General features: G+C 33.6%; 116 protein-coding genes, 2 pseudogenes and 1 riboswitch (2 of these 119 running past the window's edge). Of the genes and pseudogenes, 36 read left to right on the forward strand and 82 right to left on the reverse strand.

Features of this window, described 5'->3' with window-relative positions; all coding sequences use genetic code 11:
- The 8 genes from KA878_RS06045 to KA878_RS06080 all read right to left on the reverse strand — a co-directional run.
- On the reverse strand, window positions 1-155 hold the start of the coding sequence (locus tag KA878_RS06045) for a putative HNHc nuclease (RefSeq protein WP_210142136.1). The gene continues 511 nt to the left of window position 1, outside the view; the window shows 155 of its 666 coding nt (coding positions 1-155); the start codon lies at window positions 153-155; its stop codon lies off the left edge, out of view.
- 5 nt (window positions 156-160) lie between these two features.
- Window positions 161-703 carry an NUMOD4 motif-containing HNH endonuclease gene (locus KA878_RS06050; RefSeq protein WP_210142120.1) on the reverse strand — a complete coding sequence of 181 codons (543 nt, stop codon included), beginning with the start codon at window positions 701-703 and terminating at the stop codon, window positions 161-163.
- 12 nt (window positions 704-715) lie between these two features.
- A complete protein-coding gene (locus KA878_RS06055; protein WP_210142121.1) occupies window positions 716-1,126 on the reverse strand; it encodes a single-stranded DNA-binding protein in 411 nt (136 codons plus the stop codon).
- Window positions 1,119-1,760, reverse strand: a complete 642-nt coding sequence (locus KA878_RS06060) for a Sak single strand annealing protein (protein ID WP_210142122.1) — start codon at window positions 1,758-1,760, stop codon at window positions 1,119-1,121. The genes KA878_RS06055 and KA878_RS06060 overlap by 8 nt, the downstream gene beginning before the upstream one ends.
- The gene (locus KA878_RS06065) at window positions 1,753-2,010 is read right to left on the reverse strand and encodes a DUF2483 family protein (RefSeq protein ID WP_053017295.1); all 258 of its coding nucleotides are present in this window, start codon (window positions 2,008-2,010) and stop codon (window positions 1,753-1,755) included. The genes KA878_RS06060 and KA878_RS06065 overlap by 8 nt, the downstream gene beginning before the upstream one ends.
- Window positions 1,985-2,233 (reverse strand): hypothetical protein, encoded by a 249-nt coding sequence (locus KA878_RS06070; RefSeq protein ID WP_210142123.1) that lies wholly within the window; start codon window positions 2,231-2,233, stop codon window positions 1,985-1,987. The genes KA878_RS06065 and KA878_RS06070 overlap by 26 nt, the downstream gene beginning before the upstream one ends.
- A 75-nt stretch (window positions 2,234-2,308) precedes the next feature.
- A complete protein-coding gene (locus KA878_RS06075) occupies window positions 2,309-2,482 on the reverse strand; it encodes a hypothetical protein (RefSeq protein ID WP_169301152.1) in 174 nt (57 codons plus the stop codon).
- Complete coding sequence (locus KA878_RS06080; protein WP_210142124.1) at window positions 2,479-2,799, reverse strand: DUF771 domain-containing protein; 321 nt, start codon at window positions 2,797-2,799, stop codon at window positions 2,479-2,481. The genes KA878_RS06075 and KA878_RS06080 overlap by 4 nt, the downstream gene beginning before the upstream one ends.
- Before the next feature lie 58 nt (window positions 2,800-2,857).
- Here KA878_RS06080 and KA878_RS06085 point away from each other — a divergent pair, with 58 nt between their 5' ends.
- Window positions 2,858-3,061 carry a hypothetical protein gene (locus KA878_RS06085; RefSeq protein ID WP_210142125.1) on the forward strand — a complete coding sequence of 68 codons (204 nt, stop codon included), beginning with the start codon at window positions 2,858-2,860 and terminating at the stop codon, window positions 3,059-3,061.
- Here KA878_RS06085 and KA878_RS06090 read toward each other — a convergent pair.
- The 3 genes from KA878_RS06090 to KA878_RS06100 are packed head-to-tail and all read right to left on the reverse strand — an operon-like array spanning window position 3,042 to window position 4,389.
- Window positions 3,042-3,203, reverse strand: coding sequence for a hypothetical protein (locus tag KA878_RS06090; RefSeq protein WP_193839502.1), 162 nt, complete (start codon window positions 3,201-3,203; stop codon window positions 3,042-3,044). The two genes, KA878_RS06085 and KA878_RS06090, sit on opposite strands and share 20 nt — an antisense overlap.
- 37 nt (window positions 3,204-3,240) lie before the next feature.
- Window positions 3,241-4,119 (reverse strand): helix-turn-helix domain-containing protein, encoded by an 879-nt coding sequence (locus tag KA878_RS06095; RefSeq protein ID WP_210142127.1) that lies wholly within the window; start codon window positions 4,117-4,119, stop codon window positions 3,241-3,243.
- A gap of 30 nt (window positions 4,120-4,149) precedes the next feature.
- Window positions 4,150-4,389 carry a helix-turn-helix transcriptional regulator gene (locus KA878_RS06100; RefSeq protein ID WP_019469756.1) on the reverse strand — a complete coding sequence of 80 codons (240 nt, stop codon included), beginning with the start codon at window positions 4,387-4,389 and terminating at the stop codon, window positions 4,150-4,152.
- A gap of 139 nt (window positions 4,390-4,528) precedes the next feature.
- Here KA878_RS06100 and KA878_RS06105 point away from each other — a divergent pair, with 139 nt between their 5' ends.
- From KA878_RS06105 to KA878_RS06115, 3 genes are all read left to right on the forward strand, one after another.
- The gene (locus tag KA878_RS06105) at window positions 4,529-5,149 is read left to right on the forward strand and encodes a LexA family protein (RefSeq protein WP_193839503.1); all 621 of its coding nucleotides are present in this window, start codon (window positions 4,529-4,531) and stop codon (window positions 5,147-5,149) included.
- Between the two features lie 49 nt (window positions 5,150-5,198).
- Window positions 5,199-5,897 carry a hypothetical protein gene (locus KA878_RS06110; RefSeq protein ID WP_228480594.1) on the forward strand — a complete coding sequence of 233 codons (699 nt, stop codon included), beginning with the start codon at window positions 5,199-5,201 and terminating at the stop codon, window positions 5,895-5,897.
- Between the two features lie 83 nt (window positions 5,898-5,980).
- Entirely contained in the window at window positions 5,981-6,949 is a 969-nt protein-coding gene (locus tag KA878_RS06115) for a DUF6414 family protein (RefSeq protein ID WP_210142129.1), read from the forward strand.
- Here the strand turns inward: KA878_RS06115 and KA878_RS06120 are convergent.
- Window positions 6,932-7,108 carry a hypothetical protein gene (locus KA878_RS06120; RefSeq protein ID WP_193839506.1) on the reverse strand — a complete coding sequence of 59 codons (177 nt, stop codon included), beginning with the start codon at window positions 7,106-7,108 and terminating at the stop codon, window positions 6,932-6,934. The genes KA878_RS06115 and KA878_RS06120 overlap by 18 nt on opposite strands.
- A gap of 107 nt (window positions 7,109-7,215) precedes the next feature.
- Between KA878_RS06120 and KA878_RS06125 the strand changes: the two genes are divergently transcribed.
- The gene (locus KA878_RS06125) at window positions 7,216-8,241 is read left to right on the forward strand and encodes a tyrosine-type recombinase/integrase (RefSeq protein ID WP_210142132.1); all 1,026 of its coding nucleotides are present in this window, start codon (window positions 7,216-7,218) and stop codon (window positions 8,239-8,241) included.
- 413 nt (window positions 8,242-8,654) lie between these two features.
- Here the strand turns inward: KA878_RS06125 and KA878_RS06130 are convergent, their stop codons facing one another.
- The 12 genes from KA878_RS06130 to zapA all read right to left on the reverse strand — a co-directional run bounded on the left by KA878_RS06130 (window position 8,655) and on the right by zapA (window position 21,906).
- Window positions 8,655-9,164: a YfcE family phosphodiesterase gene (locus KA878_RS06130; RefSeq protein WP_193839508.1), complete on the reverse strand. Its 510-nt coding sequence runs from the start codon at window positions 9,162-9,164 to the stop codon at window positions 8,655-8,657.
- Window positions 9,161-9,745 carry an XTP/dITP diphosphatase gene (locus KA878_RS06135; protein WP_075109224.1) on the reverse strand — a complete coding sequence of 195 codons (585 nt, stop codon included), beginning with the start codon at window positions 9,743-9,745 and terminating at the stop codon, window positions 9,161-9,163. Before KA878_RS06135 ends, KA878_RS06130 begins: the two co-directional genes overlap by 4 nt.
- A gap of 15 nt (window positions 9,746-9,760) precedes the next feature.
- Window positions 9,761-10,561, reverse strand: a complete 801-nt coding sequence (gene racE / locus KA878_RS06140; RefSeq protein ID WP_193839509.1) for a glutamate racemase — start codon at window positions 10,559-10,561, stop codon at window positions 9,761-9,763.
- 277 nt (window positions 10,562-10,838) lie between these two features.
- The gene (sdhB, locus tag KA878_RS06145; RefSeq protein WP_193839510.1) at window positions 10,839-11,687 is read right to left on the reverse strand and encodes a succinate dehydrogenase iron-sulfur subunit; all 849 of its coding nucleotides are present in this window, start codon (window positions 11,685-11,687) and stop codon (window positions 10,839-10,841) included.
- Window positions 11,687-13,453 carry a succinate dehydrogenase flavoprotein subunit gene (gene sdhA / locus KA878_RS06150; protein ID WP_075109223.1) on the reverse strand — a complete coding sequence of 589 codons (1,767 nt, stop codon included), beginning with the start codon at window positions 13,451-13,453 and terminating at the stop codon, window positions 11,687-11,689. The genes sdhB and sdhA overlap by 1 nt, the downstream gene beginning before the upstream one ends.
- A 124-nt stretch (window positions 13,454-13,577) precedes the next feature.
- Window positions 13,578-14,192: a succinate dehydrogenase cytochrome b558 subunit gene (locus KA878_RS06155; RefSeq protein ID WP_053029174.1), complete on the reverse strand. Its 615-nt coding sequence runs from the start codon at window positions 14,190-14,192 to the stop codon at window positions 13,578-13,580.
- 384 nt (window positions 14,193-14,576) lie between these two features.
- On the reverse strand, window positions 14,577-16,364 hold the full coding sequence (uvrC, locus tag KA878_RS06160; protein WP_075109222.1) for an excinuclease ABC subunit UvrC: 1,788 nt from the start codon (window positions 16,362-16,364) through the stop codon (window positions 14,577-14,579).
- A 96-nt stretch (window positions 16,365-16,460) separates the two neighbouring features.
- Window positions 16,461-16,775, reverse strand: coding sequence for a thioredoxin (trxA, locus tag KA878_RS06165; RefSeq protein WP_011276093.1), 315 nt, complete (start codon window positions 16,773-16,775; stop codon window positions 16,461-16,463).
- 194 nt (window positions 16,776-16,969) lie between these two features.
- Window positions 16,970-19,321 (reverse strand): endonuclease MutS2, encoded by a 2,352-nt coding sequence (locus KA878_RS06170; protein ID WP_210125258.1) that lies wholly within the window; start codon window positions 19,319-19,321, stop codon window positions 16,970-16,972.
- Between the two features lie 9 nt (window positions 19,322-19,330).
- Window positions 19,331-21,043, reverse strand: a complete 1,713-nt coding sequence (polX, locus tag KA878_RS06175) for a DNA polymerase/3'-5' exonuclease PolX (protein WP_210142134.1) — start codon at window positions 21,041-21,043, stop codon at window positions 19,331-19,333.
- A gap of 74 nt (window positions 21,044-21,117) precedes the next feature.
- The gene (locus KA878_RS06180; protein ID WP_075109219.1) at window positions 21,118-21,639 is read right to left on the reverse strand and encodes a CvpA family protein; all 522 of its coding nucleotides are present in this window, start codon (window positions 21,637-21,639) and stop codon (window positions 21,118-21,120) included.
- Complete coding sequence (zapA, locus tag KA878_RS06185) at window positions 21,640-21,906, reverse strand: cell division protein ZapA (protein ID WP_016930711.1); 267 nt, start codon at window positions 21,904-21,906, stop codon at window positions 21,640-21,642.
- A 277-nt stretch (window positions 21,907-22,183) separates the two neighbouring features.
- Between zapA and rnhC the strand changes: the two genes are divergently transcribed.
- Window positions 22,184-23,116, forward strand: coding sequence for a ribonuclease HIII (gene rnhC, locus KA878_RS06190; protein ID WP_193839513.1), 933 nt, complete (start codon window positions 22,184-22,186; stop codon window positions 23,114-23,116).
- Between the two features lie 218 nt (window positions 23,117-23,334).
- Here rnhC and pheT read toward each other — a convergent pair whose 3' ends face one another.
- From pheT to KA878_RS06215, 5 genes are all read right to left on the reverse strand, one after another.
- Window positions 23,335-25,737, reverse strand: coding sequence for a phenylalanine--tRNA ligase subunit beta (gene pheT / locus KA878_RS06195; RefSeq protein ID WP_193839514.1), 2,403 nt, complete (start codon window positions 25,735-25,737; stop codon window positions 23,335-23,337).
- Window positions 25,737-26,795, reverse strand: coding sequence for a phenylalanine--tRNA ligase subunit alpha (pheS, locus tag KA878_RS06200; RefSeq protein ID WP_016930714.1), 1,059 nt, complete (start codon window positions 26,793-26,795; stop codon window positions 25,737-25,739). The genes pheT and pheS overlap by 1 nt, the downstream gene beginning before the upstream one ends.
- Before the next feature lie 364 nt (window positions 26,796-27,159).
- On the reverse strand, window positions 27,160-27,900 hold the full coding sequence (locus tag KA878_RS06205) for a TrmH family RNA methyltransferase (RefSeq protein WP_193839515.1): 741 nt from the start codon (window positions 27,898-27,900) through the stop codon (window positions 27,160-27,162).
- A gap of 204 nt (window positions 27,901-28,104) precedes the next feature.
- Window positions 28,105-28,278 carry a 50S ribosomal protein L32 gene (gene rpmF, locus KA878_RS06210; protein ID WP_001830121.1) on the reverse strand — a complete coding sequence of 58 codons (174 nt, stop codon included), beginning with the start codon at window positions 28,276-28,278 and terminating at the stop codon, window positions 28,105-28,107.
- 82 nt (window positions 28,279-28,360) lie between these two features.
- The gene (locus KA878_RS06215; RefSeq protein ID WP_053029167.1) at window positions 28,361-28,915 is read right to left on the reverse strand and encodes a YceD family protein; all 555 of its coding nucleotides are present in this window, start codon (window positions 28,913-28,915) and stop codon (window positions 28,361-28,363) included.
- A 126-nt stretch (window positions 28,916-29,041) separates the two neighbouring features.
- On the opposite strand from KA878_RS06215, the gene KA878_RS06220 reads away from it, so the two are divergent.
- Complete coding sequence (locus KA878_RS06220) at window positions 29,042-30,187, forward strand: nucleotidyltransferase (protein WP_193839516.1); 1,146 nt, start codon at window positions 29,042-29,044, stop codon at window positions 30,185-30,187.
- A gap of 371 nt (window positions 30,188-30,558) precedes the next feature.
- Here KA878_RS06220 and coaD read toward each other — a convergent pair whose 3' ends face one another.
- Both coaD and rsmD read right to left on the reverse strand, forming a co-directional pair.
- Window positions 30,559-31,044 (reverse strand): pantetheine-phosphate adenylyltransferase, encoded by a 486-nt coding sequence (coaD, locus tag KA878_RS06225; protein WP_016930718.1) that lies wholly within the window; start codon window positions 31,042-31,044, stop codon window positions 30,559-30,561.
- Entirely contained in the window at window positions 31,037-31,588 is a 552-nt protein-coding gene (rsmD, locus tag KA878_RS06230) for a 16S rRNA (guanine(966)-N(2))-methyltransferase RsmD (protein ID WP_193839517.1), read from the reverse strand. The genes coaD and rsmD overlap by 8 nt, the downstream gene beginning before the upstream one ends.
- Before the next feature lie 70 nt (window positions 31,589-31,658).
- On the opposite strand from rsmD, the gene KA878_RS06235 reads away from it, so the two are divergent.
- Window positions 31,659-32,048, forward strand: a complete 390-nt coding sequence (locus KA878_RS06235; protein ID WP_193839518.1) for a DUF7147 family protein — start codon at window positions 31,659-31,661, stop codon at window positions 32,046-32,048.
- A gap of 98 nt (window positions 32,049-32,146) precedes the next feature.
- On the opposite strand, the gene KA878_RS06240 is transcribed toward KA878_RS06235, so the two are convergent.
- Window positions 32,147-32,398 carry a DUF2129 domain-containing protein gene (locus tag KA878_RS06240; RefSeq protein WP_193839519.1) on the reverse strand — a complete coding sequence of 84 codons (252 nt, stop codon included), beginning with the start codon at window positions 32,396-32,398 and terminating at the stop codon, window positions 32,147-32,149.
- A 166-nt stretch (window positions 32,399-32,564) separates the two neighbouring features.
- On the opposite strand from KA878_RS06240, the gene KA878_RS06245 reads away from it, so the two are divergent.
- A complete protein-coding gene (locus KA878_RS06245; protein ID WP_075108498.1) occupies window positions 32,565-33,494 on the forward strand; it encodes a lysophosphatidylglycerol phospholipase D in 930 nt (309 codons plus the stop codon).
- Window positions 33,495-33,765: 271 nt separating this feature from the next.
- Here KA878_RS06245 and KA878_RS06250 read toward each other — a convergent pair whose 3' ends face one another.
- From KA878_RS06250 to cyoE, 4 genes are all read right to left on the reverse strand, one after another.
- The gene (locus KA878_RS06250; RefSeq protein WP_075108499.1) at window positions 33,766-34,200 is read right to left on the reverse strand and encodes a YlbF/YmcA family competence regulator; all 435 of its coding nucleotides are present in this window, start codon (window positions 34,198-34,200) and stop codon (window positions 33,766-33,768) included.
- Window positions 34,201-34,225: 25 nt separating this feature from the next.
- Entirely contained in the window at window positions 34,226-35,284 is a 1,059-nt protein-coding gene (locus KA878_RS06255) for a CAP-associated domain-containing protein (protein ID WP_193839520.1), read from the reverse strand.
- A gap of 294 nt (window positions 35,285-35,578) precedes the next feature.
- A complete protein-coding gene (locus KA878_RS06260; RefSeq protein WP_075108501.1) occupies window positions 35,579-36,040 on the reverse strand; it encodes a DUF420 domain-containing protein in 462 nt (153 codons plus the stop codon).
- Between the two features lie 29 nt (window positions 36,041-36,069).
- On the reverse strand, window positions 36,070-36,981 hold the full coding sequence (gene cyoE, locus KA878_RS06265; RefSeq protein WP_075108502.1) for a heme o synthase: 912 nt from the start codon (window positions 36,979-36,981) through the stop codon (window positions 36,070-36,072).
- A gap of 235 nt (window positions 36,982-37,216) precedes the next feature.
- On the opposite strand from cyoE, the gene KA878_RS06270 reads away from it, so the two are divergent.
- Entirely contained in the window at window positions 37,217-38,131 is a 915-nt protein-coding gene (locus tag KA878_RS06270) for a COX15/CtaA family protein (RefSeq protein ID WP_053029156.1), read from the forward strand.
- A gap of 109 nt (window positions 38,132-38,240) precedes the next feature.
- Here KA878_RS06270 and KA878_RS06275 read toward each other — a convergent pair whose 3' ends face one another.
- The 3 genes from KA878_RS06275 to KA878_RS06285 form a co-directional block, all read right to left on the reverse strand.
- Window positions 38,241-41,690 (reverse strand): pyruvate carboxylase, encoded by a 3,450-nt coding sequence (locus tag KA878_RS06275; RefSeq protein WP_075108503.1) that lies wholly within the window; start codon window positions 41,688-41,690, stop codon window positions 38,241-38,243.
- Window positions 41,691-42,036: 346 nt separating this feature from the next.
- Complete coding sequence (gene ftsW / locus KA878_RS06280; protein WP_075108504.1) at window positions 42,037-43,263, reverse strand: cell division peptidoglycan polymerase FtsW; 1,227 nt, start codon at window positions 43,261-43,263, stop codon at window positions 42,037-42,039.
- 435 nt (window positions 43,264-43,698) lie between these two features.
- Window positions 43,699-43,977 (reverse strand): Fpa/YlaN family protein, encoded by a 279-nt coding sequence (locus tag KA878_RS06285; protein ID WP_016930721.1) that lies wholly within the window; start codon window positions 43,975-43,977, stop codon window positions 43,699-43,701.
- 140 nt (window positions 43,978-44,117) lie between these two features.
- Between KA878_RS06285 and KA878_RS06290 the strand changes: the two genes are divergently transcribed.
- Window positions 44,118-44,603, forward strand: a complete 486-nt coding sequence (locus KA878_RS06290) for a hypothetical protein (RefSeq protein ID WP_016930722.1) — start codon at window positions 44,118-44,120, stop codon at window positions 44,601-44,603.
- A 1-nt stretch (window position 44,604) separates the two neighbouring features.
- Complete coding sequence (locus KA878_RS06295) at window positions 44,605-44,796, forward strand: YlaI family protein (protein WP_016930723.1); 192 nt, start codon at window positions 44,605-44,607, stop codon at window positions 44,794-44,796.
- Between the two features lie 211 nt (window positions 44,797-45,007).
- Here the strand turns inward: KA878_RS06295 and typA are convergent, their stop codons facing one another.
- Window positions 45,008-46,852 carry a translational GTPase TypA gene (typA, locus tag KA878_RS06300; protein WP_016930724.1) on the reverse strand — a complete coding sequence of 615 codons (1,845 nt, stop codon included), beginning with the start codon at window positions 46,850-46,852 and terminating at the stop codon, window positions 45,008-45,010.
- A 97-nt stretch (window positions 46,853-46,949) separates the two neighbouring features.
- Between typA and KA878_RS06305 the strand changes: the two genes are divergently transcribed.
- A complete protein-coding gene (locus KA878_RS06305; protein ID WP_053029152.1) occupies window positions 46,950-47,141 on the forward strand; it encodes a DUF5325 family protein in 192 nt (63 codons plus the stop codon).
- Window positions 47,142-47,213: 72 nt separating this feature from the next.
- Here KA878_RS06305 and KA878_RS06310 read toward each other — a convergent pair whose 3' ends face one another.
- Window positions 47,214-48,029, reverse strand: a complete 816-nt coding sequence (locus KA878_RS06310) for an inositol monophosphatase family protein (protein WP_193839521.1) — start codon at window positions 48,027-48,029, stop codon at window positions 47,214-47,216.
- A 177-nt stretch (window positions 48,030-48,206) separates the two neighbouring features.
- On the opposite strand from KA878_RS06310, the gene KA878_RS06315 reads away from it, so the two are divergent.
- Together KA878_RS06315 and KA878_RS06320 are read left to right on the forward strand one after the other, a co-directional pair.
- Window positions 48,207-48,818 carry a YktB family protein gene (locus KA878_RS06315; protein ID WP_016930726.1) on the forward strand — a complete coding sequence of 204 codons (612 nt, stop codon included), beginning with the start codon at window positions 48,207-48,209 and terminating at the stop codon, window positions 48,816-48,818.
- Window positions 48,819-49,140: 322 nt separating this feature from the next.
- On the forward strand, window positions 49,141-50,481 hold the full coding sequence (locus KA878_RS06320; protein ID WP_193839522.1) for an Nramp family divalent metal transporter: 1,341 nt from the start codon (window positions 49,141-49,143) through the stop codon (window positions 50,479-50,481).
- A 325-nt stretch (window positions 50,482-50,806) separates the two neighbouring features.
- Here the strand turns inward: KA878_RS06320 and KA878_RS06325 are convergent, their stop codons facing one another.
- The 13 genes from KA878_RS06325 to KA878_RS06385 all read right to left on the reverse strand — a co-directional run bounded on the left by KA878_RS06325 (window position 50,807) and on the right by KA878_RS06385 (window position 63,483).
- Window positions 50,807-51,292, reverse strand: coding sequence for a DUF4064 domain-containing protein (locus KA878_RS06325; protein ID WP_075108507.1), 486 nt, complete (start codon window positions 51,290-51,292; stop codon window positions 50,807-50,809).
- 139 nt (window positions 51,293-51,431) lie between these two features.
- On the reverse strand, window positions 51,432-52,640 hold the full coding sequence (auxB, locus tag KA878_RS06330) for a lipoteichoic acid stability factor AuxB (protein ID WP_193839523.1): 1,209 nt from the start codon (window positions 52,638-52,640) through the stop codon (window positions 51,432-51,434).
- A 72-nt stretch (window positions 52,641-52,712) separates the two neighbouring features.
- Window positions 52,713-53,786, reverse strand: coding sequence for an ABC transporter substrate-binding protein (locus tag KA878_RS06335; RefSeq protein WP_193839524.1), 1,074 nt, complete (start codon window positions 53,784-53,786; stop codon window positions 52,713-52,715).
- On the reverse strand, window positions 53,783-54,595 hold the full coding sequence (locus tag KA878_RS06340; RefSeq protein ID WP_016930731.1) for an ABC transporter permease: 813 nt from the start codon (window positions 54,593-54,595) through the stop codon (window positions 53,783-53,785). The genes KA878_RS06335 and KA878_RS06340 overlap by 4 nt, the downstream gene beginning before the upstream one ends.
- Before the next feature lie 5 nt (window positions 54,596-54,600).
- Complete coding sequence (locus KA878_RS06345) at window positions 54,601-55,404, reverse strand: ABC transporter permease (protein ID WP_016930732.1); 804 nt, start codon at window positions 55,402-55,404, stop codon at window positions 54,601-54,603.
- On the reverse strand, window positions 55,397-56,491 hold the full coding sequence (locus tag KA878_RS06350) for an ABC transporter ATP-binding protein (RefSeq protein WP_193839525.1): 1,095 nt from the start codon (window positions 56,489-56,491) through the stop codon (window positions 55,397-55,399). Before KA878_RS06350 ends, KA878_RS06345 begins: the two co-directional genes overlap by 8 nt.
- A 15-nt stretch (window positions 56,492-56,506) precedes the next feature.
- Entirely contained in the window at window positions 56,507-57,046 is a 540-nt protein-coding gene (locus tag KA878_RS06355) for a helix-turn-helix domain-containing protein (protein ID WP_016930734.1), read from the reverse strand.
- 172 nt (window positions 57,047-57,218) lie between these two features.
- Window positions 57,219-57,491 carry a UPF0223 family protein gene (locus KA878_RS06360; protein WP_075108510.1) on the reverse strand — a complete coding sequence of 91 codons (273 nt, stop codon included), beginning with the start codon at window positions 57,489-57,491 and terminating at the stop codon, window positions 57,219-57,221.
- A 185-nt stretch (window positions 57,492-57,676) separates the two neighbouring features.
- Complete coding sequence (gene lpdA, locus KA878_RS06365; RefSeq protein WP_016930736.1) at window positions 57,677-59,083, reverse strand: dihydrolipoyl dehydrogenase; 1,407 nt, start codon at window positions 59,081-59,083, stop codon at window positions 57,677-57,679.
- Window positions 59,084-59,086: 3 nt separating this feature from the next.
- Window positions 59,087-60,388 (reverse strand): dihydrolipoamide acetyltransferase family protein, encoded by a 1,302-nt coding sequence (locus KA878_RS06370; protein ID WP_016930737.1) that lies wholly within the window; start codon window positions 60,386-60,388, stop codon window positions 59,087-59,089.
- Window positions 60,389-60,594: 206 nt separating this feature from the next.
- The gene (locus tag KA878_RS06375; RefSeq protein WP_053022629.1) at window positions 60,595-61,572 is read right to left on the reverse strand and encodes an alpha-ketoacid dehydrogenase subunit beta; all 978 of its coding nucleotides are present in this window, start codon (window positions 61,570-61,572) and stop codon (window positions 60,595-60,597) included.
- Between the two features lie 3 nt (window positions 61,573-61,575).
- Entirely contained in the window at window positions 61,576-62,688 is a 1,113-nt protein-coding gene (gene pdhA, locus KA878_RS06380) for a pyruvate dehydrogenase (acetyl-transferring) E1 component subunit alpha (protein WP_053022628.1), read from the reverse strand.
- A gap of 171 nt (window positions 62,689-62,859) precedes the next feature.
- Window positions 62,860-63,483, reverse strand: coding sequence for a YkyA family protein (locus KA878_RS06385; protein ID WP_075108511.1), 624 nt, complete (start codon window positions 63,481-63,483; stop codon window positions 62,860-62,862).
- A 130-nt stretch (window positions 63,484-63,613) separates the two neighbouring features.
- Between KA878_RS06385 and def the strand changes: the two genes are divergently transcribed.
- The 3 genes from def to rnjA all read left to right on the forward strand — a co-directional run bounded on the left by def (window position 63,614) and on the right by rnjA (window position 66,552).
- Window positions 63,614-64,165: a peptide deformylase gene (gene def, locus KA878_RS06390; RefSeq protein ID WP_075108512.1), complete on the forward strand. Its 552-nt coding sequence runs from the start codon at window positions 63,614-63,616 to the stop codon at window positions 64,163-64,165.
- A 489-nt stretch (window positions 64,166-64,654) separates the two neighbouring features.
- The gene (locus KA878_RS06395; protein WP_053022625.1) at window positions 64,655-64,873 is read left to right on the forward strand and encodes a DNA-dependent RNA polymerase subunit epsilon; all 219 of its coding nucleotides are present in this window, start codon (window positions 64,655-64,657) and stop codon (window positions 64,871-64,873) included.
- Window positions 64,873-66,552, forward strand: a complete 1,680-nt coding sequence (gene rnjA, locus KA878_RS06400; RefSeq protein WP_075108513.1) for a ribonuclease J1 — start codon at window positions 64,873-64,875, stop codon at window positions 66,550-66,552. The genes KA878_RS06395 and rnjA overlap by 1 nt, the downstream gene beginning before the upstream one ends.
- Here the strand turns inward: rnjA and KA878_RS06405 are convergent.
- From KA878_RS06405 to KA878_RS06425, 5 genes and pseudogenes are all read right to left on the reverse strand, one after another.
- Window positions 66,549-66,943 (reverse strand): annotated as a pseudogene (locus KA878_RS06405) (IS5/IS1182 family transposase); the annotation flags it as partial. The gene rnjA and the pseudogene KA878_RS06405 overlap by 4 nt on opposite strands.
- A gap of 423 nt (window positions 66,944-67,366) precedes the next feature.
- Window positions 67,367-67,756, reverse strand: coding sequence for a YbaN family protein (locus KA878_RS06410; RefSeq protein WP_075108514.1), 390 nt, complete (start codon window positions 67,754-67,756; stop codon window positions 67,367-67,369).
- A gap of 160 nt (window positions 67,757-67,916) precedes the next feature.
- On the reverse strand, window positions 67,917-68,576 hold the full coding sequence (locus KA878_RS06415) for a potassium channel family protein (RefSeq protein WP_011276142.1): 660 nt from the start codon (window positions 68,574-68,576) through the stop codon (window positions 67,917-67,919).
- 125 nt (window positions 68,577-68,701) lie between these two features.
- Window positions 68,702-69,718: a cytochrome d ubiquinol oxidase subunit II gene (locus KA878_RS06420; RefSeq protein ID WP_053017747.1), complete on the reverse strand. Its 1,017-nt coding sequence runs from the start codon at window positions 69,716-69,718 to the stop codon at window positions 68,702-68,704.
- Window positions 69,718-71,070, reverse strand: coding sequence for a cytochrome ubiquinol oxidase subunit I (locus tag KA878_RS06425; RefSeq protein ID WP_053029143.1), 1,353 nt, complete (start codon window positions 71,068-71,070; stop codon window positions 69,718-69,720). Before KA878_RS06425 ends, KA878_RS06420 begins: the two co-directional genes overlap by 1 nt.
- 201 nt (window positions 71,071-71,271) lie before the next feature.
- Between KA878_RS06425 and KA878_RS06430 the strand changes: the two genes are divergently transcribed.
- Window positions 71,272-71,505: a glutaredoxin family protein gene (locus KA878_RS06430; RefSeq protein ID WP_193839526.1), complete on the forward strand. Its 234-nt coding sequence runs from the start codon at window positions 71,272-71,274 to the stop codon at window positions 71,503-71,505.
- 112 nt (window positions 71,506-71,617) lie between these two features.
- On the opposite strand, the gene ptsP is transcribed toward KA878_RS06430, so the two are convergent.
- From ptsP to auxA, 5 genes are all read right to left on the reverse strand, one after another.
- Complete coding sequence (ptsP, locus tag KA878_RS06435) at window positions 71,618-73,333, reverse strand: phosphoenolpyruvate--protein phosphotransferase (RefSeq protein ID WP_053029141.1); 1,716 nt, start codon at window positions 73,331-73,333, stop codon at window positions 71,618-71,620.
- Between the two features lie 2 nt (window positions 73,334-73,335).
- Complete coding sequence (locus tag KA878_RS06440) at window positions 73,336-73,602, reverse strand: phosphocarrier protein HPr (protein WP_011276148.1); 267 nt, start codon at window positions 73,600-73,602, stop codon at window positions 73,336-73,338.
- 334 nt (window positions 73,603-73,936) lie between these two features.
- Window positions 73,937-74,479, reverse strand: coding sequence for a hypothetical protein (locus KA878_RS06445; RefSeq protein WP_053022619.1), 543 nt, complete (start codon window positions 74,477-74,479; stop codon window positions 73,937-73,939).
- Between the two features lie 57 nt (window positions 74,480-74,536).
- Window positions 74,537-75,709: a class I SAM-dependent rRNA methyltransferase gene (locus KA878_RS06450; protein WP_193839527.1), complete on the reverse strand. Its 1,173-nt coding sequence runs from the start codon at window positions 75,707-75,709 to the stop codon at window positions 74,537-74,539.
- Window positions 75,710-75,896: 187 nt separating this feature from the next.
- Window positions 75,897-77,192 carry a lipoteichoic acid stability factor AuxA gene (gene auxA / locus KA878_RS06455; RefSeq protein ID WP_053019386.1) on the reverse strand — a complete coding sequence of 432 codons (1,296 nt, stop codon included), beginning with the start codon at window positions 77,190-77,192 and terminating at the stop codon, window positions 75,897-75,899.
- Between the two features lie 149 nt (window positions 77,193-77,341).
- On the opposite strand from auxA, the gene graF reads away from it, so the two are divergent.
- From graF to KA878_RS06475, 4 genes are all read left to right on the forward strand, one after another.
- Window positions 77,342-77,461, forward strand: coding sequence for a glycopeptide resistance-associated protein GraF (graF, locus tag KA878_RS06460; protein ID WP_011276152.1), 120 nt, complete (start codon window positions 77,342-77,344; stop codon window positions 77,459-77,461).
- A gap of 467 nt (window positions 77,462-77,928) precedes the next feature.
- Window positions 77,929-78,028, forward strand: a riboswitch (TPP riboswitch).
- Between the two features lie 89 nt (window positions 78,029-78,117).
- On the forward strand, window positions 78,118-78,693 hold the full coding sequence (locus KA878_RS06465; RefSeq protein ID WP_053017839.1) for an ECF transporter S component: 576 nt from the start codon (window positions 78,118-78,120) through the stop codon (window positions 78,691-78,693).
- A 12-nt stretch (window positions 78,694-78,705) separates the two neighbouring features.
- A complete protein-coding gene (locus tag KA878_RS06470; RefSeq protein ID WP_193839528.1) occupies window positions 78,706-80,109 on the forward strand; it encodes an ABC transporter ATP-binding protein in 1,404 nt (467 codons plus the stop codon).
- Window positions 80,102-80,911 (forward strand): energy-coupling factor transporter transmembrane component T family protein, encoded by an 810-nt coding sequence (locus tag KA878_RS06475; protein WP_193839529.1) that lies wholly within the window; start codon window positions 80,102-80,104, stop codon window positions 80,909-80,911. The genes KA878_RS06470 and KA878_RS06475 overlap by 8 nt, the downstream gene beginning before the upstream one ends.
- A gap of 49 nt (window positions 80,912-80,960) precedes the next feature.
- Here KA878_RS06475 and purD read toward each other — a convergent pair whose 3' ends face one another.
- The 11 genes from purD to purE are packed head-to-tail and all read right to left on the reverse strand — an operon-like array spanning window position 80,961 to window position 92,199.
- Window positions 80,961-82,202, reverse strand: a complete 1,242-nt coding sequence (gene purD, locus KA878_RS06480; RefSeq protein ID WP_193839530.1) for a phosphoribosylamine--glycine ligase — start codon at window positions 82,200-82,202, stop codon at window positions 80,961-80,963.
- Between the two features lie 33 nt (window positions 82,203-82,235).
- Window positions 82,236-83,714: a bifunctional phosphoribosylaminoimidazolecarboxamide formyltransferase/IMP cyclohydrolase gene (purH, locus tag KA878_RS06485; protein ID WP_070855171.1), complete on the reverse strand. Its 1,479-nt coding sequence runs from the start codon at window positions 83,712-83,714 to the stop codon at window positions 82,236-82,238.
- A 15-nt stretch (window positions 83,715-83,729) separates the two neighbouring features.
- On the reverse strand, window positions 83,730-84,296 hold the full coding sequence (gene purN, locus KA878_RS06490) for a phosphoribosylglycinamide formyltransferase (RefSeq protein WP_193839531.1): 567 nt from the start codon (window positions 84,294-84,296) through the stop codon (window positions 83,730-83,732).
- Entirely contained in the window at window positions 84,296-85,327 is a 1,032-nt protein-coding gene (purM, locus tag KA878_RS06495; RefSeq protein ID WP_193839532.1) for a phosphoribosylformylglycinamidine cyclo-ligase, read from the reverse strand. Before purM ends, purN begins: the two co-directional genes overlap by 1 nt.
- Window positions 85,320-86,804, reverse strand: coding sequence for an amidophosphoribosyltransferase (purF, locus tag KA878_RS06500; protein ID WP_075108521.1), 1,485 nt, complete (start codon window positions 86,802-86,804; stop codon window positions 85,320-85,322). The genes purM and purF overlap by 8 nt, the downstream gene beginning before the upstream one ends.
- Window positions 86,783-88,972, reverse strand: coding sequence for a phosphoribosylformylglycinamidine synthase subunit PurL (purL, locus tag KA878_RS06505; protein WP_193839533.1), 2,190 nt, complete (start codon window positions 88,970-88,972; stop codon window positions 86,783-86,785). The genes purF and purL overlap by 22 nt, the downstream gene beginning before the upstream one ends.
- Window positions 88,965-89,636, reverse strand: coding sequence for a phosphoribosylformylglycinamidine synthase subunit PurQ (purQ, locus tag KA878_RS06510; protein ID WP_053029132.1), 672 nt, complete (start codon window positions 89,634-89,636; stop codon window positions 88,965-88,967). Before purQ ends, purL begins: the two co-directional genes overlap by 8 nt.
- 1 nt (window position 89,637) lies before the next feature.
- The gene (gene purS / locus KA878_RS06515) at window positions 89,638-89,898 is read right to left on the reverse strand and encodes a phosphoribosylformylglycinamidine synthase subunit PurS (RefSeq protein ID WP_033079949.1); all 261 of its coding nucleotides are present in this window, start codon (window positions 89,896-89,898) and stop codon (window positions 89,638-89,640) included.
- The gene (gene purC / locus KA878_RS06520) at window positions 89,898-90,602 is read right to left on the reverse strand and encodes a phosphoribosylaminoimidazolesuccinocarboxamide synthase (RefSeq protein WP_075108525.1); all 705 of its coding nucleotides are present in this window, start codon (window positions 90,600-90,602) and stop codon (window positions 89,898-89,900) included. The genes purS and purC overlap by 1 nt, the downstream gene beginning before the upstream one ends.
- Before the next feature lie 3 nt (window positions 90,603-90,605).
- Window positions 90,606-91,730, reverse strand: coding sequence for a 5-(carboxyamino)imidazole ribonucleotide synthase (gene purK / locus KA878_RS06525; RefSeq protein WP_075108526.1), 1,125 nt, complete (start codon window positions 91,728-91,730; stop codon window positions 90,606-90,608).
- Window positions 91,717-92,199 (reverse strand): 5-(carboxyamino)imidazole ribonucleotide mutase, encoded by a 483-nt coding sequence (purE, locus tag KA878_RS06530; protein ID WP_075108527.1) that lies wholly within the window; start codon window positions 92,197-92,199, stop codon window positions 91,717-91,719. The genes purK and purE overlap by 14 nt, the downstream gene beginning before the upstream one ends.
- 211 nt (window positions 92,200-92,410) lie before the next feature.
- Here purE and folD point away from each other — a divergent pair, with 211 nt between their 5' ends.
- Window positions 92,411-93,268, forward strand: coding sequence for a bifunctional methylenetetrahydrofolate dehydrogenase/methenyltetrahydrofolate cyclohydrolase FolD (gene folD, locus KA878_RS06535; RefSeq protein ID WP_053029128.1), 858 nt, complete (start codon window positions 92,411-92,413; stop codon window positions 93,266-93,268).
- A 582-nt stretch (window positions 93,269-93,850) separates the two neighbouring features.
- On the opposite strand, the gene KA878_RS06540 is transcribed toward folD, so the two are convergent.
- The gene (locus KA878_RS06540; protein ID WP_193839534.1) at window positions 93,851-94,996 is read right to left on the reverse strand and encodes a globin domain-containing protein; all 1,146 of its coding nucleotides are present in this window, start codon (window positions 94,994-94,996) and stop codon (window positions 93,851-93,853) included.
- Between the two features lie 261 nt (window positions 94,997-95,257).
- Here KA878_RS06540 and KA878_RS06545 point away from each other — a divergent pair, with 261 nt between their 5' ends.
- The 6 genes from KA878_RS06545 to rihC all read left to right on the forward strand — a co-directional run bounded on the left by KA878_RS06545 (window position 95,258) and on the right by rihC (window position 100,905).
- On the forward strand, window positions 95,258-95,575 hold the full coding sequence (locus KA878_RS06545) for a DUF5011 domain-containing protein (protein ID WP_053029126.1): 318 nt from the start codon (window positions 95,258-95,260) through the stop codon (window positions 95,573-95,575).
- Window positions 95,576-95,869: 294 nt separating this feature from the next.
- A complete protein-coding gene (gene qoxA / locus KA878_RS06550) occupies window positions 95,870-96,994 on the forward strand; it encodes a cytochrome aa3 quinol oxidase subunit II (protein WP_075109030.1) in 1,125 nt (374 codons plus the stop codon).
- A complete protein-coding gene (gene qoxB, locus KA878_RS06555; RefSeq protein ID WP_053029124.1) occupies window positions 96,994-98,982 on the forward strand; it encodes a cytochrome aa3 quinol oxidase subunit I in 1,989 nt (662 codons plus the stop codon). Before qoxA ends, qoxB begins: the two co-directional genes overlap by 1 nt.
- Window positions 98,972-99,577: a cytochrome aa3 quinol oxidase subunit III gene (qoxC, locus tag KA878_RS06560; RefSeq protein ID WP_193839535.1), complete on the forward strand. Its 606-nt coding sequence runs from the start codon at window positions 98,972-98,974 to the stop codon at window positions 99,575-99,577. Before qoxB ends, qoxC begins: the two co-directional genes overlap by 11 nt.
- A complete protein-coding gene (gene qoxD / locus KA878_RS06565; RefSeq protein ID WP_053029123.1) occupies window positions 99,574-99,864 on the forward strand; it encodes a cytochrome aa3 quinol oxidase subunit IV in 291 nt (96 codons plus the stop codon). Before qoxC ends, qoxD begins: the two co-directional genes overlap by 4 nt.
- Window positions 99,865-100,005: 141 nt before the next feature.
- A complete protein-coding gene (gene rihC / locus KA878_RS06570) occupies window positions 100,006-100,905 on the forward strand; it encodes a ribonucleoside hydrolase RihC (protein WP_193839536.1) in 900 nt (299 codons plus the stop codon).
- Between the two features lie 217 nt (window positions 100,906-101,122).
- Here the strand turns inward: rihC and KA878_RS06575 are convergent, their stop codons facing one another.
- Complete coding sequence (locus KA878_RS06575; protein WP_193839537.1) at window positions 101,123-102,298, reverse strand: serine hydrolase domain-containing protein; 1,176 nt, start codon at window positions 102,296-102,298, stop codon at window positions 101,123-101,125.
- A 461-nt stretch (window positions 102,299-102,759) separates the two neighbouring features.
- Here KA878_RS06575 and KA878_RS06580 point away from each other — a divergent pair, with 461 nt between their 5' ends.
- The 4 genes from KA878_RS06580 (at window position 102,760) to KA878_RS06595 (ending at window position 109,559) form a co-directional block, all read left to right on the forward strand.
- Window positions 102,760-104,034, forward strand: coding sequence for an LCP family protein (locus tag KA878_RS06580; RefSeq protein WP_193839538.1), 1,275 nt, complete (start codon window positions 102,760-102,762; stop codon window positions 104,032-104,034).
- Between the two features lie 18 nt (window positions 104,035-104,052).
- Window positions 104,053-104,523, forward strand: a complete 471-nt coding sequence (locus KA878_RS06585; protein ID WP_075109035.1) for a DUF2538 family protein — start codon at window positions 104,053-104,055, stop codon at window positions 104,521-104,523.
- Window positions 104,524-104,665: 142 nt separating this feature from the next.
- Complete coding sequence (locus tag KA878_RS06590; protein ID WP_075109036.1) at window positions 104,666-105,088, forward strand: GNAT family N-acetyltransferase; 423 nt, start codon at window positions 104,666-104,668, stop codon at window positions 105,086-105,088.
- Between the two features lie 361 nt (window positions 105,089-105,449).
- A complete protein-coding gene (locus KA878_RS06595) occupies window positions 105,450-109,559 on the forward strand; it encodes a GW dipeptide domain-containing protein (protein WP_193839539.1) in 4,110 nt (1,369 codons plus the stop codon).
- 189 nt (window positions 109,560-109,748) lie between these two features.
- On the opposite strand, the gene KA878_RS06600 is transcribed toward KA878_RS06595, so the two are convergent.
- Window positions 109,749-110,168 carry a MarR family transcriptional regulator gene (locus KA878_RS06600; protein WP_053029116.1) on the reverse strand — a complete coding sequence of 140 codons (420 nt, stop codon included), beginning with the start codon at window positions 110,166-110,168 and terminating at the stop codon, window positions 109,749-109,751.
- Between the two features lie 182 nt (window positions 110,169-110,350).
- The gene (locus tag KA878_RS06605; protein WP_228480607.1) at window positions 110,351-110,797 is read right to left on the reverse strand and encodes a TspO/MBR family protein; all 447 of its coding nucleotides are present in this window, start codon (window positions 110,795-110,797) and stop codon (window positions 110,351-110,353) included.
- Window positions 110,798-111,038: 241 nt separating this feature from the next.
- Between KA878_RS06605 and KA878_RS06610 the strand changes: the two genes are divergently transcribed.
- Window positions 111,039-112,046: an acyltransferase family protein gene (locus KA878_RS06610; RefSeq protein WP_193839540.1), complete on the forward strand. Its 1,008-nt coding sequence runs from the start codon at window positions 111,039-111,041 to the stop codon at window positions 112,044-112,046.
- A gap of 124 nt (window positions 112,047-112,170) precedes the next feature.
- Window positions 112,171-113,331 (forward strand): aminotransferase class I/II-fold pyridoxal phosphate-dependent enzyme, encoded by a 1,161-nt coding sequence (locus KA878_RS06615; RefSeq protein WP_193839541.1) that lies wholly within the window; start codon window positions 112,171-112,173, stop codon window positions 113,329-113,331.
- A gap of 108 nt (window positions 113,332-113,439) precedes the next feature.
- Here KA878_RS06615 and menB read toward each other — a convergent pair whose 3' ends face one another.
- The 3 genes and pseudogenes from menB to menD form a co-directional block, all read right to left on the reverse strand.
- Window positions 113,440-114,258 (reverse strand): 1,4-dihydroxy-2-naphthoyl-CoA synthase, encoded by an 819-nt coding sequence (menB, locus tag KA878_RS06620; protein WP_193839542.1) that lies wholly within the window; start codon window positions 114,256-114,258, stop codon window positions 113,440-113,442.
- Window positions 114,251-115,055 (reverse strand): annotated as a pseudogene (menH, locus tag KA878_RS06625) (2-succinyl-6-hydroxy-2,4-cyclohexadiene-1-carboxylate synthase). Before menH ends, menB begins: the two are co-directional and overlap by 8 nt.
- Window positions 115,042-115,343, reverse strand: partial view of a 2-succinyl-5-enolpyruvyl-6-hydroxy-3-cyclohexene-1-carboxylic-acid synthase gene (gene menD, locus KA878_RS06630; protein WP_193839544.1) — the 3' end only. It continues 1,369 nt past the right edge of the window; only the last 302 of its 1,671 coding nucleotides appear in the window; its start codon lies off the right edge, out of view; the stop codon is at window positions 115,042-115,044. The pseudogene menH and the gene menD overlap by 14 nt, the downstream one beginning before the upstream one ends.

Here is a 115,343-nt window from a genome sequence, read left to right on the forward strand (position 1 = left end):
TCTGTAACTTTGAAAGGATCTTGTATTTTTAAGTCCGTCTCCACTTTGATTCCATTATCTATTAACAAAGTTTCTTTATTATCCAAAGAAACATTTCTCAACAACACATCGAAATTTCCCTCGTCATTCTCTTTGTATTTAGCAATGTATTGCATGAACGTCACATTCTTTCCGCTAAATAATAGTTGCCATTTATATCTTTAGGACAAGTTTTGTTTCTTAAATGTCTGCCAACGCACGCTTGAGCTCTACCTATAAATTTTGAGGCTTCACGTTGGGTTGGAAATTCAAAAACTTTACCATCTTTAATACGGGTCAACTTCACCTTATAAGAATTTTTTCTCAATCCTGTACGACAAGCGTGTAGGTTGTTTTCAGCAATTGTGCACCATTCAAGATTTTCAACATTATTATTTCTAGGGTTACCATCTTTATGATTTATATATTCCTTCCCTTCGATTTTTGGGATAAATGCATAAGCAACTAAACGATGAACCCAAAAATCATGTGATTTGTGGTTTTTCCACAGCGAAACTCTTTTATGAGGCCTTTTATTTCCTTTTCCTTTTAATATTTTAGGTTTCAAAACTCTACTTGAACCATCTTTTCTAAAACTTCGGTATTGTAACCGTCTAACTTCACCTTTATTACTAACTTGATAAATTCCTTCAAATCCTTCAATGTCTTTCCAAATTTCATTCATTTAATCACCTCATCAGAAAGGAAGTGTAGAATCGTCTATATCATTGATACCATTACTAAACGGATTATTCCCTGCTGGTACTCGTTGCTGTTGAGGTTGGCCGTTTTGTTGATTACTACCTTTGCTATCTAAAAATTCAATTCTGTTAGCAATCACTCGCACTACTGAACGATTGTTTCCTTCTTTGTCTTGAAATCTATCTTGTTTCAAGTTACCTTCAATTAAAATTTTGCTACCTTTACCACAGTAGTTATTAAGTAGTTCAGCAGTTTTACCGAATGCTACGATGTCAAAAAATGATGTGTCGTCTTTTTTGAATGGGTTATCTACTGCTAACGAGAAGTTAGTTACTTGAGTTTGTCCTGCTTGCTTTAGTTCTAAATCTTTAGTAATACGTCCTGTCAAAATAGTTAAATTAGTCATTTGTATTCTCCTTATCTAATTGTTTTAGTCCTGCATCTAATTTTTGATGCGCAACTGCTATATCTTTTTGAGTTACATTGTTAATATTTTGAATACCTAACCAACGCATTGTTTTATCAAGCGTTGCATCTCTACCTTTTTCTTTTGATAGTGTTACGAATTGTTTAATACGCTCTTCTAAATCTGCAACATCACTATCATTTACATCTGGCCCTTCTTCACCTAAATATAAGTAGTTGCCTAGTCCAAACTTAGCTGCACATTTAACCATGCATCGCTTAGTTGCTTTGTTAATATCAAATATCGCAGTAGCACTACCAACCGTTACTGGTTTATTTCTGTAATCTAAAACTGGCAACCATTCACGTTTAGTTACACCGAACACTGTTAATTCGACGCATACCATGTACCCCTCATTCGTTTTAAGGTAAGGTACGAAAAAGTTTTCGTTATTACTATCTGGATAAGGAAATTCAATTACTCTCTCTGTATAATTTGGATCTTCTTTAGTTAATTCTTGTTGTACATACGCCCACGATAAGTAATTTAAATTTTGTTTTTTCTCAACATGCGCACTTACATCTCTACTGTTTAATTCTCTAAACTTATCTGAGAAGCTAGGTTGTTCAGCCATCGTTTACCTCCTCCAAATCTTCAAAACTGTATACTTTACGTGTTTCTTTCGTTTCGATTGTTGATACTTCAATCAAGTGTTTATCCCAGTCAATGTCTATATCTTGCAAACCATCGAATTTACGAGCATTACGTCTTAAAGCATTGTAATTAGCATATTCTTGAGCAGTAGGTTTATTAGTGATCCAGCGTCCAAAGTAATTATCTTTAATGCGATACTCTACTTCACAATTTAATATTGGCTCTTGCATTCACATACTCCTCCAATCGTTTATCCGCCCTGTCTGCTCTAGCATCTGCGCTTTGATACATCTTGATATAATGATTGATACTGTCATTCAAAGCATCTATATGTTCGTTTGCAGTATCTAATTGGCGTTGTAAATAACCATTTTGCAGACTAACTAGCGTTAAATCGCCCCTATCTTTAAGTAGGTTGTTATATTCTTTTAAAGATATAGTTACCTCTTGCACGATTAGTCCTCCTGTTATATTATTAATATGAATTTTATTTAATATGTGCTTGACTGTTTGCTATTGGCGTAGCACTCAGTCTTTTTTTACGTAGTAACAAGTGTCAAAGAATAAATAGGTTAGCATAGCTACTAACAATGCAATTGCAGCTGCATTAGTGATAAACACATTTAATGCGATTAATAATAGAAAGAACACTGCAATAAACATAAAACCTGTTAGTACAAACGTTTTATCGTCATTTGTCATTTCTTCATCCCCTTATGAATTTCTTCAAAATGTTCGTCGATGAAATTGCTCATCTTTCTAGCGTTAAATCTCCAACGATTTAAACTTTCATCTGGATAATGTGCGATGCCTTGCTTTTTGAGTAATTTCTCAAACTTAGGATTGAATAGTAATCTGTCTTTGATAGTTTCGTCAGATGACATTTTCAATTTGCGTTTCAATTCTTTTAAGTCCCAAACTGGATCTAGTGAATAACTTAATAACTCGTCGTATTCATCTTTAGCGACAAGTACGTGTGTTTCGGGTATTGGTACAGATACGGTTAAAGTTTGCGTCATCTTAGATACTCCTTTCGTGTATAATGTCGTTATCCCTTAATGAAGGGAGGTGTTGCCTATGGCTAAAAAGTCAAATGTTTCTATTGATTTTGATGAAAAACAATTTGATAAGGACTTTCGAAAAGCTTTGGATAAACAATTAGCTAAATTTGATAAGAAAATGAAATGTCCAGCTTGTGATAAAAAAGCGACTTTCAAATTCAGAAATTATAAAGCTAATTGTCCGAAGTGTGGGGTTGAGATTACTCTAAATCGAAAGTAATTTTAAATTGATCTAATTTATCAAAATCATCTTTTAAAACTGCAATGTCTTTTTGAATTGTCTCCAGCAATTCATCTAATTCATTGCGGTTTGTTATATTGACTTTTAATTCAATTCTGTTTTTCTTTTTACGTTTGAACATTCCATTTCCTCCTTTAATTTGTTTGTTCGATTGTGGGTTAAAATATATCTTCGAAAGTTTTTCCGAAAAACTCACAAAGTTTTTTTATTTCACTCAATTTAAATTCATTAGCTCCACTTTCTTTTTTAGAATATGAGGCCTTTGTTATTTGTAGTAATTTTGCTAATTCATTTTGATTAATCTTCATTGACTTTCTTAAATTCCAAAGTTTATTTTTTTCTACTGGATTATATCTAGATTTAGGAGATTTAGGTTTGTAACATCCTTTTTTATAAGCGTCAGACTTTTCGATGCCTCTTTTAATTAACTGCTCAACCCTTTGTCTTGTAACTCCCATTTCTTTAGCAATTTGTTCGTAAGTCATTGATTCAAGCCTCAAATTTACGGCTCTAAGTTCTTTGTCAGTTAAAATAGAAGTTTCTACATCAGACACTGTATTATAAATTTCTAAATCTCTTTTTATTTTATTTTCAATTCTTTTACTATTAATTTTGCATTCTGAACAAACGCCATCTTTACTCATTGTTTTGTTTGTGCAAGTAATGCATTCTTTTGCTGTTTTTAACGTTGGCACAAGACCAATTTTATAAGCATGTTCAACATTTTCTTTTGCAGTAACCCATTCCAAATTTTCAAGTTTATTATTTCTAGAATTTCCATCTATATGATTTACTTGAGGTTTATTTTCAGGATTGGGTATAAAAGCTTCTGCTAATAATCTATGAACATAATAATGTCTTTGCTTACCGTCTTTATATGCAGTTACTGCCAAATACTTTTTGTTACGAGAAATACCAAATGGTTTACATTTTTTTCTGCCATGTTTAGTGTTTCTATATATTTCTCCAGTAGCATGCACTTCAAATAAGCCGTTTTGAACAGTTACAACTGTTCTTAATAAATTAGGTTCTCCCATCAAACCCCTCCTTTATCACGTAATGTGATATTAATAATTAAAAAAAATATCTTCTATGCTAACGTCAAATGTGTTAGCTAAAATTTCCATTTCATAATCGTTGAATGGATATTTACCTTGCTCTTTTTGTTCGTATTGTCTACGCTGCAAACCGATTAAACTTGCTACGTAATCAGTGGTAAATTCTTCAGATAGTCGTAATTTACGCAATTTGGTTTTAGGTTTTAAATATTTTTCTTTAAGCATTTTCTTTTTATCTGTTGCCGTCATTTATTATCACCTCCGATGACTGTATATAAACTATATCACGTATCGTGATACATTTCAAACTTTTTTTATCACAATTTGTAATATTTTTATTGTTTCCTTATTATAGATGTGATATATTTATCTCAAGGAGTGATACCAAATGAGTAAAAATGTAATAGGAAAAAGAATAAAAGAACTTAGAAAACAGAAAAAAATAACTCAAACTGATTTAAGCAAATTGACTGGTTACAAACAAAATACTATTTCATCTCATGAAAATGGAACTCGTGGTATTGACGAAATAGACATCATGAATTATTGCAAGGCTCTCGGTGTGACTCCGACAGACTTATTTCAAAAAGAACCACAACCTCAACTCGAAACCCTGCCAGTCAAAAAGATTCCAGTAGTCTCAAAAATATCTGCAGGCTTACCTATATATAGTGAAGAAAATTTAATTGATTACATATACTTTGCTACTAACAAACTTAATTCAGATAAAGAAGAATTTGGTTTAAAAGTGTCTGGCGATAGTATGGATAAGATTTTCCAAGACGGCGATATCGTTGTGGTAGAAAAAGACTCTGTTGTTGAAAATGGTCAGTTAGGTGTCGTTATGATTAATGGCTATAACGCTACTGTTAAACGTATTAGATACAACGGCGACCAAATTATATTAATTCCAGAATCTAATAATCAAAGTCATTACCCACAAGTTTATGGAAAAAATGACGAAGTAAAAATAATTGGTAGAGTTGTAGCAAGTCAAAAACTATTTTAATAAATGTCCTAGTGACGCTTTAATATAAATATATAAAGGAGCAACAAAAATGAAATTCAAATTATTAGGAACGGCTATATTATCATCAGCACTATTATTAACTGCATGTGGTCAAAGTGAAGACAATTCTAAAAAAGAGCATGACAAAAAATCTGAAAGCAAATCCGATAAGAAGTCTAATGATCCAAAGAAAAATAAAGACACGTCAAAAGATAAAGATAAAAAGAAAGAAGATAAAGAAAAATCTTCTAATGAAGAGAATCAAAACAATCAGGAACAAAAATCTACTGAATCGAACAATCAAAAAGTTGACTTGTCTAATATCAAAGATAGAAGCACATTAGAATCTGTTATATACGGTAATTACAGCGAAGAACAAAAAATACAAGCTTACAATAGCGCAGTAGCCAACAGTGTGATCCCCCAAGGTAACGTTATGGAAGGTCCAGCTAGTGCAGCTTATGAAAGCTCTTTAAAAGTTGAAAACGGTCAAGAAAAATCAGTATATGATAATTCTAATTCTTCTGAATCAACTCCTGGTACAGACGCGGGAATGATAGATTATGACGAAGTTGATAAACAAATAGAAGCTGATAGAAAAGCACAAGAAGAAAAAGAAGCTAAACTTCAAAAAGAATATTTTGATCTATCAGATAAAATGTTTGAGGAAGATGTAAGCGACGAAGAATATGAAGCAATGGAAAAACGTCAAAATGAAATATTAGATGAAGTTGAACCTATTAATTAAAATTCACTACTGCAATTATGCTATTACGTTTGAGCCGTTGAGAGTATATGGATATAAAAATATTAAATGAAGGGAAATTCATAATGAAAGATTTTATTTACCTGGACACAGATGCTGTTTCAAGTATTTCTGCACAACTATTTGAAGGAAATATACTTGAACTTATCGATGAACAAACTGAAAATAAAGGTGAGAATATTACTGATAGTTTTGGAACAGATGAGAAAAAAACAACGGGTGCAAAAGCGAGTTTGCCTGGAGCTAGCTTGGATGGAAAAAATGAAAATCAAACATCTGAAAGAAAAGCTATTGAATTTTTAAATAATGAAACCTTTAAAATCGGAGTAAAGAAAGTCTATGATGATTTTTTGTATAATAAAGTTTATGATGTCCTAGAAAAAGAGGGCAATATTTTGGATTCTAGCCAAGCAAATTTATACGACTTCATAAAAATAGAGGGTGAGTATGAGTTTTACGACATAAATACTATTGGCAATTTTTTCTCAGGAGATTTGTTATTCAGACTATCTTTTTATGACGAGGCTGAAAATTATTTTCCGGAAATAGAAGATATTAAAAAGAATGTCAACACTGCTAAAAACATATTGAATAAAAACAAGTCAACAAAAAACACAATATTCAATAATAAAGTAGAAGCAGAGAATTATCTTGATAATTACGAAGCCGCTAAAGTATTTAAAGGTTTAGGTACCTTAACTTCACATATAAAAAATTATCTAAGGGATAAAGTGATATTAATCAAGGATAATCAGATTTTGATTGGGAATAAAAACAATTTGAGAATTGATTCGGAAGCTCTTATTTTAATTAGTAGCGTTAGTGTTGAAGGTTTAGGCAGAGTTTTAAAAACAGATTTAACCATAGATGGAAGAAACATTATGTCTAATAGCGCAACTGCATTGCATAAAGTAGTTAATAAAGGTCTTCCTGAATTAATTTTATCTATAACCAGCCCAATTTTAGGATTAGAAAAAGACACTTATGATATTATCCATCCGATAGGATTAGAATTTTCAAAAGTGTCTAGATAATTCTTTTTTTACATGATTTTGAACATCACTAATTTTAGTTTTATCTCTATGCAATTCAATTTTTTCTTTCGTTTTATTAAAGTTTTCACGATGATTTTTAGACATACTTTTCCGCTCTATTTCAGTTTGTTTAATTTTATCTTTAATTAAACCAAGCATTATCATCACCACCATTTTTATTTAGTATATCATATTTTTATAAAATTTGAAGTTTTGGGTAGTCCATCTACCCTTATTATTTTTTACCTTTTTTGAGGAGGGATAGCATGCAAACACGATGTTATGACGGTAAAAAATGGCAATATGAGTTTAAATACGAGGGTAAGAGATATCGAAAGAAAGGTTTTAGAACAAAGAGAGAGGCTAATTCTGCAGGGTTAGATAAGTTAAACGAATTAAAGCAAGGTATTGAATACGAACCTAATTTAACGTTATATGACTATTTCAAAACATGGTGTGAAACATTTAAAAAATCGACTGTAACACCTAAAACATATAAGTCCTATACCTCCGCAATTGAACATATCAATAACCACCCTATTGGCAAGAAAAAATTAAAGGATATTTCGAGATACCACTATCAAGATTTTATTAATGAATTTTCAAAACACCATTCTAAAGAATCTATTAGGAAGCTAAACGGCTATATTAGAACATCGTTAGACGATGCAGTATATGAAGGACTTATATCTAAAAACCCTACTTTTAAAGTGAGTTATAGAGCAAATAACCCTAATAAAAGTGAAGATAGTAAGTATATCAATCTAAAAGACTACGAAGTGTTAAAACAGCATTTGATGACTAAAGATAATGCATCATCACTTGTACTATTCATCATGATATGTACTGGTTGCCGTATAAGTGGTGCTTTGAATCTAAAGCGTGAATATATCAACCAAGTTAAAAGTGAAATATATATTGATGAGCATAAAACAGATTCGTCACCACGTTACGTGTCTATTAGTCAAAAAGACATGAACCATATTATTAAGTCTATTGATCAATTACCTAGAACTATCGACGGTACTGTATTTGGAGAATTAACAAACAATGCAGTTAATAAACGTTTAAAAGTATATTGTAAAAATCTAGGTATCAAAGAAATCACTTCACATGCTTTACGTCACACTCACTGTTCATATTTATTAGCCAAAGGCATTTCTATATATTACATTTCGAAAAGACTAGGACACAAAAATATATCAGTAACCACAGAAGTTTATTCACATTTACTTGAAGAAACTTACAAAGAAGAAGATGAAAAAGCAACGCAAATAATAAGCGCAATGTGATTTTTAGGGACCCATTAGGGACTCAAAACCCCATGAAACCCGTCGTTATAAGGTTTATAGTATCCCTCCCAGGACGTTATATAACTTTTGAACAAAGTCGAAAAGCCCGTTATTATAGGCTTTCGGCTTTTTTGTTTTCGAACAAAACAGAAGAAAACTGAACTATTTTGACACGTGCTTAACACTTTTATATCTGCTTTTTCTAATTTATCAAGCCTCAATATGATTTAAACCGTAAGTACTAAATTAATAATTGAAAGCAACCATGCGCTTATTGCTAAGTAAAGTGCCGAAGTGGTTCGTTTTTACTTCTCAATTTAATACCTTCATCCTACATGACTTATTTAATTTGAATTCTGTCCTATCTAAAATCAAAACACTTAGGCAACGACTTTTGCCTAAGTGTTTCTTTGCTAAATTTCGAATTCTATTGTTTCTATAATACGGTTGTCACGATTTCTAAAGTTTAAAATTGCATTCATATTTTGTTCATCAATGCGGAGTTCTGCAAACGTTTCTTCAATACTACTGCGGGATTGTGATATACTGCCTGGGTTAATAACGTGTACACCACTAAAGTGTTCATATTTTGCGACGTGAGTATGACCATAGAAAGCAAATTGACATCTAAGTGATTTAGCCTTCTCAGCTAGGTGCATGCGCGTTTGATTAACTGAATATAAATGGCCATGTGTATAAAAGGCTCTAATACCTTTAGCTTCTACAACTTCCTCATTTGGGAATTCAGGATAAAAGTCACAATTTCCTTTTACTCTTTTAAATAGACTTAACTCTGTGTCATTGTATTCGAATTCAGAGTCACCTAAATGTAGTAACATTTCAGCGTCTTTATGTGATTCATAAATATGGTATAAAATACCAGGTTCTGTATGATTGTCACTGACGATAAGCCACTTTGTCATATTGATTCACTCTCCAAATAAGCATTTAATTTCTTAATTGCATTACCTCTATGACTAATTTCACTTTTTTCTGTTGTTGTGAGTTGTGCCATGGTTTTACCTTTTTCAGGAACATAAAATACAGGATCATATCCGAAACCATGCTCACCTTGTCTCTCAGTCGTAATTACACCAGATACTGTTCCTTTGAAAGTTTGCGTCGGCTCATTAGGTGCACTCATACTAATGACACAAACAAATTGTGCCTCACGCTCTTCAATACCATTTAAATTCTTTAATAATTTATCAATATTAGCATCATCGCTCTTGTCTAGACCGGCATATCGAGCTGAATAGACACCCGGTTCCCCATTTAACGCAAATACTTCTAAACCACTGTCGTCTGCGATAACACGTTTATTTAACACTTTTGCAGCTTCTTCTGACTTTAACCGTGCATTTTCTTCAAAAGTTGTTCCAGTTTCCTCTACATCGAAATCTGCGATAAGCTCTGATATACCTATCACATTATCGTGGGGAAAGATAGATTTAAAGTCATTAATTTTACCTTTATTGTTTGTAGCGATTACGATATCTGCCATTATAATTCCTCCTCACTAAGCATCTACACTGATGCGCTCAACTTCAACATCTAATTTTAACCATTGCAAAATTATATTTTTAATATGTACGGTATCTCCAGTAGCGAAAAATCGATGCTCTGGATGGCGCGTATAACTCGCGTGTTCATTACTAAACGTTAATAAAGCACTTACTTCACGCGCTGTCTCTAGTCCAGAGGAAATAACTTTCTTCTCTCCTCCAAAGTAATCATTGATTGGTTTATATAACAATGGATAGTGTGTGCAACCTAAAATTATTGTATCTGCCTCTGTATTTCTCCACTGTTTTAACGTTTGATGAATGACAATACTTGTAATGGTAGGATCATTGTAGCGCATTTGTTCAACTAACGGGACGAAACCAGGACAAGCTACGCCATATACATGCACATTAGGGTTAATGCGTTTAATATGATGTCTGTACGCTTCAGATTTTATTGTCCCTTCTGTCCCAAGAATTAAAACTTTTTGGTTCTTAGTTGTCATAATAGCCGTTCTGGAGCCTGGCTCAATAACCCCAATAACAGGAATAGGCAACACTTGTTGCAAATATTCTAATGCAACAGCAGTCGCAGTATTACACGCTATAACTAGCATTTTGATATCAAACTGCATTAGTTTGTTAGCGAGTTGTGTAGTAAATGCTTTTACTTCATCTCCAGGTCTTGGACCATATGGACATCTTGCAATGTCTCCTAAATAATATATTGTCTCATTAGGTAATTGACGCATAATTTCTTTTGCTACAGTCAAACCACCTACGCCTGAATCTATAACACCAATTGGTTTATTCATTTTCATTCATCCTTATAACACATAGTATAGTTATTTTACCATATACATGTTGAGAGTTTGACTAATCCGATTGAGTAAACGTTTTTACACATTTAAATGACAACAAAAAAGTAAGGGGTAGGACATAATTCTTTTTGAATTCATTGCCCTACCCCTTACATATGACTCGAACTGAGAAAAGTTTGATTTACACATTTTCTCAGTTCTATCAACTACTGTAAATTCGTTAAGTTGTCACTAATTATGATTTTTGCTATCTTTAACTTTTTAAAAAGTATTAATCAACTTTATGGTCTGAACCGAAGAATGATTTAAACATATGGAATGTTGTTTCTCTATTCATAGCAGCGATTGACGTTGTCAAAGGAATACCTTTAGGACAGGCATTCACACAGTTTTGAGAATTACCACATTCTTGTAAACCACCGGCGCTCATTAACGCATCTAAACGTTCGTCTTTGGTCATTGCACCTGTTGGATGTAAGTCGAATAAACGAACTTGAGAAATTGCTTGGGCACCAACGAATTTATTTTTAGGTGTAACATTCGGACACACTTCTAAACAAACACCACAAGTCATACATTTAGACAATTCGTAAGCGGTTTGACGTTTTTTCTCAGGCATACGTGGTCCTGGTCCTAAATCATACGTACCATCAATTGGAATCCATGCTCTCATACGTTTCAAGTTATCGAACATTCTTGTACGATCTACTTGTAAATCACGTATTACAGGGAACGTACTCATTGGTTCTAAACGAATTGGTTGTTCTAAGTGATCAACGATTGCTGAACATGATTGTCTTGCACGACCATTGATAACCATAGAACAAGCACCACAAACTTCCTCTAAACAGTTCATATCCCAAGTAACAGGTGTTGTTTTTTCACCCTTACTATTTACTGGGTTACGTCTAATTTCCATGAGACATGCAATCACATTCATGTTTTCTTTATAAGGAACGTCGAATGTTTCTTCATATGGTTTAGAGTCTTGATTATCTTGTCGTTTAATAATCAATTTAATTGATTTTTGTTTTGGCTTTTGTTGTTCTGTCTCATTTGTTTTACTATCGTTTTGGCGAAGTTCTTCGGGAGTTTCTTTTACTGATTGATTGTCAGCCATTATTTTTTACCTCCTTTAGACTTACTTGTATAGTCACGTTTACGTGGTGGAATTAAACTTACATCGACTGGTTCATAAGTAAATTTAGGTGCTTCTTCTCTACCTTGATATTCAGCTAATGTTGTTTTTAACCACTCATCATCATTACGATCAGGGAATTCTGGTTTGTAATGCGCACCACGAGATTCATTACGATTGTATGCACCAATTGTAATAACACGTGCTAAAACTAACATGTTCCATAATTGACGAGTGAAGAATACAGCTTGGTTACTCCACGTTTGCGTATCTTCCATATCAATATTTTCATAACGTTTCATTAATTCAACGATTTTTTTGTCTGTTTCTAATAATTTATCATTTTCACGTACAACTGTTACGTTCGCTGTCATAACTTCACCAAGTTCACGGTGAAGTTTGTATGCATTTTCAGTACCACGCATATTTAATAATTTGTCAAAACGTTCTTGTTCTTCATCTACACGTTTTTGGTAAATGCTATCATCTAATTCAGTATATGTTGTTTCAACATTTTCTACATATTTAATCGCATTAGGTCCTGCGACAGTACCACCATAGATTGCTGATAGTAATGAGTTCGCTCCTAAGCGGTTACCACCATGTTGTGAGAAATCACATTCACCAGCAGCAAATAGACCTTTAATATTTGTCATTTGATCATAGTCTACATATAAACCACCCATTGAATAGTGAACCGCTGGGAAAATCTTCATCGGTACTTTACGTGGGTCATCACCTGTGAATTTCTCATAAATTTCAATGATACCACCAAGTTTAACGTCTAATTCATGTGGATCTTTATGAGATAAGTCAAGGTAAACCATGTTTTCGCCGTTAATACCTAATTTCTGATTAATACATACATCAAAGATTTCACGCGTTGCAATATCACGAGGAACTAAGTTACCGTAATCAGGATATTTCTCTTCTAAGAAGTACCAAGGTTTACCGTCTTTGTACGTCCAAATACGACCACCTTCACCACGTGCTGACTCACTCATTAAACGTAATTTATCGTCACCAGGAATGGCAGTTGGATGAATTTGAATAAATTCCCCGTTTGCATATTTAGCACCTTGTTGGTAGGCAATTGATGCTGCTGATCCTGTATTAATCATTGAGTTTGTTGTCTTACCAAAGATGATACCCGGACCACCTGTTGCCATGATAACTGCATCTGATCCAAATGATTTAATTTCTGAAGTGGTCATGTTTTGAGCAACAATACCTCTTGCAGCATTTTCATCATCTTTGACTATACCTAAGAATTCCCATCCTTCATATTTCGTAACGAGTCCATCTACTTCGAATGAACGTACTTGTTCATCAAGTGCATACAATAGTTGTTGACCTGTAGTAGCACCTGCAAAAGCGGTTCTGTGGTAAAGTGTACCACCGAAACGTCTAAAGTCTAAAAGACCTTCTTTCGTTCTACTAAACATTACACCCATACGGTCTAATAAATGGATAATTGATGGTGCAGCTTCAGCCATAGCTTTTACTGGTGGTTGGTTCGCTAAGAAGTCCCCACCATAGACTGTATCATCAAAGTGAATCCAAGGAGAATCCCCTTCACCTTTGGTATTTACCGCACCGTTAATACCACCTTGGGCACATACAGAGTGCGAACGTTTAACAGGTACGATTGAGAATAAATCTACATGCGCACCTTGTTCTGCAGCTTTAATTGTTGACATCAGACCGGCAAGTCCTCCACCGACAACAATAATTTTTTTCTCTGCCATAGAAAAGTCACTCCCCTAAAATATATCGATCGCTTAACGTGTTTACGTAAGCTCATATGATAAGCACCTAAATCAATTACTTATCAAAAATTTCAACGTACTATATGTGATTACTATTTATGTTTTATACAAATGCGAAAATTGCTGATACACCAATGTATCCAAGAACTAAGAATACAACTAAAGAAATCCAAGTGAAAACACGTTGAGATTGTTTAGATTGTAAGAATCCCCATGTTACAAAGAATGACCATAAACCATTAGAGAAATGGAAAATAACACATAATACACAAACGATATATACAATGACCCAAAGTGGGTTTTCAAGTGTTTTGTGCATCAATTCAAAATCAACTGCTTTACCAAAGAAGTATTTTTGAATTGTCGTTTGCCATAAATGCATGAAGATAAATATAAATGTCACAATACCTGAGAATCTTTGTAATGCGAACATCCAGTTTCTAAATAATGAGTAATGGCCGATATTTTCTTTAGCTGTAAATGCAATGTGGATACCATATAGACCATGGTATAAAATCGGAATGTAAATTAATAAAAATTCAACTGCGAGTAAAAACGGAATTGATTCCATAAAGCCAGCTGCCTTATTAAAAGCCTCTGCCCCTTGTGTTGCTTGATGGTTCACAATTAAATGAACGATTAAGAATGCACCAATTGGAATAATACCTAGTAACGAGTGTACACGTCTAAGGTAGAATTCATTTTTAGACTTTGCCAAAAGGAGTCCCCCCTGTAAAACTATTAATTTAAATCGCTTATTTCTAAGAAAGTTAATTTAATCAAGTCCATATATCACATAACGATTTACTATTTTATTTAGTACTTGTCTTATTTAAGGATCCTGACATTTCTTCATCAATAGACGTTCCAATCAGAACTATGTAAACAAGTAGGACTTAAAAAAGTAAATTGAGTTCGTTATTTTTTAATGATAAATGCAAGTATTACATTTATCATTTCTAAAAACACTTTAATGATAATGTTTCTCAATTAGAAAACGCTTCCATACTTTCTTAAAAAAATAAACTTTTTGTTAACTGTATTGTAACATTTTTTATATGTTTTTGGGCTATGAGAATAATTCTCATAGCCCTTTTTTTAATTAATTATCTGACAAAGCTTGTTGTAAGTTATGTGCAACCTTCTCAGGTAAACCTGCTTGTTTTAAGTCAGCAACACTTGCTTCCTTCATTTTCTTAATCGATCCAAACGTTCTTAATAAACGCGTCTTACGTTTACTTCCGATGCCGTCAACAGTGTCCAATACAGATTGTAAACCTGTTTTTTGGCGTGTTTGACGATGGAACGTAATTGCAAAACGGTGAACTTCATCTTGAATTCGATGTAATAAATAAAATGCTTGACTATTCTTTTTCAATGGTACAACGTCTGCTTGTGGTCCATAAAGTAATTCTGACGTTTGGTGTTTATCATTTTTTCTTAATCCAGCAACGGGAATGTCTAAGCCTAGTTCATTCTCAAGGACATCTAATACACCTGACATATGCCCTTTCCCACCATCGACGATAATTAAATCAGGCAAAGGCAATCCTTCATTCAAAACACGCGTATAACGACGACGAACGACTTCTCGCATTGACTTGTAATCATCTGGTCCATCGACCGTTTTAATTTTATACTTACGATATCCTTTTTTATCTGCTTTACCGTCAACAAAAGTAACCATGGCTGATACGGGATCTACACCTTGAATATTTGAGTTATCAAATGCTTCAATACGGATTGGTGTTTGAATGCCCATTCGTTCTCCGAGCTCTTCAATTGCTTTTATTGTACGAGATTCATCTTTTGCAATTAGCTCGAATTTATTTTCAAGTGCAACTTCGGCATTATGATTAGCCAAATCCACCATTTCTTTTTTAGCACCACGCGCCGGTTGAACAATTTTAGTATCAACTACGGATTGAATCATAGTCTTATCTAGATGTTTAGGAACATGCACTTCTTTGGGCAGAATATGTTGGTTTAAACTATAGAATTGACCTATAAATGTATAGAATTCTTCTTCTTCAGTTTGTTGTTGTAAAGGAATCATTGTCGCATCTCTTTGTATCAAATTCCCTTGTCGAATGAAGAATACTTGAATACACATCCATCCTTTAGAAACACTATAACCAAACACATCTCTGATGGTGTTATCTGACGACATAATTTTTTGTTTTTTAGTTAAATTATGAATATGTTGTATTAAATCGCGATACTCTTTCGCACGTTCAAAGTCTAATTTTTCACTCGCATCCATCATACGATCCTCTAAATTTTTGAGAATGGTTTTATCTTCTCCATTTAAAAAGTCACTTATTTCACGAGTCATTTGTGCATAGGCTTGTTGATCTACATCATAAACACATGGTCCCATACATTGTCCGATATGGTAATAAAGGCATAATTTGTCTGGCATTTTGTCACATTTTCTAAATGGATAAATGCGGTCTAATAATTTTTTCGTCTCTTGTGCTGAATAGGCATTAGGATATGGTCCAAAATATTTTCCAGTTCCTTTTTTTACGGTACGTGTAACAATTAACTTAGGGTGTTTCTCTTTAGTGATTTTTATAAAAGGATAGCTCTTATCATCTTTTAATAAAATATTATAGCGAGGTTGATACTGTTTAATTAAGTTTAGTTCCAAAAGTAGGGATTCTGTTTCACTTGAAGTGACTATAAATTCAAAATTTCGGATTTCTCCTACTAATCTTGTTGTTTTCGCATCATGTGCACCGGTAAAATAGGAACGCAATCTATTTCTTAAACGTTTCGCTTTACCAACATAAATCACTTGGTCATTCCGATCTTTCATTAAGTAACAACCCGGTTCAAAAGGAACTACACTTAATTTATCTTTTATTTTAGTTTTGTAGTCTGACAATGTATCCCCTCCTTCCTAAGAGATTAACTACATATAAAAAAGACGGAGCGATTACATTTATGTAATGCCCCAGTCTCATTAATGTTTAGATTATTCTTATAGATGTTTATCTAATACTTCAGCTAAGTTTTCTTTAGGTTGGAAACCTACTACTTTATCAACTGGTTCACCATCTTTAAATACGATTAAAGTTGGAATACTCATTACTTCAAATTTAGCTGCTGTTGATGGGTTTTCATCAACATCTAATTTTAAAATATCAGCTTTACCATCATAGTCTCCAGCTAATTCTTCTAATACAGGTGCGATCATTTTACAAGGTCCACACCAAGTTGCCCAGAAATCTACTAATTTAACGCCTGATTGAATATTTTCATCAAAGTTTGAATCCGTTACTTTTACGATTGCCATAAATGCCAATCCTCCTTAAATTTTGAATGATGAGCAAATTATAACAGACTTTAGTGGCACGTGCATCGCAGTTGCTCATTTACTAATAATCTGTCAATAATCATCAAATCTCATTCATCTTATTTTATTTTCACTGGCTTAATTGTACGTTATTTTCTAAAAAATCAACAACACTGCTTAGACGTCAATGTAACTTATTTAAGTTCAGCAACTGTTACGCCAAAGCCGCCCTCACTTGGCATACCGCCACGATACGATTTCACACTTTTATGTTTCTTTAAGTGGTTTTGAACGGCTTTTTGAAGTGCCCCAGTGCCCTTACCATGAATAATATAAACTTGTTCATAATTGCTGAGAACGGCTTGATCAATATATTGATCTAATTCGCCTACTGCTTCTTCATAACGATAACCACGTAAATCTAATTCCGTTTTAATCGTTTGACGATTTTGTCTAGTGACCATTTTAGATGGTTTTTCTTTTTTCTTTTTAGTCTTTTCAAGATCTTCAATAGGTAATTTCATTTTAATGATACCCATTTGAACCACTGCTTCTTCTTCATTTACGAGTTCTAAGACTTCACCTTTTTGACCATACGATAACACTTTAACCTCGTCACCTGCATGGATTTCATCATATTTTTGTTTTTGAACATTTTGTTTTAACGATTTTGCTTCATATTGATCATCTAATTGTTTCTTCTTATCGATAAGCTCATGTTCTTTAACGTCGGCACCTTTTTGATCGCGTAATGTTCTTAATTCTTTTAAGATTGAATCCGCTTCTTTAGTCGCAGATTTGACACGTTGATTTGCTTTTTCTTTCGCTTCATCCATCAATTTCTTCTCGTAATTTTTATATTGTTCATATTGGTGTTCTAAATCATCATGCGTTGTTCTCGCTTCTTTTAACAGTCTATCTAATTCAATTCGTTGTTCATCGACACGTTTTGAATTCTTTTCAAGAGATTCAATCATTGAATTTATTTCTTGTTCGTCCGTTCCAATCATCGTCTTAGCTTTATTAATAATACCTAAGCTAAGTCCTAATTTACGAGAAATATCAAATGCATTTGAACGACCAGGTACACCCATTAATAATTTATAAGTTGGGCTTAACGTATTAACATCGAATTCAACGCTAGCGTTCATCACACCTTCACGATTATAACTATATGCTTTCAATTCTGGATAATGTGTCGTAGCCATGACTAATGAGCCAATATCGCGAACGTGGTCTAAGATACTCATCGCTAACGCCGCACCTTCACTTGGGTCAGTACCTGCACCTAATTCATCAAATAATACTAAACTATTTTTATCAGTCTCTCGCAAAATTTCAACAATATTTTTCATGTGTGAAGAGAACGTTGATAATGATTGCTCAATGGATTGTTCATCACCGATATCACAATAAACATTTTCAAAGACACTTAATTGGCTACCATCTAAAGTAGGAATGAGCAACCCTGATTGCGCCATTACGATAATTAAACCAAGTGTCTTCAATGTAACTGTTTTACCACCTGTGTTAGGCCCTGTAATAATCACTGTTTCAATATCATCAATAAATTCAATCGTATTGGCTACAACCGAATCTTTATTTAAGAGCGGATGGTAAGCATTCGGTAGGTAAACCGTTCTTTCTTTATAAAATGTAGGTTTCGTTCCCTTTATTGAACGTGCATAACGCGCTTTAGCAGTTAAAAAATCAATTTGACCCATAACAGATTCAGCAATTAGGCAACCATCTGCTTCAGCAGCAACCATACCTGTTAATTCTGTCAGGATACGCTCACGTTCAACTGCTTCGTCATTTCGTAAACGGCTAATTTGATTATTCATTTCAACAATAGATGATGGTTCAATATAAAGGGTTTGACCAGAGGCAGATTGATCATGCACAATACCTTTAAAATCTTGTCGATATTCCGCTTTGACTGGAATAACATTACGATCATTCCTTACAGTAATAATCGCATCAGATAATTTCTTCTGATTAGCCTGACTCTTAACGATACGATCTAAATTTTGACGAATGCGTTGATTCGTACTTGAAATCTTGCTACGTATCCCTTGTAATTCATAACTCGCGCTATCATACAAATCATGTGTATCGCATTTTTCATTTATTTCTTGAAATAGATCTGACAAAATTGGTAATTGGTTCATTTTGTCATTCAAAATTGGATACTTAACAACGTTCTCATCTTCTTCTAACAATTGATTATAAAATGTTTTAAACTGGTTCTGAACTTGTATCAAACGTTTAACCAAATTAAGTTCTGTTACATTAAGTACACCGCCAATCGTTGCTCGATGAATTAATGGTGAAATTTTGGCTAAACCACTTAAACTTGGTAAACGATGTTTATTATAAATTTGTGATATTTCATCTGTCTCATTCATTTGAAATTCCACTGTTTCAAAGTCTGTGGCTGGAGACATCTTAGACACTTTTTCACGTCCTAAGTCACTGATTGTCTCAGAAGCAACAAATGACTTAATTTTATCAAATTCTAAGACGTCTAATGTTTTTTGTCTCATACAATCCCTCTATTTCTTCAACTTTTTATTATTCTCAACAAAATCTTTAAATGCTTGACGAGACATCGTGTTTATTACTCGTTCTTTGTTTACAAATCCCTTTTGAGCAGTTGCTACACCATATTTCATAAAGTCTAAATGGTCTACATGATGTGCGTCTGTATTGATTGTTAATGTGACGTTAGGATATTTCCTTACTGTTTCAGCATTTAAATCCAAGCGTTTAGGATTTGCGTTAATTTCCATTATCGTATTTGTTTCTTCTGCTAATTGCATTAATTTTTCGATATTCGGTTTGTAACCGTCTCGTCGACCAATAATACGTCCTGTTGGATGTGCAATGTGTCGAACATATGGATTTCGACATGCATTTTCCAAACGTTTCATAATTTCTTCTTCTGATTGGTTAAAACTTTGATGAATGGCTGCAATGACGTAATCAAGTTGCGCTAACACTTCATCATCATAATCTAACGAACCATCAGGCAAAATATCCATTTCTGTGCCTGAATATATATCTATTTCTGAATACGCTTGATTGAGTTTTTTGATTTCTTCATTTTGTCGTAATAAACGTTCTACTTGTAAGCCATTAGCGACTTTTAAGCTTTGTGAATGGTCAGTAATCACCATAAATTGATAGCCTTTTTTGATATTTGCCTCAATCATGTCTCGGATAGAATACGCACCATCACTATATGTGGTATGCATATGAATATCTCCATTGATATCATCTAAAGTAATCATTTGACTTAAATCTTTATCAAATTCGCTGCCATCTTCTCTTAGCGCAGGTGCTAACCATTCACTACCGAAATGTTGATAAATCGCTTCTTCGCTCTCTAGCTGTAGTAATGACCCATCTTGCTGTTCAATGCCATATTCACTTACTTTTTCATTTTGCGCTTTGGCCATCTGTCTAATGCGAATATTATGATCTTTAGAACCTGTAAAATGTTGTAATGTATGGTAAAACGCAACTGGTTCGATAAGTCGGAAATCTACACCAATCGTTTCATCATCGTACGTCAACTCTAATGATACTTTGGTCTGTCCAACAGCAACATCTTTAACTTTATTAGGTATATTTAAAAGTTGTTGTTGTACTTTGTCTGGATGCTCCGTACTGATAATATAATCTAAATCCTTACTCATTTCTTTATATCGACGGAAACTACCCGCTTCGGAATATTTCTCAATATCATCTATGGTTTCCAAATAATCGATAATGATACGATTTAAACCACGCATTGTATCAATTGGGTAACGGTCTTTTTTAGCACCTAAAGCTTTAACTGCTTCAAGTATATTTTGTTCGGTTTTTTTAGCGAAACCACTCAGTTCGCTCACTTTCCCATTTTCACAAGCTGATTGTAGACTTTCTTTATCAGTAATATTCAGTTCTTTGTATAACTTAGCTATTTTTTTGCTACCTAATCCCTGAATCTTCATTAATGGTATTAAACCTTCTGGAACAAGTTGTTGCAATTCTTTCAAATAACTTGATTCACCAGTATTACGATATTCATTAATCACATCGCCTACACCTTTACCAATTCCTTTTAACTCAGTGACATCTTCTATTTCATCAAGTGGACGCTCATCAATTTCTAAACTTTGCGCCGCTTTTCTATATGCTGAAACTTTAAACGTATTGTCTCCATTTAATTCCATATAGATAGCAATTTTTTCTAATAATTGAATTACATCTTTTTTTGTCATTCCAATCACTCCATAAAAAGAAGACCAGGACATTTAACAAAGTAGCCTTGTCCTGACCTTATATCAGTTTTGTATTATAAATTTAAAATGTAAGACGAGAAAAATGGTGTATGAAATAAGATAAGTTTCCCTATGTACGCATGTTGTAAACTATGTTGTATCCACTCAATCGGATACAATGCTAGCACATATATGAATAACTGAAGAATAACGACAGCCATGACTACACTAATTAAACTACCAAAGCGTCTACTTATTTGATTTATCATTCGATACGTCACTATATTATCAAAAGTAATTATAATAAGATATAAAATCAACTTACATATTGAGGCAATGAGTAAAAATGCCATCACTTTATCAAAACGTTGCTGCAAATCATTAAAATGAAATGCATATGCCATATCATACGCAATCGTCTTTGGAAACGGTAAAAAGACAATTAATTGTTGACTTATACGTTGGTAAAATTGATGTGCTATGATAAATGACACTATCGTCGAAAATAAATGTAAACTATTTAACCATATTCCTCTTCTATACCCCATGATAAGACTATATACAATAATGATAATGATCGTTAAATCAATAATCATCTATTCTTCTCTTTGCTTTAATTGTTGTATTTCTTGTAATAATTTACGATTTTCTTCTTCTAGTTTAACCTTTTCATGCATAATGTTTACTGCAGTTAGAATTGATTTTCTAGTGGTATCCAATCCGGTTGATTTACGTCCCATTTCTCTTAATTTTTCATCTACTAAATGTGCTACATAACGAATATGCTCCGGGCTGTCCTCACCAATGATGGTATAATTCTGATCGTTAATCGTGACATTGATTCGATTTTTAAATTCTCCCATAGCAATAACTCCTGACATTATTTATTCTTAAAGCTATCAATGGTTACACGTAGATAACCACATCGTCTCGTACTTCAATTGAATGCAATTCTTACATAATTTATTAAGTAGAATATCACAACTAATTATACATTAGGATATGTTGTTTGGTAAGTAGCGATTACGGAATCGTTATAAATAATACATCTAACACACGTTATCTATTCTGAAGTGTAATCATAATATGTTATGCTTATCTATGTTTTATTATATTTTGAAAAGTGAGGTCAACTAGCGTATGGCAAACGTCGTTCATAAATTATCAGAATCTGAAATCCAAGACTTATTACAACACATTACATTTGAAACATCACAATTACCTCCAGGCATGAAGGCACGGACGAAATATAATCAAGCTGTAATTAATATATACAATTCAGGTAAAGTCATGTTTCAAGGTAAAAATGCAGAAGCTGTCGCACAACAGTTGCTTCCAGGACATTCAACCTCTTCTACCAAACCAACAACGTCTCAACAATCATCTGACCAAACATTGGCCTATAATCATTTTAATTGTATTGGTAGTGACGAAGCAGGTAGTGGCGATTATTTTGGACCTTTAACTGTATGTGCCGCTTATGTTTCAAAAGAGCATATTCAAATTTTAAAAACGCTAGGTGTGGATGATTCCAAAAAATTAAGTGATCAAAAAATAATTGAGCTGGCCGAACAATTAATCACATTTATTCCGCATTCTTTATTAACATTGGATAATCCCAAATATAACGATAGACAAGCGATAGGTTGGTCACAAGTTAAAATGAAAGCTGTACTTCACAACGAAGCTATTAAAAATGTAACGCAAAAAATAGACTGCAATGACTTAGACTACATCGTGATTGATCAATTTGCTGTACGTGGTGTTTACCAACGTTACGCATTAAGCGCACTCCCCTATCCAGATAAAACAAAATTCGAAACTAAGGGGGAATCTAAATCATTAGCAATTGCAGCTGCGAGTATTATTTCTCGATATGCTTTCGTTAAACATATGGATCATATATCACATAAAATGAAACAAGTAATTCCTAAAGGGGCCAGCAATAAAGTAGATTTGATAGCCGCGCAAATCGTTGATAAACATGGGATTGAAACACTAGATGCGATTTCTAAGAAACATTTTAAAAATCGTGATAAAGCGCAACATTTAGTGACTAAAAAGTATCAATAAACATTAAAAAGCTAGGATAAACTAATAAGATAAAGCTAATTTGAAAATGCACAGTAGCTGACTGATTTGAAAACGCGCTTAAATCATTTTTTCAAACCTAGTCAACATTCTAGCGAGGCCCCAGCAAAGAGCATTTCACTAAAAATCATACACGCAAAGTAAGATGGGAGCGGGACAATGAATTGATTTAAATTTCTGTCCCGCTCCCTTTCCTACGATTATCTAATTGTAGCGCCTTGTGCTTGTAATGCTTCTAAAATCTTATCGTGAACTTTAGATACTCGTTCATCAGTTAATGTATCTTCAGTATCTAGATAATTCAAACGAATTGCTATTGATTTTTTACCTTCTTCTAAATGTTCACCTTCATAAACATCAAATACTAATGTACTTTGTAAGATATCCTCACCATTATCATGAATGGTTTGTTTTAATTCTGAAGATGGCACTTCATGATTGACTTCTAACGCAATATCACGTGTTACGCCAGGGAATCTAGGAATTGGCGCGTAATTAATGTATCCTACTGCTACGTCCATCATTGCATCATAATTTAATTCGAACACATACGTACGTTTTAAATCATTATCTGCAGCAACTTGTGGATGCAATTCACCAATAAAGCCAATTTCTTTGCCTTCTAACGACACAATTGCTGTGCGCCCTGGGTGTAAACCTTTAATTTCTCCTGCTTTATAGCTCAATTCTAAGTTTAATTTTTCAGCTACTCGGTCTACAACACCTTTGGCGATAAAGAAATCAATTTCTTCTTTTTTACCTTGCCAAGCATTAACAACATATTCTCCCGTTAAAATACCACTTAGATATTCAATCTCATCTGGAAGTTCTCCTTCACCATTGCCAAAGAAAACACGACCAATTTCATATAATCTCACATCTTTATTTTTACGTGCGACATTATATGCAGTTGCTTCAATTAAATGCGGTAATAAACTTTGACGTAACGTTGCGTGTGCTTCACTCATCGGCATTAATAAACTGATAGTTGGACGTTCTTGTAATGCAAAGTCTTTCGCATGTTCTTTAGACACTAATGAATATGTGATGGCTTGGTTTAATCCAGCACCTTCAAGCGTTTCTTTAACTGTACGAGTTTTATGTTGACGATCTGTTAATTCTCCACTTGTAACTTCTCCGAAAATCGGTAATGATGAAGGGATTTCATCGTAACCGTAAATACGTGCAACTTCTTCAATTAAGTCTTCTTTAATTGAAATATCTTTACGACGTGACGGCACATTAACCGTTAATGTATCATCATTTTGTTGCGTATCAAATCCTAATTGTTCAAAGATTGCTTTAATTTCATCACTTGATAAATCAAAACCAATCGTTTGATTCACTTTATCAGCTGTAATATCAATTGGTGTCACAAATGAACCTAAGTCACCTGCTGATACTCTATCTTGTAGTACTTCACCAGAAGCATATTCTTGCAATAAGTAACATGCTCTGTCGACCGCTTCATCGACAAATTCCGTTGCAATACCTTTCTCGAAGCGACTAGAAGCTTCACTACGTAAATTTAAACGGCGTGAAGTATGACGAATTGAAACTGGATCGAATATTGCGCCTTCAATCACTACATTGGTCGTTTGGTCTGTTACCTCTGAGAAGTCTCCACCCATTACACCAGCTAATGCGATAGGTTCTTGCCCATTCGAAATAACGATATCAGTGTCCACTAATGTGCGTTCAGTATTATCTAATGTTGTCATTACTTCATTATCTTTAGCTTGGCGTACGATAATGTCTTGAGAACCGATATGGTCTTGGTCGAACATGTGTAATGGTTGGCCATATTCTAATAATACATAGTTTGAAATATCAACAACGTTATTAATTGGACGAATACCTGCTTTAATTAAACGTGCTTGCATCCATATTGGAGATGGTGCGATGGTTACATTCTTAACAACACGCGCACTATAATATGGCACCTTTTCAGGGTTATCAATTGTAACTGATAATTCATCTAAAGCAGAAGTTGCAATTTCATTACTTTCAGTTGACGGTTTCGTCATTTCAGTTTGATATAACGCTGCCACTTCGTAAGCTGTACCAACCATACTTAATGCATCAGCACGGTTTGGTGTTAAATCAAATTCCATTACTTGGTCATTTAAATATAACGCAGTTAAAGCATCTGTACCTGGTTCAACTTCATTAGGAAAAACAAAAATTCCATTCTCATATGCTTTAGGTACTATATTGCTTGAAATACCAATCTCTTGTAATGAACAAATCATACCTTCAGAACGTTCACCACGTAATTTAGCGCGCTTAATTTTAATGCCTCCTGGTAAGCGACCACCCACTTTCGCTACAATAACATGTTGACCGGCATCTACATTCGGTGCACCACATACGATTTGAACCGCTTCTTCTTCACCAATGTCTACTTGGCAAATGTTTAATTTATCTGCATCGGGATGTTTTTCTTTTGATTGAACATAACCAACCACTAAATTTTTAATATCTTTTGTATAATCAATAATGTCATCCACTTCAATCCCTGTACGGGTAATACGCTCAGCTAAATCTTCAACCGAAACATTTGCGTTAACGTAATCTTTTAACCATTCATTTGAAATCAACATTATGCTTCACCTCTATCTTCAACAGCTTTAAATTGCTCAAGGAATCGAACATCATTTGTATAGAAATGACGAATATCTTCAATGCCGTATTTCAACATAGCGATTCGATCAGGCCCCATACCAAATGCGAAACCAGAATATTCATTTGAATCGAAACCGGCCATTTCAAGTACATTTGGATGTACCATACCCGCACCTAAAATTTCAATCCATCCTGTATGTTTACATACGTTACAGCCTTTACCTTTACATTTGAAACATGATACATCCACTTCAACAGAAGGTTCAGTGAATGGGAAGTAGCTAGGACGTAATCGAATTTCACGGTCTGCACCAAATAATTTTTTCGCTACTAATTCTAATGTTCCTTTCAAGTCACTCATTTTGATATTTTTATCAACTACTAATCCTTCAATTTGAGTAAATTGATGACTGTGTGTCGCATCATCTGAATCACGACGGTAAACTTTACCAGGACAAATAATTTTAACTGGTCCTTGTCCATTACGTTTTTCCATTGTACGTGCTTGTACAGGAGATGTATGTGTGCGCATCAAGATTTCATCAGTGATGTAGAAACTATCTTGCATATCACGTGCTGGATGCGATTTAGGTAAATTTAATGCTTCAAAGTTATAATAATCTTGTTCTACTTCATAACCATCAACAATTTCATAACCTAATCCTAAGAATAAATCTTCAATTTCTTCTACTGTTCGTGTTAAAGGATGTTTAGAGCCAATACTGATTTGACGACTTGGCAAGGTCACATCAATGGTCTCTTCTGCTAATTGTTGATTTAGTTTTTCATTTTTTAGAAGTGTTTGTTTTTCGTCTAATTCAGTTTGAATGGTTTGACGTAATTCATTCACTTTTTGCCCATATGCTGGCTTTTCTTCATTCGGTAAATCTTTCATATTTTTCATCAAGCCACTTACTGAGCCTTTTTTACCTAAATATTTAACTTTTACATCTTGTAATTCGCGTTCATTTTGAGCTTCATTAATATCAACAAGTGCTTGTTGTTTTAAATCAGCCATAGAATCGTTTTGTGTCATTGACTTACACCTCTTATTTTATGTTCACTTTGTGTTTTACTATTTTATTCATAAAAAAAGACTTCCATCCCAATAACTGGGACGAAAGTCTTTCCGTGGTACCACCCAAATTTATGCTTACGCATACACTTGCAAACGTTGTTAACGAAGACATACTCCGACTTAAATTTCTTTAAGTAACCAAAAAGATGAAAGAAACTAATTCGTGTTGGAGTGAATTACAGTCACGTTCACTCTCCCTGTACAACACGTTCTATTAGTTAAAGTCTTTTTATCGGTTATATTTTAAATTTTTATGCATTGATTTACCAATTTACATTATTCGTTGTGTATCTCTAAGTATAGCCGATTTTAATTCTCAGGGTCAACCTTTCAAATGATAAAGTAATATACTACCTGCGATGGCTACATTCAAACTTTCCGCTTTACCATAAATCGGGATTGTTAAATTTTGTGTAGTTTCATTTAACAATGCTTTGTTAACGCCTTCGCCTTCATTACCTAGTAATAAAGCAAACGTTTCTTGAGAAGCTACTTCTTTATAAGGTTGCGCATTTTCAAGTGCCGTACCATACACAGGACCATTAAAGTCAGTTATAAACGTCTTCAAATCTGTAGTAATTACTGGGATATGGAAGACACTGCCTTGACTTGCGCGTAAAACTTTATCTTGATAAGGGTCAGCCGTACCCTTTTCCATAACAATTAAATCAATGCCTGCTGCATCAGATGTTCGAATCAAAGTCCCTAGATTCCCTGGATCTTGAATTCTATCAATTAACAATACTTGTTTGGCTTGGTTAATGTCATATTCTGGCTTTTCAATTACAGCGAAAAATCCTTGCGGTGTAATCGTACCGGATAGTGATTCAGCCACTTTCATATTAATTTCATACGTTTCTTCCGCGTAATCTATAAGTGCCTCATCTGTTCTATTTGGTTCAATCACAAATAATTGTTTAATCACGATGCCACTTTGGTATGCTTCGTCAATAAGATGAATGCCTTCAATGAGTGCATGTCCTGTTTTATCACGATCTCTTTTTTTCTTTAATTTATTCGCATTTTTTATTTTATTATTTTGAACTGACGTAATTTGTTCCATAATTATCTCCATTATTGTAGCTAGATTGTTTTGTTTACACATTTATATTAACATAATCAAATTGATTATAATGAAGCCTTTATTATAATGCGTAAATTCATTACATTTTAAAGCACATTGCATTTAACGCTTTAATTATCGATAAAAAAAGGAAGCAATGAACAAATTAAAATTGTTCATGCTTCCTTCAAATTCATACGTCGATTATTTAGAAACGACTTCTTCACCATTGTAAGAACCACAGTTTTTACATACGCGGTGAGATAATTTGTATTCGCCACAGTTTGGGCATTCAGTCATACCAGGTACTGAAATTTTGAAGTGAGTACGACGTTTGTTTTTTCTAGTTTTAGACGTTCTTCTTTTTGGTACTGCCATGATATATCCTCCTTAATATTAAACACATATCTTAAGTGTTAGGTCATTAAATCATTATACAATAATTTAAAACAACCTGCTATTACTCTTTATCGTATAATTGTTGTAATTTTTGAAGCCTAGGATCAACTTGTTGCGTTTGGGAATCATTATTGTCTTTTTCTTTTTCAAGTTCGATCATTTGATCTTCGTCAATAACTTCCCAACCATTACCTTCTGTAAGCATTTGATCGCTATTCTCAGAATATGCTCTCATCGGTTTCTCAATGATAACCAACTCTTCAGCAATGTTTCGAATGTTAATCATACCATCAGTCGCTAGATGATAATGTTCATCTTCTTCAACTTCTTCATCGGTATAACTATCATAACCTTCTAAATCAAATATTTCAGATGTACGCACGTCTAAAGGAACTTCTACAGGTACAAGCGTACGTGCACAAGGCATTGTATACGTTCCAGTTAAATGCATATCTGCAATAACTTCATTTGATTTAACAGTTAATTCACCTTCAACATTGATTTCTGATAAATCAATCAAGCCTAAGGGTTCTATTAAATGTTCAAAATTCGCCGTTTGATTAAATTCAAATGGTTTATCTTGATATTTTCTTAATTGCGTTATTGACCATTTCATATGGCTTCACCTCTAACAAACACAAAATTTATTTTAACTTTACAAGTATAAGTTGTCAAGATTTTTTCTTAACATACTTTCTTCTGTTACAATACTAATAATGAATACTGAGAGGATGAATTGCAAATGAAAAGTGTTGGACTGATTTCTGAATATAATCCATTCCATAACGGTCACTTATATCATGCCCAACAATCTAAGTTACAGTCTAATGCTGAAATCGCTATTGCAATCATGAGCGGCAATTTCGTTATGCGTGGCGAACCTGCAATCTACAACAAATTTTTACGTACTAAGATGGCTTTATCAGGTGTAGATTTAGTCGTTGAACTCCCAACCATTGCCAGCCTATCATCTAGTGATTATTTTGCAACATTTGCAATTAAAGTCGCTCACTATTTAGATATTGATACGATAGCATTTGGCAGTGAAATTGATGATCTTGCACGCCTTGAAAAGGTAGCAGCAAACATCAATGCACTTGAACAGTCATCACTTTTTCAAGATTTAATTAAGCAAGGCAATCATTATGCCAAAATTATTGATGACTTGGTTGAGGACCCCGATGTCTTACGCTCACCGAATAATATACTAGGTGTCGCATACATAAAGGCAATCAATACCATTGATCCGACGATTACTAAAATTGCTATTCAACGCCAATCTGCAACGCATCATGATCAAGACATTAAACATGACACATTTGCAAGTGGCTCAGCTATAAGACGAGCCTTAATAAATAACGATAATATTTGGAAGGATGTTGTACCATCCAATATAACTTGCCTATATGAGAAACCACACCTATTAAAGCAACAGACATTTAATTTTATTAAATATAATATTTTGAGTCGTTCTTCTACAGAATTGTCACAAATTTATACAATGTCCGAAGGCTTTGAACACCGACTTAAAGCAAATATTCAAAGTGCACCGGATTTTGACACATTGATGTCATTAGTTAAGACCAAGCGTTTCACATATACGCATATTCAACGTGTATTGATGCAATTATTGTTGAACATAAAGAAAGATGCGTTCAAAGAGGATATTGAGGGCGTACGTATTTTAGGAATGACACCTCAAGGGCAACAATATTTAAAGTATTTAAAAAAGAAATTCCCAAATCGTTCTTATGTGACAAATATAAATAAGAAGACAGCCACTTTATTTGAAAATGAAATTAAAGCGACACAAATTTATAATTTACTATCCGGTCAAATAGCTAATGATTTTAATACCCCAGTGATTATTAACAAAAGTAGTATGTAAGAGAATGTTTTAAGAAGGGATTGGGACAGAATACTTGTAAAATTCGACGTCCCACCCCAACTTTGCTTTGCTTGTAGAATTTCTTCATGAAATTCTCTTTGTTGAGGCTCCGACCCCCAACTTGCTTTGCTTGTAAAATCACTTTCGTGATTTTTTGTGTTGGGGCCCCGACCGCAAGGTTGACTAGAACTAAAAAAGCTTGATTCAAGCGCCTTATCAGTTCAGTCAGCTACTGCAAATTTGCAAAATAGCATCATTATATTATTTATGTCCTAATCTATTCTCAAGGAATTATTTCCTAGACTCTTGCAACTTATCCAAGCACTAAGTTTAAGTTTCTAATGTGATTAAGATTGCTTTAATCTTTAATATTATTTTTTAAACTTTTCTTTCAAAGCTTTCTCTACATTAGGTGGTACAAAATCTGAAATATCAGCTTTATATTGCGCCACTTCTTTTACAACGCTTGAACTTATAAAAGAGTAGTTCGTACTTGTCATCATATACATCGTCTCTACATTACTATTTAATTTCTTATTCATTGATGTTAAACGTAATTCGTACTCAAAATCACTAACTGCTCTTAATCCTCTAATGATTGTTTGAGCACCGATTTTATCACAAAAATCTACTAACAAGCCGTTATAATTATGTACTTGAACATTAGATAAGTGTTTAACAGATTCTTCTATTAATGCCATTCGCTCATCAATATTAAACGTTCCAGTTTTATTACTATTCTTTAGCACACAAATATGCAATTCATCAAAGCGCCCTGCACTGCGCTCGATAATATCAATGTGTCCATATGTAATAGGATCAAAACTACCTGGAATGACTGCTTTCGTTTTAGCCATTTTGCTCTCCTTTTTCTAATAACAAAGTATCAGTAAGACCATAGTGATATTGTTTAATCACTTTGAATCCATTTGTGTTGATTTGTTCATGGTTGCTAAACTCACAAATGATGATACCATTTTCTTTTAATAAATTAAACTCTGCAATCTGCTCCAAAGCTTTATCAATTAATCCTTTATTGTATGGTGGGTCAAGGAAGATATAGTCAAATTGAATGTCTCGTTTATTTAAAGCTTTTAATGCTCGATCCGTATTGTTTTTATAAACTTCCGATTGTTCACGTAAATCTAATTGCTTTAAATTTGCTTGGATTACTTTAACAGCTTTAAAATTTTGGTCGACAAAAATGACCTTCTCCATACCACGAGATAATGCTTCGATACCTAATGCGCCACTTCCGGCGAACAGGTCTAATCCCAAACCGTGTACGTCTTGTAAACTATTAAAAATCCCTTCTTTTACTTTATCCATAGTTGGACGTGTATTACGACCTTCTAAACTTTCTAGCGCTTTACTTTTATGTTTACCAGCAATAACTCTCATCTTGACTTACACTTCCATTTCTCAAGGTTATTTATTATAATTTGTTGTAAAAAAGGAGAAAGATTATATTATGAAACAGTCATTTATTGTTTTAGGTGAAGGATTAACAGACCTATTTGAATTTAATACATTAATCGAATACAATCATCTTCGAATCAGTAAAATAGTATATTTTCATACACCACAATCTTCAAAACAACTTTCGTCAGTAGCGTTGATTATGAACCCTACTTCAGGCAATCATTTTCAAGCAATGTACATCATGCTTAATGCACTTAAATATCCATATCCTAACAGTAATAAAAAATTTGAACTCATAAATAATCAAGCAAATCAATATAATATCCCTATATTGGGCGTAGATGTACAACCACCAGAAGCGTTCCACACTTTGGACCAATATTTTAAATATTTAATTAGTGTCTTACGACTACAAAATTGGATTCCACCTATGCAGTAAAGGCGTTAGCTATGTCATTATGTAGTCAGAGAACCACTAAAATGAGACATCCGATGATTGTAATCGTCGCGATTTAGAATAATAATTTAAATAACAATTTATAACATTTCATGCTTTTCTTTCTCGTATGTTTTTTTCAAATATTTATAAGGTGATCCATCTATATTAACAACATACTTAAGTTTCATTAATTTATGAACAATTGCGTCTGCGTCGTTCTCATTAACATACAACACTACATATTTACGTTGTTTATTTGTATAAATGATATGACCATACTTTCTAATTTGACGTTCATGCTTAATATGTTTTAAATAGATAATCAAACTCACTCTAGGAATCAATTCCATACTATACACACTCCATTTATTATGCATAATAACTATACCATGTCTATTTATTTTATAAAATCCTTAAAACGATATCTTGCATACCTGTTGATTAAATATCTATTTACTTTTGCGTTAGTGCAAAGTTTGGTACGCTTAATTCAATAATTACGAGGAGGCGTTATAAATGACGAATAAAAAAAGATGGGCGCTCAATTTAAGTTTAGCGAGTGTTAGTTTTTTAGGTAGCTTATTTTTTATAAATAAAAGCAATAAAACAGAACATACGAAGGAAATACCTAAGTTCTTTAGTGGTCAAGCACCATATATCTTTGCTCATAGAGGTGGCATGGCGGTCAGACCTGAACAAACTCAATTAGCATTTGATAACGCCGTTGCATACAACTTAGATGGTTTTGAAACGGATGTTCGACTGACTAAAGATGAAAAATTAATCGTCTTCCATGATGCAACTGTAGATCGTACTACAAATGGCTCTGGCAAAGTGAGCGACCATAGTGTTGCAGAATTGAAACGCTTAGATGCTGGTTATCATTTTAAAGATATAAATGGTCTATTCCCATATCGTGGTCACAATGAAGCTAAAATTTTAACTTTTGATGAGCTGTTAAAAATGTATCCCAACATGTATATCAATGTTGATTTAAAAGACGCACCTGATAGCTATGAAGGCACCGTTGCACCTACAAAAATGTATGAAGATATCATTAATAACAACGCACAAGATCGCGTACTTGTAACTAGTTTTTATAAAGAACAAAATGATCGTTTTAGAAAGATAAGCAATGGCCAAGTAGCGATTGGTGCGAGTCAAAAAGAAGTAGCAGAAGGCTTTATTAAGTTTAACACTGGATTGGGTAACACATATCAACCTGTTGCTGATACATTTCAAATGCCTATTCAATTTAAAGGCATTCCCTTAACTTCTAAACGTTTCATTCAATGGTTAAACGTTTTAAATATTGTGCCTGGTTTTTACGGCATCAATAGTACTGACTTAATGGTTGATTTATATCGTAAAGGAGTTCACACATTAGTGACTGACCGTCCTGATTTAGGACAACAATTTAAAGCAAGCCTTCAAAGCAATAAATAAAATACTTTAAGATAATGTAAAACTGGGAGTGGGACAGAATTCTTTTTAGATTCGTCGTCCACTCCCAACTTGCTTTGCTTGTAGAATTTCTTAGTGAAATTCTCTTTGTTGGGGCCCCACCCCAACTTGCTTAGCTTGTAAAATCACTTTCGTGATCAAGGATGACTAGAACTGAGAAAAGCTTGATTTAAGCGTCTTCTCGGTTCAGTCAGCTACTGCGAAATTGCAAAATAGCATATTTATATTATTTATGTCCCAGCCTCATCTTTTATTACAAACTACAATTGCATGTGCCACCCGTTGCACAACCATCATGACCAGTCTTAAAGAATGGATTTCCCGCTTCTATTTTTACATTTTGCGAAACTGACAGCGCAATCTTGCTTACTACTTCATCTATTAAATTCTGTAGTGATACTTCTTTAGATTTATAATCCATAACCACAGGCAACATTTCATAAGCTCTTTTACGTCGTCTTGTTTCTAACATGACTTTTTGATAATCGGGGTGATATTTTCCAAACCGCATTACCTCATCATAAGCAACCTTAGATTTCAAGAAGGCTTGGTACATAAGATGGGCTTCATCATCTTGATTTAATCTCTCTTGAGCTTCCCGAAAATCATGATACAGTTCTGATTGAACAATCATATCCGAAAGGCCTTCGATGTCATCAAGGATTGACATTGTTTCTTCTGTATACAATGCATAGTCTCCTTTCTAAATTAGATTATTTTTCTAAGAAAATAAGTGAATAGTAATCTTTCATGACTTCTCCACCCATTTCTTCATATTTAGTATTTAGCATTCTAGAACGGTGCATATCAGAATTCATCCAACTATGAATTAATGTTGGTACATCATCAAAATCATACCCAACATTTTGACTTGTCGTAGTAAATGAAATATTCTCATTACTTAGTTGGCTTTTTAACGCATCCTCTGTAAACTCAACATCATTAGAACCCGTTGCTTCGTATAAATTTACTGATGCAATATGAGCAATATCTGAGTTAACTTTTAACGGTTTAATGTTTTTTAACTCTCTCATCTCATTAGTAATTTCGTATAACGTCATTAATTGGTTCGGGTTTTGTTCATAAGGCAGTTTATCTTTCTGAGCATTATTAAAATTATCTCCTTTATCATCTTCTTCAGTCTCATTAGCTAAAGGATATGGTTTAAGAAATGCTAGTGTCTCTTTATCTAGAAAGCGAATGCCCATAATTTGATTAGATTGTTGATCGACATACACTTGTGCATACACATTCCCATATTTTATTAATGTTTGTGTCTTGATATCTTCATCAGACAGTTCAAAATTATAACGTTGGCCATCCACTTTAATGGAAGGGTCGGGATTAATACTTGTATTTTCAAAGATACGTGACGCACTCTCGTTAATCTTTAAAGGTGCAACATTTGCTTTATTACCTGTAGCATAAACTGACTTTATTTTATGTTCTTTAGTTGAAACGATATAATATTGCTTATCTTTTTTAAAGACATAATTCATATAATGGCCTCTAAACGGATATGTACGACTTGCTTGGCCAAATTTATCAGTTAGCGTATCTATATCTTTACCAATCCATGTACCTACCCCTTCCTTAGGTGCAGGATTTTCAGTGGTATTATGCGTCTTAGGTGTTTGATCTGAATGATTGGTTGACACGGTTTTATTTGGGTTCTCTAATACATCAAATTTAAGTCTTGGTGAGTAAAATAAATAAATAAGAAATAAAACTAAAAATATTACACCTAAAACTTTAATAACTAATTTTGCCATCTTTCACCCACCTATTTTGAATTATATCTATTGTACAAAATAACTAATTTACTAATCAAGATATCCTACTTAAGATGACTTGTGGCATACCCCGTTTTCTTTTTGTTATTAACATTCTCATATTAAAAAAAGGGAGTAGGGTAGAATTCTTTTTGAATTCATTGCCCCACTCCCGCAAGTATGTCCAGTATAAAGAAGCGCTACTTTATAGTGCTTTCTCTTACAGTATACTGCTACGATATTGCTAGGTAGTTACCATAAATTATGTTGTCTGCTTATAATGATATAAATTGATTATAGGCCTAATGTAGCTTTAATCAATGACGTTGTTTCTCCACCTGGGTAAAATACATACAGTAGTAAGTAAACCGCTACACCAGTAATCGCTGTAAAGAACCAAATAATTGATGCAATTGGTCCTGCTTTTCTATGCCAATTAAACTTATCTTTGAATGCTGTAATGATTTGAACTAACCCAAGAACGCCACCAATTGTAGCTAAATTAATGTGGAATATTAAAAATATTTTATAATACGTTCTAACTGAATCTGGTCCCCCAAAATCTGTATTACCTATAAATACCGTTCTTGATGCATAGATAATAAAGAAAGTTAATGCAAAAATTGCTGCCCATAACATTGTTTTCTTGTGCTTATCTATATCTCTATGCCAAATTTGCCACCAACCAATGGCAACAAAAATAGCACTTATCACAATACAACTTGTACTAATCGTTGGTAGAATTGGTAAATTCATATGTTTCATCCTTATTTAATTTGTATATTTTAAATCATTTTTATAAGTGAGATAACAACAACTAAAACGAAAAATACTACTAAATAATTTAGAGAGTATATAAACATTTTTGTTGCCCATTTAGTTTGATCTGTATTTCTCTTAAATGACGTTAAACCTATATAAAGCCAACCTAAATTGAGCAATGTTCCTAATACTACAAATGTTGTTCCAAGACTTGATAATAGGAATGGTAATGGAAGTAAAAATATTAACCATATAAACATACTTATTCTAGTACGTTTGAATCCTTTAACAGATGGTAACATAGGAATATTAGCTAATGCATATTCATCACTTCGTTTAATTGCTAAAGCATAAAAGTGAATTGGTTGCCAACAAAAAACAACTAAAAATAATGCAATTGCAACGAGACTTATATTTCCATCAATTGCAACCCATCCAATTAATGGTGGTACTGCACCTGGAAAACTTCCTACTACTGTATTCCAAGTTGTATGTCTTTTAGACCAAATTGAATAATAAGACACATAACCTACGATGCCGATAAGTCCTAGTACGCCTGATGGTACATTTAATAAGAATAAACAAGCTTCTCCTACTAACATCATACCAAAACTTAAAAATAATAAATTTTTATCTGAAATTCTATCATTAACTGTTGGTCTATTTTGTTTACTTGGCATTATACGATCAATGTCCTGATCATAATAATTGTTTAATGCACAAGCACCACCCATAATTAATGTTGAACCAATCAACATTAATAGAATTTGAGGTATTGACGATAGGAAGGAATGATTGGTCATCACAACTGCTAACCAAGCGCCTGCAAATGCAGGAATTAAGTTACCTTGGACCAATCCCATCTTAATAATCTGTTGTAACTCTTTAAACGATACACGGCTCGATGGTTGTGACAAAGTTTGCTCTTTGCTCATGATCCCCCTCCTTAAATTTTCCATATAATACTATGATATAGTAATTACTAAAAATTGACTAGTTTATATCAAATTTAATTGTGACACTTTAGCGACATTCTACTACACTAATTTTTTGTTAGTTCTTATTGTTGTATAATTATTTTAATAATATAATTTCAATAAAATAGACATTAATTAAGCGTAATCAATTGTATTTAGAAGATGCACTTAATTAATGATGGGGTGTATAACATTGTTTAATAAACGAAACCTTAAATGGTTATCTGTATTAGCAACTATCATAATGGCATTTGTACAACTTGGTGGTGCATTAGTTACTAAGACTGGCTCAGAAGATGGATGTGGATCATCTTGGCCTTTATGTCACGGTGCATTACTCCCTGACAATTTACCAATAGACACTATTATTGAATTAAGTCATCGCGCTGTCTCAGGTATCTCATTAATTGTTGTACTGTGGTTAGCTATTACTGCATGGAAACATATCGGCTATATTAAAGAAGTAAAACCATTAGCTATTATTAGTATCGCATTTTTACTTGTTCAAGCATTAATTGGTGCAGCAGCTGTTATTTGGCAACAAAATTCATATGTATTAGCGCTGCATTTCGGCATATCTTTGATTAGTTTCTCTTCAGTATTCGTTCTAATGCTGATCATATTTGAAGTTGATAAGAAATATGAAGCCGATGAATTATATATCAGAAAGCCTTTAAGAAGATTAACATGGATCATGACAGGCATTGTGTATGTAACCATTTATACTGGTGCGTTAGTTAGACATGCAAAGGCAAGTTTAGCTTATGGTGGTTGGCCGTTACCTTTCCATGATATTATTCCACATACTGAACAAGATTGGGTTCAATTTGCGCATCGTGGTATGGCATTTATTACATTTATATGGATTATGATTACATTTATTCACGCAGTTAAGAATTATTCTGAGAATAGAACGATACGATATGGATATACGACTGCGTTTATTCTCATCATATTGCAAGTCATTACTGGTGCATTATCTGTAATGACGAACGTAAATTTATTCATTGCCCTTTTACATGCATTATTTATCACACTATTGTTTGGTATGATTGCCTACTTCATTATGTTAATGCTACGTACCATTAGAAGTGAAAATAACAAATAACCTATCATATTAAAAAAGGAGATGTGAACCGTGTTATCACATCTCCTTTTTTTATTTATTGAATTGTTCTCTAACGTCAAAATGTCTTATTTTCAAGCAACTATTTAATTTAATCTGCTTTTTCAATCTCGATCAGTAGATCCCCTGTGGCAATTGCATCACCACTAACAACGGTTACTTGTTTGATTGTACCATTGAACGGTGCTTGAATTGTCGTTTCCATCTTCATCGCTTCTGTAATTAGTAGTGGTTGATTAACTTTTACTTCATCGCCAACCGCAACTTTTACCTCAGTAACCGAACCTGGCATTTGAGCACCGATATGACTTGGGTTTGATTTATCTGCTTTAGGTTTTAAGTTCGTATTTGTTTTAATATTTTCATCTTTAATCGAAATACGTCGCGCTTGTCCATTCATCACATAATAAATCGTTCTATAACCATTTTCATCTGGCTCACTAATCGTTTCAAGTTTAATGATCAATCGTTTACCCGTATCTATTTCGATTTCAACTGTTTCACCATTACGCATACCGAAGAAGAACGTTGGTGTATCTAATAACGATAAGTCACCATATTGTTGTTTCGTTTGAATATATTGATCAAATACTTTTGGATACAATACATAACTGATAACATCTTGTTCAGTCACTTCACCATAAGCTTTTGCTTCAAGTTCTTGTCTTATATCATCAAAATTTACAGGGGCTAAATATTCACCTGGACGTTCTGTTAATGGTTGTTGGCCCTTAAGGATGACCGCTTGGAGGTCTTTATTAAAACCATTGACCGGTTGACCGATGTCACCTTTGAAATAAGATACAACAGATTCAGGGAAATCTAACTTATGTCCTTCATTGATTACTGTTTCTTCATCCAAATCATTTTGAACCATATAAAGTGCCATATCACCTACAACTTTAGATGATGGTGTTACTTTCACAATATCTCCAAATAAGAAATTCACACGACGATACATATCTTTGACCTCGTGGAAACGTTCACCTAAGCCTAAACTTTTAGCTTGTTGACTTAAATTTGAATATTGTCCCCCAGGCATTTCATGTTGATAAATTTCAGTATTAGGAGATTTAATGTCACTTTCAAAGTCACTATAGTAAGGGCGCACAGTACTCCAATAATGACTGAGTTCTTCTAAGCCTTCAATATCTGCGCTTAAATGACGATTAAAGCCATTCAGTCCATAATAAAGTGAATTCGCACTAGGTTGACTTGTCAAACCACTCATAGATGCAACAGCTGTATCTATGATATCAACACCTGCATCTATCGCTTCTTTATAGATAAGCAGGCCATTTCCACTCGTATCATGAGTGTGTAAATGTATTGGTAAGTTTATCGCTGATTTTAATTCGCCGATAAGTTCATATGCTGCTTTAGGTTTTAATAATCCAGCCATATCTTTAATTGCTAAGATATGGAAGCCTTCACGTTCTAATTCTTTAGCTAAATTAACATAATATTCAAGTGTGAATACATTTGAACGTTCAGGATTTAAGATATCTCCTGTATAGCAAATTGCGCCTTCAGAAATTTTACCTGCCTTTTGAACCGCTTCATTTGCTACTTTCATTTGGTCGACCCAGTTTAATGAATCGAAAATTCGAAAGACATCTACGCCTGCATTTGCACTTTCTTTTACAAACTTTTCAATTACATTATCGGCATAGTTTTTATAACCGACTGCATTTGAAGCGCGTAATAACATTTGGAACAAAATATTTGGAATGGCTTTACGTAATCTTTCAAGTCGTTCCCATGGATTTTCCTTTAAAAAGTTATATGCGACATCAAATGTTGCGCCTCCCCACATTTCTAAAGAGAAACTATCTTTAAATACTTCAGCTGTTTTAGAGGCAATATTCATCATATCTTTAGTACGTACTCTTGTTGCTAAAAGCGATTGATGTGCATCACGAAATGTAGTATCAGTTACCAATACATCTTTTTGTTCACGAACCCAATTCGCAACTGCTCTCGGTCCTTCGTTATCAAGTAACTGCTTTGTACCATTCAATGAATTAATTTTTCTGTGAGACACTTGAGGTATCGTTGTTGATTCATAATCAGGTTTAGGTCTCTTTTCAACATTTGGGAAACCATTAATTGTGACATTACCGATATATTCAAGCGTTTTAGTACCACGGTCAAGTGTAGGTGCAATATTAAATAATTCAGGCGTTTGTTCGATAAATTTAGTTGTATAATCTCCACTTCGGAATTGATCATTTCGCATCACATTAATTAGAAACGGAATATTCGTTTTCACACCACGGATACGCATCTCGCGAAGAGAACGTTCCATCTTTTCTTCAGCTTGTTTAAACGTAACCGCGTGTGTCGATAATTTAACTAGCAATGAGTCGTAATACGGAGATATCTCTGCACCTTGGAAGCCATCTCCAGCATCTAATCGTACACCAAAGCCGCCACTTGAACGGTACGCGATAATTGTACCTGAATCTGGCATAAAATCATTGGTTGGATCCTCAGTCGTAATACGACATTGAATGGCATAACCTAATGATTGAATGTCTTCTTGTTGAGGCATAGAAATACGTTCATCAAACAAATTAGCACCATCAGCAACTAGAATTTGAGTTTTAACAATATCTATACCTGTAATCATCTCAGTTATTGTATGCTCTACTTGTACACGAGGATTAACTTCGATAAAGAAGAACTCGTCCCCTGATACTAAGAATTCTACAGTACCCGCATTCACATATTTGATATTATTCATCAATTGTAGTGCCGCATCACAAATTCGTTCTCTTAAATCATGAGATAATCCTACTGAAGGAGCTACTTCTACAACTTTCTGATGACGACGTTGTACCGAACAATCACGTTCATACAAATGCACAATATTACCATATTCATCACCAATAATTTGTACTTCTATATGTTTCGGATTGTCTATGTATCTTTCAATATAAACGTCACTGTTCCCAAAAGATTTTTCCGCTTCAGATTTGGCACGGTGAAACGCATCTTCCAATTCTCTTTCTTCACGAACAATACGCATCCCTTTACCACCGCCACCACTAGTGGCTTTAATCATTAAAGGAAAACCAGCATCTTTAGCAAATGCTTTGGCCGCTTCGAAACTTTCAATTGGTCCATCAGTACCAGGAATGACTGGTAAGTTAGCTTTAATCGCAGTCGTTCTCGCTTTAACTTTATCCCCAAACATATCCAAATGTTCTAAGTGCGGACCAATAAATTTAATACCTTCTTCTTCACAACGATGTGCAAATTGTTCATTCTCACTTAAGAAGCCATAACCAGGATGAATTGCATCCACACCAGCTCGTTTCGCCACATCGATGATACGTTCAATGTTCAAATAACTCTCAGCTGGACCCAAATCTTTGCCCACTAAATAAGATTCGTCAGCTTTATATCTATGTAAAGCATTTTTATCTTCGTTCGAATAAATTGCCACGGTTTTAATATTTAATTCTGTTGCTGCCCTAAATATTCTGATTGCAATTTCGCCACGGTTTGCTACTAATAATTTTTTTATATGTTTCAAAAAAGGCACTCCCCTTTTAAAGTTTGAATATTCTAACTAATTAGATAATAAAATTTTATACTAACTCAAATAATAAAGCTATCTTTATTTATGAAATGTGAGTTATAAAAATAGTAAAGTACTTATAACGCTTGAAAATAGGTATTGCATATATACCCTTTTCTAAAACGTATGTTCAGAGTATCATCAGGAAAAATTATCATTAGTCATAACTTTATATTATCACTTTAATAGATAATACTCCACCGACATCGACGTTTTATAATATTTTTCATAAAAATGTAAAAAACCTTTACATGAACTCTAATTCTATGTTCATGTAAAGGTAACGTTTATATTATTCACTTTATCTAGTTAAACCAATTTTTTGTTTTTTAGCTTTTTGTGATCGTTTTTCGTCCATTTTGATTTGTTTGGCAACTAGCAATAATAGACCCATTGCAATACTTAAACTTAACATTGATGAACCCCCAAAACTTATGAATGGTAATGGAACACCCGTTAATGGGATAGTTGCTGAAATACCACCTAAATTGACAAACGTCTGACTTCCGATATAACTTGCAACACCTACACAAATTAATTTATAAAAATAAGATGGCGTTTTAGTAGCTAATACGAAAGCGCGATAAACGATAAAGAATAATAAGCAAATTACAAATAATCCACCTACTAAACCAAGTTCTTCACAAATGACTGCGAAAATAAAGTCAGTATGTGCCTCTGGCAAATAGCCAAGTTTCATAATGCCATTACCTAATCCGCGTCCAAATAAACCACCATTACCTATTGCCATTAATGAATTGGTCAAATGGTAACCTGTACCAGCTTCAGAACTGAATGGGTTCATTAGTGTACTAAAACGGGCTTTCAAATAGTGTGGCATCATACCACTTGCTACAAAGAGTATAGCAATACCAACGAAACTACCAGCGATAAGTAAGACGGGTCCTTTGACTATTTTCTGAACACCAATGCCAGCAAAAATAAACATAGATACAATGATTATCATGATGAGCAATGTCTGTCCAATATCACCCTGTAATAATACTAAAAATAGACATACAACTATCAACACAAGTGGCGCAGTTATAACTTTAATTTTCTCTCTTACTTGTGGTAATTTTCGACTGATCACATATGAAATATATAATATGAATGCAATTTTCAACAATTCTGATGCTTGTAAGTTCATAAATCCAAGATTTATCCAACTCTTAGAACCGTTAATATTTTTACCTACAATAAGTGTTAAAAATAGTAACACGAAGATGATTATCATGATCCACTTCTGTGTTTTCGCTTGTTGTAATATTTTAATATTCAACATAAAAGCGATAAAGAATACGACAATAAAACTCATAATAACGTATATAAGCTGTCTATTGTAGAAATACGTACCAGATACTTCAAGTCCACCTGTTAACGTCCCTTTAGTTGCCGCAACCATACTTGCACTATATACCATAATCAAACCAAAGAGACACAAAATAACGTATGTAATTAATAATGGATAATCGATGAACTTAGCAGTTCTACCTATGTACCGAAATATATTTTTTAAATTACTCATAAAAATGATCATCCAATTCTAGATTTTTAAAACTATGGTCAATACTATTACATTTAAACATAATTTCTGTCTAAACTATTATATACTTTGTGCACATTATTTAACAAATATAAACTGATTAGAGATGCATCTAATTAACCTACTATTTCAACCTTCAATTTGATAAAGCGCTTAAAACATAAAATGGGAGTGGGACCGAATTCTTTTTAAATTCGTCGTCCCACCCCCGCAAGGATGACTAGAACTGAAAAAAGCTTGATTTAAGCGCATTTTAGTTCAGTCAACTACTGCGAATTTGCAAAATAGCATCTTCATATTATTTATGTCCCAGACTCACTATAGTGAGATAATTTATATGTAATAAAAATTACAATTAACTCAATTTATAAATGAAAAAGCAAATCATTAAAATTCACTTATATATTTAATCGATAGTTATTTTACATTAGTAAATGCTTCATGAAGTTTAGATAATTCTTTTTCTAAACGTAGCATTAAATTTTTGCCGTCTTCTTTATTGACTAAACCAAGTTTAACCGCAAAGTCAACTTCTTTTTGTAAACCAAACATTTGTGTGTCGAGAACTTCTTCATATAACGGGCACGAAGGTAAAGTTAAATTATCCATTTGAACTTTAATTAAATGTAAGATTCTATCAGCATCTTGATTTAATTGCTCATAAGCCACGTTACTCATTTTCGTTTGCTTCGGCATCACATACTCCCCCTATCATTAAATATCTTCATATCAAAAGTTTATCTTACTACTTTTTAAAAAGCAAGTTTATTCAGTGAATACATGAATTTAATTGTGATAAAATAATGACTAGAACGAAATTAGGGAGTGGGCAAAAAATGATTCAAATCAAAGGCTTAGTCAAGTTCCCTATCACTTTAGATAGTACAACTTGGATATTCGATGATAGAAAAGTAAAGATCGAAGATATTGAAAGCGGTGTGTTTGAAGGAACAAAACCTATTAAATTTGAAGATAATCGTGAATGGAACAGAGCCATTCTTGAAGGACAAACGAATCCTCCAACTTTAAATTCAGAAATAAAATATCGTAAACGTTCTGTATTAGAAGATTCTTTCGCTATCAATATGACACCTTTCTTCAAGAATGCAGAACCGCAAGATAATGCGACTGCAATTAAATTATTTAATGAAAATGATGCTATTGAAGTTCCAATTGACTTGTTACCTTATCTGTTCTTCCAATTTGCGAAAGACGGTAAACGAATGTATGATGATAACGCTGTAGATAGCTTTGTTTATAACCCAGATGAAAAAGATTACACGTATGAATTTAAATATGTTACGCATATAGAGGTGATCTAATTTGCGTGAAGTACAATGTATAATTTGTGATACGAAGGTTTTAATTGATGAACATACGGTTGAAGCCAAACGACTTCGCAATAACCCAATCAGAACATTTATGTGTGATGATTGTAAAAGTCGCCTAGATAGACCAAAGCAACGTCTGAATACACACCACACAGTAAATTTTAATCCAAATGATGGATTGTAATTATTTATAATTGATTAAAACTTTTATATTTCACATAATTAGCCAGCAAACGGTAGTGTTTACCTTCGTTTACTGGCTTATTTCATATCACATTATTCCACTTAATTACATTTAAAATACACAAACTAAAAAACCAGTAAATGATGCTTAGCACACATTTACTGGTTTTTGCATAAAATATTCTAAATTACAATTTAGATTTCAACGATGCTTATTCTTCTTGCATCATTTGTTTCACACGTTTAGCTTCTTTTTCACGTAATGATTTATTTAAAATTTTCTTTCTTAGACGAATACTTTGAGGCGTTACTTCAACTAATTCATCATCATTAATATATTCTAACGCTTCTTCAAGTGTAAGTATTCTTGGACGATTCATTGTTTGTGTTTGGTCTTTAGTAGCTGAACGTACGTTTGTTTGATGTTTTGCTTTAGTAATGTTTACTGTTAAATCATTTTCACGGTTATGTTCACCAACAATCATACCTTCATACACTTCCGTACCTGGTTCCATGAAGTTTACACCACGATCTTCTAAGTTGATGATCGCATATGCTGTTGCTTGACCTTGGTCCATAGAAATTAATGCACCATTACGACGACCACCAATTTGTGCTTTAACACGAGGTCTAAATTCTTCGAAAGTATGGTTAATAATACCATATCCACGTGTCATAGACATAAATTCAGTTGTATAACCAATCATACCACGTGCTGGTACCATAAAGATAAGTCGTGTTAACCCATTATCAGTTGTTGACATATCTAACATTTCACCTTTACGTGCACCTAGAGATTCAATGACTGATCCCGCATTTTCAGAAGGTACTTCACATTGAACGCGTTCAAATGGTTCACTTAGAACACCATCAATTTCACGTAAAATAACTTGAGGTTTAGATACTTGAAGTTCAAATCCTTCACGTCTCATATTCTCAATCAAGATAGATAAATGTAATTCACCACGTCCTGCAACGACCCATGTGTCTGGAGAGTCAGTTGGTGTTACTTTTAATGAAACGTCTGTTTCAAGTTGTTGATCTAAACGTTCTTGGATTTGACGTGCAGTAACATAGTCACCTTCGCGTCCAGCAAATGGTGAATTATTTACTTTGAATGTCATTTCAAGTGTTGGTTCATCAATACGTAACACAGGTAATGCTTCTTGATGATCAGTTGGTGTCACTGTTTCTCCGACGTTAATATCTTCCATTCCTGAAACCGCAATTAAATCACCCGCTTGTGCTTCTTCGATTTCTTCACGTTTCAAGCCAAAGTAACCAAAGATTTTAGTGACACGGAAATTCTTAACAGTACCATCTAATTTAATAAGCGATACGTTGTCACCTACGCGCATTTTACCTCTGAATACACGTCCGATACCAATACGTCCTACGTAGTCATTATAATCCAATAATGCGACTTGGAATTGTAACGGTTCATCATGATTGTCGATTGGTGCAGGTACATAATCAATAATTGTTTCATATAAAGACTGCATGTTTTCATCTTGTTTTTCTGAATCAAGACTAGCAGTACCATTTACAGCAGATGCATATACTACTGGGAAATCTAATTGTTCATCATTTGCTTCTAACTCGATGAATAAATCTAATACTTCATCCACTACGCCTTCAGGTCTTGCTGATGGTTTATCAATTTTATTTACAACCACAACAGGTTTTAAGTCTTGTTCTAGTGCTTTTTTAAGCACAAAACGTGTTTGAGGCATTGTACCTTCATAAGCATCGACAACAAGTACAACACCGTCTACCATTTTCATAATACGTTCTACTTCGCCACCAAAGTCAGCATGTCCAGGTGTATCTAAGATGTTTATTCTTGTACCTTTATAGTCAATCGCAGTATTTTTAGCAAGAATTGTAATACCACGTTCTCTTTCTAAATCATTAGAGTCCATTGCTCTTTCGTCAACATGTTCGTTCTCTCTGAAAATACCAGATTGTTTAAGTAATTCATCTACTAATGTAGTTTTACCATGGTCAACGTGCGCAATGATTGCAATATTACGTACATCTTCTCTTCTATTAGTCATTTTATTATTCCTTTCTCGAGTAAACTCCCACTTTTAATTACAACTTTTTTATTATATCATATTATTAGTAAAAGATAACAAAAAGGTGGGGTATGGGATGGAAAAACCTAAGTCTAAAGGTATATTTTGGTTGCTATCCATTATAGCAGTAATATTTTTAGTGCTTTTTAGTTTCAGCGTTGGTGCTGGTAGTATTCCAATGATGATTTTAACATTTATACTTTTCATTGCAACTTTTGGCGCTGGTTTCACGCTTAAAAAGAAGTACCGTGAAAATGACTGGCTTTAATATAATAAAAATGTCTCGGTAGTACTATTTGGAAGATGCACATCTTTCAAAGTTGACTGACCGAGACATTTTTTATTTTTTGAAACGTTGATGCAATTCTGTTAAAACGGCGTTATTCGGATTTAAATAATCAACCAAAATTTCATTATGCGTCGTCTTATTTCCAACTAGAACAGAATTAGCACTTTCTATTGTCAGTGGTTCACCTAATAAATTACTTCCAACGCCACCAACTTCATTTAAAACAATTAAGCCACCTGCAAAATCCCAAGGTTGCAACCTTGGCGTAATATATGCAGCCAATTGTCCCTTAGCAACACTTATAATTTCTAAAGCTGCACTTCCAAATGCTCTACAACTTCTTGCTTGATTTACAATTTCTGAAAAAATTGGTCCCATTTTAGGTTTGGTAATCCAATTGGGATTAATACCTATTAAGCTTTGCTTTAAATGCGTATCATTTAATGGTTTTAATTCATGCTTATTCTCAAATGCACCCTCGCCCACTTTCGCATGATAGAGGACATCTTTCATCACGTCATAGACTAATCCAGCATATGGCTTACCATCACGATAAATACCTATTGATATCGCAAAGCCTTCTTGCTGGTGAACAAAATTGAGCGTTCCGTCAATTGGATCGACAACCCATACTACACCTTTGACGTCTTCCATATTATGACCATGTCCTTCTTCACCAATTACACGATGATCAGGATAATTTCTTAGTATGGCATCATAAATATAATTCTCAGTTGCTTTATCCACATTCGTAACTAGATCATTCGGGTTTGACTTCGTTTCAATACTCAGTTCTTCTTTCATCATAAATCTTACTTTATTACCCGCTTCTAATATCAAACCTTGAGCAAATTCGTATAGTGACATATCATCATCTCCTGTTGTTTCCTATTATACAGAATTTTAGTCAATATAATCTACACATCTTTGTATACCTTATTATAATGAGTTTAAACGCAAATAATCTCAATTCAGCATTTGGATAGATTCAGTCAATCTGTGCTACAATAACGGTAAATTATTTTCTGAAAAGGAGCAACGCTAATGACACAATATACATTTAAACCTAAAGATTTCAAAGCGTTTGAAGTTGAAGGCTTAGATGCTCGAATGGAAGCATTAAATGAGTACGTACGTCCACAACTTCATCAATTAGGGGATTATTTTAGTGAATATTTCACCTCTCAAACTGGAGAAACCTTTTATGCTCATGTTGCAAAACATGCACGTAGAAGTGTAAACCCACCTGTAGATACGTGGGTTGCTTTTGCTCCTAATAAACGTGGATATAAGATGCTACCTCATTTCCAAATTGGTTTATTTAAAGACCATTTATTTTTAATGTTTGGCGTTATGCATGAAGGTAAAGATAAAGCTGAACGTGTGAAAGTATTTGATAAACACTTTGATACGCTTAAACATTTACCTGAAGATTATCAAGTAAGTTTAGATCATATGAAACCTGAAAAATCTTACATTAAAGATTTAAGTGATGATGAATTACACCAAGCGATTGATCGTGTGAAACATGTTAAAAAGGGAGAATTTTTTGTTGCACGTACACTCTCCCCTAATGATGCTGAATTAAAATCGGATAAGGCATTTTTAGCTTTCGTTAAAGAAACATTTGATGAATTTTTAAAATTCTACGAATAACCTCAAAGTTTAACGCTATTTTAATTGTTGTCATTATGATATAAGCGTATGTAATAAGTGAGCTACGTAGCACAGACGCAGTAGCTGACTGAATTGAGAAGACGCTTAAATAATTGCTCTTCTCAACATTCGTCATCCGTACTGGCAGAAACTAAAAAAACATTTTATGAAGCAATTTAATAATCCAAATAACTTTGGAGTGGGAATACGAATGTGATAAGCGTTCTAACCCACTCCCTTAATTTTTTACTTCGAATTTATTAGGTTGACCTAAAAATAAAGTTGGATTATTATAAAACATATAGTTTGAAGGAGTTTTATCATGGGTATAAAAGACAACAATGAACAACGTAGTTTAGATGAAATTAATAGCACAATCGAATTTAATGGTACACAACGTACGAGTCAAAAGTTTTTAGCATTTCTTGGTCCAGGCTTACTTGTAGCAGTAGGCTATATGGATCCAGGAAATTGGATTACATCAATGCAAGGTGGCGCACAATTTGGTTATACCTTATTATTTATCATTTTGATTTCAAGTTTATCAGCAATGTTATTACAAAGTATGACTGTTCGCTTAGGTATTGCAACTGATAAAGATTTGGCACAAATGACACGTCATTATTTAAATAAACCGACTGCAATTATATTTTGGATTATCGCTGAGCTTGCAATCATTGCGACTGATATTGCCGAAGTAATTGGAAGTGCTATCGCTTTAGATTTACTTTTCGATATACCTTTAATCATCGGCGCATTGATTACAGTTTTGGATGTATTTTTGTTACTTTTTATAATGAAGTTTGGCTTTCGTAAGATTGAAGCAATCGTCGGTACATTAATTTTTACTGTACTTATGATTTTTGTATTTGAAGTCTTCATCTCATCACCGAATACAATTGAAATACTTAATGGCTTTATTCCTCATCATCAAATTATTACTAATCATAATATTCTGTATATTGCATTAGGTATTATTGGCGCTACGATTATGCCTCATAATTTATATTTGCATTCATCAATCGTGCAATCCCGAAAGTATAATCGTCACAGCCTTACTGATAAAGCCCAAGCGATTAAATATGCAACGATTGATTCTAATATACAATTAAGTATCGCATTTATTGTGAACTGTTTATTACTCGTTCTTGGCGCTGCCCTATTTTATGGTGTCAATTCGAATAATTTAGGTGGCTTTTATGATTTATATCACGCATTAAGAACGCAACCTGTCTTAGGTGTTGTGATGGGGAGTATTATGAGCACTTTATTCGCAGTAGCATTGTTAGCTTCTGGTCAAAATTCAACTATTACAGGTACACTTGCAGGTCAAATAGTGATGGAAGGTTTCTTGAAATTATCCATTCCAAATTGGATGAGACGACTAATCACAAGAAGTTTAGCCGTCATACCTGTTTTAGTATGTCTTATTATTTTTCGGGGTAACGAATCTAAAATGGAGCAATTGCTCGTATTTTCTCAAGTCTTCTTAAGTATTGCATTACCCTTCTCATTAATACCGTTACAATTAGCCACTAGTAATCAAACATTAATGGGACCATTTCAAAATAAAAAATGGGTAAATATATGTGCTTGGAGTTTAATCATTATACTAAGCTTCCTAAATATTTATCTGATTATAGAAACATTTAAAGAATTATAAAATTAAACGGCAAAATGAAGAAGGGAGTGGAACAGAATTCTTTTTAAATTCGTTGTCCACTCCCAGATTGCTTTGCTTGTAGAATTTCTTTATGAAATTCTCTTTGCTGGGGCCCCGAACCCCAACTTCACTTTCGTGATTTTTTGTGTTGGGGTCCCGCCCACCTCCGCAAGGGTGACTAGAACTGAGAAAAGCTTGAATTAAGCGTCTTCTCAGTTCAGTCAGCTACTGCGAATTTGCCAAATAGCTTCATTATATTATTTTTGTCCCAACCTCAATTTAGCTAGGCATTATTTCCTTTGCACATCTATTTTCACTCTATATTTTAATAAATATAGGGATCATCTTTCTTACGATCATTATAAGCCCTTTCAGATTGCCAATCATCCATTGATGGCTTGACTGATTTTGGCTTTTTGTTAGGTTGATTTGGATCTTTTTTAACAAATAGCATTATTGCTACAACAATCCATAGCACGCCTGCAATTAAACTCATATTGAATATACCTACTAACGCTGCAACAATAAGTAGCGAACCAGCTAATATAGGTCGTCCTTTAATGATAGACATTCCAATAATGCCTAAAAGTGTTGAGAAAATAAGTGTTCCCATAGAAAAAGTCATTGCAAAGTTTATCATTTCAGGCGTAACCTTCACATCCTGATTACCAAATTGTTTTAACATTTGCTGGTATTGTTCCGTATTACTATTTTGTCTTACCGTAAAATATGATATTAATGACATAATCAAATACATCATACTTAAACCACAAGCAATCCAGCCAAGAATTAATTCTACCTTTCGATTCACACACTACACCTCCAATATTGAAGTATTTAATTAAATCATACTAAAATTATAATTTATTTGCGACTAACTTAATAATTTATACATAGATATATATATAAAACGGTTAAGCCATAAATGACTTAACCGTTTTAAGGAGATATTAATCTTTATTATCTTCGTTGTTATTTGATTCTTTATCTGATTCAATATCATCTTTATTCAATATTTGTTTACGTTCTTCATAATTCATACGTCGTTGACTAACTGCACTTGGTTGATTTTTGCGACGCTCTTTCATACGTTGATTATAAGCTTTACGTTTTTCTTTTTTCTTGGCTTTAAGTTCAGCCTTTTCTCTTTTACGTTGCGCTTTTTCTTCTTTTTTATCAATTTTCGGCTCTGAATCAACCACATTTTCAGCAAAATCATTTGAATCTTGATCAATGTTGTTATCGTACTGAGATTGTTTATTCGATTTCTGATTGTATTTAGCCTGTCTTGAAAGTACGCCAGTTGCTTCATTCTCATTAGCATCTGTGTGGTACTCATCAGTGAGTGCACGTTTTGGATATTGATTATATTTATCTTCCTCAGTGTCAGTTGCTAAATCTTGCTCAGCATCATTACGATGTGTTGTGTCATCAAAGTTGTTATCTCGATAATTATTATCGATATCATCATTGTAATATGGTTTTTTACGACGTGTACGACGGTCTGATTTTTTAGTTTTATGTGGTGGTTCCACATCGTCTTGTTCATAATCGTCATACTGGTTATGATTATCGTAACCATAGTCGTCATTAATATTTCTATTTGATCCATAATAACGATCATCATAATCATTATATTCATCTCTAGGATAGTAATGCGGTTCATAGCCTTGTGATGGACCGTACATAGGTACTGTTTCAACCTTACTCTTCCGTGCAAACATCATGATTGCAATGATAAAGAAGAAAATAGGAATAATTAATGTTACGAATAATAATACCAATGGCAATGTAATAATTGAGGCAATTAAGAATAAGAATCCAGAAAGTATTCTCATATTCATAGATATTAACGCTAAAAATGAAATAAGCAAACATACTATGAAATAAACAATAATTGCCCATACACCATTTTGTAACCAAATCACAAATTGTGTGGTATTTAAACTATTATTTGTTAAAATCTGCTGAATTAGTTCATTATTATTCATTGAGTTTTCAAGATTTTGAATTGATGTATCATTACTAAATGACACGAGTGCAATAAACATTGTAATAACCGTCAATATAAGTAAGAAAATCCAACTAAACCAACCTAAAAGTTTTTCAGTCAGACGACTCACAGGCCGTTTGATTTGCGTGTAACGTTCTCCTGACATGTATTACAACTCCTTATATAACTTATCAAATAATTATATCTAATTCATTATAAAATAACTACTATTTATAGTCTATTTTAAAGACATTTTAAAGTTTAAGAAACTTTCGTTATATTCTCCTAATGTTTTAGGTCCTAAATCTTTATAAACTTCTAATCGCGCTTGCTCTTTTTGCGTTGGATAGAAACGATGATCATCTCTTACTTCTTTAGGTAATAACTGACGTGCAGCTTTATTTGGTGTAGCGTATCCTACCCACTCTGTATTCTGTTTGTTATTTTTAGCGTCAAGAAGGAAATTCATAAATTTATAAGCACCTTCTTTGTTTTGCGCTGTCTTAGGAATAACCATGTTATCAAACCATAGATTAGATCCCTCTTTCGGAATCACATAATTATATTTGTCACTATTTTGCACTAGTGGAGCTGCAACACCACTCCAAACGACTGCGATATTTCCTTCATTTTGTTCAAGCATCATTGTAACCTCGTCTCCAACAACACCACGAACTTGAGGTGCCAGATGGTGTAAATCCTTCTCCGCTTCTTTTAAATGATTGGGATTAGTATCATTTAAACTATAGCCTAATTTATTTAAAGCTAATCCCATAATTTCACGTGCACCATCCACTAATAGAACATCATTTTTATATTTGGGTTGGTATAAAGTACGCCAGCTACTAAAGTCTTCATTTGGATAGGCTTGCTTATTATATAAAATACCCACTGTTCCAAAGAAATAAGGTAGTGAATATTTATTATTTCTATCGTATGACATATTCATATAATTAGGATCTAAATTTTTAATATTGGGAACCTTACTATGGTCAAGTGGTTCTAGTAAATTTTCACGTTTCAATTTTTGAACCGTATATTCACTTGGAAAAGCCACATCATAATGCGTTCCACCATTTCGAATTTTAGCTTCCATCGCTTCATTCGAATCAAACGTTTCATATACAACTTGAATGCCCGTTTCTTTCTCAAATTGTTTAATTAAATCTGGGTCAATATATTCGCCCCAATTATATACATAAATCTTTTCACCAGTACTCGTATTATCCTGCGATTTAAACCAGTGACTAATACCTAAGCAAATTAAACCGACAACAATGGCACCCAATATAAGTTGTAAAAATTGCTTCACTGTTGTACACCTCGCTTAGCTAAATGTCGTTTTTTCACTGAACGTTGTATTGCATAATAGCCAACAATTCCTAATACGATAGCAGCGAATAAAATCGTTGAAATGGCATTAATTTCCATACTAATTCCTTTACGTGCCATAGCATAGACTTCGACAGACAGTACACTAAATCCGTTACCCGTCACGAAGAAACTTACTGTAAAATCATCTAATGAATACGTTAAAGCCATAAAAAAACCACCAATAATGGAAGGCATTAAGTTTGGAATCAATACACGTCCAAGTATTTGTGATTCTGATGCGCCTAAATCGCGTGCAGCATTCAATATATTGTTATTCATTTCATAAAGTTGTGGTAACACTACGATAACAACAATTGGAATACAGAATGCAATATGAGATGCAAGCACCGTTCCAAAGCCTAAACCTAACCCAGTTATATGTCCAACTGCTGTAAACATAATTAAAAATGAAGCACCTATCACTACATCTGAGGAAACCATTAGTACATTATTAAGTGTTAACAAAGTTACTTTGAATTTTTTATTTCTTAAGTAATATAACGAAATAGCACCAAAGGTTCCTATAATAGTTGAAATCGCTGCCGCTAATAGTGCAACTGCTATTGTATTAAAAATAACAGACATTAAACGGTCATTTTGAAACAGACTTTGATAATGCTCTAGAGTGAAATGTTCAAAATGAATCATATTTCCCGCTGAATTAAATGAATAAAACATAAGGAAAAATATCGGAACATATAATATCACTAATAGGATGCCAATATATAATTTTCCATACCACTTCATTTAATTCACCTTCTTTCGTCCGTTGATTTTGATTTAGTAATAATTAAAATAAACGCCATAAATACAATTAAGAAAATAGCAATTGTAGAACCCATACCATAATTTTGAATCACTAGAAATTGTTCTTCAATTGATGTACCAATATTAATTACTTTATTACCCGCAATCAATCGTGTAATCATGAATAATGATAATGCTGGGATAAAGGTTACTTGAATGCCTGTCATGACACCTTCTTTAGTCAAAGGTACGATTACTTTTCTAAAAGTTGTAAAAGGACTAGCTCCCAAATCACTTGAAGCTTGTAACAAATTATTAGGAATTGCTTTCATACTATTAAATATCGGTAGAATCATAAATGGTATATAAATATAACTTGCTACTAATAAAAATGCGCCTGGCGTAAATAAAAGATTAGCTGCCGGTAAATGAATAAAATTAAGAAATTTATTAATCAAACCTTCATGACTTAATATGCCAATAAACGCATATGTTTTTAGTAAAAGATTTATCCACGTAGGAATAATTAAAATGAGCAACCACATATTTTGATTTTTTGATGCACGGATAAAGTAAGCAGCGGGATAACTAATTAACAAAGTAATTATTGTAATAAGCGCTGCATAAAAAATTGAATCCCACATCATCTTTAAATATTTCAATGATAATATTTGTTCATAATTGGTAAAACTAAAATGACCATTTAGATCGGTAAATGAGAAATATACGAGTAGAATAACTGGTATGATAATGAATAATAGCATCCATAATAAATATGGAATGATGAGCACTTTATTAATATTACGCATTGTCTAACGCCTCGTAACTTTCAATACGTTTATCAAACTCTTCTTCTGTTTCACCAGGAACCATAATATGAATTGCTTCCGGGTCAAAATAAAGGCCAACTTCGCTTCCGACTTCAGCTTTTTTAGTTGTTTGTATTACCCACTCATACCCTTTTCGATCAATGCAACAAATTTCATAATGTACGCCTCTGAATAACATTGAGTCTACAGTGGCTTTAAATAACCCTTTGTCCGATGCTATTAATGAAATATCCTCAGGTCTGATGACAACTTCTACCTTCTTCCCAGAGGGTATTCCCGCGTCTACACATTCAAAGTCTTGACCATAGATATTCACTACAAAATCCTCTACCATTTTACCTTCAACGATATTAGATTCACCTATAAAATCGGCAACAAAACGGTTGACCGGCTCATCATAAATATCTGTTGGTGTACCAAATTGTTGGATTTTACCATCTTTCATAACAAAGATATAATCACTTAAAGCCAACGCCTCTTCTTGATCGTGCGTTACAAATATGAATGTTATTCCTAGGCGCTTTTGTAGTTCACGTAATTCATATTGCATCTCTGTTCTTAATTTTAAATCTAAAGCGGATAATGATTCATCCAATAATAATATTTCAGGTTCATTGACAATGGCTCTTGCAATTGCCACACGTTGCTTCTGACCGCCACTCATTTCATTGATGTTACGTTGTTCATATCCTGATAACTTCACAAGTCTTAATGCATCTTTTACTTTTTTATCGATATCTTTTTTAGAATATTTTTTTAACTTTAATCCAAAAGCTATATTATCGTAAACATTTAAATGTGGAAATAAAGCATAATCTTGGAAAACAGTATTTACCTTTCTCTTATTCGCAGGCAAATCACCTATCGATTTATTTAAATAGATAATATCTCCATCATCTGGTTGTTCAAATCCAGCTATAAGCTTCAATATCGTTGTTTTCCCGCAACCTGAAGGACCTAGTAATGTGTAGAAATGACCTGATTCTATCTCTAAATCCATTTTGTTCAATATTGTTACATCGTCAAAACCTTTTGTCACACCTTTAAATGATAACAATGGCTCCATTACTATTCTCCTCCCTTATAAATATGATGCTGTCGCAACAATCAAAATTTCTATTTCTTCTGATGTTTCATTATGTAATTGATGAATTTCATCAGCCCTAAAGTATAAAACATCCTCTTCATTAGCCTGGTATCGTGACTTTCCTAAAGTCAGCGTTACACATCCTTTTAAACAATATATAAATGTGTCTGATTCAGATGGATCAAAATGTTTATAGGATGCACCTGGTTTCAATGATAATATGAGCGGTTCCATTTCAAATTCATTTGATTTCATTACTAACCAATTAAGAACATATCCTCTATCATATTCATCATAAACTGTGCGCTCATCTCTCGTGTAAAGCACTTTTTCTTTTGATTTTTCTTTAAAAAAATCACTTGGAGATGTACCTAACACCTCTAAAATATTTAAAAAGGTTTCCATGCTAGGAGAAGCATGCTGACTTTCAATTTGAGAGATATATCCCTTGGACAAATCTGTACGTTCTGCTAACTCTTCTTGTGTTAAATTCTTTATACGTCTTAAATTACGTAATTTATTGCCAATTTGCATTGTTAATCACCTTAAAAAAAGCTATACCTTGTTTACTAATATTAAACATTTTGTTTAATGCTTAATAAAAGTATCAAAATATAGCTTTGACTTCAATAGTTTTTTGAAATTAAATATAAATTAATCTAATAGACTTTATAAGTTTTGATAGTTCACATAGAACATCGCTAAGTTAATTAGCGCTAAACGACGTTTGATCAGGATTATTTTTCACTTCTTGTATGACTTTGTAGCTGTTATAACTACTCTTTTCTTCAAATTCTTTAAATAATTGCTTTTCCTCTGCTTTACCAGGAACGATTTCTTTAAAACGTTTATAATGCTGCATTAAGTCTTGACCATTGACCGTTTTTTCATAATAGCTTTCAATTTTATTGAAAAAGGCAATCACATCGACCATTTCTTCGTTAGTCCAATCTAAATCTAGCGGATATTGATACTCCATCTAAACCCTCCTTTTTATTATTTTAGCCGTTATTAATCTTATACCCATTACAGCTAGAAAATATTAAAAAAAGGGATGAAACCAAGTTCAAATATGAACTTGAGTTGCACCCCTGTTGACTGTTAAATAACTATAATACAGTTATTCAATTTATGAAATTAATCTATTCGACTAATCATTAATTATTACATAGTGTGGATTGGTAATCCAATTGCTTTTTCAGCAGCTTCCATAGACATTTCACCTAATGTTGGGTGAGCGTGTACAGTTAATGCGATATCTTCAGCATTCATACCAGCTTCAATAGCTAAACCTAATTCAGAGATAATGTCTGAAGCGCCATTACCAGCAATTTGTGCACCGATAACAGTACCGTCTTCTTTTAATGTGATAAGTTTAACGAAACCAGTAGTATCATCTAATGATAATGCACGGCCATTACCAGCATAAGGGAATTTAGAAGCTTTATAGTCTAAACCTTCTTCTTTAGCTTGTGCTTCAGTGTAACCAACTTGAGCTAATTCTGGCTCAGTGAAACATACAGCTGGCATACCGATGTAGTCTACTTCTGATGCTTGGCCAGAAATAGCTTCAGCAGCTACTTTAGCTTCATAACTTGCTTTATGAGCAAGTGGTAAACCAGGAACGATATCACCAATTGCATAAATATTGTCGATAGAAGTACGGCTTTGTTTGTCTACTTCTAATAATCCACGATCAGCGAATTTAAGGCCTAATTCTTCTAAACCTAATTCGTCTGTATTTGGACGACGACCAACAGTTACTAATACATAATCAGCTTCGATAGTTTTTTCTTCACCTTTAGCTTCATAAGTAACTTTAACGCCATTTTCAGTTTCTTCAGCATTTTTAGCCATTGCTTCAGTAATGATTTCAACGCCTTTAGCTTTCATGCCTTTTTTAACTGGTTGAACCATTTGTTTTTCGAATCCGCCAAGAATTTCTTTAGCGCCTTCTAAAATCGTAACGTCTGAACCGAAGTTAGCAAATGCAGTACCAAGTTCTGAACCAATGTAACCACCGCCGACAACGACTAATTTACCTGGAACTTCTTGTAAGTTTAAAGCACCTGTTGAATCGATAACACGTTTACCGAATTCAAAGTTAGGAATTTCGATTGGTCTAGAACCTGTTGCGATAATAGCGTGTTTGAAGTTATAAGTTTGAGCACTTTTTTCGTCCATAACACGTAAGCTATTATTATCAACGAAATATGCTTCACCTTTAACGATTTCAACTTTATTACCTTTTAATAAGCCTTCAACACCACCAGTTAATTTGTTAACAACTGATTTTTTGAATTCTTGAACTTTGTCAAATTTAAGTGATACGCTTTCAGCGATAACACCTAAGTTTTCAGAGTGTTGTGCTTCTACAAAGCGGTGTGAAGCGTGTAATAATGCTTTAGAAGGAATACAACCAACGTTTAAGCATACACCACCTAAGTTACCTTTCTCAACGATAGTAACTTTTTGTCCTAATTGTGCTGCACGAATTGCTGCAACGTATCCACCAGGACCTGCTCCGATTACAATAGTATCTGTTTCAATTGGGAAATCTCCAACTACCATGTTTTACCCCTCCATTAATAATAATTCTGGATTATTTAATAAGCGTTTAATGTGATTCATAGCGTTTTGTCCAGTTGCACCATCAATTTGTCTGTGGTCAAAGCTTAATGATAAAGCTAATACTGGAGCTGCTACGATTTCACCGTCTTTAACGATAGGTTTTTGAGCAATACGGCCAATACCTAAGATAGCTACTTCTGGGTGGTTGATAACTGGAGTGAACCATTGTCCACCAGCTGAACCGATATTACTGATTGTGCATGTAGCACCTTTCATTTCGTCAGATGTTAATTTACCATCACGCGCTTTAACAGCTAATTCGTTGATTTCATCTGAAATTTGGAAGATTGATTTACGGTCTGCATTTTTAACTACAGGTACTAATAAACCTCTTTCAGTGTCAGCAGCAATACCAATGTTCCAATAGTGTTTGTGTACGATTTCGCCAGCTTCTTCGTTGAATGAAGTGTTAAGTGCTGGGTATTTTTTAAGTGCAGAAACTAATGCTTTAACAACATATGGTAAGAAAGTTAATTTAATACCTTGTTCAGCTGCAACTTCTTTGAATTTTTTACGGTGATCCCATAAATCTTGAACATCAATTTCATCCATTAATGTTACGTGAGGAGCAGTGTGTTTAGAGTTAACCATTGCTTTCGCAATGGCTCTACGCATTGCTGGGATTTTTTCTGTAGTTTCAGGGAAGTCACCTTCAGGTACAGATTGTGTTTGAACTGCAGAAGTATCTTCTGATGTTGAAGCAGCTGCACTTTCGTTTGAAGCTGTTGCTGCTTGCGCACCGCCACCATTTAAGTGGTTGTCAATATCTTCTTTAGTAATACGACCATTTTTACCTGAACCAGCTACTGCTTTGATGTTAACGCCTTTTTCACGAGCATATTTACGAACAGATGGCATAGCTTTGATTTGTCTATTTTCATCTACTTCTTCATCTTGTGAAGCTGATGCTGCTGGTGCTTCTTCTGTTTTAGCTTCTTCTTGAGCTGGTGCTTCTTCTGTTGAAGCATCGTCATCATGACCACCTTTAAATTGCATATCTTCTGCATCAGGTGCGTCGATTTTAACAATAACATCACCTACTACTGCTACAGTACCTTCGTCAACTACAACTTCTTCAACAGTACCGCTAACAGGAGATGGGATTTCAACTACAGATTTGTCATTTTGAACCTCTGCTAATACATCATCTTCTTCAATTGTATCTCCGGCTTTAACAAACCATTTTACAATTTCACCTTCGTGGATACCTTCACCAATGTCGGGTAATCTAAATTCAAATGCCACGTTCTTGTCCTCCTAGATTTCTTATTCATCATTTAATAAATTTATAACATAGAGCAAGGACAGAATAATTTGAACACCTACATCAAATTACTTTGCCCTACGTCTCTAGTTTACACTTACTTATTCACACATAGAGTAAAAAGTAAACATGTTACTTACTTACTTCCTATAAGTCTGATTGCTAGCTAATTGTTAAGCTAAAAATATTAGAATTCTAATGTAGCTTTAGCTTGTTCAACGATGTCGTTTTTGTTTGGTAACCAAACATTTTCAGCTTGAGTAAATGGATATACTGTATCAGCAGCAGCTACACGAGCGATTGGTGCTTCTAATGAAAGAATAGCACGTTCAGCTAATTCAGCAGCTACTGTAGCACCAACACCAGCTTGACGTTGTGCTTCTTGAACTACTACAGCACGACCAGTTTTTTCAACTGAAGCAACTAAAGTATCGATGTCGATAGGTTGTACAGTACGTAAGTCAATAACTTCTACTGAGTAACCTTCTTTTTCTAATTCTTCAGCAGCTTTTTCAGATTCTTGAACCATTGCACCGTAAGCGATTAATGTGATGTCGTTACCTTCTTTTCTCACATTAGCTTTACCGATGTCAATTGTATATTCTTCTTCTGGAACTTCTTCACGGAATGAACGGTATAATTTCATGTGCTCTAAATATACAACTGGATCATTTGATCTGATTGATGATAGTAATAAACCTTTAGCATCATATGGGCCTGAAGGAATAACTACTTTAATACCTGGTGATTGAGCTAAAATACCTTCTAAGTTATCAGCGTGTAATTCAGGTGTATGAACACCACCACCGAATGGTGCACGGATTGTAACAGGTGCTACTTTAGAACCACCTGAACGGAAACGTGTACGAGCAATTTGACCAGCAACTTCGTCAAATACTTCAAATACGAAACCAAGGAATTGGATTTCCATTACTGGACGGAAACCTTCTACAGTTAAACCAAGAGCTAAACCACCGATACCAGATTCAGCTAATGGCGTATCGAATACACGATCTTCACCGAATTCTTTTTGTAAACCTTCAGTTACACGGAATACACCACCGTTAACACCAACGTCTTCACCGAAAACTACTACGTTTTCGTCATTTTGCAATTCAGTTTTAAGCGCATTGTTAATCGCTTGAACCATTGTCATTTGTGCCATGGCTTATTTCGACTCCTTCTCTTTGTAAATTTCATATTGTTCAGCTAAGTTTTGAGGCATATCTTCGTACATGATATCCATTAAGTCAATAACTGTTTGTTTTGGAGTATTGTCAGCCTCTTTGATAGCTTTCTTGATGTCGTCTTTAGCACGTTCAATAACTTCATTTTCTTTATCTTCGTTCCATAATCCTTTGTTTTCTAAGAATTTTCTGAAACGAACTAATGGGTCTTTTTTCTTCCAATCTTCATCTTCATCTGAAGTTCTGTAACGAGTTGGGTCATCTCCAGCCATTGTATGAGGACCATAACGATAAGTCATAGTTTCAATTAATGTTGGACCTTCACCATTAATAGCACGATCACGAGCTTCTTTAGTAGCTTGGTATACAGCTAATGCATCCATACCATCAACTTGGATACCAGGGATACCTACTGCAATAGCTTTTTGAGCTAATGAAGTTGCTGCTGTTTGTTTACTACGTGGAGTAGAAATAGCATAGTTGTTATTTTGGATAACAAAAATTGCTGGTGCTTTGTAAGCTGAAGCAAAGTTGATACCTTCATAGAAGTCACCTTGTGATGAACCACCGTCACCAGTGTAAGTGATCGCTACTGCTTTTTTACCACGTTTTTTAATACCGAATGCTACACCAGCAGTTTGAATGTATTGTGCACCGATAATGATTTGTGGACTGAATGCATTAACGCCTTCAGGGAATTGATTTCCTTTGAAGTGTCCTCTTGAGAATAAGAAAGCTTCAGTTAATGGTAAACCATGCCAAATGATTTGTGGCACGTCACGGTAACCTGGTAAGATGAAGTCTTCTTTTTCTAAAGCGTATTGTGAAGCTAATTGTGAAGCTTCTTGTCCAGCTGTTGGCGCATAGAAACCTAAACGACCTTGTCTATTTAATGAAATAGAACGTTGGTCAAGAATACGTGTCCACACCATTCTTTCCATTAATTCTACTAGTTGTTCATCAGTTAAATCAGGTACTAAGTCTTCATTTACGACATTACCATCAACATCCAAAATTTGAACCATTTCAAATTTCGACTGAGTATCATTTAATACTTTTACTGCATCGAATTGGGCTTGTAACTTAGGAGCCATTCAATTCACCATACCTTTCCCATATAATAGAAATTCATTTTATCCTCTCATAGTGTACCACAATTTATTTGTACTGTTAAATATTTTAATAAAGTTCTGTATTACTAAAAAAGATACAGTTTTTCCAACTGTATCATTATCGATATTCAATCTGTATCAATACGAAAAGTACTACAGATTATCAACATCTTGTTTTTCTTTATTTACTGTGTTCATAGCTTTTGAATATTCTTTAAATTTGTCTTGGAAATTCTTCTGTGCTTTATTTAATGCATCATTCTTTTCATCTACTTGAGATTGCGTTATACCATCCTGTTTGATAAGTTCGAATAAATCTTTTTCTTTATCTAAAACATTCTTATAGGCATCCGCATATTTGTCATGGACTTTATATTTGTTTTTAACTGCATCATCTAATTGTTTAAGTTCTTTTTTCTTGTCATCACTTTTAATTTCTTTGATGTGTGACTCGCCTTTATTAAATTGTTTCTTAGAATCATCTAATGCTGCTATTTCTTTATCAAATGTATCTTCTCTTTGTTTAATATTATCAAGAATATCATCAGCAGCTTTCTTACGTGTTTCCTCGTTATCACTATTCGCTTTTTTATATAAATCTTGTTTCTTTTCTTCAAGAGAATTTAATTTCTTGCTAATACTATTAATCGGTTGTTCTTTATCAAACGCTTTTTGAACATTTTCATTGTATGCTTTCACTTCTTTTTTATCTGTTGTACAGCCTGCTAATAAAACTGTCGACGCTGCTACTACTGCAACTGTTTTACGTAGTTTCATTGAGTGTAAACCTCCTCGTAGTCATTCGACTGTTATCATATAGAATTATGCTTTATAAATCAAATGAAATAAGATAATGTACTTATGATTCGTTTTTCTGTTATATTTTATTATAAGGAAGGTGTATGACATGTTAACTATGAAAGATATTATCAGAGATGGTCATCCTACGTTACGTGCTAAAGCGGAAGACGTAAATTTACCGTTATCTGATGAAGATAGAAATACATTAAAAGAAATGCGTCAATTTTTAATTAACAGTCAAGATGATGACATTGCTAAAAAATATGGTTTACGTTCAGGCGTTGGTCTAGCTGCTCCTCAAATCAATGTTTCTAAAAGAATGATTGCTGTTTACTTACCTGATGATGGAAACGGTAAATCATATGACTATATGCTGGTTAATCCTAAAATCATGAGCCACAGTGTTCAACACGCCTATCTACCTACTGGTGAAGGTTGTTTGAGTGTGGATGAAAATATTCCCGGATTAGTTCATAGACATTATAGAGTAACTATTAAAGCATTAGACATTGACGGTAATGAAGTTAAATTGAGATTAAAAGGTTATCCTGCAATTATTTTCCAACATGAAATCGATCATTTAAACGGTATTATGTTCTATGATTATATTGATCAAGACAATCCATTAACACCATTACCAGACTCAGTTGAGGTTTAACTTTAATCAAATTTATTTTACTCAAGCTACTTTCAAATATGGAAGTAGTTTGAGTTTTTTATTTATCGACGGCGTGAACAATAATTTAATTCTTACTTATTTAATAATATTTAGACTTTATATCTAGTAATTGAAGTGTTTAACAGATATAAACTGCTTTATTTATTTATATACATAATGTAAAATAAACAGTAACTGAAATCATAGTGTAATGCTAATTTTCAAATAATGAACGACATTTATATTTGCCTTAATACACGCTTGAAAGTCAGAAACATATCATATTGTGCTTAATCACATAACTATTAGGTCGATATTTATAACATGACGCTAATATCAACACGTAGACAAATCAATATCTGCAAATAATTGTAAATTGATAAAGTACTACTATTAACCTACGCAATATGACTGGACGTATCAAGTTGATTGAGGTTTCAGATTAATAAAATCAATTAAGATGTTTAAATTTAGGAGGAACTATCCAATATGACAGTATTTAAAGTATTTTTCCAACATAACAAAGACGAAGTAATCGTTCGTGAAAACACAAATACAATTTATGTTGAAGGTGAAACAGAGGAACAAGTAAGACGTTATTTAAAAGACCGCAATTATAATATCGAATTCATTACTAAATTAGAGGGCGCACATTTAGAATATGAAAAAGAACATTCTGATCATTTCAACGTGGAGAATGCTCAATAATGAAGCAATTACATTCTAACGAAGTAGGTGTATATGCTTTAGGTGGCTTAGGTGAAGTCGGTAAAAACACTTACGCCATCGAATATAAAAACGAAATCGTCATCATAGATGCTGGAATTAAATTCCCTGATGATAATTTACTAGGAATTGACTACGTCATTCCTGATTACACTTACCTCGAACAAAATCAAGATAAAATTGTCGGTCTATTCATAACGCACGGACATGAAGACCATATAGGTGGTGTGCCCTACCTATTAAAGCAAATTAATGTACCTATTTATGGCGGTCCATTAGCTTTAGGACTAATACGTAATAAGCTAGATGAACACAACTTGTTACGTAATGCGTCATTAAATGAGATTACAGAAGATAGTGTCATTAAATCGAAACACTTTGAAATATCATTTTATCTAACAACACATAGTATTCCTGAAGCTTACGGTGTAATTATCGACACACCTGAAGGCAAAATTGTTCACACTGGTGACTTTAAATTTGATTTCACGCCTGTAGGTGAACCAGCGAATATTGCTAAAATGGCAGAATTAGGTAAAGAAGGTGTACTATGTCTTCTATCTGACTCAACTAATGCCTTAGTTCCTGATTTCACACTAAGTGAGCGAGAAGTCGGACAGAACGTTGATAAGATTTTCCGTAATTGTAAGGGACGTATTATATTTGCTACCTTTGCATCTAATATTTACCGTGTACAACAAGCGGTTGAAGCTGCAATTAAATACAATCGTAAAATTGTAACATTTGGTCGTTCTATGGAAAATAATATCAAAATTGGTATGGAGCTTGGTTACATTAAAGCACCGCCAGAAACTTTTGTGGAGCCAAATAAAATTAACAATATTCCTAAACATGAATTACTTATTTTATGTACAGGTTCTCAAGGTGAACCGATGGCTGCTTTATCTCGTATCGCAAATGGAACGCATAAACAAATTAAAATTATTCCAGATGATACTGTAGTCTTCAGTTCTTCACCTATTCCAGGTAATACTAAGAGTATCAACCGCACTATTAATGCTTTATATAAAGCTGGTGCTGATGTAATTCATAGCAAAATATCTAATATCCATACATCAGGTCACGGTTCACAAGGCGATCAGCAATTAATGCTTCGCTTAATTCAACCGAAATACTTCTTACCTATTCACGGTGAATATCGCATGCTTAAAGCACATGGTCAGACTGGTGTTGACTGTGGTGTTAAAGAAGAAAATGTCTTTATCTTTGATATCGGTGACGTGCTTGCATTAACACATGACTCAGCACGTAAAGCGGGTCGTATACCTTCTGGAAATGTGTTAGTTGATGGTAGTGGTATTGGTGATATTGGTAATGTCGTTATCCGCGATCGTAAATTATTATCTGAAGAAGGCTTAGTCATAGTCGTCGTTAGTATCGATTTCAGTACTAATAAATTGCTTTCTGGTCCAGACATCATTTCTCGTGGTTTCGTATATATGCGAGAATCTGGACAATTAATTTACGATGCGCAACGTAAAATTAAAACTGATGTTATTTCAAAACTAAATGCTAATCCAAATATTCAATGGCATCAAATTAAATCGTCAATCATTGAGACACTACAACCTTATTTATATGATAAAACAGCACGTCGTCCAATGATTTTACCTGTAATTATGAAAGTGAACGAAGATTAATAAATGGTTTCCGTATGACGTAATAGCGTCCGGGACATAAAGTTCCAGGATAAGTAAATTAAGACAATTTCTATTGAAATAATATAGAAATTGTCTTTTTTTATAATTTTTTGATTATTTTTAGCTCATTGAGTTGTTACTTTCTTTATATTATGTGCATTAGCACAATTCCTTGTTCTCTTTTGGATTTATTTATCTCTTGTACAGACATTCGAGTGAAACTCAAAATCGCCTTCATAAATCTAAAAGTAAGCGCCACATCAATTTTCCTTTGACTGTAGGTGGTTTTCGTTTTAGATTCTAAAAGTATTCAATTAATTTGGGCTTTAAAACATTCACAATTATAATTCTTCATTCATTTTTTATTTGTTTTTGAATTGAAGTTCATACAGTTGTCCATTTTTCATACAATCTTCTTTCATTTTCATCAATGTGACATCATGGTCTATTTTAGAATAACTATTATTATCCTTTGGTAGAGTTACTTGAGTCATATTATATTTTTTAGTATTTCAATATAAAATTACATATAAATATAAAGTATTGTGTCAAGACGCTTGTGTTGATTATTAATGAACATAAGTGCTAACGCACTTATGTAAGACATTCTAAAGATGAATGACGAATAACGCTGTGTGCGGGGCCCTAGCAAAGGGATTTTCAACATGAAAATCTACAAGCAAAGCACGTTGGGCAAGCGAGCCAAAAATACGAAGTATTGTAAATAAAGAAGCCAGTAAATGAATTTATAAAAAACTCATTTACTGGCATTTTTGCTAGGTATGATGTCCCAACCTCTTCCTGATTACGATGACTATGATGATCCTTTGTCTTGATTAAAATTCGCTGGTAATGTCTTAACAAATGTAAATAACACAATCGTTTGAATGATTACCATAATGACTAATCCAATTCGAATATATAAGTTTGAAATCATAAAAATAGAAAAACCAACTACTATATATAAACTTATAAGTATTCTTATTTTTTCTTTCATCGTATAACCTTTATACTTTTTAAGATTCTCAACATAATCTTTATAAATTTGAGTGCTTTCAAGCCATACTTTGAACTTTTTGGAACTATTCGTAAAACATATAACCGCTAAAATTAAAAAAGGTGTTGTCGGTAATAATGGTAACACTGCACCTATAAAAGCTATTACAGTAAAAAATATACCTAATGCTATTAATACATATCTCATTTACTTGTATCATCACTCCATATCCCATTATTAAAACTAGATATTTTTTACTTACGTTCCCTCTAGTTATTATAAAAACATCACAAGTATTAAAGTTACCAAATCGTCAATCCATCTCATGTCTATGATTCGAAGTCCTTTAATAATTGTGATGCAAACTTTATCTTACAATTTTCTTTTCAAAACGATTTAAATCATTATCATGACCTATCATAATCAATATATCTCCAAATTCGATGTTCATCGAAGGGTCTGGGGATACAACAATTTCTTTACCACGTTTAATCGCAATAATATTGATCCCAAATTGCGCACGAATATCTAAATCAATAATTGATTGTCCTGTCATTTTTTCACTTGCTTTTAATTCAACTAGTGAGTGTTCATCTGCTAATTCAAGGTAGTCTAAAACACTAGCGCTTGCTACATTATGCGCAATTCGACGTCCCATATCTCTCTCAGGATGGACAACTGTATCTGCACCAATTTTATTTAATATTTTAGCATGATAATCATTTTGAGCTTTTGCTGTAACTTTTTTAACACCTAATTCTTTAAGTATAAGCGTCGTTAATGTACTAGATTGTATATTTTCACCAATTGCTACGATAACATGATCAAAGTTACGAATACCTAAACTTTTCATCACAGCTTCATCTGTCGTATCTGCTACGACTGCGTGCGTTGCAATGTCACTATATTCATTAACACGCGCCTCGTCTCTATCAATTGCCATAACATCCATATCTAACGCATTTAACTCTCTTACTATACTTCCACCAAAACGACCTAACCCAATAACAACATATTCTTTCTCCATTGAACGGCTACCCCTATCTCTTAAAAATAAGGCAAAGGCTGAGATGAATGACATCATGTAAATTATACTTCATAAAGTTAATATACATTGATGTTCATTATCTCAGCCCCCTTCTATTATTATAGTTATTTTTTACCTTCTACATATTCTTTATCGAATACAAATAATCTCAATAATAATATTAACGATGGAACTAATAAAAGTAAACCTAAAATAAATACAATCACAAGTGCTAATCCCATTGAATCATTAACACCTGAATCACTTACCTTAATAAATGGATATAATAAATAAGGTAATTTACTTATGCCATATCCATAAAATGCAAATGCCATTTGGAGTATCACCATTATAAATGCTAGACCATGATATTTCTTAATGAAGTTCAAAATACCCGCTACAATGAAACAAATGAAGCTTAGTGCAAACATCCACCAGTAATGTTGTACTGCATTATTGAAATGATCTGCATTTTGAATTCTCAACGATAAGAAAACAAATAGTGAAATAATAATCATAGGAGGTCCCCAGAAAATAAACCATTGTCTCATATATTTATATGCCACTTCATCTTTAGCTTTCGATGCATAGTATGTTAAAAATCCTGAAGATATATACAATACACTAATGATTGCTAAAAAGACGACTGACCAAGCAAATGGACTAAGTAGTAATTGGAACCAATCTAAATCAAAATGTGAACCACGTTCATTGATATAGCCACCTTCAGATATTGTTAATACCGTTGCTAATGATGCTGGAATTAACAAACCTGTTAAACCATACATAACTATCCATGGCAATTTAGTGTCTTGACCATAATGTTCAAATGCGTAGAAACTTCCTCGAATAGAAATCAGAATAAGCGCAATAGAACCAGGTACTAGCAACACAGTACCAAAATATAATGCTGAATCAGGGAAAAATCCTACAAATCCAACAAAGAAGAACACGAAGAATACATTTGTAACTTCCCATACTGGATTTAAGTATCGTTCAACTAAGTGGTTAATCTTTTTCTCTTCTCCAGTTAATTTAGTGTGTAAAGTAAAGAAACCCGCACCAAAGTCAATTGAAGCAACAATGATATATAAAAATAAGAACGTCCAAAGTACGGTAATACCTATTGTAGTGTAATCCATTAAGCATGACCTCCTTTTTCGATGACTTTATCTACATCATCTTGGGCAGGTTTATCTTTGAACATACGAATGAGTACATATGCTGATGTAAAGAGTAATACTAAGTAGAGTAATCCAAATAGTATAGTAACTAATGTTATTCCTCCTGCTTGCGTAGCAGCTTCACTCACACGCATATATCCTCTAACTATCCATGGTTGACGCCCAACCTCAGTTAAAAACCATCCAAATTCGATAGCTAACATAGAAGCTGGCCCAGTAAGAAGAATCGCGTATAACATACCTTTATGCGTAACGAATTTACGTAGTTTCTTAATGATTAAAGTTAAAATAAAAGCACCTGAAATAACAAAGCATAATACACCCATAGTTACCATTAAATCAAAGAAGTAATGGACAATTAATGGAGGTAATTCATCTTTCGGAAAATCATTGAGTCCTTCTACTTTAGTGTTTACATTATTATCCGCTAAGAAACTCAGCATGCCTGGTATTTTGATAGCACCTTCAACTTCTTGAGTCTTCTCGTTTAATACACCGAAGAATACTAAATCCGCTTTCGATTGCGTATCAAAGTGCCACTCGTAAGCCGCTAATTTCTCAGGTTGCGCTTGGTGTAAGAATTTAGCTGATAAGTCTCCCGCTAACATTGACAATAATGTTGATAAGAATCCAACAATCATAGTCATTTTTAAAGCTTTTTTATGATATTCTGCATCTTTATTATATTTATTTTTCAATAGTTTAAATGCTGCAATAGATGCTAGAACAAATGCCATTGTCATACCTGCAGTAGCTACTACATGGAACGCTCTTACTAGGAATGAAGGATTGAACATTGCTTCAAGTGGTTGTACATTAACCATTTTGCCGTCCTTCATTTCAAATCCTGCTGGTGTATTCATGAATGAGTTCACTGATGTAATAAAGAACGCAGAGAATGAACCTCCGATAATAACTGGGATGCTAATAATGAAGTGTGTCCATTTATTTTTGAAACGGTCCCATGTATATAAATAAATACTTAAGAATATCGCTTCAAAGAAGAAAGCAAATGTCTCCATAAATAGTGGTAAAGCAATGACATGCCCACCCATTTTCATAAATGTTGGCCAAATTAATGATAATTGTAAACCGATAATTGTACCTGTTACAACACCGACAGCAACAGTAATGGTATAACCTTTCGACCAACGCTTGGCTAATGCTATATATTTAGGATCCTTGTTTTTGATTCCTAAAAATTCTGCAATTGCGAACATAAGTGGCATACCAACACCTATCGTCGCAAAGATGATATGTACTGCTAACGTCATACCAGTTAGGAAACGACTAATTTCAACGGAATCCATAATTTCATCACCTTTTCTATATCTATTTTTAAAAAGCAATTAATATAAATTATATAATGTTCTATTTTCTAACTAAATCCTTTTGCTTAAATTTAAGGAAGATTTTTTTGATGAAATTCACATAATTTTCACAGTTTGCATTTCTTTCGAAAATTATATATAGTAATTTTCATGATAATAACTCGATAGGAGTGAGCTCGATTGCCAAACATCGTTATTTTTACTCAAAATGATTGTCCCCCTTGTACATTTGTAAAAAATTATCTTACTAAACACAAGGTCGGTTATATTGAAAAGAACATTGCGAATCAACAATATCGCGCTGAAATGATGGATTATGATGCATTCGCTACACCATTTATTCTCTTAGATGGCGAACCAATGTATCAAGTGGATTTAGATAAGATTAATGCTGCATGTCATATTGGTTCATAACATAATCATATTAACGATACAAGCCTAGCACTAAATGAAATGATTTAGTTGCTAGGTTCTTTATTGCAAAAAAACACCTTAACGTCAGTTAAGGTGTTTAATCTATATAATATTATTTAGAAATATGATTAACTAAATCTTTTACTTCTTCTTGAGTAGCACAATTAATTGCACGGTTAGCTAATTCAGACATTTCATTTTTACTTAAACCATTGATTTGTCTTCTAGCTTTTAAAATAGATGTCGCACTCATTGAGAACTCATCTAATCCTAAACCTAGTAATAATGGAATCGCTGTTTCATCTCCAGCCATTTCACCACACATACCAGTCCATTTACCTTCTTTATGAGAAGCTTCAATAACTTGCTTAACTAAGCGTAAAATAGCTGGGTTGTATGGTTGATATAAGTAAGAAACGCGTTCTGACATACGGTCAGCTGCCATAGTATATTGAATTAAATCATTTGTACCAATACTGAAGAAATCAACTTCTTTAGCAAAGATATCAGCTAATGCAGCTGTAGATGGAATCTCAACCATGATGCCTAATTCAATGTCATCAGAGATATCATGACCATCATTTTTAAGATTTTCTTTTTCTTCTAAAAGAATCGCTTTCGCATCACGGAATTCATTGATTGTAGCGACCATTGGGAACATAATGTTTAATTTACCATATACTGAAGCACGTAATAATGCACGTAATTGCGTTCTAAAAATATCTTGTTGGTCTAAGCATAAACGGATTGCTCTGTAACCTAAGAATGGATTCATTTCTTTAGGTAAGTTTAAATATGGTAGTTCTTTATCGCCACCAATATCTAACGTACGAACTACAACACGTTTATCTTTCATTGTTTCAAGCACTTTTTTATAGGCTTCAAATTGCTCATCTTCTGTTGGCATTTGATCTCTACCCATATAAAGGAATTCAGTTCTGTATAATCCGATTCCTTCAGCACCATTTTCCATTACACCATATAAGTCATCAGGTGTACCGATATTTGCAGCTAATTCTGCATGTTCTCCGTCGATGGTTACTGTTTCAGCATCACGTAATTTTTGTAATTCTTTTTTATCTTCAAAGAAACGTTCACGTTTGTTTTGATAAGCAATTAACTCATCTTCTGTTGGATCAACAATAACGTCACCAGTGATACCATCAACGATAACCATATCGCCTTGCTTCACTTCTTTAGTAATTGATTTCGTACCTACAACTGCAGCAATTTCTAATGAGCGACTCATAATTGCTGAATGGCTTGTACGACCACCAATATTTGTAACGAAACCTTGAACAAATTCTTTATTTAATTGTGCTGTATCTGAAGGTGTTAAGTCATTTCCAACGATAACAACACTTTCATCAATCATACTTGGGTTTGGTAATTCAACACCTAAAAGATGTGCTAACACACGTTTTGACACGTCTCTAATATCTGCAGCACGCTCTCTCATGTATTCATTATCCATAGATTCGAAGATTGTAATAAATTGTGAAGTAACTTCATCAAGGGCTTCTGGAGCACTTACTTTTTCATTCGCAATTTTATCTTCGATTGGTTGAATTAACTCAGGATCATCAAGTACTAATAAATGCGCATCAAAAATTGCAGCTTTATCAGGACCTAATTGCTTTTCAGCATTATTTCTGATTTTAGTTAATTCAATTTTAGAAGCTTCTAACGCATTTCTGAATTTTCGAATTTCAGCATCAGTATCTGTAACTTTTTCATTAGTGAATGATAAATCAGGTTCTACTAATAAATAAGCTTTAGCAATTGCGACACCATCTGATGCCGCAATACCATTAATTAATTTTGACATAATTATTCAGTTAAACCTTCTTTAGATAAGACATCACTGATTGCTTGAATTGCGTCTGCTTCATCGCTTCCATCAGCGTAGATAGTGATTTCAGCATCTTTACCTACACCTAAACTCATAACACCCATGATTGATTTTAAGTTAACTTTTTTACCGTTATATTCTAATTGAATATCTGAATCAAATTTTGATGCAGTTTGAACTAACATAGTTGCAGGGCGTGCATGAATACCTGTTTCATCGATAATTACATAAGATTTTTGTTCCATAATCTATTTCTCCTTCGCAAAGTTAGAATATTCAAATTTGTCATAATCTAACATAATTTTATACCATAACACTACCAAAATATATTACTAAATTCAATTCTAATAGGATTGAAAAACTATTATAATTGGTTTTTATAGAAATAAACAAGTGTTTCAAATTGTAAAAAGTCGATTTTAACCTTCAATATTTTTACTTACTTATCATATGCATAACAACACAAATTAAAATCACTGTCACAACTTTGGTTTAAATTATAATTTATGACAAATTCGTATGATAACTATTTAGCCTTTATCATTAAGCTTACTCCAATTATACTACAACATTTTCATTTTAAATAATATCATGAAGCACTTTTTCACATTTTTCGATATGTTCGCGCCCAAGTTTATTCATGAAGTAGTAACTGATTGATGCTGAAACAGCTTGTCCAACAACAGGGAACCATTTCGTTTGTTTCGCTGCAGCTCGTTTTGCCATGTCTCTAATAACCACTTTTAACACAGCACTTGATACTTTTTTACCAATAAATGAACTACCTTGAATTGCAGCTGCTGCTAAAATTCGTTCTTTCACATCATCCCCAAGCGTATTCACTTGTTTGTGATCTAGACCATAAATTTTATTAACATCTTCAATAATGTCTCGCATTAATTTAATATCTACGCCAAAGTCTAGTCCAGGAATTGGCACAATACTCATGCTTGATGATAATAATGATTTTTTCTTCACAATTGTTTCCGCTTTTGCTCTGCGTTCAGCTAATTCTTCTTTAGTAGTCGGTAAGTTACTTTTTTCTTTAATTTCTTCAATATTTAAAACTTTGTTTCCAACTTTATTTGTAACGCCACTTGTAAATTTATTCATAATGCCCATTTAAAGACACACCTTTCTTAAATCATTCATTAAACATGTATACCCATTTTTAATGATTTAATGCTTGATATTAATAAATACAGCTTTTAAGTATTTTGACGGCTTATAGTGTGGGTGCGTTTTAAAATCCTTAGGCAACCCCATAACTTCCTCAATATCATATGCTACATCTGCTTCATTAAGTGTAGTTTTAATAACATTTTTAAAGGCTTTCAATGAAAAAGCACTTGAATTTGTACATAATAATAGAGACCCATTTGGAGCAAGTATATTTAATGCACCATTAATTAAATCATCGTAATTCTTTTGTACTGAAAATGTCTTCTTCTTATTACGAGCAAAACTCGGTGGATCAATCACAATCGTATCGTATACTTTGCCGTGTCGCGCAGCATAATTGTAAAAATCAAATGTATCCATTACATAAATATACTGGCTCTTAGGATCAATACCATTTAAACCAAAGTTTTCTTCCGTTAAACTACGTGAACGATTGGCTAAATCCACACTTGTTGTTGTAGTCGCATTTTTAGCAGCTACAACCGAAAATGCACCAGTATAACTAAATAAATTAAGTATATGCTTATCTTTTGCAAAGTGGTCTCGTAATTTCTTTCTGACTTCTTTTTGATCTAGGAAAATGCCTGTCATCAAGCCATCATCTAAATCTACATTATAAAATGTGAAATTTTCCTCTATAACTATTGGAAATTCAGGCGTTTCTCCTAATACATGTCCACCTGTATATTCAGAATCTTTAAAACGCATTTTTTCAAAAATTGACTTAAATGGAAATACTTTCTGAATCGCTTCAATGACATTATAGCGGAATTTATATATTCCTTTTGAGTACCATTGAATCAATAAATGGCCATCGTAGTTGTCAATCGTTAATCCACCAACGCCATCGCCTTCTGCATTGAATAATCTAAACGCATTAGTACCTTCGATATGATAATAATAGTCACGTTCTTGTAATGCAATTTCAAATCTTTTTTCGAAAAAAGATGTATTAATTGTTTCATTTTGATCGTAGCTTAATATCCAACCTAGCCCCTTATGTTGGCGTCCAACATATGCGGTTGCAATGTACTGTTCTTGACCATTCATAATGTAAAATAAGTCGCCTTCTTTTAAATGATCATTGTTATAAATATCCGCTTCATCTACTAGCGGATAGTAATTCAAATACTTTGTTTCTTTACCTCTATTTAATGTGGCTATTTTCATTTTCAAACGCTCCTATTTAGATTGTTTTAAGTTTGAATTTTATACAATACTCTCGTTATCATTCAACACTAGTTTAACAAATATAAAATTATCATTACACAAAACAACATTAAACAAAAAAGGCGGAACGTGAAGTCTATTTCGTCACCATAGATTTCACGTTACCACCTTATCAAAATTAAACGCATTAAGGTCTTTCTCTCAATTGTAACGTAAATGCGATAATAACCGCTATCAACATTAAGATTAACGTTGGAGTTATAAAGATTGATAATAATAATCCATGAATCATAATGTTTACAAATTCAGTTAACAATTTAAAGAATAGAATACTAACCATAAAGAGTTGTAAATAATAATATTTACCTCTTAAGAAATGTGTAAATGTCGTTGCAATATAAGTGATAATAACTAGCATTAATAATAATAAAGTTACCCATTCAACAACATATTGTGTTTGAGATAGTTCCCATTCACCTGATACAAATAAAGCATTTCTGTTATTAAATTCAATAAATGTAAATAGGAATAAAATGAAACCACAGAATATTTCTACATACGCTGGTTTAATCCATTTCGGCCGTCTCATCCAATTAGGAATATCATCTTCTTCAATATTAAATACATTTTTGAATTTATTCTTAAATTTATCACGTTTTGATCTGATTTTTTCTAAATCGACACTTCTTCTCGTCTTACGTGCATATTCTGATGTTTTATCTTGAAGCTGTTTAAAATGAACTTTAGACTGATTCGAAACATTTCCTTTACTTGTTCTTGATAATTCTGGTTCTTCTTCTCCCAATTCTTCTTTAGTCAATGGTAAGGATCTTCTTAAGAATAAGAAATTCCAAATTGAAGCTTGCGCTAATAACCACATTACTAAGAAAAATGTATTTACACTTAAAATATCTATTGGTGCAATTTCATTGGCATCAATTTTGCCGTATAAAGAAATTTGAGTAATTAAATAACTTATTCCATAAGAAAAGATAATCCATAAGTAATGATTTTTTCTATTAGCAACATTAAGTTCATCTTTATATACAATGTAGCCTGTGTGAATAATAAAAGGAATAATAAAAATAATTGCCCAAAAACTATATACTTGAGTCATTAAAGTAATTGAAATGAGGAAGTATAAAATCCCAATAATTAAAAAGAAAATTGAGATGTCGTAATCATATTTCGTAGTTCTATATAATGCATAACCAATAAGCATTACAAGAATACCAAACAGAATAATTATGACTGCACTAATAATAGGAAAGTTGCCTATGAACCTACTCATCACTCTAATAATTTCACTGAAGAATGCATTAAGGAAATCCCATAAATTATGAATTTTTAATTCAACTTTATCTTTATCCTTTAATTGATTAATTAAAGGTAAATTTATAAGTATTATGAGACCCGTGAAGAGTGAAACGATACCGACAATATAACTAAAAATAATCTCGGTGTGTTTCTTAAGAAAAGACATACTGTTCACCTCAAAATTCATTATATAGTAAGATGTTAATCTTGTCTTTATTAAACAATAAAATACATCTTGAGACCTATATAAGTTTATCCTAGTTTTATATGGGTAAACTTAAATTGTAAACATTAATCTAACAAGGAGTGTTCATTATGACAAACGAAGATGCTAAAAAAGCAAAAGAAGTAGAAGAAAAATTAAAAGAACAAAAAGAAGAAAAAACTGATGACATCGAACAAACTAAAAAAGATGTTCAAGACACTTTAGATTAATTACTAAAGCAATTATTTATAAAGGCTACAGTTTCACTCATTCATTTGCGTAGCTAACCGAACTGAGAAGGCGCTTAATTCAAGCTTTTATCAGTTCTAGTCACCCTTGCGGGCGGGGCCCCAACAAAGAGAATTTCATAAAGAAATTCTACAAGCAAAGCAAGTTGGGGTCGGGGCCCCAACAAAGAGAATTTCATCAAGAAATTCTACAAGCAAAGCAAGTTGGGGTCGGGGCCCCAACAAAGAGAATTTCATCAAGAAATTCTACAAACAAAGCAAGCTGGGAGTCGGGGCCCCAACACAAAAAATCACGAAAGTGATTTTACAAGCAAAGCAGGTTGGGGATACGACGAATTTAAAAGAATTCTGTCCCACTCCCATCGATTTTTCTTTCATTTTATTTAATTTAATTAAAATCGCCTTGACATTAATTCATAAAAGTCATACATTTAAAATAAATTAAATATAAAACGCACTAGGGGTGTGTATACTGAGATGAGGTTTTACCTCGAACCCTTTGAACCTGAACTAGTTAAAACTAGCGTAGGAAAGTGTTGCTAATATAAATAATTGTAGTAAATACATATAAAACTTTTTATTTAAATTCACGCACAACTTTCTACGGATGGTTGTGCGTTTTTTTAGGAGGAAATATCATGTCAAAAGGTTTAAAGCTTTCAGAAATCCTTGTAACTGTTCTGATTGCAGTAGTATTTGCGATAATTTATAACTTATGGTGGTTTGCGTATAACGTGGCGCAAGTTGCCGGTGTTCATATTGAACAATTAACATATGGCGTATGGTTTATGGCAGCTATCGTCGCATATTTAATTATTCCTAAACCTGGTATTGCACTTATTGCAGAGTTTGCTGCAGGTGCTGGTGAAACAATTGTTATGGGGAAATTTGATATTCCTACAATTGTATATGCAATTCTTCAAGGTTTAGCTTGTGAAATTATTTTTGCTATTTTTAAATACAAATCTAGATCATTAATGGTTGCTGTATTAGCTGGATTAGCAACTGCATTAATTTCATTTCCAGTTGATTATTATTACGGTTATTTAGCTGAAGTCGCAGGATGGAATCTTCTTTTATTCATTATATTCCGTTCTATTAGCGGTATTGTCATTGCCGGCTTATTATCTTATCTCATTGTTAAAGCATTAGATCAAACAGGTGTGACGAAATTATTCCGCCCTGCTTCTCAAAAAGACTACGACAACCTATAAGGGGAAATTAAAGTGTTAAAAGCGAAAAATTTACGTCTGAAATATCCGAATGGCGAACGTAAAATCTTCGATAATTTGAATATTGAAATTAAAGATAAAGAAAAAGTGCTTTTACTAGGTCCTTCAGGATCTGGTAAAAGCACATTGCTTAATGTTTTAAGTGGCATTGTGCCAAATCTAATTGAGTTACCTATGAAATATGATGAACTTGAAATCGATCCACATTCTGGTGTCATCTTTCAAGATCCAGATACGCAGTTTTGTATGCCTAAAGTGTATGAAGAACTTGCTTTCGTTCTAGAAAATAAACAAGTACCACGCAATGAAATGGACGCACTTATAGAGAATGCTTTAGCATCGGTTGATTTAAATGTTACGGACAATACATTCGTTAATCATCTTAGTGGCGGTATGAAACAAAAGCTCGCTATTGTTGAAACTATTTTACAAGAAGCTAATACGCTTTTCTTAGATGAGCCTACTGCCATGTTAGATGTAGATGCTACAGCTGATTTGTGGCAACGACTTATTCAGTTATGGTCTGATCAAACTGTGCTTATTGTCGAACACAAAGTTGAACATATTTGGGAGCATGTCGATAGAGTCATCTTATTGAATTATGAAGGACAAATCATAGCAGATGGCACACCGGATTACATATTAAAAAACTGTGAGCATTTACTCACTGAATTTGGCGTTTGGCATCCTCATGCTTGGGATCATGCGCCAAAGCCGATTACATTTCCATCTAATGAAGCTGAAACATTATTTACTTTTAAGAATGGTCAAGTTATTCGTGGTAAAAAACAATTATTCCAGACATCCGAATTAAATGTTCATTCTGGAGAATGGATTACGATAACTGGGAAAAATGGTACAGGTAAAACAACACTGTTAGAATCAATGATGCAACTTATAAAATATGAAGGCACGATGGCTTATAAGAATACAATATTGAAGAAAATTAAAGATGCAGCCAAGCATATGTATCTCGTTTATCAAAACCCTGAATTACAATTTATAACAAATTCAGTTTATGAAGAAATATATATACATTATAATCATCAAGAACCTTCAATCGCTGAAAATGAAACGATGAAACTTTTAAAATTATTGCATTTAGAAGCTGTTAAAAACCAACATCCATTTGAATTATCTATGGGTCAGAAACGACGTCTTAGCGTAGCTACTGCACTAAGTTCAAAAGCCGATATCATCTTGCTAGATGAACCAACATTCGGACTGGATAGTCACAATACATTCCAATTGATTGAACTTTTCCAGGAAAGTGTCTCAAGTGGTCAAACCATCATTATGGTTACACACGATCCGGAAATCATTCATCGCTATCCAACACGTCGTTTAATCGTCGAAGATAACCAACTCATTGAAGAGGAAGGTGAATCACATGTTTGAACGTTGGAAGAAACACTATTCCTTTGTAGATGACGTTAATATCATTACGAAACTTTTACTTGGTGTAGCGCTATTCATTTTCATTATATTTGTCCATAATTTTGATTATATGATTTACATTACCATTATTATGTTTTTATTTTTAATGGCATTTAATGGTACGCAGTTTAAAATTACCGGAGCCTTTATTTTAGCCACTGTGCTATTTGCGCTATTATCGTCATTATTTATGATCCTTTATGGCGATGGGACACATATGTTATTTAAATGGGGCATTATTCAAATTAGTACTGAAAGTATTGTACGTGGCTTGCATTTATCATTACGTACAATTACAGTGTCGATGTTTGGTATTTTATTGGCCCTCACATCCGAAATTGTCATGATTTTTTATAGCCTAATGCAACATTTAAAAGTAAAACCTAAAATTGCATATGCGTTTATGGCTGCAATCAGAATGGTCCCTCTCATTTTCACATCACTTATTCAATTGAGACGTTCGCTTAAAATGCGTTATCAAATGATTGATGTTTCAAATTATAGAGGGCTTAAACGTCTAAAACATTTATTAATACCTATCTTAAGTCAAAATATCCGTCGTGCGCATCAACTGTCTGTTGCGATGGAATCTAAAGGCTTCAAAGATGGTCCAAGAACATATTATTATAAAGCACCGTTTTCTTATAAAGATATTTTATTTGTAATTTGCGTTGTGGCCATATTAATCATCGCATTTTATCTTTCACAATACTTCCCTATCACTGGGATTACTGACGCGCGTGTATCAGGTTATACCTCATAAAAAAATAGGGCGTATCACTGTTCATCAGGATACGCCCTATTTTTTACATTTACTTATTCAATGCCTTATTTCCAATATCATGACGATAAAATAGGTTATCACTCTTAATTTTTTCTACATTGTTATACGCTACATTCTGTGCATCTTCAATTGTTGCACCTTTTCCAAGAGCTAATATCACTCTGCCTCCTGAAGTAACAAAAGCATCATCTTGTTTACGTAAACCACTTACGAAATAAGTATCATTCAATTCAAACCCAGTTACTTTAGCACCTTTAGCGTAACTTCCTGGATAACCCTTAGAGGCTAACATAACTCCCACGACATAGTCATCTTGCCATTGGAATCGAATTGGTTCTTTGCGATCTAAGGCAACGATTTGAGCCATTAAATCACTCTCTAATCGACTTAACAATACTTGTGCCTCTGGGTCTCCAAAGCGTGCATTAAATTCAATCACTTTGGGTCCTTCAGATGTTAAAATCGCACCAATATAAAGTAATCCAAAGTAATCATAACCTTCTGCTTTCATCGCTTTCGCAATGGGTTGTGCAATTTCTTTATTTGTACGTGTTAAGACATCGTCAGTAATATGAGGCACTGGACAATATGCACCCATGCCACCAGTGTTAGGTCCTTCATCATGATCAAAGGCACGTTTATGGTCTTGAGCAATACAATCAAACGGAACTGCATATTCACCATTAATGAAGGTCATTAAAGAGAATTCTTCACCCTCTAAAAATTGCTCAAATACCACTTTACCCTGCTCTTTAGGATATAGTGTTTCAACCGCTTCTTTCGCCGCTTCACGTGTATTAGCGATAATAACACCTTTACCAGCTGCTAAGCCATCTTTCTTAGCTACGATAGGTAAATCACAATGTTTTATATAGTCGAGTGCTTCTGCTTTAGAATTCACTTCTTTATAATCCGCAGTTGGAATATTATATTTTTCCATTAATTGTTTAGCAAATAGTTTAGACCCTTCTATTTGAGCCGCGTCCTTATTTGGACCAAATACCTTTACATTAGCTTGTCGTAATTGATCTGGTAACCCATCAATTAATGGTTGTTCCGGTCCTACAATTACCCATTCAATATTCTTTTCTTGAACAAAGTTTAAGATGGCTTCATGATCACTTTCTGCAATGTCAGTATGCACTTCTGCAACATTAACCATAGCGTCATTACCTGGAATTGCGTGTAATTGATCAATTAATGGTGATTGACGCAATTTATTAGCTAAAGCGTGTTCGCGGCCACCCGCTCCGATAACTAAAACATTCATCATTATTACCCCTTCCATTATTTAAATGACAAATTAATGCTTGAAGTGACGCATACCAGTTGTCACCATAGCAATGCCATATTTATTCGCCATATCAATTGAATCTTGGTCTTTAATTGAACCACCCGGTTGAATAATAGCTTTAATACCATGCTGTGCAGCCAATTCAACGGTATCATCCATTGGGAAAAAACCATCTGAAACTAGGGCAACATTGTCATTGATTTCTATTGCACGCTCTAACGCAATTTTTGCAGAGCCAACACGATTCATTTGACCTGCACCAATCCCTACCGTTTGTTTCGTATTACTCAAGATGACAGCATTACTTTTTACAGAAGGGATTACTTTCCAACCTAATAGCATCGCATCCCACTGATCGTCGGTAGGTGCCTTGTCAGTTACAACTTTCATATCTTCTTTAGCAACTTCAAAGTTATCTTTGTCTTGAACTAAATAGCCACCAGATACAGAAACAAATTCTTCTTCACGATTATCAATCGTCATATCAATTTCAAGCAAACGGATATTTTTCTTTTGCGTTAGAATATCTAAAGCTTCATCTGTAAATCGTGGCGCGATGACCACCTCTAGGAATATCGCATGCAACGTTTCTGCTAATTCAGCAGTCACTGTTCTATTTAATGCGATAATGCCACCAAAAATAGATTGGTTATCTGCATCATAAGCATGTTTAAACGCAATTTCAATATTGTCGCCAATACCTACACCACAAGGGTTCATATGTTTAACAGCAACAGCAGCTGGTTCACTAAACTTCTTCACAAGTGAAAGTGCTGAATCCGCATCTTTAATATTATTAAAGCTTAACGCTTTACCATGTAATTGTTTAGCACCTGCAATAGTATGTTTACTATTCGAGGTACGAACAAAGCGTGCTGATTGTTGAGGATTCTCTCCATATCTTAATTGTTCGCTATCTCCTTTAAAGAAGCTTACAATAGCATGATCATATTCATTTGTATGTGTAAATACTTTTATCATTAATGCTTTACGGTACGCTTCATCTAGTCGATCTTCTTTTATACGTTCGATGACTTCATTATAATCAGATGGGTGTACAATTGTCGTTACATGCTTAAAGTTTTTAGCTGCAGCACGTAGCATCGTAGGTCCGCCAATATCAATGTTTTCAATTGCTTCTGCTTCAGTCACATCAGGATTTTCAACCGTTTTTTGAAAAGGATATAAATTTACTACCACCATATCGATTAAATCAATATGTTGTTCTGATAATTGTTCTAAATGTTCAGGTTTATCTCTATCCGCTAAAATACCACCATGTACCGCTGGGTGTAATGTTTTAACACGGCCATCCATAATTTCGGGAAATTGTGTTAACTCTGAAACAGATTTCACTGGTACAGAAGCATCTTCTAAAGCACCTTTAGTTCCTCCAGTTGAATAAAGTTCATAATCTAATTTGATTAACGATTTAGCAAATTCCACTATTCCACTTTTGTTTGAGACACTTAAAATTGCTTTTTTCATGATTAGCTTAACTCCTTATTTAATAACTTTAGCTATAACACTTGGATAAAGTTCGTATTCTAATTGTTTAACACGTTCTTCCAATTCTTCTTTAGTATCGTCCGATTTAATATCACATTGTCGTTGATCAATAATTTCTCCCGTATCCATGCCACTATCTACATAATGAACCGTTGAACCAGTAATCTTATCACCGCTATTAAATGCTTGCCCTATAGCATCTTTCCCCTTATATTTCGGTAACAATGATGGATGGATATTTAAAATTTTACCTTCATATGCTTCTAATAAGTCAGGCCCAATTAATCGCATATAGCCAGCAAGGATAATCCATTCTACTTCTTCGCGTTGTAACAACTTAATTACATGTTGTTCATAAGCTGCTTTTGATTCGAAATCTTTAGGTTCATTAATATTGACAGCTACTTTTAATTGTTCAGCACGTTTGATGCAGTATGCATCGTGATGATCAGTATATAAAGATGTAATTTCTATATTATTGAGTTCCCCTTTATCTGCGCATAATACAATATTTTCGAAATTACTACCTGAACCAGATGCAAATATTGCTACTTTAGCCACTACTCTACCCCCTCGAGATGAATAGGCGTGTCTTTGTCTTCAACAATTTCACCTATTTCGAAAGCAGATATACCCTCTTGTTTTAAAATATCAAGTGTTTGCGCAACATCTTTTTTATCGATTATGACAGTGAAACCAATCCCCATATTAAAGACATTGTACATTTCTTTAGTATCTATATTGGCTTGTTGTTGTAGCCAATTAAATACGTTTGGTGTTGGAAATGCTTGTGTATCAATGTTAGCTGCTAAACCTTCTGGTAACCCACGTGGAATATTTTCATAAAAACCACCACCAGTGATATGATTCATTCCTTTAATTTGAACAGCTTTTTTTAGAGCAAGAATAGGTTTTACATAGAGCTGCGTTGGTGCTAGAAACGTTTCTAAGTACGAACGACCATCAAAGTCATCATTTAAATCAATCCCTGATTCTTTAATTAATTTACGCACCAAACTATAACCATTAGAATGAATCCCATTTGAAGCTAAACCAATAATGGCTTGTCCAGCTTCAATCGCTGAGCCATCAATGTATGCGTCTTTCTCAACTGCACCCACAGCAAACCCAGCAAGATCGTACTCACCTTCGTGGTACATCTCACCCATTTCTGCCGTTTCACCACCAATAAGTGCGGTATTTGTTTCTTCACAACCATCACTGACGCCTTTTACGATTTGTTCAATCACTTCTGGGACAACTTTATTTGTTGCAATATAATCTAAAAAGTATAGTGGTTCCGCACCCGTAGTTAAAATATCATTCACGCACATTGCAACCGCATCTATACCGATGGTGTCATGTTTGTCATGATCTATAGCCAATTTTAATTTAGTCCCTACACCATCTGTGCCAGAAACTAAGACGGGTGCTTTCATATTTAATTGAGATAAATCAAAAGTAGCACCAAATCCACCTAAACCACCTAATACTTCTTTACGCATCGTACGTTTCACATGACTCGACATTCTCTCAACTGCTTCATAACCTGCATGAATATCAACACCTGATTGTTCGTATGCTTTAGACATGAATATTACCCTCTCTATCAAAGTAGTGTTTATGATTATTGATATAATCTTGTTGACGTTGACTTAAGTTCTTATAATATTTCTCTTCATAATCAAACAGTCCTGCTGGATAGTCACCTGTAAAGCTCTCTACACATAATCCGCTATATGGCGCATCATAATTCAACCCAATTGATTCGATTAAACCGTCTACACTTAAATAAGATAGCGAGTCTGCACCGATATAATCACAAATTTCTTCAGGTGACTTGCTTGCTGAAATAAGTTCGGCAGTCGTTGAAACATCAATTCCGTAAAAGCTAGGAAACATAAATTCTGGTGAAGCAATTCTGACATGCACTTCTTTAGCTCCAGAATCTTTTAACATTCTGACAATACGCTTGCTCGTTGTGCCACGTACAATTGAATCGTCAACTAAGACAATGCGCTTTCCTTCTACGATATCTTTAACTGCTGATAATTTAACTCGAACACCTTGTTCCCTTAACTCTTGTGTCGGTTGAATAAATGTGCGAGCAACATATTGATTTTTTACTAAGCCCATTTCATAAGGTAAATGACTTTCTTCAGCATAGCCACTTGCCGCTGATAATGAGGAGTTGGGTACACCGATGACCATATCTGCATCTGCAGGGCTTTCTTGTGCTAATTTCTTTCCAGATGCTTTACGTACTGCGTGGACATTTTTACCCGCGATGGTTGAATCAGGTCGCGCAAAATAAATGTATTCCATCGCTGATATAGCTGTATTCGTATGACTTGTATATGATTTAACCTCAATACCTTCATCGTTAATCACAACGTATTCTCCAGCATGAATGTCTTGCACATATTCTGCACCTAATACATCAATGGCACATGTTTCACTAGCTAAGATGTATGTACCGTCTTGCATTTTGCCAACGACTAACGGACGAATCGCATTAGGGTCAACAGCGCCATATAATGCATCTTTAGTAAGAATTGCAAAGGTGAAGCCACCTTTAATTTGGCGTAAACTTTCTTTTAATGCTTCTTCAAAAGTGGGTGCCTTACTTCTACGTATTAAATGCATAATCACTTCTGTGTCGGATGATGAATGGAATATCGCACCGTGTTTTTCCAAATATTGACGCAATGTCTGTGCATTAATTAAATTACCATTATGACAAATCGCAACACTCATATCGTAAAAGTGATACAAGAATGGTTGTATATTTTCAATACCTTTATTACCTGAAGTCGCATAGCGAACATGGCCAATAGCGTTGTGACCATCTTTAAGTTGATCCATTTGGTCACCTTTAATAGCTTCTGTTAACAATCCAAGACCACGTTCACCTTTTAAAACTTCTCCATCTGATACAACGATACCTGCACCTTCTTGCCCACGATGTTGCAAACTGTGAAGTCCCATATAAGTCAATTGAGCGGCTTCTGAATGATTCCAAATGCCGAATACACCACATTCCTCGTTTAATCCACTGTAGTTAAACATTGTGCAATTGCTCCTTCCCAACTTTCTTTAATATCTGAGACTTTTTCAACAATCGAACTTTGAGCATTCGTTACTTTAAATTCATCAACATCTGTTAATTGACCAATTTCTATAGCATCGTCAATATTTAAAGCCTGACCTTCTTTAACAGCAATGATATATCGACCTTGCGTTTCACTAAACAATTGCGCATCTGTAAGATCAACTGAAGCTTCTAACCCTAAACTGTAGTGTGCACTTAAGCGTGCTAAAGTGATTAATAAACCACCTTTACCTACTGTTTGTACGTGTGAAGCCACGCCATTTCGAATCGCATTTTTAACCGCTTCTCCTTTAGCAACTTCATCACTTAAATCAATCGCTTCAAATTCATGATTCACTTTACCGTACAATAATTTTTCAATTTGACTACCGCCAAAGTCATCTCTTGTTTCACCAACTAAATACAATTTATGGCCAGCTTCAGGGTGGAAGTCATTAAGGTAATCAATATCTTCAATTAATCCAACCATTCCTACGACAGGCGTTGGGAAAATGGATGTGCCACGTGTTTCGTTATAAAGAGAAACGTTACCTGAAACAACGGGTGTTTTTAATACTTCACACGCTTCTGACATGCCCTTCGTTGAATCAATCAATTGTTGATAAATTTCTTTCTTTTCTGGTGAACCATAGTTTAAGCAATCTGTCATAGCTAGTGGTGTAGCACCTACAGCAATTAAATTACGATACGCTTCTGCAACGACCATTTTCCCACCCTCATACGGTTGGTTAAATACGTAACGTGCTTCACCGTCTATCGTAGATGCAATAGCTTTATTCGTACCTTCTACACGAACAACTGATGACTGTAGTCCAGGTTTAATAATCGTATTTGCACCAACTTGTTGATCATATTGTTCATATAAATAATGTTTTGAAGCAATTGTTGGGTGTTTTAAAAGTTTTTCAAAGACATCTTGAACATCGATTGAACTATAGTCATTTTTTGATGTGTTGTATTCTTTTTCTTCACCCTCTAGCACATAAACCGGTGCTTCATCTGCAAGAGATTGCACAGGGATATCTGCAAATAGCTCATCTTCATATTTAAGTACGAAGCGGTCAGTGTTCGTTACTTTACCAATTACTGCACTATCTAATTCATGTTTTTCAAATGAATCTAAGAACTTTTGTTCAGTCCCTTTTTCAACGACTAGTAACATTCGTTCTTGTGTTTCAGAAAGCATCATTTCATAAGGTGAAATACCTGGTTCACGTGTAGGCACTTTATCTAAATGTAATTCTAGACCGCTGCCACCTTTAGCTGCCATTTCTGATGATGAAGATGTTAAACCAGCGGCACCCATATCTTGAATACCAACTAATTCGTCGAAAGTAATCGCTTCTAATGTTGCTTCCATAAGTTTTTTACCTACAAATGGATCGCCAATTTGAACAGACGGACGTTTACTTTCACTTTCTTCAGTCAACTCTTCAGACGCAAAAGTGGCACCATGAATACCATCACGACCTGTTTTGAGTCCTACATATATAACCGAGTTACCTTCACCTTTAGCAGTTCCTTTTTGAATCATGTCATGATCAATCACGCCGACACACATAGCATTGACTAACGGATTGCCATCATAACGATCATCAAATTCAATTTCTCCAGCTGTTGTTGGAATACCGATACAATTACCGTAACCGCCAATACCACGGACAACACCTTTAAGTAAACGTTGGTTTTGTTTCACTGACAATTCACCGAAACGCAAGCTATTTAATAAATTAATAGGTCTAGCTCCAATTGATACGATATCTCTAATGATGCCACCTACACCTGTTGCAGCACCTTGATAGGGTTCAATAGCAGATGGATGGTTATGTGATTCAACTTTGAACACAACTGCTTGGTCATCTCCTATATCTACTACACCTGCACCTTCACCAGGTCCCATTAAGACATGTTCACCTGTTGTCGGAAATTGTTTTAAGAATGGTTTAGAGTGTTTATAAGAGCAATGTTCACTCCACATCACTGAGAAGATGCCTACTTCTGTAAAGTTAGGTTCTCTCCCTAATATTTCACACACTTTGTTATATTCCGCGTCACTTAAGCCCATATCTTGATACAATTTTTCAAGCTTAATTTCTTCAATACTAGGTTCGATAAACTTAGACATTTTGTTCCCTCCAACTATTTACCATTGCTTCAAATAATTTCACACCACTATCAGTTCCAAGAATTGTTTCAAGCGCACGTTCTGGGTGTGGCATCATACCACAAACATTACCTGCTTTATTAACAATACCTGCAATATTTTCATGAGAGCCATTTGGATTATCTTCATAAGTTAAGATAATTTGATTATGCTCAATTAATTCATCATATATATCATCTGTACAGTAATAATGACCTTCACCATGTGCAACCGGATAAACGACAATTTCATTCTCACCATATAAATTTGTGAAAGGTGTTTGATTATTGGCAATTTTTAGACTTTCATTTCTGCTAATAAATAAATGAGAATCATTATGAAGCAATGCACCTGGTAATAAACCAATTTCTGTAAGAATTTGGAATCCATTACACACACCAAGAACCGGTTTACCTTCACTTGCTAGACGTTTCACTTCACTAATGATAGGTGCTACACTTGCCATAGCGCCTGAGCGTAAATAGTCACCAAAAGAAAAACCACCTGGAATTAATACGCCATCGTAACCTTCCAATGATGTCTCACGATAGTCAACATATTCTGCTTCAGCACCTGTCTTAATCGCTGCATTGTACATGTCTCTATCACAATTAGATCCTGGGAATACGAGAACTGCAAATTTCATCTTATGCATTCTCCTTTTCATCAACGATTTTATAACTATATTCTTCAATAACAGTGTTTGCGAATAACTTCTCACTTAAAGTAGTAACGATATTATCAACCGCTTCATCAGTTGCTTCATCAACTGTCATGTATAAAACTTTACCTACTCGAATATCATTTACTTGTTTATAACCTAAATCATGTACAGCTCGATTTAATGCTTGCCCTTGCGTATCTAATACTTGTGGTTGTAATGTAATGTGAAGTTCAATCGTTTTCATTATTTTAGTTCCTCCAATTTATTTAAAAATGTTGTATATGTGTCAATAAGTGAACCTGTATCATTTCGATAGACATCTTTGTCAAAGTTAGTGTCAGAATGTTTATCCCAAATACGACATGTATCAGGAGAAATTTCATCAGCTAGTAAGATTTTACCGTCAGATGTCTTACCAAATTCGATTTTGAAATCCACCAATCTTAAATCCATTTCATTCATAAGCTCCATTAATACTTTATTGATATCTTTCGCCATTGTTTTCAATATTTCAATTTCACTATCATTCGCAATATTTAGCAGTTTCACATGATCATCTGTAATTAAAGGATCGTTCAAGTCATCATTTTTATAGAAAAATTCAACTAAAGGCGCTTCAAATTCATGCCCTTTATTAAAACCTAAGCGTTTGGTTATTGAGCCTGTTGCAATGTTACGAACCACCACTTCTAATGGGATAATAGTCACTGCTTCGACTAATTGTTCCGTTTCTGAAAGTTGTTTAATAAAGTGACTTTTAATTCCATGTTGGGCTAAATAGTCGAATATTATAGCGGTAATTTGATTATTTAATCGGCCTTTACCTTCCATTTTGTCTTTTTTTGCACCATTACCAGCCGTAACTTCATCTTTATACTCAACTCTCAATTGACCTTCTTTGTCTGTTGAGAAAATTCTTTTCGCTTTCCCTTCATATAATAGCGTCATTAACTATTCTCTCCCTTCAAACTGTTTGAGCATGTCTTTCTCAGTTTCATTTAAATCATTCGTCAAAATGGTCATATGTCCCATTTTACGGTCAGGCTTGCGTTCTGATTTGCCATAAATGTGCACATGCCATTCAGGATGACTTGAAAACTGTTCTTCTAATAAATCTAAGTCTCGTCCTAACAAATTCATCATGACTGCTGGTTTTAAGATTTCGATTTGTTCTGGTAGCTTTTGACCTGTAACAGCAAGAATATGCGTATCAAATTGTGAATAATCACAGGCTTCAATAGAATAATGTCCTGAATTGTGTGGACGTGGTGCGATCTCATTTACATACAAATGATTTGATTTATCAATAAAGAATTCAACTGTGAATGTACCTACGAAATGAACTTGATCAATAATCTTATTCACTTCATTTCTAGCTTCTTGTTCCTTGTCAGTTCGTGCAGGCACAATGGTTTTAAACAAAATCTGATTACGATGTTCGTTCTCTTGTAGTGGGAAGTACGTAATTTGTTTGTGATTGCCGATTGTAACTGTTAACGAAACTTCAAGTGAAATATCAAGATATTGTTCTGCTACACACTCTTGATTCGTAATAAGTGCTCTAGCTTCTTGGAGCGCTGTTTCATCTTTAACTAAGACTTGTCCTTTGCCGTCATATCCACCAAATCGCGTTTTGACTATAAATGGATAGCCTAAGGTATGAATAGCATCATTTAAATCTTCTTCACTTTTTATAGATAAAAATGGAACGATTTTAGAACCAGCTTGTTCTAATGTTTGTTTTTCAGTCAATCGGTCTTGCAATAATTGAATTGCTTGATAGCCTTGAGGAATATTGAATTGTTGCGTTAAGCGATTAAGTTGCTCAGCAGAAATATTTTCAAACTCATAAGTAATGACATCAGATTTTTCGCCAAGTTCATGTAACGCTTTTTCATCATCGTAAGCAGCAGTGATAAATTCGTGAGCGACAGGTTTACATGGGCTGTCAGGGTTAGGATCTAAACAAATAACTTTGAAACCCATTTTCTGTGCTGATTGAGCCATCATCTTACCTAATTGACCACCACCAATAATGCCAATCGTGTCACCGAACTTTAATTTATTGAAGTTCATTTTGCATTTCACCAACTTTATCTACTAGACTTTGCTCATATTGTTCTAAATGATGACGAACTGTTTCGTTGCCAATACTTAATATTCTTGCAGCCAATATGCCAGCATTTTTAGCACCTGACGTTCCAATTGCAGTTGTAGCTACTGGAATACCACCAGGCATTTGAACAATTGATAATAATGAATCCAGTCCTTTTAAACTTTTCGATTCTATTGGTACACCTATCACAGGTAATGTTGTCATTGATGCAACCATTCCCGGTAAATGCGCTGCGCCACCTGCTCCAGCAATAATGACATCATAGCCATTTTTCTGTGCTTGACTGGCAAATTCATACATTAATTTTGGCGTACGATGTGCCGAAACCACTTTCTTATCGTACGGTATTTCGAATTCGTCTAACATCGCACAACTTTCTTGCATAATCTTCCAATCTGAAGAACTACCCATAATTACCGCTACTTTCACGTTGTACACCCTTTCAAAAGTTTGAAATTTAGATACGATTAGTTGTATATTACAGATATAGCATAACAATCATGCGATGCTTTTTCAATTAAAAATCGAACTTTAACTTAATTTTTATCTTTAATTTACGTCTTTTGGCTATTAATTGACGAGAATACAGTTTTAAAGTTAAGGTATAGTTATGATTAAAACAAACAAGGAGGAATTTTTTGTGGTTGCAAAAATTTTAGATGGGAAACAAATTTCTAAGGACTATAGACAAGGTTTACAAAATCAAGTCGAAGCATTAAAAGAAAAAGGTTATACACCAAAATTATCAGTTATCTTAGTTGGTAATGATGGTGCAAGTCAAAGCTATGTAAACTCTAAAAAGAAAGCTGCTGAAAAAATCGGCATGATTTCTGAAATTGTTCATTTAGAGGAAGATACTTCTGAAGAGGATGTATTAAAAGAATTAGATCGTTTAAACAATGATGATTCAGTTAGCGGTATTCTAGTTCAAGTACCACTTCCTAAACAAGTAAGTGAACAAAAAATCTTAGAAGCGATTAATCCTGAAAAAGACGTTGATGGCTTCCACCCTTCAAATATCGGTAAATTATATATTGATGAGCAAACTTTTGTTCCATGTACACCATTAGGTATTATGGAAATTCTTAAACATGCTGATATTGATTTAGAAGGTAAAAATGCGGTTGTAATTGGCCGTAGCCATATTGTTGGTCAACCAGTATCTAAATTATTATTACAAGCTAACGCTACTGTAACTATCTTACATTCACGTACTAAAGACATGCATAGTCATTTAAAAGACGCTGATGTCATTGTTAGTGCTGTAGGTCAACCAGGCTTAGTTACTAAAGATGATGTTAAAGAAGGCGCAGTTATTGTTGATGTTGGTAATACGCCTGATGAAAATGGTAAATTAAAAGGTGACGTAGAGTTTGAAGAAGTTAAAGAAATTGCTGGAGCAATCACACCAGTTCCAGGTGGTGTTGGCCCATTAACAATCACTATGGTGCTTAACAACACATTATTAGCTGAAAAAATGCGTCGTGGCATTGAATAAGAAGGCTTCACTTTGATTTAAGTCTTATGTTATTAGAATAATTAAATTGAAATGGCTAGGACATCATTCCTAGAAAAATAGCCAGTAAATGCGTTTTAACAAACGCATTTACTGGTTTCTTTATTTACAATACGGAGTATTGTTGGCTTGCTTGCCCAACGTGCTTTGCTTGTAGAAACTGATTAACTCAGTTTCTCTGTGTTGGGGCCCTTCTTATGGGATAGCTTCAGCCTGTAGACCTCTAAAGAAATACTTAGATGAACATTTACTCATTCTGTTGTGATGCTTGCCTAGGAGTCTACGCAACTCTGTTTCGTAATCTATCTTAGAACTATTTATGCAAGTGCAGTTGCACTTATGTTCAATAATAATTAACGCAAGCGTCTCGCCAAAATACTTTGTATTGATATGTAATTTTACATTGAAATTCTTTTAAAAAATTAAGGCACACTCATATAATTTAGTAAACATTTCAACACTAAATTAAAGAGGTGCCTTATATATTAGAAACTACACTATAAAATGATTATACGTCTTGCATTAATCCAGTAATGTAGCATATCTTAACATCCATTATTCTTATTAAACTGTAACGCTTAATTTTGGTACGAATGTTTCATAATGGATGTGACTTTGATCAACATCTAATGCTTTTAATACTTCAATTACAGATTGAATGAACTTAGCACCGCCACATACATATACTTCAGTATCATTGCTTAAATAGTTTTCAAGATAGTCTTTAGTTAAATAGCCATTTTTTTCTCTATCATAAAGTTCATAATTTGCTTTGTCTGATTTTTGGCTAATAGCTTCTAAATGTGAAGTGAACGGTGTATCGTTAATGTCTCCAGTAACTTGAACAAATTGAGCTTTACTGTCTTTAGCTACTACTTCATCAAACATAGAAACTAGAGGTGTAACACCGATACCTGCACCAATAAATAGTTGTGGTTTTTCAGGATTTGAAACTGCAAATGGACCAACTGGAGCAGACAAGTTAATTGTGTCCCCTTCTTTTAATTCATCGTGTAAGATTGTTGAAACTTCACCTTCATGATTAGTAGTTACATCACGTTTAACAGCAAATGTTAAACGTTCTTTTTCTCCTGATACGATTGAGTAATGACGTTTTGCGCGATAAGGTAATTTTTCACTACTTACGTCAACAGTGATATATTCACCCGGTGTGAATTGACTTAAATCATATTCAGTAGATTTAACTGTGAATGCTTTAATATCTGAAGACAATTGTTCAATTTTTTCGATTTCAAAAGGTTTAAATCCATCCCAAAGCATTTCAGCATAAATATCTTTTTCTACTTGAATAAACACATCAGCAATCTCTTGGTAAGCTTTTTTCCAAGTTTGAATAATAGGATGATCATCTTCAAGACCTACAACAGCTTTAATTGCCTCGATTAAATTTTCTCCGACAATATCGTAACCTGCAGGTGGAACTTGTAAAGCACAATGTTTATACGCAATTTCTTTAACAACCGGCATGATATTACCTAAATTATCAATATTCACTGCTGCTGCTAAAACACTTTGTGCTAATGCAGTTGATTGGAACCCCTTCTGTTGGTTCGTTTGGTTAAACATATTTTTCAATTCTGGATGTTGGTTGAACATTCTATTGTAAAAATATGATGTAATCTCAGTGCCTTTGTCTTGTAATACTGGTACTGTTTCTTTAATAATGCCTTTTTCTTTTTCATTTAACATGAAAAGTCACTCCCATTTAGTTAAATATTTCAAACCATTTCTTAATTCATTCTATTCCAAAATTTAAATTTTTTAAATCAAATGTAATCAAATTCACAAAATGTTCATTTTACATAATCTTAATATATATTTTTCTTCTTATTATTTAAATTCGTAAAATAATACGATATATTAAGACTATAGTATGATGTTTATTGTCAGAATATATTGTATAGTTTAATTAAATTACTCAATGACTTTATTTTAACGGAGGTTAACTTAATGAATAAACTAATCCAGTCACTTTCAGCGCTAGGCGTCTCCGCAACTCTAGTTACCCCCAACTTAAGTGCAGAAGCTACTACAAACCACTCTCCTGAACTTAGAGGCGTGAATGATATTGTAATTGAAAAAGGCCAAAACTATAATCTACTTAATGGAATTAGCGCCTATGATAAAGAAGATGGCGATTTAACGCATAAAATTACTGTTGATGGTCATGTTGATACTTCTAAAGTAGGTAAATATAAAGTCAAATATAACGTCATTGATTCAGATGGAGCTAAAGAAACTTCTACGCGATACATAGAAGTTAAGTAATGATGACAATTTTGAGATGAGATGAAATGTCTCATCTTTTTTTATGTCTAAAACCCTTGAAAACACTGAAAATGATAACGTTTCTCAACTATATGCGTATTTCACTTAATTTTGTCATTTTTCACAGAATAGACACATAATTTTAACAAATCTTACATTCCCCGTCATTCCTATTGTTGCTAGTTGTTTCCTATATATAATTATAATTTTTTTTGGATAAGTACTTGTAAATATCGCGTAATAAACTAAAATTAATGATAAGCCCTACATTTGTAGTATTAGGAGGTCAAAAAAGTGTCAAAATTTAAGTCTTTGCTTCTAATGTTCGGCACGCTAATTTTACTTAGTGGTTGTTCGAATGTAGAAGTATTTAATGCAAAAGGGCCAGTAGCAAGTAGTCAGAAGTTCCTGATTATTTATTCAATCGTCTTCATGCTTGTTATTGTTGCTGTTGTACTTACCATGTTCGCTATTTTTATTTTCAAGTATAGCTACAATAAAAACAGCGAAACTGGTAAGATGCACCACAATTCTTTAATTGAAACAATTTGGTTTGTGGTACCTATCATTATCGTTATTGCTTTAGCTATTCCAACAGTTAAAACTTTATACGATTATGAGAAACCACCAGAAAGTAAGGAAGATCCAATGGTTGTATATGCAGTAAGTGCTGGATACAAATGGTTCTTTGCTTATCCAGAACAAAAAGTAGAAACAGTGAATACATTAACTATTCCTAAAAATCGTCCTGTAGTCTTCAAATTGCAAGCTATGGATACGATGACAAGTTTCTGGATTCCTCAATTAGGTGGTCAAAAATATGCCATGACTGGCATGACAATGAATTGGACTTTACAAGCCGATGAAACAGGTACTTTCAGAGGACGTAACTCTAACTTCAATGGTGAAGGTTTCTCTCGCCAAACGTTTAAAGTTCACTCTGTAGACCAAAGTGAATTCGATTCTTGGGTTAAAGATGCTAAGAGCAAGAAAACACTTAGCCAAGATGAGTTTGATAAACAACTCTTACCAAGTACACCTAATAAAGAATTGACATTCAATGGTACGCATATGGCATTCGTTGACCCTGCAGCTGATCCAGAGTACATTTTCTACGCTTACAAACGTTATAATTATGTTCAAAAAGATCCTAACTTTGTAGCTGAAGAAGACTTGTACAAAGATGTTACTGATAAACCACAGAAACCAGCTCGTAAGGTTCAAATCACTAACGCTAACTATAAGCGTCATGGTATGAAACCTATGATTCTTGGTAACAATGATCCTTATGATAATGAATTCAAGAAAGAAGAGGATCATAACGCTAAGGAAATGGAAAAAATCAGTAAAAGCGCGAAAGACGAAAATGCGTCTAAATTTGGTAGCAAAGCAGACAATGATCATGGAGGTGGACATTAATGAATTTTCCATGGGATCAATTACTCGTTAAAGGTAACTGGATGATTACAATGGCACAAATCGGTGCGCCATTCCTAGTTATTGGTTTAATTGCAGTAATTACTTACTTTAAGTTATGGAAATATCTTTACAAAGAATGGTTCACATCCGTAGACCATAAAAAAATCGGTTTAATGTATTTAATTTGTGCTGTACTTATGTTCGTCCGTGGTGGTATTGATGCGTTACTTTTACGTACACAATTAACAATTCCAGATAATACTTTCTTGGAATCAAATCACTATAACGAAATCTTCAGTACGCACGGCGTTATCATGATTATCTTTATGGCTATGCCATTCATTTTTGGTTTATGGAACGTAGTTGTTCCACTACAAATTGGGGCTCGTGATGTGGCGTTCCCAGTTATGAATAACATTAGTTTCTGGTTATTCTTTGTTGGTATGATTTTATTCAACCTTTCATTCATTATTGGTGGATCACCAGCAGCTGGTTGGACAAACTATGCACCATTAGCTGGTGAATTTAGTCCAGGCCCAGGTGTTAACTATTACCTAATCGCTATACAGATTTCAGGTATTGGTACATTAATGACTGGTATTAACTTCTTTGTAACAATACTTAGATGTAAAACACCAACAATGAAATTCATGCAAATGCCAATGTTTACTGTAACTACATTTATTACGACTTTAATCGTAATTCTTGCGTTCCCAGTATTCACAATTGTACTTGCATTAATGACAGCTGACCGCATTTTTGGAACTGCATTCTTTACAGTTGCTGATGGCGGTATGCCAATGTTATGGGCAAACTTCTTCTGGGTATGGGGGCACCCTGAGGTTTATATCGTTATCTTGCCTGCATTTGGTATTTACTCTGAAATTATTCCAACATTTGCTCGTAAACGTTTATTCGGTCACCAAAGCATGGTGTGGGCAACTGCTGGTATCGCATTCTTAAGTTTCTTAGTTTGGGTTCACCATTTCTTCACAATGGGTAATGGTGCATTAATCAACTCATTCTTCTCAATTTCAACAATGTTAATCGGTGTACCTACCGGAGTTAAACTCTTCAACTGGTTATTAACATTGTATAAAGGACGTATTACGTTCGAGTCACCTATGCTATTCTCATTAGCCTTCATCCCTAACTTCTTATTAGGTGGGGTTACTGGTGTAATGTTAGCGATGGCATCAGCTGACTATCAATATCATAATACTTATTTCTTAGTAGCTCACTTCCACTATACATTGGTTACTGGTGTAGTATTTGCCTGCCTAGCTGGTTTAATCTTCTGGTATCCTAAGATGATGGGTTACAAATTAAACGAAAAATTAAATGCATGGTGTTTCTGGTTATTCATGATTGGATTTAACGTATGTTTCTTACCACAATTCATTCTTGGATTAGACGGAATGCCTCGTCGTTTATACACTTACATGCCTTCTGATGGTTGGTGGTTATTAAACGTAATCTCAACTATTGGTGCATTATTAATGGCTGTTGGTTTCCTATTCTTAGTAGCAAGCATCGTATACAGTCATATCAAAGCTCCACGTGAAGCTACTGGAGATAACTGGGATGGTCTTGGACGTACTTTAGAGTGGTCAACTGCTTCTGCAATTCCACCTAAATACAACTTTGCTATCACTCCAGATTGGAATGACTATGATACATTTGTTGATATGAAAGAACATGGTCGTCATTATTTAGATAACCATAACTATAAAGACATTCATATGCCAAACAATACACATACTGGTGTGTTTATGGGTATATTCATGTTATTAGGTGGTTTCTTCTTAATCTTTGAAACGATCGTCCCTGCTATAATTTGTTTAGTAGGTATTCTTGGTTCATTAGTTTACCAAAGTTTCGTTCAAGATCATGGTTATCATATCCCTGCTTCTGAAGTTGCTGAAAATGAAGCTCGCTTAAGAGAAGCTCGTATTAAAGAAAGGGAGGCTGTAGGTCATGAGTCATGATACAAATACTGTTGATTCACGTACGCACGAAGGTCAATTAAATAAACTTGGCTTCTGGATTTTCCTTACAGCCGAATTCTCGTTATTCGGTACCTTATTTGCAACGTTATTAACGTTGCAACATGGTGGCGATTACGCAGGCAAAATGACAACTGAATTATTCGAGTTACCGCTTGTATTAATTATGACATTTGCCTTATTAATCAGTTCTTACACATGTGGTATTGCAATTTATTACATGCGTAAAGAAAAACAAAACTTAATGATGTTTTGGATGATTCTTACAGTACTTTTAGGTTTAGTGTTCGTTGGATTCGAAATTTACGAATTCGCTCACTATGTTTCTGAAGGTGTAACACCACAAATTGGATCATATTGGTCTAGTTTCTTCATCCTATTAGGTACACATGGTGCCCACGTATCATTAGGTATTGGTTGGATCATTTGTTTATTAATCCAAGTAGCTACACGTGGTCTTAATAAATACAATGCTCCAAAAATATTTATCGTAAGTTTATACTGGCACTTCTTAGATGTTGTTTGGATCTTCATCTTTACTGCCGTATATATGATAGGGATGGTGTATAGCGGATGAATACAATCGTAAAACATACAGTTGGCTTTATAGCCTCAATCGTCTTGACGTTATTAGCAGTTTTCGTAACTCTATACACAAACATGACATTCCATGCTAAAACAACAATCATCTTTGGCTTTGCATTTATTCAAGCTGCAGTTCAATTATTAATGTTCATGCACTTAACTGAAGGTAAAGATGGTCAAGTACAATCGTTCAAAGTTATCTTTGCGATTATCATCACATTAGTGACTGTTGTTGGTACGTATTGGGTTATGCAAGGTGGACATTCTCACCACTTATAATTTAATATTTATCTCACTAAAAGAACCTGTTATGAAACGCCTTAGCGTTTCAAACAGGTTCTTTCTTTATACTTTCATTTACTATCTTAGATAAGTTATCTTTATATTAAACCAATCATTATATAGGAGATGAATTCAATCATGCGTTTACCATTAATTATAGATACAGACCCAGGTATTGATGATGCAGCTGCATTAAGTGTCGCCCTATTACATCCATCTTTTGATGTTAAAATGATATCTACTGTTAACGGAAATGTTGGTATCGAAAAAACGACCGCAAATGCGCTAAAATTAAAAGCTTTCTTCAACAGTGACGTACCTGTTCATAGAGGTGCTACAAAACCATTAATAAGTAAGGTTATTGATGCTAGTCATGTTCATGGAGAAAGTGGTATGGATGGTTATGACTTCCCTTCTATATCAATAAATCAATTAGCATCAACTAATTCAATAACTGCAATGAGAGATATCCTTTTACAAACAGACACCCCTATCACAATCGTTGCTCTAGGACCACTTACGAACATTGCTTTATTAATAAGTACATTTCCAGAAGTTAAAGATTTTATTAAGGAAATTGTCTTAATGGGTGGTAGCGCTGGACGAGGTAATGTAACACCGCTTGCTGAATTTAATATTTATAGCGATCCTGAAGCAGCTCATATTGTGTTTAATAGTGGCCTCCCTATCACAATGATTGGCCTTGATTTAGCGCGACAATCTTTATTAACGCATGACTATCTAGCGTCATTCGAACATATGAGTCGAACAAGTGCAATGCTTTATCAACTCTTTCAACATTATAGAGAAAAGGACTTTGCTCAAGGGTTAAAATTATATGACGTCTTTACTGTACTCTATCTACTCGACACAGAAAGTTATGAAACACATCTGGCCGATGTACAAATTGAACTACAAGCTACACTGACTAGAGGTGCTACAGTTGTTGATTTTGATTCTCCATATCCAAACTGTACAATAGTTACATCAAGTTTAAATGATAACTATCGTTCCATATTCAAAAACACACTTAAATAAAAACTAAGGGAGTGAAGAACGACTTCAATTCGATTTCGTTTCTCCACTCCCAATTTATTTTTGGAATATTTTTATGTCCTTCCAATTATTAGATCCTTCTCCAATAAGGATAACTAAAGTTGAGCAATCTTAATTTAAAGGTCTTCTCACTCTAGCCAGCTAATATCAATATTATATAGCCCTATAGATTAATGTTGCCTCAAATGCACGACTTTATTTACTTCGTTTCATAAATATTTTGACCTAGTAATTGATAGTAAATATGTGAAATCGTCGACTCATTGGATAGCTTAGCATTATCAACTTTATTAGTCGCCAATACAATAATGTAGTCTTTATTAAAGTACACAGTAAATATTTGACCAAAGAATACACCATTAATTCGATTGACTTGTGGTGTCGCATAGAACCCATATCTATATGACTCTGGGTATTTAGTACTTCCAATTTCTTGAAGCAATGAGGTTGTTACCGCTTGATTAAAAATATTATTTTGCTGTAAGTCATTAACTAATCTAGCCATATCATGCGTAGACATAAATAAATTCCCAGCACCATAGTATTGCTCTAAAATATTAGGTTTCATCTTTTTTAATTTATTATTTTTAACTTTATACCCCGTAGCCATATTCTCTTTAAAAGGCTTCTCATTAAAGAAAGCACTGTGTTCTAAGTGATAAGGTTCAGCTAAGTATTTATAGTAATTTTCTACATAAGATTGATGTGTGACTGATTCTATAACCTGTGCTAATACTAAATAATTGGCATCATTATATAAATGTTTATGATAATACTTAGTGTTGATCCCTCTTCTTTGGATATCATGTACTGCTCCATCTAAACTTTTAGTATCTGGATTAGCACTAAATTTATATAAACCACTTCTATGTAACATTAAATCTTTCAGAGTAATGGTTTTATTTGTCTTGAACCAAGGTAGATATTTCGTAACAGAATCATTCATATTTATTTTGTTTGATAATTCTAAATGCTTGAGTATTAAGCCAGTAGTGAATTTTTGTGCTGAGCCAATTAAATACATCGTATTTGTGTTGTTCTTTTTCTTACTACTCAAATTTTGGTAACCGTAGCCTTTCTCAAGCATTAATTTCCCATCTTTTAAAACTGTAATCGATCCATTAAAATGAACATTCTTTAAATATGTATTAATTTGTTTAATACTAAGATCATCCGCTTGAACCGTTTTTAACTTAGGCGCCTTTTTGTGGTGTTTATCTCTATGCTCAATATAAGTCTTATTATCGTTCACATTATTATATGCACTATCTTTAACACTGTAATTAGTTACTTTAACGACAAATAAAATGACGAGAAGCACTAATACGATTAATACTAAAATAAAAGCTATAATTTTTAATTTGTTATTTTTCATGAGGTCCCTCTTACATCTAAAATAGAAGCGTGTCTAAATCAAAAACTATTCTATCTATATTATTTTTTTATTCATTCAACATTTTATATTATATAACACAACATCATTGAATTCATCTTTCTTTAATCATACACGCATCATTTTTAAATTCATCATACTTTAGTATGATAAAGTATAAATTAATGCACCGAAATCTCTTTTTTTAATTTTATTTTAATTATGTAAATCTTGTATTAAAATTAAAGTTGTAATTTTCTCCAAAAAGTAATACAATTTAAGGCTATGAGAGTATAGAACACATAAATTCAATTCATTTTAACACCTTTGACTATAAACAAATTACGAAAACTAAAAACTTTATCTTTGATTTTTATGATTTTTCTTAAATAACCACATAGTTGTGTTTATTTTTCGAATTATAAAATCACATTTAAAAGATAATATGTATAGGAGCAAATGCTATGAACCGATTTTTAAAATATTTTATGATGCTACTCACATTAGTATTAATCGTTGTTCCTGTAATTTTTATCATCAATTTGTACAAAACTTCTGAAAGTGCAATGCAAGACTCTTATGATAAGACTGATTCAAAACGTCAGTCGAGCATTCGAGAAGGTAAAGTAAATCCTTCTAAAGACGCCGTTTCAATCTTATTCTTAGGTATCGATGATAATGAAGGTCGCCGAAAAAATGGCCAAACTACGGAACACTCTAGAACAGATTCTATGATTCTTTCTACCTTTAGTCCTGACAAACGTCAAATTCGTTTACTGAGTATCCCACGTGATACGATTAGCTACATTCCTAAAGTTGGTTATTACGATAAAATAACGCATGCACATGCTTATGGTGGTCCTGTAGCTGCAATGGATTCTGTCGAAGCTACTCTAAATGTTCCAGTTGATTACTATGTACGTGTGAATATGGATGCGTTTGTTGAAGCAGTAGATGAACTTGGTGGGATCTATTACGACGTTCCTTATGACTTAAATGAACCAAATACAGACGACAGCGGTAGAATTAAAATAAAAAAAGGATACCAAAAACTGAACGGTGACGAAGCGTTAGCTGTTGCAAGAACAAGACACCATGACTCTGACTTAAAACGTGGCGAAAGACAAATGGATTTAATTAAACTGCTATTCCAAAAAGCTAAAAGTTTAGATTCATACGATAAATTAGATGACTTAGTAAAAATTGTAGGGAAAAATGCCAAACACAATTTAACCGCTTCTGAAATTAAATCACTCGCATCTATGTATTTATCTGATGATATTGAATTTAAAACATCTCAACTTAAAGGTGAAGATGATTACCTACAAAACATTTACTATTACAATCCGAGCGTAAGTAATATTATGAAATATTCAAATATATTGCGTTCTGATTTAGGACTATCTAAAATAACAGATAAGGATGATTTCTTAGATCAACGTGTAATTAACCATTACGGCACACTAGTACCACTTACACCTCTTGATCAGTCGTTATTGAAAAATAATCAAAAAGATACATCTTCTACTGATGATAGTACTGATAATTCAGCAAGTAACGATAATACAACTGAAACACAGTCAACAGAAACAGATAATTCTAATTCATACGGTGGTTATGACCAAAATAGTCAGGGTACTACGCAAAACGATAATTACAGTCAAACCAACAATGATAATCAGACAAATCAATCCGATTCATTTAATAACAACCAAAATCAAACGAATCAATTATATTAATTGGGAGGATCACATACTATGTCACGTAAAACATATGAAAAAGCTGCTAACATTAACGGCATGTTCAATGTTTTAGAGCAACAAATTATTCATAGCAAAGACATGGCTTTATTCAGAAGTGAGTTCTTTTACGTAAACCACGAACATCGCGAAAATTATGAAGCTCTTTTAGTTTACTACGGTGAGAATTCAATTAACCCTATTGTAAATGGCGCATGTTATATTCTTGCCCTACCTGAAATTTTCAATAAAGTGGATGTTTTTGAATCAGATTTACCATTCTCCTGGGTCTACAATGAGAATGGTATTACCGAGACAATGCAAAGTATTAGCGTACCTCTTCAATATCTCATTGCGGCAGCATTAGAAGTGACTGATGTTACTATATTTAAACCTTCAGGCTACACAATGGGCATGAATAACTGGAATATTGCTCAAATGAGAATATTTTGGCAATATAGTGCCATTGTTCGCCAAGAAGCACTATAAAAACGATATTCCTACTCCTTTTTACTTATTGTTTGTAAAAAGGAGTTTTTTTCTGTTTATAAATCAGATAGAATAACTTTATAATTTTTTTAATTTGAATTTTTTTAATTTTTAATAATTATATCTATAGGGGGGCTTTGAAATGTTTGAAATCGTAAAAAATAAAGACATGTTATCAGATTGTTTTTACATAAGACAAGAAGTATTTGTAAAAGAACAAGGTGTTCCTTTGGAAAATGAATTAGATTCATTTGAAGAAAGTTCAACACATGTTATAGGGTATGATACAAATCATATGCCATTTGCATGTGCAAGATTTAGACCGTATAATGACGCTGCTAAAGTAGAAAGAGTTGCTATTCTAAAAGATTATAGAAAAGATGGGTATGGTAAAACTTTAATGCACGCCATCGAACGTTTTGCGAAAGATCAAGGATATCAGCAATTAGTATTAAATGCACAAGTACAGGCACAAGGTTTTTACGAGAAACTAGGTTATATGTCAACAGGCACCATTTTTATTGAAGAAAATATCGATCATATCAAAATGTATAAGAATATATAAACAGGGTACATTCGGGAGTGGGACAAAATTCTTTTAAATTCGTCGTCCCACCCCCGCAAGGATGACTAGAACTGAGAAAAGCTTAATTTAAGCGCCTTCTCAGTTCAGTCAGCTACTGCGAATTTGCTAAATAGCTTCATTATATTATTTTTGTCCCGGACTCTTTAATTTCGTTAACCTATTTGATAAATGCGCTTTTAATTATTAATTCTACCCCGCTAACCCCTTAGTAAATTCATAATTTGTTTAATATAAGTAAGAAAGTATTAAAGTTAGTTTACAAATAAGTTAAATCAAATCATAGCAAATTTTAAAATACTATAATGGAATTGTAACTATACTAATAACGAGGAGTAACAATATGACCAAAAAGTTTAATTTAAAATTTCCTTCCATGATTGCAATCACTTTATTTGGTGCTGCATTTACAACACAACAAGCACATGCAGCTGAAACGAATCAAAATTCTACCAATACAAATAATGTGATTGATGATCAACAAAATATAAAAAATGCTGAACAGGCTAAAAAAGAAGTAACGAATTCAGCACAAAATGTTTCAGGTGTACAAACATATCAAAATCCTGAAAATGTAAAAGCATCTGTTGCTACAGCAAGTAAAACATACGATGCTAAATTAGATAACTTAAATACAGTTGATACGTCATCACAAAATCAACAAGGTGCACAAAAACAAAATACAGCTAATACAAATACAGCAGATTCAAATAGTACGTCAGCTAAAGTTCAAAACAATGAACAACAAGCATCAACATTAAACAAAGTAGACCAAAAAGAGAATACGAATCAAACGCAAAATAATGTGAATACGAATAATCAAACATCACAAGCTTCTGTAAATGCTTCAGAAGTATCTGAACAACAAACAAATGAGCGTACGTCTGCGAATACAAACCAAGAAGCTACACAAGATGTTAAAAACCAAAACAATACAATTGATGAAAGTTCACAACAAACAGCACGTTTAACTTCATCAAATAAAAATAATACAAATCAATCAACTGTTACTCCAACTCAATCTAATCAAGCAGCTCAATCAAAGCAACAAACAGAGCATAAACAAACGGCTACTAAGAACATTAGTACTTATAGTGATAACGCGACAAATGCTAAGCAATCAAATATAGCGCAAGCTAAATCGTCGAACGTAGCTAATTCTGAAAATACAACAACGCCAAAAGCTTCAATAAAAGCTTCAACGAATGCTACTCAAACGTCAGCATCAAATAACGCGCAATCAGGTTATTCTGGATTTAGATCAGTTGGTGGCAAAGGTGGTTCAGCAACACCCGTAAAAACAGTTAAACGTTATGCTGCTAGAGCAACGACATCATCTTTACCAAAATATAAACCACAAGTTAGTTCATCAATTAACAATTATATTCGCTCAAATAACTTACAAGCACCTAAGATTGAAGAAAATTATTCATCATACTTCCCTAAATATGGCTATCGTAATGGTGTAGGTCGACCTGAAGGTATTGTAGTTCATGATACTGCTAATGATAATTCAACAATTGATGGCGAAATTAATTATATGAAAAATAATTACAATTCAGCATTTGTTCATGCATTTGTTGATGGCAACCGTATCATTGAAACGGCCCCTACTGACTACTTATCATGGGGTGCAGGTCCGCAAGCAAATAATCGTTTCATCAATGTTGAAATTGTGCATACACATGACTATGTTTCATTTGCTAAGTCAATGAATAACTATGCAGATTATGCTGCAACACAATTACAATATTACGGTTTAAAACCTAACAGTGCTGAGAATGACGGTCAAGGTACTGTATGGACACACTATGCTATCAGTCGTTTCTTAGGTGGCACGGATCATTCAGACCCACACGCTTATTTACAAAATCATAACTATTCTTATAACGAATTATATGATTTAATTAATGAAAAATATTTAATCAAAACGGGTCAAGTCGCACCTTGGGGTACAACTTCAAGTAATAGCGGTTCATCTAATACAAATAAAGGTGGCTCAAGTAATAGTGGTTCAACTACTACATCACCTAAATTAACTGTTAATGCTAATACTGGACTAGCTCAAATTAAAACAAATAATAGTGGTCTATACACAACCGTTTATGATGCTAAAGGTAAAGCTACAAATCAAGTGCATAACACTCTATCTGTTACTAAATCCGCTACACTTGGCAAAGATAAATACTATTTAGTATCTGACTATAATAGCGGTAAAGTATACGGTTGGGTTAAACAGGGTGAAACGATTTATAACACTGTAAAATCACCTGTAAAAGTTAACCAATCATATAATATTAAATCTGGTACTACACTATATACAGTACCTTGGGGTAATTATAATCAAGTAGCTGGAACGGTTTCTAAATCAAATACTGCACCATTTAAAGCAACAAAATCACAACAAGTAGGCCAATCCACTTATTTATTTGGTTCATTAAATGGTAAAAATGGATGGGTTAGCAAAGCATTCCTAACTGATATAACTAAACCAACATCAGGCAGTAAAACACCATCAGTAGACAACACATTAAAAGTGTCTAACCTTAAAAATACTTTAGGCCAAGTTTCTACTAAGAATAAAGGATCATATACAACTGTTTATGATAAGAACGCAAAAGCAAATGCTACGCTTGGTGGTAAGACGTATAACATCACTAAGAAAGCTACGTTAAACAATAAAGATTATTACTTAATTTCTGATTATAATGGTAATACTTCACGAGGTTGGATTCCGGCTTCAGAAATTACCGTTAAGTCTTCAACACCTACCAAGACAACTGCCACTTATTACAATATTAAAGGTAATGCCAATATTTATGACACACCTTGGGGAACAGCTAAACAAGTTAAAGCTACAGTTCCATCTAGTGGCAAACAATTAAAATCAATTGATAACCTTAAAGTTGGAAATGAAACATACCTACATGGTGTAATCAATAATATTTGGGGTTGGATTAAATCAACTGATGTACAACAAGCACCTAAAGTAAATGCTAAGTTTGCAGTGAATACAACAACTACTAAACCATCTACATCTTCAACACAAACAGTGTCTAAAGTAGCTCAAGTTAATGCAAATAACAGTGGTGCACACGCAACTGTTTATGATAAAACTGGTAAAAATGCGTCTAAATATGCAAATCGTACTTTCAACGTTTCTAAAGAAAAAACAGTTAATGGTAATACGTATGTGTTACTTCAAAACACTACACAAAATACACCTTTAGGTTGGTTTAATGTTAAGGACTTAAATATTCAAAATTCAAGTTCTGAACAAAAAACATCAGGCACATACAAAATTAATAATAAAAATAATGGTCTTTACTCAATCGCATGGGGTACAAATCAACAACGTTTAGACAATAAAGACTTAGCTAATCAATCATTTAAAGTATCTAAATCTGTTGTTGTAGGCAATACATCATACTTATATGGTACTGTTAATGGTAAAACAGGTTGGATTGCTAAAGATGACTTAACATCATCTAATACATCATCAAATAATGGTGAAAAGTATCAATATGAATTCATTATTAATAACTATAATGGTTTTTATTATGATGATCCTACCTCTGCAAAAGCAACTTCATTAAAAGCATTTAATGAACAAATTTTCCAAGTAACGAACCGTAAAGTCATCAATGGTAAAACTTGGTATTATGGTAAATTAAGCAATGGTAAGTATGTATGGATTAAAGATACTGATTTGAAGAAAGAATTAGTTAAGTATTCAAAATCATATAGAACTTTAAATCAAGCTGTGTCACTTCAACAAAATGCTTATGGTGCACCACCACAAGTTCAAAGAAACGGTTATGGTTGGTCTAATGCTACTTATAGTGAAATTAAAAATGCGATGAATCCTGAACGATTAGCTAAAGATGAAACACTTAAGTATCAATTCTTACGTTTAGATCGTCCACAAAACATTTCTGTAGCAAGTTTAAACCAATTACTTAAAGGTAAAGGTGTACTTGAGAATCAAGGACAAGCATTCAGTCAAGCAGCTGCCACTTCAGGTATTAATGAAATTTACTTAGTTGCACACGCGTTAATTGAAACAGGTAATGGTCAATCTCAATTAGCTAAAGGTGCTAATATTGTTAATAATTACGTTACTACTAAGAGTGCTACAAAATATCACAACGTATTTGGTATAGCTGCATACGATGCTAATCCACTATACAGTGGCATTAAGTATGCTAAACAAGCTGGTTGGAACTCAGTATCTAAAGCTATTATTGGTGGCGCTAAATTTATAGGCAAAGACTATATTAAAGCTGGACAAAATACATTATACAAAATGCGTTGGAATCCAGATCACCCTGCTACGCATCAATATGCAACTGATATTAACTGGGCTAATATTAACGCTCAATATTTAAAACAACTATACAGTGAGATTAAAGCAGTTGGTAAATACTTCGATATCACAAGTTATACTAAATAATGACATTCTTCAGTCAAATAACTGGAAGATAGAATGGTTAAAAAACTAGAAAAGTAGAGGCTGGGACATTTGATTTTGTCCCAGCCTTAATAATGTAAACAATCATTCTTCTGCTATGCTCATAAAATTAAGCCATAACGTTAAAATGATCTTCTAACAAGATTCATTAAAATGTTATGGCTTATTTTCTTAAATATATATATGACGGCTATTCAGTTTGTCTAATAACTGATTTAGACTTTGTATTTCCTCTTTACTTAGACATTGGCAACGTGCTTCTATTAATTCACATCTTGCAGTATTGATTTGTTGAATTAAATTACGCGCTTCTTCTGTTAGACATAAGTCTTTGCAACGTAAATCTTCATGTGATTGTTGACTTGTGATATAGCCTTTCTGGACTAACTTCTTAATCCATCTAGAAACAATAGATTGTTCTCTGCTAATCTTCATCGTCAAATCATATTGTGATAAACGATCAAAGCTATATAATATACGCAATAATTCTAGTTGATCATTTGTAATGTCCGTGCGTTGTCCAAATCGTCTGTTAACCAAATTCAGGTCATTATTTGTTAGTGTAATAAGTTTTTCTAGTTGATTATACATTGTTGTTCTACTCCACTTTTGTAATTGATAATACTATTATACTATGATTTTTTTATATGTCATGTACTTTCAATATTTTGTCACAATACATATCTCAATAATTCAATTTTAATTTCATTCAGTTTAACTCACCGTTGAGGCAAACGTGAAATTTAACGAAACATTGCTTGAGCCTGACATTTCTATTGTTTTTTATAATTCGGGTTATCTTTATTAAGGAAATAATTACCTGCATTTAAATAGCTTGCAAATGCAGACCACATGACATACGGAATTTGTAATAAACCTGCAATGCGATGTATTTTAAACATTGAAATTGTATTAACGACGACAGAGATAAATAACATCATACTTTCAATCAAGGCAATGCCTCTAACTTTCTTTTTAAAGTAAAGTATTGACCATAAATAATTTAAAGCTAACTGACTATAGTGAGTCACTTTAATCTTAGTCGTCTGTTCATTATTTTTCGTAGTGAGTAAATAAGAAACGCCCATGAGTACATATAAGATTGGCCAAACAATTGGAAAAGCTTTTGTAGGCGGTGAAAATGGTGGCTTTCTAAATTGGTTATAATCCTCTTTTGATTCTTTCGCTATGACTCGACCAATGATACTCCCACCTACCATTGGATGTAACAATTTAAACGTATTTTTTAATATATTAATGGTAATCCTCTCCTTTGGCTTATTAACTTCCTCTTCCCTATTCAAAAAATAATATTCATATTTGAAATAATTATCTTAAAATCAAATAAAATGTATATATCTAAGGCTTATTTAATAATCAACATTTTTTCTAAATTGTTGCATTGAAGTATCGAAATATACTAAATTAGATACAGTTATTAATAAAAAAGGAGACAATCGTATGTCCATTGATACAAAAAGAGATTACTTTTTCGATAACGCTCGAGCCATCCTCATCTTTTTAGTCGTGTTCGGTCATATGATTCAACCCTATACTTCTGAAAGTAAATCGTTATCTGCATTATATTTACTGATTTATAGTTTCCATATGCCATCATTTTTATTTATCTCTGGATACTTTGCCAAACATTTGGATAAACCACATTATTTAGAGAATGTAGCTAAAAAGTTACTTGCACCATATGCGATATTTTATGCCTTTTTCTCAATTTATTATTTTTTAACTGGTAAAAGTGACGCGATACAAATGGATCCATTTAATCCAGTATTTGCTTTATGGTTTTTACTTACATTATTTAGTTTTCACGTCATACTTGTTATTGTACGTCGATACAAAGCATACTATGTGTTACCTATCGCATTAATCATTTCAATACTTGCTGGTTTTTCTGACGATATCGATGGTTATATGAGTATTTCTAGAACAATTGTATTTTTCCCAATATTCTATGTTGGCTATTTAACAACACGTTCACATACAAAACTATTGCGTAATAAAAAAATAAACGTATTTTCAATTATGGTACTTATCATATTTTTCATCGTTTATTACATCCATCCAATCAATTCAGATTGGCTCTTAGGTAGCAGTCCTTACACTTCTCTCGAAAATAATAACGAAGATGTATATAGTCCCTTAAAACGTTTATTACTTTACTTCATCATATTTGTAACTATGTACTCATTTCTTAATTTAATGAGTACGACTAAACGTTTCTATACTTATATTGGCAATCGTACGATGTATATCTATTTACTCCATGGACTAGTTATAGGTATCGTTAGAGGTTATGAAATATATCCATTTAAGTCTCATACGTCCGTTCTTACTTATGGCTATTTATTTATAATCTCAATCGTGATTGTTTATTTACTATCAACGAATTTTGTTTGTAAATGGACTAATCCTTTAATCAATTTGAAGAAACCTTCTTCATTTAAAGGATAATGACAAAATCATATAAACCAATACTTACCAAATTATGGTAGCTAAAATGTGTTATTATAAGATTATTCTAAAAATTTATAGTAACAAGTACGGTTACTATAATTTGGTTTTTTGAGGTGTAAAAATGAAATTAACTTTAAATTCAAATGCTAAATTTTTAAGGGCACCAAGTATTCGTCAGTTCTCTAATCGTATGAAGGATATTGATGATTGCGTCAATTTAACGATTGGTCAACCCGACTTTCCTATGCCAGAGGTGGTGAAAGCGGCCTATATCACTGCAATACAAGAAGATAAAACGAGTTACTCACATAATAAAGGATTACCTGAAACACGTCAGGCAATTCGTAACTATTTCAACAATAAATACGGTTTCTATTATAGTGAAGAAGAAATTATTGTTACGAATGGTGCAAGTGAAGCACTTGATACTTCATTACGTAGTATTATCGAACCTGGTGACGAAATATTAATTCCAGGGCCTATTTACGCTGGTTATATTCCATTAGTAGAGACTTTAGGTGGGCACCCTGTATATATAGATACAACAAAGTCAGAATTTAAAATCACGCCTGAATTAATTGCTCAACACTACTCTGATAAGACAAAAGCAATTTTGTTGAACTACCCTACGAATCCTACGGGCGTCATATTAGATCGTAATGAAGTTAAAAGCATTGTAAATTATTTAAAAGATAAAGAAATTTTTATTATTAGTGATGAAATTTATGCGGAAAATACATTTAAAGGTAAACATGTTTCCTTTGCAGAATTTGAAGAGATACGCGATCAGCTTTTACTTATTGGTGGTTTGAGTAAATCTCATTCTGCTACAGGTATTCGTATCGGCTTCTTACTAGGGCCTGAATATTTAATTGAAAAGCTAACATTTATGCATGCCTATAATTGCATTTGTGCAAATGTCCCTTCACAAATTGCTTGCATTGCCGCACTCAATGAAGGATTAGATGCACCTCAATATATGAACCAAGCCTATATCGAGCGTCGTGACTATCTGGTCAGTAAACTAACAGAATTAGGTTTTGAACTTGATGCTCAACCAGAAGGTGCGTTCTATATATTCCCAAGTATTCGACAGTTTACGTCTAATGATTTTGACTTTTGCGTAAAAGTGCTTGAAGAAGCCCACGTAGCAATGGTGCCTGGGTCTTCATTTACCGATATGGGTAAAGGTTATATCCGCATTTCTTATGCTTACGATATGGATGTCTTGAAAGAAGGTATGCGTCGATTAGAATTATTTTTAAAAAAATATTATAATTGATACCTTAATTTAAAAGGACACTTGTTAATAGCGATTAAACTGTTTATCAGTTTATCACTATACAAGTGTCCTTTAATTATATTTATAGTTGTATTATCATTAACCGGTTTATGGGAATTTAGGGAATTGATCGAAGTCTGGATCACGTTTTTCTTTAAACGCGTCACGACCTTCTTTCGCTTCATCCGTAGTATAGTAAAGTAATGTAGCATCTCCAGCCATTTGTTGTAAGCCAGCTAAGCCATCCGTATCAGCATTCATAGCAGCTTTTAAGAAACGTAAAGCTGTTGGAGAATGTTTCATAATATCTTTACACCATTTAACCGTTTCATCTTCAACTTGGTCTAATGGTACAACTGTATTAACTAAGCCCATGTCTAAAGCTTCTTGTGCATTGTATTGGCGACATAAGTACCAAATTTCACGCGCTTTTTTATGGCCAACGATTCTTGCTAAGTAGCCAGAACCATAACCAGCATCAAATGAACCTACTTTAGGACCTGTTTGTCCGAAAATAGCATTGTCAGCAGCGATTGTTAAGTCACATACTACATTTAATACGTTACCACCACCGATTGCATAACCTCTAACCATTGCGATTACTGGTTTAGGAATGACACGGATTAAACGTTGTAAATCTAATACATTTAAACGAGGAATTTGGTCTTCACCTACATAGCCACCATGCCCACGTTTCTTTTGGTCACCGCCTGAACAAAAGGCTTTGTCACCTTCGCCAGTTAAGATGATTACAGAAATATTTTGATCATCACGTGCGCGACTGAAAGCATCAATCATCTCAGCAACCGTTTTTGGTGTAAAAGCATTTCTCACTTCTGGACGACTAATTGTTACTTTCGCAATACCTTCATAAAATTCATATTTTATTTCATCATATTCTCTAAGTGTTTCCCACTGTCTAGTCATTTTGCTCCTCCTTTAAAAAAACCTAATACTATTGTATCAAATTCCGCTTTATCTTCCACATGAATTGTATGACCTACATTGGAAAAGGTATGGACTTGGCTATAGTGCATATCTTTGTTCATAGCTTGTCCAGTCTTCACAAATTTTTGGTCTAATTCACCTGTTAATATAAAGCACGGTATTTGAATTCGACTGATTTGATCCCATAGGTTAGGCATATGCCCTGTACCGTAATCACGTAATGCCTTTGCCAATTTATAAGGGTCTTGAGCCATACGCATGTCACGCATAGCTGTCTTTTGCGCTTTATCCAAATGTTGTTGTGTATAGAATAGCGGTAATTTTTCCCAATCATTTACAAAGACTTCTAATCCTGCTATTTCTAACACTTTCGCTCTAGCAGCATCTATTTGTTGTCGCTCATAACGATTATTTTCTTCTCTAATTCCTGGTGAACTACTTTCAAGAATCAATTTGTTAATTGCGTGTTTACCATACAGTGCATAGTATAGTGCTACCCTACCACCCATTGAATAGCCTAATAACGTGACTTTATAAGATTCATACATGTCTAATATTTCATCCAATTGCTTCGCAAGAAATGGAAAATCCCATGTTACATCCATTGAGGAATGATCTTGGCCATGGCCTGGTAAATCAACGGTTAACACATTAACCTCTTGTAACAATGGATCCACGTGCGCATCAAACGTACGACTATCACTTATAAAGCCATGTAAAAGTACTAATAATTGATTTGTCTCTTGTTTTGACTGATAAAAGTTATAATGTAACATTCAGAATACCACTCAATTTCTTATATAGAATTTGATGTTGCGACATATTGTCATCTCTATTCGTTACCAACTCATAAATATGTGAATGCATGTGTGACAGCTTTTCATGAGTGAAATCTGCTACCGAATTAAAGCGTTTGAATGAAAAATCATAAAGTAGCGCTGTATATTCAAAATTCAATCCAGTTGGCGTGCCAAACAATCTTTCAAAATAAGCTTCTGCAGACGCCTTCTGTGGAAGATACGAGAATATACCGCCACCATCATTGTTTAGCAATACAATATTTA

The organism is Staphylococcus sp. GDY8P57P (genome assembly GCF_017892585.1).
Lineage (GTDB): Bacteria > Bacillota > Bacilli > Staphylococcales > Staphylococcaceae > Staphylococcus > Staphylococcus borealis.

What these genes read in the sequence shown, in the direction of transcription:
- KA878_RS06050 (WP_210142120.1), bottom strand. Translation starts at nt 703, where the DNA reads ATGAATGAAATTTGGAAAGACATTGAAGGATTTGAAGGAATTTATCAA.
- KA878_RS06055 (WP_210142121.1), bottom strand. Translation starts at nt 1,126, where the DNA reads ATGACTAATTTAACTATTTTGACAGGACGTATTACTAAAGATTTAGAA.
- KA878_RS06060 (WP_210142122.1), bottom strand. Translation starts at nt 1,760, where the DNA reads ATGGCTGAACAACCTAGCTTCTCAGATAAGTTTAGAGAATTAAACAGT.
- KA878_RS06065 (WP_053017295.1), bottom strand. Translation starts at nt 2,010, where the DNA reads ATGCAAGAGCCAATATTAAATTGTGAAGTAGAGTATCGCATTAAAGAT.
- KA878_RS06075 (WP_169301152.1), bottom strand. Translation starts at nt 2,482, where the DNA reads ATGACAAATGACGATAAAACGTTTGTACTAACAGGTTTTATGTTTATT.
- KA878_RS06080 (WP_210142124.1), bottom strand. Translation starts at nt 2,799, where the DNA reads ATGACGCAAACTTTAACCGTATCTGTACCAATACCCGAAACACACGTA.
- KA878_RS06085 (WP_210142125.1), top strand. Translation starts at nt 2,858, where the DNA reads ATGGCTAAAAAGTCAAATGTTTCTATTGATTTTGATGAAAAACAATTT.
- KA878_RS06090 (WP_193839502.1), bottom strand. Translation starts at nt 3,203, where the DNA reads ATGTTCAAACGTAAAAAGAAAAACAGAATTGAATTAAAAGTCAATATA.
- KA878_RS06095 (WP_210142127.1), bottom strand. Translation starts at nt 4,119, where the DNA reads ATGGGAGAACCTAATTTATTAAGAACAGTTGTAACTGTTCAAAACGGC.
- KA878_RS06100 (WP_019469756.1), bottom strand. Translation starts at nt 4,389, where the DNA reads ATGACGGCAACAGATAAAAAGAAAATGCTTAAAGAAAAATATTTAAAA.
- KA878_RS06105 (WP_193839503.1), top strand. Translation starts at nt 4,529, where the DNA reads ATGAGTAAAAATGTAATAGGAAAAAGAATAAAAGAACTTAGAAAACAG.
- KA878_RS06110 (WP_228480594.1), top strand. Translation starts at nt 5,199, where the DNA reads ATGAAATTCAAATTATTAGGAACGGCTATATTATCATCAGCACTATTA.
- KA878_RS06115 (WP_210142129.1), top strand. Translation starts at nt 5,981, where the DNA reads ATGAAAGATTTTATTTACCTGGACACAGATGCTGTTTCAAGTATTTCT.
- KA878_RS06120 (WP_193839506.1), bottom strand. Translation starts at nt 7,108, where the DNA reads ATGCTTGGTTTAATTAAAGATAAAATTAAACAAACTGAAATAGAGCGG.
- KA878_RS06125 (WP_210142132.1), top strand. Translation starts at nt 7,216, where the DNA reads ATGCAAACACGATGTTATGACGGTAAAAAATGGCAATATGAGTTTAAA.
- KA878_RS06130 (WP_193839508.1), bottom strand. Translation starts at nt 9,164, where the DNA reads ATGACAAAGTGGCTTATCGTCAGTGACAATCATACAGAACCTGGTATT.
- KA878_RS06135 (WP_075109224.1), bottom strand. Translation starts at nt 9,745, where the DNA reads ATGGCAGATATCGTAATCGCTACAAACAATAAAGGTAAAATTAATGAC.
- racE (WP_193839509.1), bottom strand. Translation starts at nt 10,561, where the DNA reads ATGAATAAACCAATTGGTGTTATAGATTCAGGCGTAGGTGGTTTGACT.
- sdhB (WP_193839510.1), bottom strand. Translation starts at nt 11,687, where the DNA reads ATGGCTGACAATCAATCAGTAAAAGAAACTCCCGAAGAACTTCGCCAA.
- sdhA (WP_075109223.1), bottom strand. Translation starts at nt 13,453, where the DNA reads ATGGCAGAGAAAAAAATTATTGTTGTCGGTGGAGGACTTGCCGGTCTG.
- trxA (WP_011276093.1), bottom strand. Translation starts at nt 16,775, where the DNA reads ATGGCAATCGTAAAAGTAACGGATTCAAACTTTGATGAAAATATTCAA.
- KA878_RS06170 (WP_210125258.1), bottom strand. Translation starts at nt 19,321, where the DNA reads ATGAGACAAAAAACATTAGACGTCTTAGAATTTGATAAAATTAAGTCA.
- polX (WP_210142134.1), bottom strand. Translation starts at nt 21,043, where the DNA reads ATGACAAAAAAAGATGTAATTCAATTATTAGAAAAAATTGCTATCTAT.
- KA878_RS06180 (WP_075109219.1), bottom strand. Translation starts at nt 21,639, where the DNA reads ATGATTATTGATTTAACGATCATTATCATTATTGTATATAGTCTTATC.
- zapA (WP_016930711.1), bottom strand. Translation starts at nt 21,906, where the DNA reads ATGGGAGAATTTAAAAATCGAATCAATGTCACGATTAACGATCAGAAT.
- rnhC (WP_193839513.1), top strand. Translation starts at nt 22,184, where the DNA reads ATGGCAAACGTCGTTCATAAATTATCAGAATCTGAAATCCAAGACTTA.
- pheT (WP_193839514.1), bottom strand. Translation starts at nt 25,737, where the DNA reads ATGTTGATTTCAAATGAATGGTTAAAAGATTACGTTAACGCAAATGTT.
- pheS (WP_016930714.1), bottom strand. Translation starts at nt 26,795, where the DNA reads ATGACACAAAACGATTCTATGGCTGATTTAAAACAACAAGCACTTGTT.
- KA878_RS06205 (WP_193839515.1), bottom strand. Translation starts at nt 27,900, where the DNA reads ATGGAACAAATTACGTCAGTTCAAAATAATAAAATAAAAAATGCGAAT.
- rpmF (WP_001830121.1), bottom strand. Translation starts at nt 28,278, where the DNA reads ATGGCAGTACCAAAAAGAAGAACGTCTAAAACTAGAAAAAACAAACGT.
- KA878_RS06215 (WP_053029167.1), bottom strand. Translation starts at nt 28,915, where the DNA reads ATGAAATGGTCAATAACGCAATTAAGAAAATATCAAGATAAACCATTT.
- KA878_RS06220 (WP_193839516.1), top strand. Translation starts at nt 29,042, where the DNA reads ATGAAAAGTGTTGGACTGATTTCTGAATATAATCCATTCCATAACGGT.
- coaD (WP_016930718.1), bottom strand. Translation starts at nt 31,044, where the DNA reads ATGGCTAAAACGAAAGCAGTCATTCCAGGTAGTTTTGATCCTATTACA.
- rsmD (WP_193839517.1), bottom strand. Translation starts at nt 31,588, where the DNA reads ATGAGAGTTATTGCTGGTAAACATAAAAGTAAAGCGCTAGAAAGTTTA.
- KA878_RS06235 (WP_193839518.1), top strand. Translation starts at nt 31,659, where the DNA reads ATGAAACAGTCATTTATTGTTTTAGGTGAAGGATTAACAGACCTATTT.
- KA878_RS06240 (WP_193839519.1), bottom strand. Translation starts at nt 32,398, where the DNA reads ATGGAATTGATTCCTAGAGTGAGTTTGATTATCTATTTAAAACATATT.
- KA878_RS06245 (WP_075108498.1), top strand. Translation starts at nt 32,565, where the DNA reads ATGACGAATAAAAAAAGATGGGCGCTCAATTTAAGTTTAGCGAGTGTT.
- KA878_RS06255 (WP_193839520.1), bottom strand. Translation starts at nt 35,284, where the DNA reads ATGGCAAAATTAGTTATTAAAGTTTTAGGTGTAATATTTTTAGTTTTA.
- KA878_RS06260 (WP_075108501.1), bottom strand. Translation starts at nt 36,040, where the DNA reads ATGAATTTACCAATTCTACCAACGATTAGTACAAGTTGTATTGTGATA.
- cyoE (WP_075108502.1), bottom strand. Translation starts at nt 36,981, where the DNA reads ATGAGCAAAGAGCAAACTTTGTCACAACCATCGAGCCGTGTATCGTTT.
- ftsW (WP_075108504.1), bottom strand. Translation starts at nt 43,263, where the DNA reads ATGAGTAATTTAAAAAATATATTTCGGTACATAGGTAGAACTGCTAAG.
- KA878_RS06285 (WP_016930721.1), bottom strand. Translation starts at nt 43,977, where the DNA reads ATGCCGAAGCAAACGAAAATGAGTAACGTGGCTTATGAGCAATTAAAT.
- KA878_RS06290 (WP_016930722.1), top strand. Translation starts at nt 44,118, where the DNA reads ATGATTCAAATCAAAGGCTTAGTCAAGTTCCCTATCACTTTAGATAGT.
- typA (WP_016930724.1), bottom strand. Translation starts at nt 46,852, where the DNA reads ATGACTAATAGAAGAGAAGATGTACGTAATATTGCAATCATTGCGCAC.
- KA878_RS06305 (WP_053029152.1), top strand. Translation starts at nt 46,950, where the DNA reads ATGGAAAAACCTAAGTCTAAAGGTATATTTTGGTTGCTATCCATTATA.
- KA878_RS06310 (WP_193839521.1), bottom strand. Translation starts at nt 48,029, where the DNA reads ATGTCACTATACGAATTTGCTCAAGGTTTGATATTAGAAGCGGGTAAT.
- KA878_RS06315 (WP_016930726.1), top strand. Translation starts at nt 48,207, where the DNA reads ATGACACAATATACATTTAAACCTAAAGATTTCAAAGCGTTTGAAGTT.
- KA878_RS06320 (WP_193839522.1), top strand. Translation starts at nt 49,141, where the DNA reads ATGGGTATAAAAGACAACAATGAACAACGTAGTTTAGATGAAATTAAT.
- auxB (WP_193839523.1), bottom strand. Translation starts at nt 52,640, where the DNA reads ATGTCAGGAGAACGTTACACGCAAATCAAACGGCCTGTGAGTCGTCTG.
- KA878_RS06340 (WP_016930731.1), bottom strand. Translation starts at nt 54,595, where the DNA reads ATGAAGTGGTATGGAAAATTATATATTGGCATCCTATTAGTGATATTA.
- KA878_RS06345 (WP_016930732.1), bottom strand. Translation starts at nt 55,404, where the DNA reads ATGCGTAATATTAATAAAGTGCTCATCATTCCATATTTATTATGGATG.
- KA878_RS06350 (WP_193839525.1), bottom strand. Translation starts at nt 56,491, where the DNA reads ATGGAGCCATTGTTATCATTTAAAGGTGTGACAAAAGGTTTTGACGAT.
- KA878_RS06355 (WP_016930734.1), bottom strand. Translation starts at nt 57,046, where the DNA reads ATGCAAATTGGCAATAAATTACGTAATTTAAGACGTATAAAGAATTTA.
- KA878_RS06360 (WP_075108510.1), bottom strand. Translation starts at nt 57,491, where the DNA reads ATGGAGTATCAATATCCGCTAGATTTAGATTGGACTAACGAAGAAATG.
- lpdA (WP_016930736.1), bottom strand. Translation starts at nt 59,083, where the DNA reads ATGGTAGTTGGAGATTTCCCAATTGAAACAGATACTATTGTAATCGGA.
- KA878_RS06375 (WP_053022629.1), bottom strand. Translation starts at nt 61,572, where the DNA reads ATGGCACAAATGACAATGGTTCAAGCGATTAACAATGCGCTTAAAACT.
- pdhA (WP_053022628.1), bottom strand. Translation starts at nt 62,688, where the DNA reads ATGGCTCCTAAGTTACAAGCCCAATTCGATGCAGTAAAAGTATTAAAT.
- KA878_RS06385 (WP_075108511.1), bottom strand. Translation starts at nt 63,483, where the DNA reads ATGAAACTACGTAAAACAGTTGCAGTAGTAGCAGCGTCGACAGTTTTA.
- def (WP_075108512.1), top strand. Translation starts at nt 63,614, where the DNA reads ATGTTAACTATGAAAGATATTATCAGAGATGGTCATCCTACGTTACGT.
- KA878_RS06395 (WP_053022625.1), top strand. Translation starts at nt 64,655, where the DNA reads ATGACAGTATTTAAAGTATTTTTCCAACATAACAAAGACGAAGTAATC.
- rnjA (WP_075108513.1), top strand. Translation starts at nt 64,873, where the DNA reads ATGAAGCAATTACATTCTAACGAAGTAGGTGTATATGCTTTAGGTGGC.
- KA878_RS06410 (WP_075108514.1), bottom strand. Translation starts at nt 67,756, where the DNA reads ATGAGATATGTATTAATAGCATTAGGTATATTTTTTACTGTAATAGCT.
- KA878_RS06415 (WP_011276142.1), bottom strand. Translation starts at nt 68,576, where the DNA reads ATGGAGAAAGAATATGTTGTTATTGGGTTAGGTCGTTTTGGTGGAAGT.
- KA878_RS06420 (WP_053017747.1), bottom strand. Translation starts at nt 69,718, where the DNA reads ATGGATTACACTACAATAGGTATTACCGTACTTTGGACGTTCTTATTT.
- KA878_RS06425 (WP_053029143.1), bottom strand. Translation starts at nt 71,070, where the DNA reads ATGGATTCCGTTGAAATTAGTCGTTTCCTAACTGGTATGACGTTAGCA.
- ptsP (WP_053029141.1), bottom strand. Translation starts at nt 73,333, where the DNA reads ATGTCAAAATTAATTAATGGTATTGCGGCATCAGATGGTGTCGCAATT.
- KA878_RS06440 (WP_011276148.1), bottom strand. Translation starts at nt 73,602, where the DNA reads ATGGAACAAAAATCTTATGTAATTATCGATGAAACAGGTATTCATGCA.
- KA878_RS06445 (WP_053022619.1), bottom strand. Translation starts at nt 74,479, where the DNA reads ATGGGCATTATGAATAAATTTACAAGTGGCGTTACAAATAAAGTTGGA.
- KA878_RS06450 (WP_193839527.1), bottom strand. Translation starts at nt 75,709, where the DNA reads ATGAAAATAGCCACATTAAATAGAGGTAAAGAAACAAAGTATTTGAAT.
- auxA (WP_053019386.1), bottom strand. Translation starts at nt 77,192, where the DNA reads ATGTCTTTTCTTAAGAAACACACCGAGATTATTTTTAGTTATATTGTC.
- graF (WP_011276152.1), top strand. Translation starts at nt 77,342, where the DNA reads ATGACAAACGAAGATGCTAAAAAAGCAAAAGAAGTAGAAGAAAAATTA.
- KA878_RS06465 (WP_053017839.1), top strand. Translation starts at nt 78,118, where the DNA reads ATGTCAAAAGGTTTAAAGCTTTCAGAAATCCTTGTAACTGTTCTGATT.
- KA878_RS06475 (WP_193839529.1), top strand. Translation starts at nt 80,102, where the DNA reads ATGTTTGAACGTTGGAAGAAACACTATTCCTTTGTAGATGACGTTAAT.
- purD (WP_193839530.1), bottom strand. Translation starts at nt 82,202, where the DNA reads ATGAATGTTTTAGTTATCGGAGCGGGTGGCCGCGAACACGCTTTAGCT.
- purH (WP_070855171.1), bottom strand. Translation starts at nt 83,714, where the DNA reads ATGAAAAAAGCAATTTTAAGTGTCTCAAACAAAAGTGGAATAGTGGAA.
- purM (WP_193839532.1), bottom strand. Translation starts at nt 85,327, where the DNA reads ATGTCTAAAGCATACGAACAATCAGGTGTTGATATTCATGCAGGTTAT.
- purF (WP_075108521.1), bottom strand. Translation starts at nt 86,804, where the DNA reads ATGTTTAACTACAGTGGATTAAACGAGGAATGTGGTGTATTCGGCATT.
- purL (WP_193839533.1), bottom strand. Translation starts at nt 88,972, where the DNA reads ATGTCTAAGTTTATCGAACCTAGTATTGAAGAAATTAAGCTTGAAAAA.
- purQ (WP_053029132.1), bottom strand. Translation starts at nt 89,636, where the DNA reads ATGAAATTTGCAGTTCTCGTATTCCCAGGATCTAATTGTGATAGAGAC.
- purS (WP_033079949.1), bottom strand. Translation starts at nt 89,898, where the DNA reads ATGAAAACGATTGAACTTCACATTACATTACAACCACAAGTATTAGAT.
- purC (WP_075108525.1), bottom strand. Translation starts at nt 90,602, where the DNA reads ATGACGCTATTATATGAAGGGAAAGCGAAAAGAATTTTCTCAACAGAC.
- purK (WP_075108526.1), bottom strand. Translation starts at nt 91,730, where the DNA reads ATGAACTTCAATAAATTAAAGTTCGGTGACACGATTGGCATTATTGGT.
- KA878_RS06540 (WP_193839534.1), bottom strand. Translation starts at nt 94,996, where the DNA reads ATGTTAAATGAAAAAGAAAAAGGCATTATTAAAGAAACAGTACCAGTA.
- KA878_RS06545 (WP_053029126.1), top strand. Translation starts at nt 95,258, where the DNA reads ATGAATAAACTAATCCAGTCACTTTCAGCGCTAGGCGTCTCCGCAACT.
- qoxB (WP_053029124.1), top strand. Translation starts at nt 96,994, where the DNA reads ATGAATTTTCCATGGGATCAATTACTCGTTAAAGGTAACTGGATGATT.
- qoxC (WP_193839535.1), top strand. Translation starts at nt 98,972, where the DNA reads ATGAGTCATGATACAAATACTGTTGATTCACGTACGCACGAAGGTCAA.
- qoxD (WP_053029123.1), top strand. Translation starts at nt 99,574, where the DNA reads ATGAATACAATCGTAAAACATACAGTTGGCTTTATAGCCTCAATCGTC.
- rihC (WP_193839536.1), top strand. Translation starts at nt 100,006, where the DNA reads ATGCGTTTACCATTAATTATAGATACAGACCCAGGTATTGATGATGCA.
- KA878_RS06575 (WP_193839537.1), bottom strand. Translation starts at nt 102,298, where the DNA reads ATGAAAAATAACAAATTAAAAATTATAGCTTTTATTTTAGTATTAATC.
- KA878_RS06580 (WP_193839538.1), top strand. Translation starts at nt 102,760, where the DNA reads ATGAACCGATTTTTAAAATATTTTATGATGCTACTCACATTAGTATTA.
- KA878_RS06585 (WP_075109035.1), top strand. Translation starts at nt 104,053, where the DNA reads ATGTCACGTAAAACATATGAAAAAGCTGCTAACATTAACGGCATGTTC.
- KA878_RS06590 (WP_075109036.1), top strand. Translation starts at nt 104,666, where the DNA reads ATGTTTGAAATCGTAAAAAATAAAGACATGTTATCAGATTGTTTTTAC.
- KA878_RS06595 (WP_193839539.1), top strand. Translation starts at nt 105,450, where the DNA reads ATGACCAAAAAGTTTAATTTAAAATTTCCTTCCATGATTGCAATCACT.
- KA878_RS06600 (WP_053029116.1), bottom strand. Translation starts at nt 110,168, where the DNA reads ATGTATAATCAACTAGAAAAACTTATTACACTAACAAATAATGACCTG.
- KA878_RS06605 (WP_228480607.1), bottom strand. Translation starts at nt 110,797, where the DNA reads ATGGTAGGTGGGAGTATCATTGGTCGAGTCATAGCGAAAGAATCAAAA.
- KA878_RS06610 (WP_193839540.1), top strand. Translation starts at nt 111,039, where the DNA reads ATGTCCATTGATACAAAAAGAGATTACTTTTTCGATAACGCTCGAGCC.
- KA878_RS06615 (WP_193839541.1), top strand. Translation starts at nt 112,171, where the DNA reads ATGAAATTAACTTTAAATTCAAATGCTAAATTTTTAAGGGCACCAAGT.
- menB (WP_193839542.1), bottom strand. Translation starts at nt 114,258, where the DNA reads ATGACTAGACAGTGGGAAACACTTAGAGAATATGATGAAATAAAATAT.